93 protein-coding genes and 1 tRNA gene (2 of these 94 cut by a window edge) are annotated in these 115,343 nt (G+C 45.0%); 47 read left to right on the forward strand and 47 right to left on the reverse strand.

All coding sequences use genetic code 11. From position 1 onward, the window contains the following. The 4 genes from WG943_RS05100 to WG943_RS05115 all read right to left on the reverse strand — a co-directional run. Nucleotides 1-36 carry the 5' end (the start) of a hypothetical protein gene (locus tag WG943_RS05100; protein ID WP_340407206.1) on the reverse strand. 444 nt of this gene lie to the left of the window's left edge, so 36 of the gene's 480 nt are visible here — the first part of the coding sequence; its start codon is at nucleotides 34-36; the stop codon falls past the left edge of the window. A gap of 198 nt (nucleotides 37-234) precedes the next feature. After that, nucleotides 235-615 carry a DUF3221 domain-containing protein gene (locus tag WG943_RS05105; protein WP_340407207.1) on the reverse strand — a complete coding sequence of 127 codons (381 nt, stop codon included), beginning with the start codon at nucleotides 613-615 and terminating at the stop codon, nucleotides 235-237. Between the two features lie 3 nt (nucleotides 616-618). Further along, on the reverse strand, nucleotides 619-1,281 hold the full coding sequence (locus tag WG943_RS05110) for a DUF2461 domain-containing protein (RefSeq protein WP_340407209.1): 663 nt from the start codon (nucleotides 1,279-1,281) through the stop codon (nucleotides 619-621). Nucleotides 1,282-1,466: 185 nt separating this feature from the next. After that, complete coding sequence (locus WG943_RS05115; protein ID WP_340407211.1) at nucleotides 1,467-2,162, reverse strand: hypothetical protein; 696 nt, start codon at nucleotides 2,160-2,162, stop codon at nucleotides 1,467-1,469. Nucleotides 2,163-2,614: 452 nt separating this feature from the next. On the opposite strand from WG943_RS05115, the gene WG943_RS05120 reads away from it, so the two are divergent. The 3 genes from WG943_RS05120 to WG943_RS05130 all read left to right on the forward strand — a co-directional run bounded on the left by WG943_RS05120 (nucleotide 2,615) and on the right by WG943_RS05130 (nucleotide 7,135). Continuing rightward, nucleotides 2,615-5,158 carry a PIG-L family deacetylase gene (locus WG943_RS05120; protein ID WP_340407213.1) on the forward strand — a complete coding sequence of 848 codons (2,544 nt, stop codon included), beginning with the start codon at nucleotides 2,615-2,617 and terminating at the stop codon, nucleotides 5,156-5,158. A 118-nt stretch (nucleotides 5,159-5,276) separates the two neighbouring features. Continuing rightward, nucleotides 5,277-5,423, forward strand: a complete 147-nt coding sequence (locus WG943_RS05125) for a hypothetical protein (protein ID WP_340407215.1) — start codon at nucleotides 5,277-5,279, stop codon at nucleotides 5,421-5,423. Then, entirely contained in the window at nucleotides 5,420-7,135 is a 1,716-nt protein-coding gene (locus WG943_RS05130) for a sodium:solute symporter (protein ID WP_340407217.1), read from the forward strand. Before WG943_RS05125 ends, WG943_RS05130 begins: the two co-directional genes overlap by 4 nt. Nucleotides 7,136-7,582: 447 nt before the next feature. Here the strand turns inward: WG943_RS05130 and WG943_RS05135 are convergent, their stop codons facing one another. The 4 genes from WG943_RS05135 to WG943_RS05150 form a co-directional block, all read right to left on the reverse strand. Continuing rightward, nucleotides 7,583-8,497, reverse strand: coding sequence for a class I SAM-dependent methyltransferase (locus WG943_RS05135; RefSeq protein ID WP_340407219.1), 915 nt, complete (start codon nucleotides 8,495-8,497; stop codon nucleotides 7,583-7,585). Between the two features lie 84 nt (nucleotides 8,498-8,581). Next, a complete protein-coding gene (locus WG943_RS05140) occupies nucleotides 8,582-9,451 on the reverse strand; it encodes a DUF2911 domain-containing protein (protein ID WP_340407220.1) in 870 nt (289 codons plus the stop codon). Between the two features lie 101 nt (nucleotides 9,452-9,552). Then, nucleotides 9,553-9,975: a hypothetical protein gene (locus tag WG943_RS05145; RefSeq protein WP_340407221.1), complete on the reverse strand. Its 423-nt coding sequence runs from the start codon at nucleotides 9,973-9,975 to the stop codon at nucleotides 9,553-9,555. Between the two features lie 249 nt (nucleotides 9,976-10,224). Then, complete coding sequence (locus WG943_RS05150; protein WP_340407222.1) at nucleotides 10,225-12,042, reverse strand: ABC transporter ATP-binding protein; 1,818 nt, start codon at nucleotides 12,040-12,042, stop codon at nucleotides 10,225-10,227. 279 nt (nucleotides 12,043-12,321) lie between these two features. Here WG943_RS05150 and WG943_RS05155 point away from each other — a divergent pair, with 279 nt between their 5' ends. Beyond that, nucleotides 12,322-12,750, forward strand: a complete 429-nt coding sequence (locus tag WG943_RS05155; protein WP_340407223.1) for a hypothetical protein — start codon at nucleotides 12,322-12,324, stop codon at nucleotides 12,748-12,750. A gap of 44 nt (nucleotides 12,751-12,794) precedes the next feature. Here the strand turns inward: WG943_RS05155 and WG943_RS05160 are convergent, their stop codons facing one another. From WG943_RS05160 to thpR, 7 genes are all read right to left on the reverse strand, one after another. Next, nucleotides 12,795-14,261, reverse strand: coding sequence for a sodium:solute symporter (locus WG943_RS05160; protein ID WP_340407224.1), 1,467 nt, complete (start codon nucleotides 14,259-14,261; stop codon nucleotides 12,795-12,797). An 83-nt stretch (nucleotides 14,262-14,344) separates the two neighbouring features. Further along, the gene (locus tag WG943_RS05165) at nucleotides 14,345-15,367 is read right to left on the reverse strand and encodes an MBL fold metallo-hydrolase (RefSeq protein ID WP_340407225.1); all 1,023 of its coding nucleotides are present in this window, start codon (nucleotides 15,365-15,367) and stop codon (nucleotides 14,345-14,347) included. Between the two features lie 134 nt (nucleotides 15,368-15,501). Then, nucleotides 15,502-16,164: a hypothetical protein gene (locus WG943_RS05170; protein ID WP_340407227.1), complete on the reverse strand. Its 663-nt coding sequence runs from the start codon at nucleotides 16,162-16,164 to the stop codon at nucleotides 15,502-15,504. A 94-nt stretch (nucleotides 16,165-16,258) separates the two neighbouring features. After that, on the reverse strand, nucleotides 16,259-18,091 hold the full coding sequence (locus WG943_RS05175; RefSeq protein ID WP_340407228.1) for a M61 family metallopeptidase: 1,833 nt from the start codon (nucleotides 18,089-18,091) through the stop codon (nucleotides 16,259-16,261). A 287-nt stretch (nucleotides 18,092-18,378) separates the two neighbouring features. Next, nucleotides 18,379-19,032 carry a class I SAM-dependent methyltransferase gene (locus WG943_RS05180; protein ID WP_340407229.1) on the reverse strand — a complete coding sequence of 218 codons (654 nt, stop codon included), beginning with the start codon at nucleotides 19,030-19,032 and terminating at the stop codon, nucleotides 18,379-18,381. A 33-nt stretch (nucleotides 19,033-19,065) separates the two neighbouring features. Beyond that, nucleotides 19,066-19,557 (reverse strand): CinA family protein, encoded by a 492-nt coding sequence (locus tag WG943_RS05185; RefSeq protein ID WP_340407231.1) that lies wholly within the window; start codon nucleotides 19,555-19,557, stop codon nucleotides 19,066-19,068. A 65-nt stretch (nucleotides 19,558-19,622) separates the two neighbouring features. Then, the gene (gene thpR, locus WG943_RS05190) at nucleotides 19,623-20,168 is read right to left on the reverse strand and encodes an RNA 2',3'-cyclic phosphodiesterase (RefSeq protein WP_340407232.1); all 546 of its coding nucleotides are present in this window, start codon (nucleotides 20,166-20,168) and stop codon (nucleotides 19,623-19,625) included. A gap of 87 nt (nucleotides 20,169-20,255) precedes the next feature. Here thpR and WG943_RS05195 point away from each other — a divergent pair, with 87 nt between their 5' ends. Next, nucleotides 20,256-20,969 (forward strand): phosphatase PAP2 family protein, encoded by a 714-nt coding sequence (locus WG943_RS05195; protein ID WP_340407233.1) that lies wholly within the window; start codon nucleotides 20,256-20,258, stop codon nucleotides 20,967-20,969. A 113-nt stretch (nucleotides 20,970-21,082) separates the two neighbouring features. After that, a tRNA-Leu gene (locus WG943_RS05200) sits at nucleotides 21,083-21,164 on the forward strand. 120 nt (nucleotides 21,165-21,284) lie between these two features. On the opposite strand, the gene WG943_RS05205 is transcribed toward WG943_RS05200, so the two are convergent. Genes WG943_RS05205 through WG943_RS05215 form a run of 3 tightly spaced genes read right to left on the reverse strand, consistent with a single transcriptional unit; the run spans nucleotide 21,285 to nucleotide 24,309 of the window. Continuing rightward, nucleotides 21,285-22,919, reverse strand: coding sequence for an ArnT family glycosyltransferase (locus tag WG943_RS05205; RefSeq protein WP_340407234.1), 1,635 nt, complete (start codon nucleotides 22,917-22,919; stop codon nucleotides 21,285-21,287). A gap of 6 nt (nucleotides 22,920-22,925) precedes the next feature. Continuing rightward, a complete protein-coding gene (locus tag WG943_RS05210) occupies nucleotides 22,926-23,576 on the reverse strand; it encodes a lipid-A-disaccharide synthase N-terminal domain-containing protein (protein ID WP_340407235.1) in 651 nt (216 codons plus the stop codon). Then, on the reverse strand, nucleotides 23,563-24,309 hold the full coding sequence (locus WG943_RS05215) for a glycosyltransferase (protein WP_340407237.1): 747 nt from the start codon (nucleotides 24,307-24,309) through the stop codon (nucleotides 23,563-23,565). The genes WG943_RS05210 and WG943_RS05215 overlap by 14 nt, the downstream gene beginning before the upstream one ends. A gap of 102 nt (nucleotides 24,310-24,411) precedes the next feature. On the opposite strand from WG943_RS05215, the gene WG943_RS05220 reads away from it, so the two are divergent. Beyond that, on the forward strand, nucleotides 24,412-25,104 hold the full coding sequence (locus tag WG943_RS05220) for a phosphatase PAP2 family protein (RefSeq protein ID WP_340407238.1): 693 nt from the start codon (nucleotides 24,412-24,414) through the stop codon (nucleotides 25,102-25,104). A gap of 219 nt (nucleotides 25,105-25,323) precedes the next feature. Here WG943_RS05220 and WG943_RS05225 read toward each other — a convergent pair whose 3' ends face one another. Further along, nucleotides 25,324-26,376, reverse strand: coding sequence for an NAD-dependent epimerase/dehydratase family protein (locus WG943_RS05225; protein WP_340407239.1), 1,053 nt, complete (start codon nucleotides 26,374-26,376; stop codon nucleotides 25,324-25,326). A 217-nt stretch (nucleotides 26,377-26,593) separates the two neighbouring features. Between WG943_RS05225 and WG943_RS05230 the strand changes: the two genes are divergently transcribed. The 5 genes from WG943_RS05230 to WG943_RS05250 all read left to right on the forward strand — a co-directional run bounded on the left by WG943_RS05230 (nucleotide 26,594) and on the right by WG943_RS05250 (nucleotide 33,600). Next, nucleotides 26,594-27,268 carry a response regulator transcription factor gene (locus tag WG943_RS05230; RefSeq protein WP_340407240.1) on the forward strand — a complete coding sequence of 225 codons (675 nt, stop codon included), beginning with the start codon at nucleotides 26,594-26,596 and terminating at the stop codon, nucleotides 27,266-27,268. Continuing rightward, nucleotides 27,265-28,506: a sensor histidine kinase gene (locus tag WG943_RS05235; protein WP_340407241.1), complete on the forward strand. Its 1,242-nt coding sequence runs from the start codon at nucleotides 27,265-27,267 to the stop codon at nucleotides 28,504-28,506. Before WG943_RS05230 ends, WG943_RS05235 begins: the two co-directional genes overlap by 4 nt. A 185-nt stretch (nucleotides 28,507-28,691) precedes the next feature. After that, on the forward strand, nucleotides 28,692-31,568 hold the full coding sequence (locus WG943_RS05240; RefSeq protein WP_340407243.1) for a tetratricopeptide repeat protein: 2,877 nt from the start codon (nucleotides 28,692-28,694) through the stop codon (nucleotides 31,566-31,568). Nucleotides 31,569-31,621: 53 nt separating this feature from the next. Next, nucleotides 31,622-32,209 (forward strand): SixA phosphatase family protein, encoded by a 588-nt coding sequence (locus tag WG943_RS05245; protein WP_340407245.1) that lies wholly within the window; start codon nucleotides 31,622-31,624, stop codon nucleotides 32,207-32,209. A gap of 119 nt (nucleotides 32,210-32,328) precedes the next feature. Next, nucleotides 32,329-33,600 (forward strand): DUF389 domain-containing protein, encoded by a 1,272-nt coding sequence (locus tag WG943_RS05250; RefSeq protein WP_340407246.1) that lies wholly within the window; start codon nucleotides 32,329-32,331, stop codon nucleotides 33,598-33,600. Nucleotides 33,601-33,606: 6 nt separating this feature from the next. Here WG943_RS05250 and WG943_RS05255 read toward each other — a convergent pair whose 3' ends face one another. The 5 genes from WG943_RS05255 to WG943_RS05275 all read right to left on the reverse strand — a co-directional run bounded on the left by WG943_RS05255 (nucleotide 33,607) and on the right by WG943_RS05275 (nucleotide 40,133). After that, nucleotides 33,607-34,038 carry an RDD family protein gene (locus WG943_RS05255; RefSeq protein WP_340407248.1) on the reverse strand — a complete coding sequence of 144 codons (432 nt, stop codon included), beginning with the start codon at nucleotides 34,036-34,038 and terminating at the stop codon, nucleotides 33,607-33,609. A gap of 201 nt (nucleotides 34,039-34,239) precedes the next feature. Continuing rightward, the gene (locus tag WG943_RS05260; protein WP_340407249.1) at nucleotides 34,240-35,244 is read right to left on the reverse strand and encodes a c-type cytochrome; all 1,005 of its coding nucleotides are present in this window, start codon (nucleotides 35,242-35,244) and stop codon (nucleotides 34,240-34,242) included. Nucleotides 35,245-35,420: 176 nt separating this feature from the next. Next, the gene (locus tag WG943_RS05265; RefSeq protein ID WP_340407251.1) at nucleotides 35,421-37,067 is read right to left on the reverse strand and encodes a M16 family metallopeptidase; all 1,647 of its coding nucleotides are present in this window, start codon (nucleotides 37,065-37,067) and stop codon (nucleotides 35,421-35,423) included. A 44-nt stretch (nucleotides 37,068-37,111) separates the two neighbouring features. After that, complete coding sequence (locus tag WG943_RS05270; protein ID WP_340407252.1) at nucleotides 37,112-38,467, reverse strand: M16 family metallopeptidase; 1,356 nt, start codon at nucleotides 38,465-38,467, stop codon at nucleotides 37,112-37,114. A 226-nt stretch (nucleotides 38,468-38,693) separates the two neighbouring features. Then, entirely contained in the window at nucleotides 38,694-40,133 is a 1,440-nt protein-coding gene (locus tag WG943_RS05275; RefSeq protein WP_340407253.1) for a dicarboxylate/amino acid:cation symporter, read from the reverse strand. Between the two features lie 298 nt (nucleotides 40,134-40,431). On the opposite strand from WG943_RS05275, the gene WG943_RS05280 reads away from it, so the two are divergent. The 5 genes from WG943_RS05280 to WG943_RS05300 all read left to right on the forward strand — a co-directional run bounded on the left by WG943_RS05280 (nucleotide 40,432) and on the right by WG943_RS05300 (nucleotide 44,465). Further along, the gene (locus tag WG943_RS05280; RefSeq protein ID WP_340407255.1) at nucleotides 40,432-41,421 is read left to right on the forward strand and encodes an enolase C-terminal domain-like protein; all 990 of its coding nucleotides are present in this window, start codon (nucleotides 40,432-40,434) and stop codon (nucleotides 41,419-41,421) included. 140 nt (nucleotides 41,422-41,561) lie between these two features. Beyond that, nucleotides 41,562-42,029 (forward strand): MarR family winged helix-turn-helix transcriptional regulator, encoded by a 468-nt coding sequence (locus WG943_RS05285; RefSeq protein WP_340407257.1) that lies wholly within the window; start codon nucleotides 41,562-41,564, stop codon nucleotides 42,027-42,029. Between the two features lie 52 nt (nucleotides 42,030-42,081). Next, the gene (locus WG943_RS05290) at nucleotides 42,082-42,732 is read left to right on the forward strand and encodes a YceI family protein (RefSeq protein WP_340407258.1); all 651 of its coding nucleotides are present in this window, start codon (nucleotides 42,082-42,084) and stop codon (nucleotides 42,730-42,732) included. Between the two features lie 202 nt (nucleotides 42,733-42,934). Continuing rightward, nucleotides 42,935-43,597: a YceI family protein gene (locus tag WG943_RS05295; protein ID WP_340407259.1), complete on the forward strand. Its 663-nt coding sequence runs from the start codon at nucleotides 42,935-42,937 to the stop codon at nucleotides 43,595-43,597. Between the two features lie 106 nt (nucleotides 43,598-43,703). Continuing rightward, the gene (locus WG943_RS05300; RefSeq protein WP_340407261.1) at nucleotides 43,704-44,465 is read left to right on the forward strand and encodes a DUF6503 family protein; all 762 of its coding nucleotides are present in this window, start codon (nucleotides 43,704-43,706) and stop codon (nucleotides 44,463-44,465) included. Nucleotides 44,466-44,633: 168 nt separating this feature from the next. Here the strand turns inward: WG943_RS05300 and WG943_RS05305 are convergent, their stop codons facing one another. After that, entirely contained in the window at nucleotides 44,634-45,176 is a 543-nt protein-coding gene (locus WG943_RS05305) for a hypothetical protein (protein ID WP_340407263.1), read from the reverse strand. Between the two features lie 289 nt (nucleotides 45,177-45,465). Beyond that, the gene (locus WG943_RS05310) at nucleotides 45,466-47,649 is read right to left on the reverse strand and encodes a S9 family peptidase (protein ID WP_340407264.1); all 2,184 of its coding nucleotides are present in this window, start codon (nucleotides 47,647-47,649) and stop codon (nucleotides 45,466-45,468) included. 246 nt (nucleotides 47,650-47,895) lie between these two features. Between WG943_RS05310 and WG943_RS05315 the strand changes: the two genes are divergently transcribed. The 6 genes from WG943_RS05315 to WG943_RS05340 all read left to right on the forward strand — a co-directional run bounded on the left by WG943_RS05315 (nucleotide 47,896) and on the right by WG943_RS05340 (nucleotide 55,248). Beyond that, nucleotides 47,896-48,183: an ATP-dependent Clp protease adaptor ClpS gene (locus WG943_RS05315; protein ID WP_219878835.1), complete on the forward strand. Its 288-nt coding sequence runs from the start codon at nucleotides 47,896-47,898 to the stop codon at nucleotides 48,181-48,183. 13 nt (nucleotides 48,184-48,196) lie between these two features. Continuing rightward, nucleotides 48,197-48,805 (forward strand): recombination mediator RecR, encoded by a 609-nt coding sequence (recR, locus tag WG943_RS05320; protein ID WP_340407265.1) that lies wholly within the window; start codon nucleotides 48,197-48,199, stop codon nucleotides 48,803-48,805. Between the two features lie 513 nt (nucleotides 48,806-49,318). Beyond that, on the forward strand, nucleotides 49,319-50,533 hold the full coding sequence (locus tag WG943_RS05325; protein ID WP_340407267.1) for a pyridoxal phosphate-dependent aminotransferase: 1,215 nt from the start codon (nucleotides 49,319-49,321) through the stop codon (nucleotides 50,531-50,533). Beyond that, complete coding sequence (locus WG943_RS05330) at nucleotides 50,533-51,552, forward strand: bifunctional heptose 7-phosphate kinase/heptose 1-phosphate adenyltransferase (protein ID WP_340407269.1); 1,020 nt, start codon at nucleotides 50,533-50,535, stop codon at nucleotides 51,550-51,552. The genes WG943_RS05325 and WG943_RS05330 overlap by 1 nt, the downstream gene beginning before the upstream one ends. Beyond that, on the forward strand, nucleotides 51,533-53,332 hold the full coding sequence (locus WG943_RS05335; protein ID WP_340407270.1) for a TrkH family potassium uptake protein: 1,800 nt from the start codon (nucleotides 51,533-51,535) through the stop codon (nucleotides 53,330-53,332). Before WG943_RS05330 ends, WG943_RS05335 begins: the two co-directional genes overlap by 20 nt. A gap of 116 nt (nucleotides 53,333-53,448) precedes the next feature. Beyond that, the gene (locus WG943_RS05340) at nucleotides 53,449-55,248 is read left to right on the forward strand and encodes a TrkH family potassium uptake protein (protein ID WP_340407272.1); all 1,800 of its coding nucleotides are present in this window, start codon (nucleotides 53,449-53,451) and stop codon (nucleotides 55,246-55,248) included. A 109-nt stretch (nucleotides 55,249-55,357) separates the two neighbouring features. Here WG943_RS05340 and WG943_RS05345 read toward each other — a convergent pair whose 3' ends face one another. The 4 genes from WG943_RS05345 to WG943_RS05360 all read right to left on the reverse strand — a co-directional run bounded on the left by WG943_RS05345 (nucleotide 55,358) and on the right by WG943_RS05360 (nucleotide 59,171). Next, the gene (locus WG943_RS05345) at nucleotides 55,358-56,485 is read right to left on the reverse strand and encodes a porin (RefSeq protein ID WP_340407274.1); all 1,128 of its coding nucleotides are present in this window, start codon (nucleotides 56,483-56,485) and stop codon (nucleotides 55,358-55,360) included. 18 nt (nucleotides 56,486-56,503) lie between these two features. Continuing rightward, on the reverse strand, nucleotides 56,504-57,544 hold the full coding sequence (gene hemE / locus WG943_RS05350; RefSeq protein ID WP_340407276.1) for a uroporphyrinogen decarboxylase: 1,041 nt from the start codon (nucleotides 57,542-57,544) through the stop codon (nucleotides 56,504-56,506). Between the two features lie 111 nt (nucleotides 57,545-57,655). Continuing rightward, on the reverse strand, nucleotides 57,656-58,273 hold the full coding sequence (locus WG943_RS05355) for a MarC family protein (RefSeq protein WP_340407278.1): 618 nt from the start codon (nucleotides 58,271-58,273) through the stop codon (nucleotides 57,656-57,658). Between the two features lie 274 nt (nucleotides 58,274-58,547). Beyond that, nucleotides 58,548-59,171: a MarC family NAAT transporter gene (locus WG943_RS05360; RefSeq protein ID WP_340407280.1), complete on the reverse strand. Its 624-nt coding sequence runs from the start codon at nucleotides 59,169-59,171 to the stop codon at nucleotides 58,548-58,550. 245 nt (nucleotides 59,172-59,416) lie between these two features. On the opposite strand from WG943_RS05360, the gene WG943_RS05365 reads away from it, so the two are divergent. After that, on the forward strand, nucleotides 59,417-60,547 hold the full coding sequence (locus tag WG943_RS05365) for a 5-(carboxyamino)imidazole ribonucleotide synthase (protein WP_340407282.1): 1,131 nt from the start codon (nucleotides 59,417-59,419) through the stop codon (nucleotides 60,545-60,547). A gap of 3 nt (nucleotides 60,548-60,550) precedes the next feature. Further along, a complete protein-coding gene (purE, locus tag WG943_RS05370; RefSeq protein WP_340407283.1) occupies nucleotides 60,551-61,078 on the forward strand; it encodes a 5-(carboxyamino)imidazole ribonucleotide mutase in 528 nt (175 codons plus the stop codon). 65 nt (nucleotides 61,079-61,143) lie between these two features. Here the strand turns inward: purE and WG943_RS05375 are convergent, their stop codons facing one another. Next, nucleotides 61,144-62,355, reverse strand: coding sequence for an outer membrane beta-barrel protein (locus tag WG943_RS05375; protein ID WP_340407285.1), 1,212 nt, complete (start codon nucleotides 62,353-62,355; stop codon nucleotides 61,144-61,146). Between the two features lie 162 nt (nucleotides 62,356-62,517). Beyond that, nucleotides 62,518-64,443 carry a molecular chaperone DnaK gene (gene dnaK / locus WG943_RS05380; protein WP_340407287.1) on the reverse strand — a complete coding sequence of 642 codons (1,926 nt, stop codon included), beginning with the start codon at nucleotides 64,441-64,443 and terminating at the stop codon, nucleotides 62,518-62,520. Nucleotides 64,444-65,013: 570 nt separating this feature from the next. Here dnaK and WG943_RS05385 point away from each other — a divergent pair. From WG943_RS05385 to WG943_RS05450, 14 genes are all read left to right on the forward strand, one after another. Beyond that, nucleotides 65,014-66,621 (forward strand): GNAT family N-acetyltransferase, encoded by a 1,608-nt coding sequence (locus tag WG943_RS05385; RefSeq protein WP_340407288.1) that lies wholly within the window; start codon nucleotides 65,014-65,016, stop codon nucleotides 66,619-66,621. Between the two features lie 293 nt (nucleotides 66,622-66,914). Then, entirely contained in the window at nucleotides 66,915-68,270 is a 1,356-nt protein-coding gene (locus WG943_RS05390; protein WP_340407290.1) for a GNAT family N-acetyltransferase, read from the forward strand. Nucleotides 68,271-68,300: 30 nt separating this feature from the next. After that, entirely contained in the window at nucleotides 68,301-69,908 is a 1,608-nt protein-coding gene (locus WG943_RS05395) for a GNAT family N-acetyltransferase (RefSeq protein WP_340407292.1), read from the forward strand. A gap of 54 nt (nucleotides 69,909-69,962) precedes the next feature. Beyond that, nucleotides 69,963-71,591 carry a GNAT family N-acetyltransferase gene (locus tag WG943_RS05400; RefSeq protein ID WP_340407294.1) on the forward strand — a complete coding sequence of 543 codons (1,629 nt, stop codon included), beginning with the start codon at nucleotides 69,963-69,965 and terminating at the stop codon, nucleotides 71,589-71,591. A 934-nt stretch (nucleotides 71,592-72,525) separates the two neighbouring features. Beyond that, nucleotides 72,526-73,608: a polysaccharide lyase gene (locus WG943_RS05405; protein ID WP_340407295.1), complete on the forward strand. Its 1,083-nt coding sequence runs from the start codon at nucleotides 72,526-72,528 to the stop codon at nucleotides 73,606-73,608. 538 nt (nucleotides 73,609-74,146) lie between these two features. Then, nucleotides 74,147-74,941: a polysaccharide biosynthesis/export family protein gene (locus tag WG943_RS05410; RefSeq protein WP_340407297.1), complete on the forward strand. Its 795-nt coding sequence runs from the start codon at nucleotides 74,147-74,149 to the stop codon at nucleotides 74,939-74,941. 12 nt (nucleotides 74,942-74,953) lie between these two features. Further along, nucleotides 74,954-77,269, forward strand: a complete 2,316-nt coding sequence (locus WG943_RS05415; protein ID WP_340407298.1) for a GumC family protein — start codon at nucleotides 74,954-74,956, stop codon at nucleotides 77,267-77,269. A 229-nt stretch (nucleotides 77,270-77,498) separates the two neighbouring features. Next, entirely contained in the window at nucleotides 77,499-78,881 is a 1,383-nt protein-coding gene (locus tag WG943_RS05420; RefSeq protein ID WP_340407299.1) for a lipopolysaccharide biosynthesis protein, read from the forward strand. Next, nucleotides 78,869-80,101, forward strand: a complete 1,233-nt coding sequence (locus tag WG943_RS05425) for a glycosyltransferase (RefSeq protein ID WP_340407300.1) — start codon at nucleotides 78,869-78,871, stop codon at nucleotides 80,099-80,101. The genes WG943_RS05420 and WG943_RS05425 overlap by 13 nt, the downstream gene beginning before the upstream one ends. Beyond that, nucleotides 80,094-81,329, forward strand: a complete 1,236-nt coding sequence (locus tag WG943_RS05430; protein WP_340407302.1) for a glycosyltransferase — start codon at nucleotides 80,094-80,096, stop codon at nucleotides 81,327-81,329. Before WG943_RS05425 ends, WG943_RS05430 begins: the two co-directional genes overlap by 8 nt. Before the next feature lie 13 nt (nucleotides 81,330-81,342). Then, nucleotides 81,343-82,605, forward strand: a complete 1,263-nt coding sequence (locus WG943_RS05435; protein ID WP_340407304.1) for a hypothetical protein — start codon at nucleotides 81,343-81,345, stop codon at nucleotides 82,603-82,605. Between the two features lie 73 nt (nucleotides 82,606-82,678). Further along, on the forward strand, nucleotides 82,679-83,857 hold the full coding sequence (locus tag WG943_RS05440) for a glycosyltransferase (protein ID WP_340407305.1): 1,179 nt from the start codon (nucleotides 82,679-82,681) through the stop codon (nucleotides 83,855-83,857). Between the two features lie 229 nt (nucleotides 83,858-84,086). Then, nucleotides 84,087-85,208: a glycosyltransferase gene (locus WG943_RS05445; protein WP_340407306.1), complete on the forward strand. Its 1,122-nt coding sequence runs from the start codon at nucleotides 84,087-84,089 to the stop codon at nucleotides 85,206-85,208. 88 nt (nucleotides 85,209-85,296) lie between these two features. After that, nucleotides 85,297-86,244: a polysaccharide deacetylase family protein gene (locus WG943_RS05450; protein ID WP_340407307.1), complete on the forward strand. Its 948-nt coding sequence runs from the start codon at nucleotides 85,297-85,299 to the stop codon at nucleotides 86,242-86,244. Between the two features lie 250 nt (nucleotides 86,245-86,494). Here WG943_RS05450 and WG943_RS05455 read toward each other — a convergent pair whose 3' ends face one another. Continuing rightward, nucleotides 86,495-86,728, reverse strand: coding sequence for a hypothetical protein (locus WG943_RS05455; protein ID WP_340407308.1), 234 nt, complete (start codon nucleotides 86,726-86,728; stop codon nucleotides 86,495-86,497). 87 nt (nucleotides 86,729-86,815) lie between these two features. Between WG943_RS05455 and WG943_RS05460 the strand changes: the two genes are divergently transcribed. The 3 genes from WG943_RS05460 to WG943_RS05470 are packed head-to-tail and all read left to right on the forward strand — an operon-like array spanning nucleotide 86,816 to nucleotide 88,337. Next, nucleotides 86,816-87,424, forward strand: coding sequence for a glycosyltransferase (locus WG943_RS05460; RefSeq protein WP_340407310.1), 609 nt, complete (start codon nucleotides 86,816-86,818; stop codon nucleotides 87,422-87,424). After that, on the forward strand, nucleotides 87,421-87,864 hold the full coding sequence (locus WG943_RS05465) for an oligosaccharide biosynthesis protein Alg14 (protein ID WP_340407311.1): 444 nt from the start codon (nucleotides 87,421-87,423) through the stop codon (nucleotides 87,862-87,864). The genes WG943_RS05460 and WG943_RS05465 overlap by 4 nt, the downstream gene beginning before the upstream one ends. Continuing rightward, nucleotides 87,861-88,337 (forward strand): glycosyltransferase, encoded by a 477-nt coding sequence (locus WG943_RS05470; protein ID WP_340407312.1) that lies wholly within the window; start codon nucleotides 87,861-87,863, stop codon nucleotides 88,335-88,337. The genes WG943_RS05465 and WG943_RS05470 overlap by 4 nt, the downstream gene beginning before the upstream one ends. Before the next feature lie 2 nt (nucleotides 88,338-88,339). Here the strand turns inward: WG943_RS05470 and WG943_RS05475 are convergent, their stop codons facing one another. Both WG943_RS05475 and WG943_RS05480 read right to left on the reverse strand, forming a co-directional pair. Further along, nucleotides 88,340-89,125 carry a polysaccharide lyase gene (locus WG943_RS05475; protein WP_340407313.1) on the reverse strand — a complete coding sequence of 262 codons (786 nt, stop codon included), beginning with the start codon at nucleotides 89,123-89,125 and terminating at the stop codon, nucleotides 88,340-88,342. 315 nt (nucleotides 89,126-89,440) lie between these two features. Beyond that, nucleotides 89,441-92,374: a WD40/YVTN/BNR-like repeat-containing protein gene (locus WG943_RS05480; RefSeq protein WP_340407315.1), complete on the reverse strand. Its 2,934-nt coding sequence runs from the start codon at nucleotides 92,372-92,374 to the stop codon at nucleotides 89,441-89,443. A gap of 186 nt (nucleotides 92,375-92,560) precedes the next feature. On the opposite strand from WG943_RS05480, the gene WG943_RS05485 reads away from it, so the two are divergent. Further along, nucleotides 92,561-93,256 (forward strand): SGNH/GDSL hydrolase family protein, encoded by a 696-nt coding sequence (locus WG943_RS05485; RefSeq protein ID WP_340407317.1) that lies wholly within the window; start codon nucleotides 92,561-92,563, stop codon nucleotides 93,254-93,256. A gap of 60 nt (nucleotides 93,257-93,316) precedes the next feature. Here WG943_RS05485 and WG943_RS05490 read toward each other — a convergent pair whose 3' ends face one another. The 4 genes from WG943_RS05490 to WG943_RS05505 all read right to left on the reverse strand — a co-directional run bounded on the left by WG943_RS05490 (nucleotide 93,317) and on the right by WG943_RS05505 (nucleotide 97,201). Further along, on the reverse strand, nucleotides 93,317-93,517 hold the full coding sequence (locus WG943_RS05490; protein WP_340407319.1) for a helix-turn-helix transcriptional regulator: 201 nt from the start codon (nucleotides 93,515-93,517) through the stop codon (nucleotides 93,317-93,319). Continuing rightward, nucleotides 93,514-93,981, reverse strand: coding sequence for a hypothetical protein (locus tag WG943_RS05495; protein ID WP_340407320.1), 468 nt, complete (start codon nucleotides 93,979-93,981; stop codon nucleotides 93,514-93,516). The genes WG943_RS05490 and WG943_RS05495 overlap by 4 nt, the downstream gene beginning before the upstream one ends. A 215-nt stretch (nucleotides 93,982-94,196) precedes the next feature. Further along, nucleotides 94,197-96,611, reverse strand: a complete 2,415-nt coding sequence (locus tag WG943_RS05500) for a TonB-dependent receptor (RefSeq protein ID WP_340407322.1) — start codon at nucleotides 96,609-96,611, stop codon at nucleotides 94,197-94,199. Nucleotides 96,612-96,616: 5 nt separating this feature from the next. Beyond that, entirely contained in the window at nucleotides 96,617-97,201 is a 585-nt protein-coding gene (locus WG943_RS05505; RefSeq protein WP_340407324.1) for a PepSY-associated TM helix domain-containing protein, read from the reverse strand. Nucleotides 97,202-97,354: 153 nt separating this feature from the next. Between WG943_RS05505 and WG943_RS05510 the strand changes: the two genes are divergently transcribed. After that, a complete protein-coding gene (locus WG943_RS05510) occupies nucleotides 97,355-97,801 on the forward strand; it encodes a hypothetical protein (RefSeq protein ID WP_340407326.1) in 447 nt (148 codons plus the stop codon). A 101-nt stretch (nucleotides 97,802-97,902) separates the two neighbouring features. Here WG943_RS05510 and WG943_RS05515 read toward each other — a convergent pair whose 3' ends face one another. Together WG943_RS05515 and WG943_RS05520 are read right to left on the reverse strand one after the other, a co-directional pair. Then, a complete protein-coding gene (locus WG943_RS05515; RefSeq protein WP_340407328.1) occupies nucleotides 97,903-101,058 on the reverse strand; it encodes a WD40/YVTN/BNR-like repeat-containing protein in 3,156 nt (1,051 codons plus the stop codon). A 421-nt stretch (nucleotides 101,059-101,479) separates the two neighbouring features. After that, nucleotides 101,480-102,286, reverse strand: a complete 807-nt coding sequence (locus tag WG943_RS05520; protein ID WP_340407330.1) for an NYN domain-containing protein — start codon at nucleotides 102,284-102,286, stop codon at nucleotides 101,480-101,482. Between the two features lie 183 nt (nucleotides 102,287-102,469). On the opposite strand from WG943_RS05520, the gene WG943_RS05525 reads away from it, so the two are divergent. Next, nucleotides 102,470-103,453: a DUF1028 domain-containing protein gene (locus WG943_RS05525; protein WP_445323622.1), complete on the forward strand. Its 984-nt coding sequence runs from the start codon at nucleotides 102,470-102,472 to the stop codon at nucleotides 103,451-103,453. Between the two features lie 132 nt (nucleotides 103,454-103,585). Here the strand turns inward: WG943_RS05525 and WG943_RS05530 are convergent, their stop codons facing one another. Further along, entirely contained in the window at nucleotides 103,586-104,944 is a 1,359-nt protein-coding gene (locus WG943_RS05530; RefSeq protein WP_340407334.1) for a dihydrolipoamide acetyltransferase family protein, read from the reverse strand. Between the two features lie 147 nt (nucleotides 104,945-105,091). Then, nucleotides 105,092-106,351, reverse strand: a complete 1,260-nt coding sequence (locus WG943_RS05535; RefSeq protein WP_340407335.1) for a competence/damage-inducible protein A — start codon at nucleotides 106,349-106,351, stop codon at nucleotides 105,092-105,094. A 66-nt stretch (nucleotides 106,352-106,417) separates the two neighbouring features. On the opposite strand from WG943_RS05535, the gene WG943_RS05540 reads away from it, so the two are divergent. Both WG943_RS05540 and WG943_RS05545 read left to right on the forward strand, forming a co-directional pair. Next, nucleotides 106,418-107,152, forward strand: coding sequence for a DUF4197 domain-containing protein (locus tag WG943_RS05540; RefSeq protein WP_340407336.1), 735 nt, complete (start codon nucleotides 106,418-106,420; stop codon nucleotides 107,150-107,152). A gap of 140 nt (nucleotides 107,153-107,292) precedes the next feature. Continuing rightward, nucleotides 107,293-108,573 (forward strand): erythromycin esterase family protein, encoded by a 1,281-nt coding sequence (locus WG943_RS05545; RefSeq protein ID WP_340407338.1) that lies wholly within the window; start codon nucleotides 107,293-107,295, stop codon nucleotides 108,571-108,573. A gap of 140 nt (nucleotides 108,574-108,713) precedes the next feature. Here WG943_RS05545 and WG943_RS05550 read toward each other — a convergent pair whose 3' ends face one another. The 4 genes from WG943_RS05550 to WG943_RS05565 all read right to left on the reverse strand — a co-directional run. Then, a complete protein-coding gene (locus WG943_RS05550; RefSeq protein WP_340407340.1) occupies nucleotides 108,714-110,150 on the reverse strand; it encodes a sugar MFS transporter in 1,437 nt (478 codons plus the stop codon). Between the two features lie 32 nt (nucleotides 110,151-110,182). Beyond that, nucleotides 110,183-112,486 carry a beta-glucosidase BglX gene (gene bglX, locus WG943_RS05555; RefSeq protein WP_340407341.1) on the reverse strand — a complete coding sequence of 768 codons (2,304 nt, stop codon included), beginning with the start codon at nucleotides 112,484-112,486 and terminating at the stop codon, nucleotides 110,183-110,185. Between the two features lie 61 nt (nucleotides 112,487-112,547). After that, a complete protein-coding gene (locus WG943_RS05560; RefSeq protein WP_340407342.1) occupies nucleotides 112,548-114,644 on the reverse strand; it encodes a family 16 glycosylhydrolase in 2,097 nt (698 codons plus the stop codon). A 63-nt stretch (nucleotides 114,645-114,707) separates the two neighbouring features. Then, nucleotides 114,708-115,343, reverse strand: the 3' portion of a protein-coding gene (locus WG943_RS05565) for a PKD domain-containing protein (RefSeq protein WP_340407344.1). The gene runs 735 nt beyond the window's last position; 636 of the gene's 1,371 nt are visible here — the last part of the coding sequence; its start codon lies off the right edge, out of view; its stop codon occupies nucleotides 114,708-114,710.

A 115,343-nucleotide genomic window follows, 5' to 3' on the forward strand; every position in this document is an offset into this window, starting at 1 on the left:
CACCAGTTCGCTGTATTCACAAAAGTATGTACTCATAAATAAGAAATAATGTAAAGTAAAGGGAGAGGTAATCAGTGTAATTTCCTACTTATACGTTAACGCATGGATAATGTACTATCTGGCTAATAAAAAAGGATTACTGCAATACAGGCGGTTGTAAAAAAGTTGCTTTTTGCCTATTTAAAAGTATACTTCAGTAATTAATACGATGTGTGTATTCTCGTAATCAGACTGTTAGTTTAAAGACACACGCACCGCCTTTGCGTAACCCTGAACAGGATCAGTTTCCATTACGTCTCCTTCTAGCCAAGCTTGTACTTCCTGGCCCTCCCGCAACTGCTCTAGTTTCAAATGTTCTCCTGTTTCGCTCTCTATCAGAGTGTTCTTATCTATTATGATGTCAGCGTTTTGGTGCTTGGCCTCAATGCCCTCTATAGCCTTTACTAGAATAATAGCTTTCGATTTGTCTCCTTGCTCACTTGTTTTCTTAATATGGGAGATGTAACCGCGCACATCTGGTAGGGTGGTGGGTATACGCTTAGGCTCGTCGCCTCGGCAACTGGCCATTGTGCAGAGCATCAGCACAACAAGTATTTGTAATACAGGGTTTTTCACGAGCTATTCTGTTTGAGTTCGATTTAAGAAATCGTGTAAAGGCTTTACCAGCTTATAGTAGCTTAGTAACCTGTGCGGGAAATCAGGTGCACATACTTCCTGGTCTGTAAAATAATGCAACACCTGGTAGCCGTTATACTTTATCAGTTCTATTGCCGGATGACTCTTGCTATATCCCTTAGGAGCTGTTTTACGCTGCTCACCTCTAAATTCTCCAAAAGCTTCGTTAAATTCGGTGTGAGCCAGTATAGCCTCTAGTTCTCCAAGGTTATAGTCAATTTCTTCTCTGATTAGCTCTAGTTGGTGCGGTTTAGGCTGCCTTATTCCGCCACCTGCCCTGCTTTTATTCTCCGGCGATAACACCAGCACATAATTTGCGAAAAGAGAATGGCGCCCCCCTGGAGAAATACCTGCACCAAAATGGTCTTTATACGGCGCTTCTCCTTTTTTGGAGAAGTCGTTTTTATTTATTCTGAAGATGCACTCGGCAGCAGTAACGTTGTTCAGGCTTGGGTCTATATGGCGTAATTCGTCTAACAGGTGCGCAACAAGTTGCTTAAACTCCTCTTTCGCCTCCGTATACCGTTGTCTGTTCCTGTCCATCCATACTTTACTGTTATTTTGCTGCAGGTCCCTCAGAAAGTCAAGAATGAGGCGTATGTTCATAACTATTATGTGTTAACTACCGCTGAGGTATTTTGGAGTACATCATGTTAGCAGCACCAATCCATATAACTGCCAACAAGATGGGTGTTAGTTGTTTTGGCATTGTAACATGTATGTCATACTAAATAGAAAGAGCCCTTGTTGCACATCACTGGCAACAAGGGCTCCTTTATAAGGTAGGCAGCTTAGGCTACGCGTAGTATAGTATCGTCTTGCATAGCTTTGCGGATGCTGCTTTCAGAAGCATAATGCGACAAGAAATCTCCTTTGCGACAGATGTTGGTGCGAGGCTCCTGCATCAGCACTACTTTAGATCTTTTACCTACTGTAATTACACCAATACCCCGGCGCTGGCACAGTTTTAAAAAGTAGTTTGCCAGGCTGTTGTTCCTAAAAATCAGGCTGCTTATAGATATACCCAGCCACTGCTCATTGGCCTGGTGTTTCTTTAGCTCATTAACCAGTGTGTTGATGCTGCGCTTGAGGTAAGTAAGTAAAAAGTAGGAGTGAAGTATAAGGCCAGCCGCTGCAGCTACCAGTGTAAGGGCAAAGCCAGTAATGCCCAGTTCGAAACGTAAGCTAAGATAGAAACCCAACAGTAGCATAATTACTGGTGTGGCAAAGCGAAATTTGCTAAGGCCCTCTTTCTTGAAAGACGTAAGCAGCTTAGACAGGCGCTGAGAATTTTTAAAGGTAACAGTTGCCAGAAAAATTGAGTTGTCAGAATGCTTAAACGTAAAAAGCCCTTCTACTTCCACACCTTGTTTATTTTTTTCCGATCGGCCAATTAATATATTCTTGGCCCCCTGCTGTGCAGTGTAATACCCCTGAAGGTACTCAAACGCAAAGTCTTCTATCTTACTTTCCTGAGGGTTTGGCATACCACATTACGCTTAAATGGTCACTCTGAAAAAGGTAGCATTGTTATGGCTACACTACATTATATAAAGTATAATCTGCAGCTTTGCCCGTTAAAGATAAATAGCACAAAGAAAGATAAGGTAACTGGTACAACACATTCCTCATGTTACTACAAATTTAATTACGTATACATATATATCCTATAATATTCATAGATTTATTATAATGAATTTCCATTCCTACAATATTACAGGAGTTATTGCTTCCTTTATCAAGGGTAAAACATACGGAGGGCGCCCAAAAAAAGATTGTATAAGTGGCTACAACCGTTAAATCTTAGTTGTTTGTCAGTAAAAGGGTACTTTCTGTCATCAGATACGATATGGGTAGTTTATTAGATGTTTTAATTTGTTTAGCTTTACATGAGAAGTAATTGCATCAAAATCTTCGTTTTAGAGAAAAACTAGCCACTATGAAAATCAATTTTCCGACCTTATGCTTTGCCCTGTTATGGGGCTGTTTGCTTGTGTGGTCACAGCCACTGTTAGCTCAGGCACCGGCCAAGCCATCAGCTGCCAAAATTCTGCAGGACATCAAAAAACTAAACGTGCTGGGATCGGTGCTATACGTAGCCTCTCACCCCGATGATGAAAATACTCGCCTGATCGCTTACCTGGCAAACGAGAAGCTCTACAATACCGGTTACTTATCGGCTACACGCGGAGACGGAGGCCAGAACTTAATAGGCCCGGAGATAAGCGAAAACCTGGGCATTATACGCACACAGGAGTTGTTACAGGCCCGCAGAACCGACGGCGGTCACCAGTTCTTTACACGTGCCAACGACTTCGGTTATTCCAAAGATTCAAAAGAAACTTTTAACATCTGGGATAAAGAGCAGGTGCTGGCCGATATGGTATGGGTAATCCGCAAGTTCAGACCCGATGTGATGATCACACGTTTTCCGCCGGATGAACGTGCCGGCCACGGACAACACGCTGCCTCTGCTATACTTGCCGAAGAGGCCTTTGAGGCAGCAGGCAATCCAAAGCGCTTTCCAGAACAGTTAAAGTATGTAGAAGTATGGCAACCTAAGCGCCTGCTCTGGAACACCGGTGTGTGGTCGTTTGGCAGCCAGGCCGAGTTTGATAAGTATGTAGACCAGCTAACAAGAGTAGATGTTGGTGGCTTTAACCCACTACTGGGCAAATCTTACGGCGAGGTGGCCGCAGAGAGCCGCAGCATGCACAAGAGCCAGGGCTTTGGTGCCTCCGGCAGCCGTGGCACCTCTCTGGAGTATCTGCAGCACACTAAAGGCGACAAGGCAGGTAAAGAACTTTTTGAAGGCGTAAACACCACGTGGGCGCGCGTAAAAGGCGGCGACAAAGTAGAGAGAATCATACAGAAAGCCATCGATGCTTATAAACCTACAGAACCGGCTGCCGTTGTGCCTACACTTTTAGAGGCAAAACGTGAACTGGCCAAACTACCCGACAGCTACTGGAAAAAAGTAAAGCTGGAAGAAGTGCAGGAGGTGATTACAGCAACTATGGGTTTATACTTAGAGGCTACGGCGGCAGACTTTTCTGCTGCACCTGGCCAAGCAGTACAGGTGCAGGTAGAGGCTATTAACCGCTCTGCGGTGCCTGTAACGTTGCAGCGTGTGCAATATACTTTTGCCTCTAAAGACACTACACTTAATCAGAAGCTGACCAACAACGAGCCGGTAAAGTATGGCAAACAGGTAATTTTACCTGCTACTATGCAAGCCTCACAACCTTACTGGTTGCGCACGGCAGGCACGCTGGGTATGTTTGCCGTTGCAGAACAGCAGCAGGTAGGCAAGCCTGAAAATGATCCGGCAGCACAGGTAACGTTTAACTTAACAGTTTCCGGTGAGCCAATGCAGGTAACGGTGCCGGTAGTGTACAAGCGTACCGATCCGGTGGAGGGCGAAGTATACCGGCCATTCGTTGTTACGCCTCCGGTATTTGTGAACTTGGCCGAGAAAGTATACATGTTTGCCAACGGAGAGCCAAAGCATGTGCAGGTGCGCGTAAAATCCGGTAAGGCAGGTATTGTAGGTAATTTAAAGTTAGATGCGCCAAAGGGTTGGAAAGTAGAACCTGCCTCGGTGCCATTTAAGTTGGATACAAAAGGCGCTGAGCTGAACTATGTATTTGCTATTTATCCGCCGCAGGGGCAGCAGGAGGCAGTTCTAAAAGCTATTGCCACAGTTGATGGTAAGAACTACACTCAAGGGTTGAATGAGATCAGCTATAGCCACATTCCTGCCCAAATTACCTACCCGGAGGCTACTGCTAAAATTGTGAAGCTGGACCTGAAGAAGAAGGGGCAGAAAGTAGCTTATGTGATGGGAGCCGGAGACGATGTACCTCTTAGTTTGCAGCAGATTGGCTATGACGTGACCATGCTGAAAGACGAGAACATGCGCCTGGACTACCTGCAGCAGTTCGATGCCATTATACTTGGTGTGCGTGCCTACAATACGGTGGACCGCCTGAAGCACCACCAGGCAACGCTGCTGGAGTATGTGAAGAACGGCGGCAACCTTATCGTGCAGTATAACACCAATCATAGCCTGGTGATGCCAAATGTGGGGCCTTACCAACTAAAACTGTCCCGTGATAGAGTAACTGTAGAGGAGGCTGAAGTACGTTTCCTGGAGCCAAACCACCCGGTGCTGAACACGCCGAATAAAATAACGCAAAAAGATTTTGAAGGATGGGTGCAGGAGCGTGGTTTATACTTCCCGAACGAGTGGAGCAAAGAGTATACGGCCATACTTTCGTCTAACGACCCTGGAGAGCCTGCCCGAAACGGCGGTCTACTGGTGGCAAAGTATGGCAAGGGCCACTACATCTACACCGGCTACTCCTGGTTCAGAGAGCTGCCAGCTGGTGTGCCAGGCGCTTACCGCCTGTTTGCCAACCTTATTTCGCTAGGGAAAAGCGATGATACGGCTGGCAGTAAAGCACAAAATGCGGTAAATTAATTTAGTAGACAAAGAACTACTGGACAAAAGACAAAGGACAATTTGACGAAGGGTAAAAGAGAAAATTTAATTTATCGAAGTCTTTTGTCATCGAATCTTTTGTCAAAAAATAATCACTATGAAAGACACTCACCCTGTCGATGAAGAAGCACCAATATCAAAACCGCCGTTCTTTAAGAGCTGGTCGGGTATGTATTGGCTGGTGCTCGGTAACCTGGCATTTCTTATTTTACTGTTTTATACTTTAACCAAGATTTACGAATGAAGCCATTAGACTGGATCGTGCTACTGGGCACACTAGGCTTTATCGTAATCTACGGAGTCTGGAAAACACGCGGCAGCAAAGACATTGAAAGCTACCTGAAAGGCGACAACAGCATGAAGTGGTGGACCATTGGTCTGTCCATTATGGCTACGCAGGCTAGTGCTATTACTTTCCTCTCCACACCGGGCCAGGCTTATGAAGACGGCATGCGTTTCGTGCAGTTTTACTTCGGTTTGCCAATTGCCATGGTTATCATCTCGGTTACGATTATACCTATTTTTTACAGGCTAAATGTATTTACGGCTTACGAGTTTCTAGAGAACCGCTTCGACCTGAAAACCCGGTCATTGGCGGCGATGCTATTTTTAGTGCAGCGCGGATTGGCGGCAGGTATTACCATTTATGCACCTGCCATTATACTATCTACCATGCTGGGTTGGAGCCTTACCGTTACTAACCTCATTATTGGCGTAGTCGTGATCTTTTATACTATGTCTGGGGGCACCAAGGCTGTTAGCGTAACACAGAAGCAGCAAATGGCCGTGATGATGGGAGGTATGATCATTGCCGGAATTATGGTGGTTAGCTATTTGCCGGCCAATGTAGGTTTTGGAGATGCGGTGGCGGTGGCCGGTAAAATGGGTAAGATGAACATAGTGGATTTCTCCTGGGATTGGAAAACAAGTTGGGATGACCGCTACAATTTTTGGTCGGGGATGACGGGTGGCTTGTTTCTGGCCTTGTCATACTTTGGCACCGACCAAAGCCAGGTGGCACGCTACCTGGGCGGAAAATCAGTAGGGGAAAGCCGGTTGGGGTTGCTGTTTAATGGTTTATTAAAGATACCTATGCAGTTCCTGATCTTGTTTATAGGGGTGATGGTGTTTGTATTTTACCAGTTTAACCAGCCGCCAGTATTTTTTAATGACGCTGCCAAAAGTAAAGTATACGGCACCGCCTACGAGCCGGAGCTACAACAACTGGAGACAAAGCATACCCAGCTTTTCGAGCAGAAGCAGCAGGCCGTACAGCAACTGGTTACAGCCCTGAAAGCAGAAGACGAAGCAGCTATAGCTACAGCACAAACAAAAGTTAATGCGCTTACCGCTGCCGGAAAAGAAGTACGGGAAGACGTAAAAGCGGTGATCAAGAAAGCAGTACCAGACGCCGAGACAAAGGATACTGATTATGTATTTATCTCCTTCATCATGAAGTACCTGCCTACGGGCTTGGTTGGCCTGCTGCTGGCAGTTATTTTTTCAGCAGCTATGTCGTCTACGGCATCAGAATTAAATGCACTTGCCTCTACTACTGTGGTGGATATCTACAAACGCTCTGTTAAGAAAAACGGCGATGCAACCCATTACCTGAATGCATCTAAAATGCTAACGGTAGGCTGGGGCGTAATCGCCATACTTTTCGCCACCTACGCTTCTTTGCTAGATAACCTGATACAAGCAGTAAACATTATCGGCTCCATTTTCTACGGCACTATACTTGGCATTTTCCTGGTGGCCTTCTACTTTAAGCGCATCAGGGGCAATGCAGTTTTTTATGCAGCCCTACTTGCCGAGGCGGTTGTACTTTACTGCCACTTCTACACCGACATTGCTTTTCTGTGGTTTAACGTGATCGGCTGTGTTTGTGTGATTGTGTTTGGGTTTATACTTCAGGGGTTGATAGGGGAGAAGGATTTTAAGATCAAGGAATAAACAGGGAGCCTTCAGTGTAGATGCTACTGTCATTATTAGTATGGCTATTCTCTTTTTACTGTCATCCTGTAAGGATCTTGGTAGAAGGGAGGTTAAGCAATGGCTATGAAAAGGAAACCCTGCTCAGAAGCAACTTATCTACTTTTTGCAAGTTTTTCGCCTCGCCGGCCGGGCCCTACTTTTTGTCTTGACCCCGCCTGCGGCACCCCTCCTTGAAAAAAGGAGGGGAGTGCAAAAAAGCCAAGACGCTCCTTTCTCGAGGCCACTACCTCCGGAGCAGCTTCAATAGACAGCGCGATGCCCAAGGACGAGGCCTCCCGGCCGTGAGGGCACCACAACTAGAATTGAAACAAGATGCATGTAAGACTGAGGAATTAAGCCAATTAGATAAAAAGGCAGAAAGTATAAATTAGGACAAGTCAGTAGCCAATTAAATGCAGTGTTCCCTCACCTAGGCTTCTGCGCTGCAACAATATAAACTAAACTACCCCCAGCCGACACGTACTCCTCGTTCAGTAACTTCTGCTTCATGGTAATCTTATTATAAAGCAATGTCTGCCAGTAAGCATCAAATTTTTCTTTAGTGCCGCCACCGGCCATGTAGTAGTTCAGGTTGTCCTGGTAATCGTAACCCATGGCTTCGGTTTCTATCCATTGCAGCATTTGCTCTACGCGCAGCATCTTCTCCTGTGTGTCGTAAGGCGGGATAATAGAAAGCGCTTTGTCAGAAATCCATACTTTTAAATCCTTTAATCCAGCTTTTAGGAACAGGTCGGGTACCACATCGCCCAATGAATTAAAGCCTTCGCCTAGGTTCTTCTTGCCCTTTTCTATACGGAGTTTTATTTCCAGCACATCCAGCATGCCATCTACATTAAAATCTGTTTCGCCGTAGCGATCGAACATAAGGTTAGGAACCAGATTATTCGGCTCCAGGGCCAGCACCCAGCCGCCAGGCTTGGTAACACGAATCATTTCTTGTATAACGCGCTGCGGGTTTTTCACGTGGATCAATAGTGTTTGGCAGAGCGTTACATCAGCAATATTGTCTGGGAGGGGAATGTCAGTGGCGTTTCCTACTTTAAACTCATAGTTAATATTATTGCGCCCGAACTCGCTTTGTGCACGCTGTCTGGCATCATCAATATGGCCCAGCTCGTAGTCTACACCAAACACAGTAGCACCGGCCGGCATGTACCGCGAAAACTTAAAGCCCATCATGCCTTTGCCGCAGCCAATATCAACCAGCGTCTGGCAATAGTCGATGTACAGGCGCTTAGCCAGCAGCTCCAGGTAATCCTCGTTCCACCAGTACTCTCGGGCCGGACCCAAGTGCTCTTCCGAGTGCATTTTTTCTTCCAACAGATTCTATACTTTAAGTAAAAAACAAGAGCCCCCGAGGTATACCTCCGGAGGCTCTATTATACGGTAAAAGCAAAGGTAGCTTTATTTCATCTTTTTCCAGTCGGCAATAGCCTTTTCATTCAGGCTTACATAATCTGCGTTGTTAGCAGCTTTAGCTAATTCCATAGACTTTTCAGCAGTTTTGATGGCTTCCTTATAGTTCTTCATTTTAGCCTCAATTTTAGCCTGAGCGTGCAGGTTCCAGAACTTAGGGTCTTTCTCGTTGGCTTTTTTCATCCACTCATGCGCTTGCTTCAGGTCGCGGTTAGTTTCGTAGTAATAATTAGCCGCAGCAGCATATAAACCTGGGTTTGCATTTGCGTTCTTCACTACCTGCTCGTCAATCTGAGCCATTACGCGGGTGTCAACATCTGTCTTAACTGTGAAAGGCACGATGGTCTTGTCCCAAAGTATCTCTACATCCGCTGCATCTGCCTTTAAGTTTGTGAAATTAATAGTGAAAGACTCTGCCTTGCGTGGGTTTTGTTGTGGCTTTACTTTAAAGCGCAGCTGGTCTTCTTCCTGCTTATACTCCGGTCCGCCATCTCCCCAGTGCTTTGTGTTTTTATGGATGATGATAGTCCACTCGTCTTTATTTGGGATAGTATACAGCGCGTACTCGCCGGCAGGTACTTTATTGCCTTCAATGGTTACATCGTCGGAGAACTTGATCTTGGTGGATGCGTTTGCACCTGTTCTCCAGATCTTGCCATACGGTACAAGATCTCCAAAAATAGTACGGCCTTTAACAGCAGGGCGAGAGTAGTCTACTGTAATAGTGCCCAAGCCAACTGCCTGTTCTACTTTTTGTGCCGGACTCGGAGCTGGCATTTTAATGCCTTGTGCCTGTGTGGCGCCTGCACCAAACAACAGGGCCGCTGAAAGCATAAAACCTAATACTGTTTTTTTCATGACGTTATAGTTTAAGAAGTATGATTATGCGATGTAATATTACACAATATCTATGTAGAACACGAACTGTAAATAATCTGCTCTATTGTAATTTCGACAAACTAAAAGCTGCGCCCTATACTTAACCCAAAGCGAGGCACCAGTGCCAGGCCTGGCGTGCGCACATTACTCTCAGCAGATACAAATGGCGTTAAAGCCACTCGAACTACCAGCCCTCCTGTGGGCTGCTGATACCGAAAACCTAGCCTGCCAAAGTACATATTGTGAAGCAGGTCAGGATCGTCAGTAAACCTGCGGGTATAACCAAACCCAAACTCAAAATGTTTTTCCCGCCGCCCTATTAATCCAACTGCCTCTATGGGTACGATGGGATAGGTAGAAGGCTCTTCTGGCAAGAAAAAAAAGTTAGTGCCTACTCCAACCCTAAGCCCTGTTTTAAACTCTGCCCTCTGTAAAAATAAGCGCTCATAGTTGATGGAATAAGTATCGCCGTTGCCTGCCAGCTCAAAGTATGCTGCGTTCATGGCTCTGAAACTCTCTACAACTTTATACTGTGCAGAAAGCTTATTAGATAGAACTAAAACAAATAAAAATTGTAGGAGCTGAGTGCAGCGGCGTAGTTTGGGCATAGTTGTTTAGTGCCAAATATCTTCTCAGAGGCTGGCGGTTCCGGAATTCATACGCAAAGCATAGTATAAAGTATATGGGTAAAACAAAAAGCTCCTACCCGAATGATTCAGGTAGGAGCTTTATACTTACAAGGTTTATATAACTTAGTTTAACTCAAACTGAAGTTTAAGCAGGTTAGCATATATGCCATCTGGGCTAACAGAAAGAGACTCATGTGAACCCTCTTCCACAATCGCTCCACCGTCAATCACCAATATTTTATCTACTTTTCGGATAGTTGCCAACCGGTGTGCAATCACGATAGTAGTGCGGCCCTTCATCAGCTCGTCCATAGCTTGCTGCACCAGGTGCTCCGACTCAGAGTCAAGAGAGCTGGTTGCTTCGTCTAGTATAAGTATGGCAGGGTTCTTAAGTATAGCCCGGGCTATGGCTACGCGCTGGCGTTGGCCACCGGAAAGTTTTATGCCACGCTCACCCACTATTGTATCAAACCCTTCCGGAAAGGACATGATAAAGTCGTAAGCATTCGCTTTTCGGGCAGCCTCTTTTATCTCTGCTTCGGTAGACTCTGGGCGGCCATAGGCGATGTTCTCACGAATGGTACCACCAAACAATAATACCTCTTGTGGTACTACGCCAATATTGGCACGCAACGTAGTCAAATCCAGGTTGCGGATATCTTTTCCGTCTACTGTAATGCCACCACTGGATACATCGTAAAAGCGCATCAAGAGCTGAATAATAGTTGACTTGCCAGAACCGCTTGGGCCAACCAGTGCCACTTTCTCACCGGCTTTTACATTAAGGTTAATGTCACGCAGTACCTGTATATCCTGGCGGGTTGGGTAAGAGAAAGCTACTTGATTATAGGAAATATCACCGTTCAGTCTTCTGATCTCGCTCAGCGGCCTCAGGCTCTTATCGGTTGGCTCTTCTTGCTCCTGCAGGATCTCTAAAATACGTTCTGTAGCACCTAGTGCCGACTGTACTTTGCCATATAAGTCGCCGAGGCCACCAACTGATGCGCCAATAAATACCGTGTACAGCACAAAAGAAACCAAATCGCCTTGTGCAATATCGCCGTTAGCAACCAGGGTAGCGCCATACCAGATTACCAAGATAATGCCTCCAAAAAGACCTACTATAATAAAAGTGATAAAAGCTCCACGGTAGTTAGCGCCTGCTATGGCTGTGCGAACGGCCTTGTTCAATGTTGTTTTGTAACGGTTTACCTCAAACATCTCGTTTGTAAAGGCTTTTACCGTGTTAATGGCCTGCAGCGTTTCCTCCACAATAACGTTAGTTTGGGCTAACTCATCTTGTGTTTTTTTGGATAGTGTTTTAATCTTGCGGCCAAAAACCAGGGCAAGCGCAACCAACACCGGGAAAGTAGCCAGCATAAACAGCGACAGCTTTATGGAAGTCCACATGATGATGACCACACCTACTACCAAAGTCGTAACCTGACGGAAAAGCTCTGCCAGTGTAATAGACATGGCATCCTGCACTTGTGCCACGTCGGTTGTGATGCGGCTGGTGATTTCGCCTACACGTCTTTTCTCGTAAAATGAAATAGGCAGCTGTACAAATTTACTGTACAGGTCGCGGCGGATGTCGGCAACAGCGTTCTCACTTACCTGCGCAAAAAAGTATACCCTGAAAAAGGAAAAGAAGCCCTGCGCCAGTATAATCAGGAACAGGCCCATCGCGATCATATTGATGTCTTCGAGGATTCCGCTGGCATTTCCGGTTGAGGAATCGAAAAGTTTACCTACCAGGTACGGGAAGGCCATAAAGGTAAGGCTGGACATTGCCAGAAACGCCAAACCTACAATAAACTTATACTTATAGGGTAGAACGTAGCTAAAAATCCTAAGGCCACGACGAAAGCTCTCTTTTGTGATCTTTTTTTTCCCTTCCTTGTCCTGCTCTCCGCTTGGCCCGAATCCGCGTTTTGCCATTTATAAAACTCTGTTAATGCTTTCTGGCTGTTTTTATACTTTTACAGCCTTATGGTAATGGGGTTATAACAGCATTTTTGATAGAATAATGCCGCATTCCCGCAAAATCTTACAAAGGTAAGGATTATGGGGGATATTACAGTTATTTGTAGTAGCAACAGGATTTCTATACCTTTATTCTTTAGTATTTGAAATACAAAGTTTGCTACGAAAGCGTGAGGTATAACTAGTAGGCTTTATATGTTTTAGGCTTAGCAGTGCTATTAGATAACTAAAAGGATGTATAAAGAAGTTATAAATGCTTTCGGAAAGATCTACTATAAGATTGAGTACAAAGAAGACCTTAATATTGTGCAGGCAGACTGGTATGGTTTTACGACAGAGCAAGATTTAAAGCGAGCAGTAATAGCCGGATTACAGTTACATGAGCATACCCATTGCCCGTTCAGGTTAAATGATAACACAGAGTTTACCGGGCCTTGGGCGAATGCCGTTGGTTGGCTTGAAAAGGAGTGGCTGCCAAGAGCATACGCATCTGGTATACGTTATCTGGCTCATGTAGCAAGACCAAGCTCGTTTGGTGAAGCAGCAGGCGAAGCATTACAGGTAGGTAAGATTGGCTCTACTATTGAAGTTAAAATATTTCATAACAAAGAGGATGCAATACAATGGCTTACAGTAAAACAGAAAGCAACAAGTTTAAGTTAAGCAAAGAACTGTTCTAGCTTTAAGGCATACATGCTTTCAGCATTTTACTTCTGGCTCAACTCCAGCTCTCCCATCTTCCCCTTCGACAGGGCCATCAAGCCAGTAAATGTCAAGAATCCGTTCAAAATCAGCACCTCAAAGCCGAATACGTAACCCCAGAACCATTCTACAGAATTATAACTGATGATGTAGGTAAGAATAGGGGAAATAACACAGATAACCGGCACAAACCGATCGCGGACAGCGCGTTTAGTGTAAAGGCCAAAGGCGTAGAGACCAAGCAACGGACCGTACGTATAACCCGCCACAGTAAACATAGTAGAGATCACGCTTGGCGAATCAAGCACATCAAAAGCAATAACTACCAGCACCATTACCGCTGACACACCGGCATGGGCCCAGTAACGTTGCTGCACGCGCTCATGCTCACTCTTCTCTTTAAAGTTTAGGAAATCGACGCAGAAGGAGGTGGTAAGGGCGGCAAGTGCAGAGTCGGCGGAGGCGTAGGTAATGGCAATAATGCCAAGTATAAACACAATGCCCAGGAAGGCTGAGAAATGGTTCAGGGCCAGGAATGGGTACACATCATCTGCCTTGGCTGGCAAGGCTATACCTTTTGCCTCTGCGTAAGTATACAGCAACACCCCCAGCGTCAGGAAAAGCACGTTCACAACGATCAAGATCACGTTGAACCAAAACATATTTTTCTGTGCCTCCCCGATGTTTTTGCAACTCAGGTTTTTCTGCATCATGTCTTGGTCCAGGCCTGTCATTACAATGGTGATAAAGGCGCCAGATAAAAACTGTTTCCAGAAGTAATTGTCGGCTTTGGCATCCCAAACGAACACGCTGGAATAACTGCTTTCCTGCACCGTTGTTACTAGCCCCTCAAAGCTGTAGTTTAGTTCATCAGAGATGAGCCAGATGGTGGTGGCAACGGCAAGCATCATGGCCATCGTCTGGAAAGTGTCAGTCCAGATGATGGTTTTCATGCCTCCCCGGAAAGTATAAACCCAGATCAGAAGTATGGTGATGATAACCGAAACGGCAAAAGGCACGCCCAGATCATCAAACACAGCCAACTGCAGCACCCCTGCCACCAGAAAAAGCCGTATAGATGCCAGCAGCGTACGCGAAAGCAGGAAAAAAGCCGCACCGGTTTTGTAAGACCAATAGCCAAAGCGCTGCTCCAGGTAAGTATAAATCGAAACCAGGTTCAGGCGGTAGTAAAGTGGCATCAGCACGGTTGCAATAACCAAGTAACCTAACAGGTAGCCCAGCACCATCTGCAGGTAAGTAAACTGCGTGGCCTTTACCATACCGGGTATCGAAATGAATGTTACACCTGAGAGCGTGGTGCCGATCATCCCGAAAGCCACGATATACCACGGCGATTTACGGTTGGCCAGGAAAAAGGTGTCGGAGTCGGTTTTGCGGCTGGTAAGGAATGAGATAAGTATAAGTATGCAGAAATAGCCTGCAATTAAGCCAAGTATAAGGGTAGAGGACATCTCAAAAGCTGTTCTTTAGCCTGATGGTATACATCAGGTGTGCAAAGATAGCAAAAGTATAGCTCCTGTTTTTCGGATGCTCACTATAGGTTCAGTAGCAGCACATTTTCTCCGATAGCTGGCATTTTAAGCCCCTGTAGCATACCAGCTGCCGCAATTTGGCGCAGCAGTCGCACTGGTTCCCCAGGCGGCTCGTCAGACAAATCGAAGGTGCCGTAGTGCATCGGAATAAAGGTGCCACCGCGCAATGTATTATAGGCACGTACCGCTTCGTGTGGGTTCATGTGGCTTTTCTGCATCAAAAAGGCTGGCTTATAGGCCCCAACCGGCATAATGCACAAATCCATAGGACCAAGTAGTTCCTCAATCTCTTCAAAGTGCGGACCTATGGCAGAATCTCCGGCAAAGTATAAACTGAACTGTGGCGTTTTAAGCACGAAACTGCCCCAGAGCATTTTATTCATGTCGGTAAGGCCGCGGCGGTGCCAGTGCCGGGCTGGCATAAAGTATACTTCTACAACGTCGGGCACCAGGTCATACTTTTGATACCAACCGGCCTCTTGATAGGGCAGATGCCTGCAGGTGTTGCGCAGTATTTTGCCCACGCCAAGTGGTGTTAAGGCTTTTAGCTGCGTGTTGTGCTTAAACAGCGTTTTGATAGACTGCTGATCCAAGTGGTCGCGGTGTGCGTGGGAGAGCAGCATGAAATCAATGTTACGGAGCTGCTCAGGTAAGCAAGGCAGTTCTGTTTTGCGCCTAACCATAGGCAAACTGTAAAATATCGGGTCGGTTATAAAGCTGATGCCGTTAAGCCTGATAAAAAAAGTAGCATGCCCTAACCATACCACCATGTCCTGATCTGAGGAGATAAAGTCGCAGTTATGCTGTACAGGTGCAGTATAGTTGTCGTTTTTTTTCTCGTCGCGTTGCGGGTTAGGGGTTAGCTGCCAGCGTAGCACATCTTTAAACTCGGGAGTATACAGTTCTTCCCCGTTGGCAAATTTGCCGTTAATGATCTTATTGCCCCGATGATCAGGTTTTATGGTTTCGAGACGTTCGTTTTTAAGGTGGCGGATATTGTTATTCTGCTGCAGCTTTTCTCTCATGGTGATATTTTACCCTTAATCGACCAATATAGTTAAACGGAAGTACTTTTTTTGTAAGTATACCTGCTTTTGGGCACAAAAAAAGCGCTTCTTCAGCTATGAAGAAGCGCTTGCTTATATTTTTGCAGGGTATGTTAAAAGCCTACGTTAAAACGGTTGTGATTGCCAATGCCTGGGCTATAAAAAGGAGAGGCAAACGGCGAAGCACCATCGGTGTAACGGATGCCTCCTGTTACTGAGAAATGCTCTGTTATTTTATACGTTGCCCTGAAATCGGCACCCATACGGCCTGGGCTGTAAAATCCATTGGTCAAGTTATTAGATGGCACGTTCGAAAAATCTTTCCAGATGTTGCCACTAAGTATAAGCCTGTCGCTGGCGAGATAATCTACGCCCACACTGCCAATATAGTGGCTGCCCCCGTTGTTGCGGTATACTACGGTGTTACCTTCCGGACCTACCATCGTGTTGTTGTAAGGCATTACATTAACGTAGGTAAGGCTGGTGTTTACCCTAAACCTGTTGCTTACTTGGTAACGCACCGACGGCTCCAAATAGGTAGCACTGCCAAAGCCATTGCTAAAGCTGGCGCCTGCCGATAAACTGTAACTTAGTTTTGGGCCTGTCCAGGCTGGTTTTGCCTTTACCTCTGTTTCAGGGGCTGTAACGGCGGCAGCTGGTGTAGCCGTTACAGCTGGCATAGGTACAGCATCAAGGCTTTGCTTGGTGTCCTGCGCAGCGGCCTGACCTGCCCAAAGAAAGCTAACTGCCAGTATGGTTCTAAGTATATTTTTCACGTGAAATCTCTGAAGTATAAATCTTTATACTAAGTTAAGGCACACTAAGTTCAAAAGCAAAAACGAACATAGCTATACTTTGTTGTGCCGCTGCTTATTTCGCCTTAGCACCTAGCCATGCCGTTCGGAATGCCTGCATCTCTGGTGTTAGCTGTTTGCCTATACTTTCGTAAGGAACCAGCTCCAGCGTCTGGTTTCCTTCCAGCACCAGGTTAACAGTTTGGGTTTGGCCATGGCGGGTAAAAGTAACCGGAATGGTATCACCAGGCTTATGCTTATCCAGCACTTTCTTCAGGTCTTTTTCCGATTTCAGCTTGCGTCCGTTTAAACTCAGTATTACATCGCCACGGTCGAGGCCGGCTTTATATGCTGCTGAGGTTACATAAGTGCCATTATTAATAGTTGCTCCCTCTTTTTCATACTTAAGTGAAACCAGGCCTAATGTAGTCTCCTTTGGTTTGGCTTGCCTTAACTCTAAACCTGCTTTTGCCAAAAGCGGGGCAAAGTCTGGTAACTGGCTGCCGTTGATGCTGTTTTTAAAGAACTGGCTGGCAAATGCTTTGTCTCCGGATACTTCGGCTAAAGTCTGCTCTAAATCAGCTAAAGTATAAGGTTTCTCCGGTTGCCCATACTTACGCCACAGCGCCTGCATGTACTCGTCGAGGGTTGTGTTGTATTGCTGGCGCAGGGTCATGTCCAGAGCCAAACCGGTAACTAATCCATAGGTATAATATGAGATGAACGTGTTGTGGCGGTTTACAGGGTCTACAGAGCGGGCTGCATCCACGAAAGGTGCCTGCTGGCTCATTTCTACTAAACTGTGATACTGCCTTCCTGGTGAAAGCAGCACATAGTTTAAATCACCGGCCAGATCTGAAGCATACTTCTTTGTGTCATAAATGCCGGCGCGCGCCATGGTCAGGTCGCCGTAATAGCTGGTAAAGCCTTCTGCCAGCCACAGCGCCTCACTCATGTTCGCCTCCTGAAAGTTAAATGGCTCCAGGCTCTTAGGGCGAAGGCGCTCCACATTCCAGGCATGGAAAAGCTCATGCGACACTGTATTTAGCAAAGGTCCCATTGCTGTAGCTAATGCGCGGGAGCTGGTAAGGATGGTAGAATTGCGGTGCTCCATACCATCGCCAACGGCTTGTGGCATATAGCAGCCTATAAATGTGTAGCGGCCAAAATCAAAGTCGGGCAGCTCACCGAAAACAGCCTGCTGCTCCGCCACTATCTTTTTTGTTTTATCAACATACTCCTGAAACTGAGCAGGTGTACCCTTGTGGTGCAACGCTACCTGTATGGTTTTCTGCTCTCCCTTGTCGTTTACCTTCCACTCTGCAAAGTCAAAATTGCTAAGCTCAGTTGGGCTATCCATCAAGTACTGAAAGTTAGGGGCAAAGTAAGTGTTACCTTGTTCCTGCTTTAGCTGTGTGGCTACTTCCCAGTTGCTGTTTTGAGGTACGTTAAATGTTACATAAGCTGGTGCCTGTTCAAAACCGCGGGCATACATCAGTGTAGCTGGAGCGTTTAAGTGGGCGTGTGTTTCATCAATACCGGCATAGGTGCCATCAGCGTGATCGGCAAATAAAGTATAGCTAATGGTAACGTTACCCTGCGGTTTAACCACGTTCCATTGGCTGGTATTGGCTTTGTAGATCTGTAGCGGCTTGCCCTGTGCATCAGTAGCACGCACATTGTACACGTTTTTGGCAAACTCATGTATAGCGTAGCGGCCCGGCGAGCTGCGTGGCATTAGTATCTGTAAAGTGTCGGCTTTAACACCCGAAAAAGTTACCTGCACCTCCGCCTCGTGGTGCATCGCATTAGGAAACGATAGTTTATAATCTACTTTTTGCTGGGCTAGCGTTGGAACGGCTGTAACGCCTAGGACTAACCCAAGTATGGCAAGTTTTATACTTTTCATCAATTGAAGTTTATACTTTGGAATTTAAATATAGGGATTGTTAAGGATGGGAGCAAGGTAGGGGTGAAGTGATCTAGTTTTAGCCGTTACAATAGTTTGCCTTTTTCTGCCTGTTTTACTAAGTACTCTGATCCTCAGTCTTGCTTGCCTACAGTTTCACCTTTGGCTTTGGTGCACTTCCCTTCTTTATTTGAGTGTGCCGCAGGCGAGATGTTCTATTGTGTCAAGACAAGAAGTATGGCCCAACCGCCGAGGGGAAAATTCAGCCAAAGGAAACGTTGTTTCTTCTATTTCCTCATAAACACCTTTGCCTGCACAAAACCATTATAAAAACTCTGTGAAGAAGTCTCCTTAAAACCCAGTTCCTGAAAATGCCTGCCGTAGTCGGGCAGCTTGCTAGACTCTACGCTGCTAACAGCATCAAAAAAAGTATACATGCTCCAGGTCAGAAATTTTTGCCAGTAAGGCGTTGGCTGTTTTATCGGCCAGAAGTCGGCAAAAAGCCAGTTGCCTGCAGGAGTAAGAGCAGCCGTGAGTTTTTGCATGAGTTGCTGTAACCGTTGCGGCAGAAAAAGATCTAGCAGAAAAGGGGTAATAACAGTGTCAAATTGCTCGTGAGGTTGTAAAGTGGCTTCGGTGCCCAAACGGAAAGTAACCTGGCAGGAGTGTGGCTGTGTTATACCTTTATACCTTTGCTTTGCCCGTTCCAGCATGCCAGGAGCCGCATCTACGTATAAAATATCCAACTGCTTGCCTGTAAGTATAAGTTGCTCCAGCAGCCAGCCGCTGCCACCTCCAATCACTAACACTTTACTGCGCTCCGGAATAAAAGGCAACAGGAACAGCTGCGCTTTCTGCAGCGCATCGCCATAAATAAGTTTAGCTAGTTTGTCATAAAAAGGCGCTACCCTGTCGAAGCCGCTGTCTGGGTGTTTAGGCAAATCAGTAGTGGTTTACGGCTTCAAAGGTAAGGCTTATCTATTATAATGCTCATCCAGTATGCCCTGCAGCTTCTCGAATATGTAGTCTACCAATTGTTTTCTGATGCTTTCTGCGTTGCCTTTAAACACCTCTCTAAACTCTTCTGCTTTCCCGTCATAAAGTATGGAAACAAACATAGTACCTACAGGCTTTTCTGGGTTTTCGGAGCCGCCTTCGCCGGCTAATCCGGTTGTGGCAACATTAATGTCTGCGTTTACCAGCTTCTTCAGGCCCATTACCATTTCATTGGTTACCTGCTGCGACTCAGCTGTGTAAAGCTCCAGCGTTTCTTTTTTAACACCCAACAGTTTCTGCTTTACCTCTGGCTGGTATACCACCAGACTTCCCTTAAGCACATCGCTGCTTCCTTTGGCTCTAACAAACTCCGAGGCTAGCATGCCGGCGGTGCAGCTTTCTGCAAAAGCTACAGTTAGTCCATTATCCTTTAGGCCCATCATTAGTGTGTTTAGCTCGGTCTGGTTCATAGTGTCAGATTTATACTTCTGTGGTTATAGTGTGCCTATCATACTTAAATCTGCAACAGCGGGTTTTAAGCAAGCGGATATACCTTCAGGATTGTATAGATGGGATGGGGCGTGGCCAGCTCCGACTGCCAAAGGGCTATACCATTTACCTGCAGCTCTAGTTCCTGCTCCGGGGTAATAACAGGTAAATCTTTTGGCTTGGGTTTATCTTTACGGAAACGGGCCATGGTAACGTGTGGTATCGGTTTTTCTTTAGAAGGCTTTTCTCCGGATAGCTGTTGTGTAAGTTCCCTGCTTAGTTGCTTGAATGTGTCGTGCGGCTCAAATCTTGCCCACACCAGGCGGGGTTTTTTAGCATCCGGACCTGGCTCTGTTTGCCTATACCGGAGCATGAAAGGCGGGTAATGGCTTGCTGTCTCCTTTATTTTTTCTTTTATACTTTCAAGCTCTGCTGTTGCTGCATTGCCAATAAAATACAGTGTGAGGTGCAGGTTTTGCTTGGGTACAAACCTGATATCCGGGTGCTCAAAAGCAGCGAGCTGACTGTACAATTTATCTTTAAGTGATTCGGGCAAAACAGCCGCTACAAACAACCTGATACTATCTTTCATAGTTAAATACTTACAACCTGTTAAGGATGTACGTACAAGAGGCATTCATGTAGAACGCCTGTACTGGAGTAACCTGAAATAACATTTATGGTTAAACGATTTTATAAAAGACTAGCAGCGGCATTGGCTCTTTTTACAATAGAACTCCTAATTGTATGGGCCCTGTTCTTGATCTGCATCATCGTATTTCTGTATCTAAGCAGTGCTATTTTATCAGGCGGTGAGTTGGCTGTAGACGAGGCTGCCTTTGCCTTTGCCAAAGATATTTCGAGCCCAGCCTTCAGTGGCTTTATCGAGTTTATCACTTTCTTTGCCTCCAGGCATTTTTTAACACCGGCTGCCTTGCTATTGATTGGGTATTTCCTGTTTATCCGGAAGCACCGCTGGTACTCGCTTAAGGTGCCGGTAGTGGCTTTAGGAAGCATAACTTTAAACTTGGTGCTGAAATACTTTTTTGATCGGCCACGGCCTATGATGCCTTTAGTGGAAGCGTCTGGGCTTAGTTTCCCAAGTGGGCACTCTATGGTAGCCGCTTCATTTTATGGTTTGCTTATTTACCTGGTATGGCACAATGTAAAGAATATCGCTTATCGTAATACGCTCATCGCGCTGCTGGTGGTCTTTGTGCTTTTTATAGGTTTTAGCAGAGTTTACCTGCGTGTGCACTACGCTACGGATGTAATGGCCGGTTTCGCAGCCGGTCTTCTGTGGGTTGTGATTGGTATTGGCACCCTGCGCCGTATAGAGCGTATTTCTAAAAAAGAGATAGACCCGGTAGTGGAAGAAGAAGCTCCTGCCTGACCTCAATATTTTTTATTTAATATATTGCAGGATAAATTTCTCGCTGTATCTTTGTGATCCCAATGAACAAGGGTTAAAGGGTTTTGGGAATTTTATTTAATGTAGTGACCAGCGCGCACGTGGCGGAATTGGTAGACGTGCAGGTCTCAGAAGCCTGTGCCTTCGGGCGTGGGAGTTCGACTCTCCCCGTGCGCACACTATCTTAAACAAAACGCCAGCTTCACACGAGGCTGGCGTTTTGCTTTTTAGCTTTAAGCTGTGTTTGTATGGCAAAGTAAAAACTAGGCTATACTTACTGGCAGATGGTCTCCGTAATCAATAGTACACCGTCCATCTCCCACTCTTCTGGCTGTTACGATAATGCTTTAGAAACCATTCCTGTTTTTTCGGCAACTCATCCTTCACCACCAGCACCGTTGGCTGCAGCAGTAACGTCTGCAGTTGAGTTACTGCTGCAGGTTCATTAATATCTAGTAAGCCTCTCTGCCATTTTTCATCTGTCTCAAATTGTATTTCCCGGTGCAGGTGGCGGCTTTTCTCTTTAATGGAGATGATACTTTTGTTCAGCTCAAAAGCCAGGGAAGGCAGCAGGTTGTCATACACAAGTATAGTTCTGTTCTGTAGCTGCTTATTCTGGATGATCTGAGCAATTGGGCGGCTACCTTTCATTAACTGCGGGTTACTGCCCATCAGGTGCGTGGAGTAAGGTAGCAGCAAAAGTATAAAAGCCAGTGCGCTTGCCAGTAACTTAGTAAGAGCCGCTGCAGGTCTTTTCCAAAGTAAAAACAGCACAGCCAGCATCAGTACCGGAAAAATATATACCCAGTAAGGCAGCTTAATGCCGATTGGCAACAGAGGCACTAGCAGCAGCACAATGGCCAGCACTAAAAAGTATAAGATACTGCCTTTGGTAGCTTTTGCCATACTTTCCGGCGCCAACTGGTAAAGCAGCCAGGCCGTTAGCAGCGCCTGCCCTGCAAATAAGGGCAATATATAAAGTATAAGCTTTGAGCCTGAAAAGGAGAAAAACACAAGCGGCACCAGTATCCAAAGTATAAACAGGCGTTTAAGCGGGGTAGGCAACTCTTTCAGCTTTTTTAGCTTGATCAGAAGGATGGCAGCCCAGGGTAAACTTAAGGCAGGTGCCAGCACAAGGTAAAACCACCAGGGTTTGGAACGGCCAAAGGTCTCAGGGTTGGCATAGCGCTGCACGGTGTGCTTAAACAGGAAGTAGTCTACAAAATCAGGGTTCTGTAGCATAAGGTAAACGTACCACGATGCGCCCACTACCAAAAACAGCAGAAGAGCCGGCAGGTGATGCCAGCCAGATGAACGGTTTATACTTTCTGTTTTAGGACGACTATAGCCAAAAGCTATCAGTACCGGAAAAATTAACCCGACAGGGCCCTTTGTAAGAAAAGCCAGCGCCAGTAGCAGGTAAAAAAAGTATAGCCATGCGGCTTTTGTGTCTTTTCTATACTTTATCCAGCTCCAGATGGCTGCCAGCTCAAAAGTAGTCAGGAAGGAGTCGGTGGTTAAGTTACGGGCAGCAAGCAGCACAGCTGGTATGGTTAAGTAGATTATCGCTGCAGTCAGGGCTTGTTTACTGTTGCCGAAGATTTCTTTGCCGATAACGTATACCAGCAGCGCCTGAAGTATAAGCGATAGTTGCAAAAAGAACCTTGCCCCAAAGGCTGAAGGACCAAACAACTCCATGCCAAAAGCAGAAATGATGTAAGTTAGCGGCGGCTTATGGTAATGCTGTATCCCGAGCAGCCGCGGGTGCAGGTAATCGCCGGTCAGCCACATTTCACGGCTTATTTCGGCGTAGCGGGCTTCGCTGGTTTCTACTACACCCCAGCCACCCAGGTTGTAAAGCAGTGCCATAAGCAGCAGAAGCAGGAGCCAGAACAGCAGGCGGTTACTGTCTCGTGCATAAGTTTCGAGCATGTTAGGTTACGTTGTAGTAGGTTCTGGTGCAGGCTGCTCGCGCAAACCTAGGTATAAGTTACGGCTATAGGCTACTAATCCAAATATCTGGCCCAGGAATAGGATAGGGTCCAGGCGCAGCACCGCATACGACATGATCATCATGCTGCCTATTAAACTAATCACCCAAAAGCCAACTGGTATAACTGACTCCTGTAGCCGCTCTGAATAATACCATTGGTACACAAATCGCAACGTGAAGATCATCTGTCCCAAACCTCCCCAGGCTATCAGCACACCCGATATTTTACTGTGCTGCATAATGTAGCTAAAGCTGTACTTGTCACTCCAGAGCAGCCAGCCAATGGCAAAAAACGGAAAAATTACGGCTCCCCATCGTACCGGCGGTGCAAGACTCTCCAACATATTTTTGAGCTTAAGGTTGCGCAGGTAAATAAAGTACGAGATAAGCTGCCCGCCCACAATTACGATGTCGTTGCGCAATGTGCCATAAGTCATTAGTAAAATGGATGCTATCACGCTGGTGGTCCAGAAGGAGGTAGGGGATAGCACCCTGCCTGCTTTCTCAGACTTTATCCATTGCGACAGGATACGTGCCGAAAACAGTAGCTGGGCCAGTAACCCTATGCCGTAGATCAGCATTTCAGAATTGTCCATTGGCCACAGGCTGGTTCATGAATTCCTCGGCAACAGTATAGTTGATGTAGCGTTTGCGCATCCACCTAAAGGCAAAAGTATCGTTTAGCGGACCCCACAAGCGGTTAAACAGGTGGTACTTAGAATAACCGGCATAACGCTCAAAATGCTGCACCGGCAACTGCTTTACCTTACCGCCCTGCAGTTGTATAAGTGCAGGAAAGAAGCGGTGCATGCCATCAAAAAACGGAACACGCCTGGCATAGTCCGAGTCCATAATCTTAAGCGGACAACCTGTATCTACTATACCGTCGTTTATCATGTAGCGCCTGAAGCCGTTGGCAATTTTAGAAGAGATCTTCTTTACGAAAGTATCTTTTCGTTTGGCCCGAATGCCTATTACCATCTCGTGGTGTGGCAGGTGCTCAAAGAAGAGCATAAAGTCCAGCGGCGAGGTTTGCAGGTCAGAGTCGATGTAGCCGATGTGGGTGGTTTGGATAGTGTCGATCCCAGCTTTGATGGCAGTGCTGAGGCCATAGTTGCGGTTTAGCGCCAGGTAGCTGTACCCTGTTTTCTGCTGACAAATTTCTTTTATCTGTGCTAGGCTGTTATCCGTAGAGCCGTCGTTTACAAATAAGACCTGTGTGGGTACCGGCGTCTGCTCCAGAAATGCATCCATGGCTTCTGTAAAGCGTTTCAGGCAACCCTCTTCGTTAAATACAGGCACGATAACGGTAAGCGAAATAGTATTCATACAGTATTTGTTAGCTACATCATAATAGTGCTTACCCTGCCCTAAAGTGGCTAAAGGTAAGAACAGGATATTTAGGTGCTTCGTAGGTAAATTGTACCTGCTATGAAGCGAAAATTTCAAAAACTCATCAGCCTGCTGGGCCTGCTCTCTTTAGAGGTGGCCCTGCTTTGGGCTGTGTTCTTTAGTTGCCTGCTGCTGTTCCTGTTTATGGCGAATACAGTATTCATACAACAGAATACTGCCCTGGATACAGCTCTGTTCAACTTTGCCAAAACACACACCAACGATCAGAATACGCGCATCATGCGGCTAATCTCTTTTTTTGCCTCTGCAGAATACCTCCTGGTGGTGCCTCCGCTTGTTGTGCTGCTCTTCTCCTTCTTCAAAGACCTGCGCTGGTATGGCCTCAAGATCCTGATCATCTCCTTCTCGAGCTCTATACTTAACCAGGTCCTGAAGCGAATTTTCGAGCGGCCCCGCCCCGAGATCGCCATGCTGCACCAGTCCGGCCTTAGCTTTCCGAGTGGCCATGCCATGATCGGGGGCGCTTTCTACGGCCTCATGATCTATATTGTATGGCGAACGGTACCCAGCAAAGTATGGCGAGCCGTACTTATAGGGCTGCTTTCAGGGCTGTTGCTGCTTATTGGCTATAGCCGCATTTACCTCAGGGTGCATTATGCTACCGATGTACTAGCCGGTTACGGCTTGGGTATATTCTGGCTTATACTTTCTATAAAGCTGATGCGCGGCCTCGAGAAAAAATATGCCTCCAGGTTTGAGCGGCAGGCTTAAAACAAACTTTAATTTCCGTACAATGCAGGTATCAAGTATCATAACTTCACTTTTGACAGCTAGACAAATGACCATTTGACAAAGGAGAAATTATTATTTTATGATTCTCCCCCCGGAAGTCTTTTGTCATTAAGCCTTTTGTCACAAAGGCAAAATGCGTGAGTCGTTACACACGAAATGTCTTGACTATTATTCTTTTGTAGTAGCCGTCTGCTACTTTTATACTACAGCTGCCTGCTGTGCAGTATACGCTTTATACCAGGCTACAAACTTAGCCATGCCTTCTGCTAAGGGCGTTTTTGGACTATAGTCTGCGGTTTGTATCAGGTCTTCTACATCGGCAAAGGTGCGTTCCACATCTCCGGGTTGCATAGGCTTGAGGTCCAGTTTAGCTTGTTTGCCTAACAGCTTTTCGAGGTTAGCCACCAGGTTCAGCAGCGGTTCGGGGTTATTGTTGCCTATGTTGTAGATTTTATACGGCGCGCTGCTGCCTGCAGTGGCGCCAGCTGACGGGTAAATAGTTAGCAGCCTCAGTATACTTTGCGTCACATCGTCTACATAAGTAAAATCGCGCAGCATGTTGCCGTTGTTGAAGAGCTGAATTGGTTTGCCGGACGTAATGGCCTCTGCAAAACTGTAGTACGCCATGTCTGGTCTGCCCCACGGCCCATACACCGTAAAAAAGCGCATACCTGTTACGGGCAGGTTATAAAGGTGGGCATAGCTGTGCGCCATTACCTCGTTTGCCTTTTTTGTGGCAGCGTAAAACGATACCGGAAAATCTGTTCTGTCTGTGGTTTTGAATGGAATGCAGTCGCTAAAACCGTACACCGAACTGGAAGAGGCATACAGCAGATGCTTTATATTATACTTTCGGCAGCATTCCAATACATTGGCAAAACCAACCAGGTTGCTGCTTACGTACGCCTGCGGATAGGCTATACTATGGCGTACCCCTGCCTGCGCTGCCAGGTTAATTACCACATCGAATTGATGCTCTGCAAACAGTTGCTCCATGCCAGCTTCATCAGCCAGGTCTAATTTAACAAAGCTATGGCTGGGATAAGTCATGTGCTGAATTGGGGCGTTGTAGGCAATATTTTGCACCTCGAACCCCTGCTGCTTAAGCCGTTCCAGCTTCAGGTTTGGGTCGTAGTAGTTATTTAGCACATCCAGCCCTACAACTGTATGCCTGGAGCCTTGCAGACCAAGCATCAGGTGATGGCCTATAAAGCCAGCGCTCCCTGTAACCAGTATTTTCAGTGCTTCCATGCCTGTCTTAACTTCAGATGCCTTAGATATAATCTTTGCCCGATTAAAGTACACCCCAAATCTGTAGAAAATCTGTATGTTTTTGCGATTAGCTATATTCTTGAGTAAATACAGATTTATATTTATTTAATAGTGTTTTAGTATCTGATTAAAAGTATAAATTCAGGTAAGTTTTATGTGGAGGTTACTGTAGCAGAACAGCAAATTATTTTAAACTATGAAGTTGCTTTTAGTTGAAGATGAGCCTGTATTATTGGAGGAGATTGCTCGTGGCTTAGGCGATCATTTCCTTTGCGAAACAGCCAACACGTATGCCAAAGCTGAGGACAAAATCAACCTCTACCAGTACGATGCCATAGTGTTGGATATTACACTGCCCGGCGGTAATGGCCTGCAATTGCTCCGGCAACTTAAAAAAAGATTCCCGGAGACCTGCGTGCTGATTATCTCTGCCAAAAACTCGTTAGATGATAAGCTTACCGGCTTTGGACTTGGTGCAGACGATTACATCACAAAGCCTTTTCACATGGAAGAGCTGAATGCAAGAATCAATGCCTTGCTGCGCCGCCGCGACTTAAATGGCAATGCTGTTATTAACTTTGATATCCTGCAGATAGACACGCAGGAAAAAACGGTAGAGGCAGAGGGAAAACTGCTGCACCTAACCAAAAAGGAGTATGAGCTGCTTTTATACTTTGTGGTTAACAAAAACAGGCTACTAAGCCAGCAATCCATAGCCGAACATTTGTGGGGAGACCATTACGATATGCTGGACAACTATAATTTTGTGTACCTGCACATAAAGAACCTCAGGAAAAAAATAGTCAGCAGCACAGGGCAGGATTATATAAAAACTGTTTACGGCATGGGTTACAAATTTGCTCTGTCATGAAGCTGCTACACAAAACTACCGGTTTATACTTGGCAGCCACCACCGTTATACTTTTGTTCACCGGGTTTGTACTGGTTGCTGTTATACACAAACTTGAAAACGATGAAATTGATGAAGAACTGCGGCTGCAGTACGATTCTGTAGCTGAGCAACTGGCGCAGGGGCAGGTAAAAAGTATGGCGCTGGCCAGTATAGAGCGACTTGAGCTAGGTATACCGGCCTCAGAAATATATGGAGACTCCTTGATCTTTGACAAGATACAGAACAAGTATGAAGACTATAAATACCTGAAAGTAACACAGCAGATAGGCGGTATAAACTACAGAGTAATCGTAATGGATGCTCATATTGGCTGGAAAGAGTATAATCAGACCATCTTGCTCATTTTCTTGGTTATGGGAGTGATGCTTGGAGTCTCCGGAGCACTCATTAACTTTTTTGCTGCCAAAACCATCTGGAAGCCTTTCTTTAGTAACCTGAATACCCTCAAAAAATACGCTGTTAGTTCAGACAAACCCTTGCAGTTGCAGACCTCCGGAGTACAAGAGTTTGAAGAACTGAGATTGGTGCTGGAGGAAATGGCCATAAGAAGTGCCAACGAGTTTCGAACACTGCGTGAGTTCACAGAAAACGCTTCGCATGAAATACAGACGCCGCTTGCCATCATAAAATCAAAGCTGGACAGGCTAAGCCAATACCCGATGGAAGAGGATATGTCGGAGCATATTGTGATGGCTAAGTCAGGGGTAGAGCGCCTGTCCCGGTTAAATAAAAGTCTGCTTCTTCTTGCTAAGCTGGAGAACAAGGCCTTTACAGATCAGGAGCAGTTGAATTTTTGTGAGCTACTTCAGCAGCAACTAGAGCAAATGGAGGAACTATTCGCTCTCCGTCACATCGATGTGTCGGCAAACTGCACCCAGGTATCTGTGCTTGCAAACCGCTACCTTTGCGAATTGTTGATCTCTAACCTGCTCTCTAATGCACTGCGTTATACACAACAGGATGGAAAGATAACTGCCGTTCTTACGAAAAGCGAATTCAGGATCAGTAACACCGGTAACCCTATTGCTCTGGAGCAGGGGGAGATGTTTAGGCGCTTTAAAAAAGGAAACCAGAACAGTAAAGCTACTGGCCTTGGGCTGGCTATTGTAAATGAGATCTGCCTTTCACATGCCTGGCAGATAAGTTATACCTATGAGCAAGAGCAACACTACTTTGCTGTTCGATTTTCAAGCTAAGTATAAACGATTATGTAGTTTCATGCTTTGCTCTATTAAGTAGAGCTTATACATGCTTAGAGGAGAAAGCTTTAGCATATTCATACTTTCATCAATCATAATAAGTGTTTACATTTAGGTTATGCTGATGCCGACGCTTTTTTGCTTAGCGTTGGGCAAAGGCAAACTAAATATGCGAAACACCCATGCGACCGATCTTCAAAAATATTTTATACTTGCTGCCTGGCATACTTATAGCCTGGCCCACACTGGCACAAAACCCTGATGATGTAGCAGCCATTCGGCAAAAGCTGGTTCAGGAACGGCAGCTAGCTGTAAAAATGCCCGAATCAAATCCCGCAGCCAAAGCGGAGAAGCTACTGGAGTTAGGCCAATGGAATGATGCCCAAACAGTATTGGCGCGGGCAAAGCCGTCTGCTGCCGTTAAAGTAGCACAGGCAAAACTGGCGATACTTAATAATGAATTTAATACAGCCGAAAAGCTGGTAGAGGAGGCGCTAAAGTATAACCCAAAGTATAAACCAGCGCTGCTACAGAAAGCAAAGCTGCAGGTACAGGCCTGGGAGTTGCCAGAAGCTATCGCCACAGCGCAGCAGGTGCTGCAGACAGAAGCTAAGAACGAAGCTGCTGCCCTAAATATTGGCCGTGTGCTGATGCTGCAGAAAAAGTATGAGGAGGCTTTGGCATGGGCACAGAAAGTACAAACCTGGAACCCAAAGAACGCAGAAGCTTACCTGCTGGAGTCGGATGTGCATTTCTGGAACCAGAAACCTGAATTGGCCGAAAAACCACTTATTACCAGCCTTACCCTGAATCCTTTTAACCCCGATGCACGCTTTAACTACGGTTATGCCATTTGGCGCCGCGTTGATGCCACCCAGCTAAACGATATGGCTGCACAGTGGGAACTGGCTCTGGAACTGAACCCACTGCACTATGTAACGCACTGGCACTGGGGTAACGGTCATACTAATTTAACTTACGCTGATTATGCCCAACCTGAGGATGAAAAAGTACGGGAAGCTCTGAAACCGGCAGATAAGTTGCTCTCAGAAAACAAGATACAGCAAGCCTTAACAGAAATAGAAAAGGTGCAGCAAAAGTATAAAAACTCGGTGCTGCCGCTTATGCTAAAAGGTTCTGCCTACTACATGGCCTTTGACATGGACCGTACCAGCCGTCTTGATTCTGCCCAGACTATCTTTAAGCGCATCCTGCAAAAAAAGAACCATTACGGACCTGCGCACAATGCACTGGCCGCTGTGATCAAGCAAAAGCAAATACCTTATTTACATAACTACGATTCGTTGCAGCAGGTTATCCAGACCACCGTAATCAAAGACCCTGTAAATTTTGCGAAAGTGTTTCCGGATGTAACTTATTACCCCGGAGATGAAGTGCAGAAGATGGTATGGTCGCAGCTGTATGAGAGCATCGTATACTTCCCGTTCCTGTCCAAGCAGCGCGAAAAATTCGTTATTCCGCCTTTGCACGTGGACCTAACCATAGCCATGGGTTCGCCATACTTCCGGCAGGCAACCACATTTGATAACCGCCAGTGGATGGACATTCGGGGTGTGGGCAGCGGTGCAGCAGCGATAGAATATGTAGTGAGAGGGTCGTACTTAGAACGTAACGTGGTGCTGCACGAGTATGTACACCAGTTTCATGGGCGTGTGTTTACAGATGCCGAAAACCGTGCCGTGCGCCGCCTATACAACAACGCCATGAAAGAAGGCCGCACCCTGGACTACTATTCTGCCAACAACGAGCACGAGTACCTGGCCCAAACTTACCCTGCATATTTTGAACCGGTAAAAGTGCACCCGCTCAACCATAAATCCATTAACACCACCGCCGACTTAAAAGCGAAAGACCCTGAACTTTATACTTTCCTGGATAAACTGGTGCAGCGGCAGCGGGCATACCTTGCCGGAAACAAGCAGGCCATGGCCAGCAACTGGGCCGAAGTATACCTGAACCTGGCAGAGAAAGCGCAAAGCAAAAAAGACTACGCTCAGGCTACAACACTGCTTGATACAGCCTTAGTTTGGGACGCCAAATACCAACCTGCTCTAATAGCCTATGCTGGAGTGAAGCAGGTGCAGAAGGAGTATACTACAGCACACGAGTGGCTGCAGAAAGCCAAGGCAGTAGATGCGAACTATGCGCCAATTTACCTGGCAGAGGCAGAGCTGTTAGAGGCACAGCGAAGAGATAGGGAAATAAAGCAGCAAGAGGCAGTGCAGGCTCAGATTAACCTGTACCAGAAGGCCCTCGACCTGGAAGATGACTTGTTAATGCGTGCGCTGGCAAACCAGCGTTTCCGGGAATTTTACCTGAGCTATGGCATGGTGCCAGAGGCAATCGCTGTGGCAGAAAGTTACCTAAAAGATGCCCCAACAGTATCTACCTACCTTCGAGATCGCCGCGATGAGGCATTGGCTTTTACAAATTGGCTAAAAGGAACCTCAGTGAAAGGTGAGGGGCCGGAGCAGGCACTTGCAAAGCTGGTTGCCTCAAAACCACAGCATTATGAACTACGCAGACAGTACGCAGATGTGCTGGCCGCTCAAGGAAAATATGATGCAGCATATGCAACCTTAGAAGAGGCCCAGCGCATACTAAGCGCCGCCGGCACTCCTCGTGCCGATTACATGCTGCGTATGGCAAGCTATAAGCTTCAGCAGCAGGACAAGGCAGGCGCAATGGCTGCGGCGCAACCGTTACTGGATGGCAAAGCCAGCCTTAGGGGAGAAGCTTATCAACTGGCAGGCCTTTATGCTGACCTGGGTTTAACAGATAAAGCGGAGGAACTGCTTAAAAAACAACCTGAAGCCGTAACACAGCAGGAACTGGTGCAACAGCAATTCGCAAATGCCAGAATTCTGGAGGCGAAGGGTAAAACAAAAAAGGCCATAAAAGCTTATAAAAAGGCACTGGCTCAACAGCCCTATCAATTAGAACTTCGTAACCGGTTGGTAAACTTGCTTAGGCAGAACGGTAAAACAAAAGAAGCTGCTGCGGTACAAAACTTTGCTCAAAAAGCCCTAACATTGTAAATAGCGATATTATAGACAGCTAAACTTTCACTAACCTAACTACCAACATATTTATGAAACTACGATTACTCATGCATGTATGGGTGCTGCTGCTAGCACTGAGCACAATAGCTTGCCGTAATATGCCCTCCTCAAACGAAGGCGCTATTGCAGTTGCCAATCCTTTGCCTAACGAGGTAAACGCGCAGCCAACCACTGTGTACCTCGTGCGCCACGCCGAAAAAGACGTATCCAATCCATCAGATCAGGATCCAGGGCTGACAATGGCTGGCGAAGAGCGAGCGCAAGCGTTACGCTCAGAACTTGAAGGCGAGAAAGTTGATGTACTTTATGCCACAAAGTATAAGCGCACACAAAACACCTTAAAACCAATGGCAGAAGCCAGAAACTTGGACATAGTTATTTATGAGGCACACGACTTTAGCGGCATGGGGAATAAGATTAAGGAGCAACATGCTGGAAAGACAGTAGTAATAGCCGGACACTCAAATACTATTTTGCCTCTGGTCGAGGCTTTAGGAGCTAAACGCCCTATACCAGATATCTCTGACACCCAGTATGACTACTTGTTTAAATTAACAGTGCAGCCGGATGGCGCTGCCGTTGTGGAAACATCAAAGTTCGGAGCTACCTCAAAGTAACTTTTCTTTTGCTTTAGAAGCGCCCTGTCAATAGCTGGCAGGGCGCTTCTGTTTTATGCTTTGTATAACTACTTGGGCACAAACCACCGTAGGTAAGTGTACACACAAGAAAAGTTTGTATGCGAGCATTAACCGTTAAAGTACCTAGTGGCAAAGGAGAGGAGGTAAAGCAGAAAGCCGAGAAGCTGAATGGTAAAAACATAAGTATAGGCAAGTTAGAAGCTGGGGAGCTGGTGCGGCTGCACCTGAATAACAATGTTGTGGATGAGTTCATTCGCGACATCAATCACATCGAAGAGGCGGAAATTACGCTTATACCCAGGGGCGTAATCACGCTTTACCCCCCACAAAACGAAGCCCCTGACCAAGTAAGTGATGTAACTTTTCGCAGCCCTTTTGAGGTGCTGATGGGAGGCCTGCAAAGTGTAGGGTCTAAATTAGGGCTGGTAAGTTATGCCGTTTCTGCTGGTGTTCTTGTCTGGATTGGATTATATACTAATACAGTTTATTTGTTGGTAGCAGCTATGTTAGTGTCTCCGTTTGCGGGGCCTGCCATGAACGCGGCACTAGCAGCCGCATCCGGTAAATCAAGTTTACTACTCAGGAGCCTTGGGCGCTACGGGTTGGCCATTAGTATAAGTATAGTGGTTACCTATTTGCTTTCTCTGCTGTTCGGGCAAAAGCACGCTACCCCTTTAATGGTTGAGATCGGCCATATATCGCAAATGACAATATTACTACCACTTGTGGCTGGTTTTGCCGGAGCTATCAACCTGGTGCAGTCGGAACGGGATAGCTTGGTGCCTGGGGCAGCAGTAGGAGTGTTGGTTGCAGCCTCGCTGGCGCCGCCTACTGGCCTTATCGGCATGGCATTGCACTTTAATAATTGGCAAATGGTGCAGAGTGGCGCTTTTTTGCTTATTCTGCAACTGGCTGGTATACAGCTATCTGCTGCGCTTGTTTTTCGGTACTTGGGTAAGGTAACTATAAAAGGGGCACGCTTCGCAGACGGGAAAGAGCATGTATATAAACTATCCATGCTCGTGTCGGTACTTGCTCTGGCTGGACTTATGTACTGGCAATTTTATGATCAGCCAAATCTGCAAAAGGCAAGTTTAGCCACCCAAATTACAGAAACTATACGTACCAGCTTACAGGAGTATAAAAATATCGAGACAATTGAAGTAAACGCCCGATTTACAAGAGGCACCCTACCTAACCTTAACCCGGTAATCTGTGAACTATACCTTTATAACCGCAGTGACTCTATCTCTGATGAGCAGGTAAAAAAGATGCTGCAGGAGGTATTGTTTGAGCGTATAAAAGAGAAAGGCTGGAACGCAGATCCTATGTTTGACATCAAGATGCTGGACTACAAAGGGAGTGACTAATTAGCCTTAGCGGGCTATTACTAAAGAATTGGTTAGCTTGTCGTGGAGTGTTTGCTTTGTAACTTCATGTGTTCCCAAAAGGTAACGTGTTATAATTATCAGAACGGAAAATGGCTTTAAGAAGTAACGTATGGTTGCGCTTTTAAAAGATATCCTTTCTCCGGCAGATGTGGTGACCCGCAAACCAAGAAGGTATTTGCCGAGTGTAGCCTGACAGGCACAAACTTCCATGCCCGCAAAGTATAACCATCCTAACGATAAGTCTAAAATGCGTTCTGGTTTTAACAAGTAAGCCTGCTCATCGCTGCTGTAAGTTACGTAATCTATTATTCCGACTAAGGTAAGTAAAAGCAGAAAATCAATAGTAAAGGCTATAACACGTTTACTAAAGTCAGCAAGCTCAATCTTTTTGTCTGTCTGCGTATAAATTGCCTGCATAAAAGTATTAGTAGAGTTCTTCTCACTTTCTTATACTTTCAACCCCAGAGTTGGTTGCATCGGATAAAAATTTAAATACGCTTACCATGCAATTATAAAAAATGGCTGCGTTTTGTGGTAGCTTTTTTAAGGTGGGTTCCCAAACACCAAACGCCACCTATTAGCAAGTGGCGTTTGGTGTTTGAAATAGATACAGGCTTATTAAGATTTTTTTGGAGCAGGGGTAAAGCGCTCTATTCTATTTTTTTGTGGCTCTAACGTTCTTAAATATTTATAAATAGCACGTAGGTCTTCCTCTTTCATGCCGGCATACATGGCCCATGGCATAATGGTGTTCATCTCGTCAGGCGATACTTTTCGCGCTGTCATAGCTGGGTTTTCAAAAGTTTTGAATCGCTGTACAAACATATCTTCTGACCAGGTGCCTATGCCGGTTTGCTTATCTGGGGTGATATTAGCAGAGCGAAGTACAGCACCGTTCGGAAACTTAAACTCAAAACCTCCAGCCATGTACTTGCCCTCGATGGGTTTGCCCTTTTCTGCTGGGGTGTGGCAGTCGCCGCAAGAGGCAATTGTTAACAAGTACTTGCCTCTAAGTACTTCATCTCCTAAAGCTGTTTCTTCCACCGAGTTGGCATCCTCTTTAAGTGGCATGGTACGCATAATCAGGTTCATCGGGAAATCAGGATCAGCCTTTGGTACTTCGTTTTTAATTGGTTTTAAGGTGCGTATGTAGGAGATAATTGCATAGGCATCTTGCTTCGACATTTTATTATAGGCATTGTAAGGCATTACCGGGAACAATGGATCTCCGTTTTTACTGACGCCTTTGGTCATGGCACGGTAAATTTCGCCGTCGGTCCAGTTTCCTAAGCCAGTTTCTTTATCAGGGGTAATATTGCGGGCGTAAAATGTGCCGGGGAAGCCCATACTATGATTAAACACCTCACCACCCTTGCCTTCTGTGCCTGGCACCAACGGGGCTGCAAACTTGCTAAAGTCTCTGGCAGAGTGGCAGTCTATGCAAACAGCTACGTGATTAGCCAAATATTCACCGCGCTCTACTAGGGCCGGAGTTTTCTTAATTGATATAGTGGGGGCGGCATCTACGTTCGGAAAGGCATATTGCATGTAAAGTATGCCAGCGGCTGCGATTGCAACAATTGCTACAACCAAATAACCAAAGATCTTCAGGGCTTTTTTCATAGTTTTAGGTTTAATATTAATGGATAATATTAATTTAAGATATGATTAAAGTCAATTTAAGTGCAGCCTGTAATTGCGTATTTTGTGTGAGATATACTTGGGAGTGAGTGTATAATCAAAAAAAATCCGCAGGTGGAAAGCCTGCGGATTTTGGAAGTATGAGTAAGTACAAAATTTTACTTAAAAGTACTCTTGCTGTCTACAATTTTTACATCCTTCACATTCAGTTTATAGGTTGCAATTTCATCATCCTCAGCCAAAACTTCTTTTGGTAAGCCTTCTTTTACAAGGTTAGAATAGCTCATCGGTGAGGGCGTGTTGTTTAGTAGCGCCTGCTTAAGTGGCTCCGCTTCGCTGTCGTCGGTTACAATAGTTACAAACATATCCTCCGTCTGCCAGTATTTCTTCACCGCATCGTTTACATCCTGCACCGTCAGGTTAGCTAATAGCTTATCCAGTTCCTCGATATAATTCTGGCGGCCGTAAAAGCGGGAGTCCATTAAAAAGCCCAATTGCTTTTCTTGTGTCTGGATGTATAGTTTAATGTAGGAGCGCAGGAATTTACGGGTTAGCTCAAAATCCTGCTGCGTCATACCGTTCTGGATCAGGTTGTCTATTTCACGCATAGCTAGGCGCAGGGCAAAGTGAGCGTGGCCTACGTTTATGTCCTTCAGCTCAGTGTACTGCTGCTTCAGGCCTTCGGCTATCTGTACAGGGCGTATCCAAAGGGCAAAGTAGTTAGCGGTACGCGGCACACCCGGGTTTGGCAACTGGAAAGAACCGCCGTTGTCGTACCACTCTATATAAGAATAATCGCCGTAGTTCATAGAGCGGGTAGTTCGGATCTTGTCGTAAAGTTTACCGTAGCTTTTGCGGTGCTCGCCTAAGTATGAGTTAGCCACCATCAGGGCTGCAAACTCATCGGCAGAGCGGGTAACCGGCATAGGCGTGCCCGTAAAAACTGCCGAGCCAAGTGCATTGTCTTTTCGGATAATCTCTACCTGCACGCCATTTGGCTTGTTTGGCTGACCTGCTACTGGGATGTTTGGCTTTACATCGGATAGTTGTGCCATATCGGCCTTCAGTTTGTTCAGGAAATCATCAGAGTAGTTGCCGGCAATTCCGACCATCAGGTTGTTTCTGGTGAACATATTGCGCCAATGGTTTTTCACATCCTCCAGGGTTATACTTTGTACGCTGGCAGTTTTGCCCTCTACCATATGCTGGTAATTGGTGCCTCTGAACAAGAGATCTTCCAGCGCCTTTTTGCTGTACTCTTCGTCAGATGATGCGCGTATCACCTCATCCACAAAATTCTGCTGGTTCGATTTTACACGTTTAAAATCATCTTCTGCAAAGGCTGGCGTCAGCATCAGGCCCCGCACGATCGGGTAAAAATCGTTCAGGAAATCCTGGTGCACGGCAAAGGTAAAGGTGGTTACTTCCTTATCTACGTTGGCACCATAGCCTGCTGCCCACGGAAATATCCTGTCTTTTATCTGCGACACCGTCATATCCTGTGTGCCCGATTCGGAAATCATCTGAGCTGTGGTATAAGTCAGGCCTTCTTTCCCTTTTGGGTCCGACATGGAGCCGTTCTTGAACATCAGCTTAATGATGACCTTGTTTGACTCCGGCTGTTTCAGTTCCACCACCTTATCCGGGCCAAAGGCCATGTTGGCATCATAGGCAGTTGGCCTTGCGCTGGCTGTTGCTGTATTTGTGGTGGTGTCTGTAGTGGCTTGTTCGGATACCTGTGGTTGTTTGGCGCAAGCACTTGCCAGCAAGACGACAGGTATTATAAATGCAGCTAATCTTTTCATACTTTTATACTTGATGTTTCGATAAACTTCTATTTAACTGTAGCTTACTTTGCCGGCGACTTTTCACCAGGGGCAATGGTGCCTACTGTCAGCGTCTGGTTCACAAAGTACTTCTTTGCCGCGTTCATAAGGTCTTGGGCGGTGATAGTATCGAACACACCATAGATGTTGTTCAGCGACTCGGGATCGCCGGTAAGCCAGATAAAACGGGACAAAGAGTTGGCAATTGCATCGGGGCTGTCCATGCTCATGGCAAAACCATACTTGATGCGGGATTTGGTATCGGCCAGTTTTTGGGCATCTACCGGTTTTGTTTTAGCCTCGTTCAGCGCCTTCATCAGTTCATCTTTTACATACTGCATGTCATCGGCCTTTATCACAGAGGCTGACACAGAGATAAGATTCGGATCGCGGGAGAACTGCGGACCGCCACCAATAAAACGGGCTTTTTGCTCATCCACCACCAGTTTGCGGTACAGGTCGGAGTTCTCGGAAAAAAGTATGGTGGTAAGTATACTTAAGGCAGGCAAATCTTTGTCTTTATCAGAAAAGGCAGGGCCTTTAAAGTTGAGGCTCAAGTATGGCGGAAAGCCTTGCTGCTGCACGTGTGCGTAGCGGGTTTGGGTTTGCTTTGGCTCAGTTGGGATGTTAGGCTTATAGTTACCGCGCTTCCAGTCGCCGAAATACTGTTGTGCCAGGTTGTTTACACGCTCCGGCGTTACATCACCCACCACCACTATGGTAGAATACTCAGGGCGATAAAAGCGATCGAAGAAAGTAAGCGAATAGTCATATTGATTTGGCATGTCAACCACATCCTCGAAAAAGCCCATGGTGGTGTGGGAGTAAGTATGCTTGTTAAAGGCGGTGCTTACCAGCTTTTCGTACAGCTGCTGGTAGGGGTTGGCAGAGTTCTTTGTATACTCACCTTTTACCGCACCGGCCTCTGTTTTAAAGTCGTGCACGCTATACTTTAGGTTCTGGAAGCGGTCAGCCTCTATTTCAAACATCTTGTCCAGCATCTCGGCGTTGCCCGTCATATGGTACACAGTTCTGTCGATGGAGGTGTTGGCGTTGGCGGCGGCACCCATTTCTTTCATAATGTCGCCGTAGGCTTCTTTGCTATACTTGTCTGTACCCCGGAACATCATATGCTCAAAGAAGTGGGCAAAGCCGGTTTTTCCTTTCTCTACCTCTTCACGCGATCCGGCACGCACCACAATGTAAAAGGCTGCCAATCCAGGGCTGTTGTAAGGCACCGTAACCACATTCAGGCCATTGTCCAGCTTTTTCTGGTGGATAGGGTAGGGCAAGATTTTTTCTTTCTGGCTGCTTTGTGCCATCGCCGCCGAAACGACAAACATCAAAAGCAGCAGGAGGGCTACTATTCTGTTTTTCATACTAGCTTTATTTAGTTTGATTTAGTTACAGATTATGATTCTACGGTATTCCTTTAGTTAAATATATAAATTTTACCTGTTTTACCCTGTGTTGTTGCAGTGCGAAGTATAAAATCGCCCAGGCTCATACTTTTATCGACTAAGAACTGATGGCGTGTACGTTTGGTAAAACAAAAAGGCCACAGCTTTTGCAGCTGTGGCCTTTTCTGGTGAGTAAAGTATAAAGCTAAACCAGTTCCGGTTCCTTGTCGTGCCTCTCTACTGTATCAACAGCTATTTCTGAGTTCGTCGTCTCTACTAAACCAACTTCTGGCTCCGGATTAAATTCACCTTCCCAACGGGCAACAACGGCAGTGGCCAAGCAGTTACCAGTAACGTTTACAGAAGTACGAGCCATGTCCATTAGCTCATCAATACCAAGTATGGCAAACACTGGCCACACCGGCAGGTCGAAAGAGGCAACGGTGCCTAAAAGTATAACCAAAGAGGCGCGTGGCACACCGGCCACACCTTTACTGGTCAGCATCAGTGTAAATACCATCACCAGTTGCTGCTCCCAGCTTAGCGGGATACCGGCAGCCTGGGCCACGAAAACAGAAGCAAGGGCTAAGTATAAAGTAGTGCCATCCAGGTTAAAGCTGTAGCCGGTTGGCATTACAAAGGCAACAATTTTACGAGGCACACCCAGTTTCTCCATTTCTTCCATGGCGCGTGGCAGGGCAGCCTCAGAACTGGTGGTGGCAAAGGCAATAGAAACCGGACCAGAAATAGCCTGCAGGAAACGCTTGATCGGAACTCTGGCAATAAGCGCCACCGGCAGCAGCACCAGTAGGCAGAACGCAATAAGCGCTACATATAGCGTAGCCAGCAACTGAAACAGGTTAACCAATATGCCTAATCCCATATGACCTACTGTGTACGCAATGGCAGCACCCACACCCACCGGAGCAAAGTACATGATGATGTTCGTAAACTTGAACATGGTTTCCGAAAGGCTCTCGCAGAAATCGAGCATCGGTTTGCGCTTCTTCTCGCTCACCATGGCTAGTCCAATGGCAAACAGTACGCTAAATACCACAATTTGCAGCACCTGCCCTTCGGCAACAGACTTGGCAATGTTCTCAGGGAACACGTGAAGTATGATATCGGAAGTTGTTTGCTTGGCTGCCGGAGCAATTTCATCGTTTACCTCGGCCAGGTTCATGCTGATGCCCTCGCCGGCCTTACTGATGTTGATAGCTGCCAAACCAATGAAAAGGGCCAGCGTAGTCACGATCTCAAAGTATACAATGGCCTTCCAGCCCATGCTGCCCACCTGCTTCAGGTTGGAGTGGCCGGCTATGCCCACCACCAGCGTGGCAAAGATAAGCGGCGCGATAATCGTTTTGATCAGTTTAAGAAAGACCTTGCTGAGCACGTTCAGGTTGGTGGCAAAGCTCGGGAAGTCGTAACCAATCTCAGCGCCTACCACCATACTGATCAGGATCCAGGTAGTAAGGGAGCGCTTCTGCAGGCCGTACATCAGCAAGACGCCTATGCCGGCCCAACGCACAGCCGTCAGCACATCCGCCGACAATGAGATAAAGCTGTACTGTTGAAGTACAGTGAGTATGGCCGCTATGGTAATGGTAACCAGCGTAGCCAGCGGGAGAAATGATTTTTTCATAAAATGAATATAAGGGCAGTTAGTTTTGAGGCCGCTGCCGGGTAAATTCTAATCTCTGTAAAACCTTGCCCCAAAGACTCCAAAACAAAGAAAAATGCTATGGGCACAGCTACAAAAATTTAGCAAATATAGATGCAAAATGCACATTGGCAAATAGCAGGAAGCCTTAATCAAAAATAAATTTTTGTAGAATTAATGGCGCAGGAAAAGGCAGTGCAAAATTGTACCTGTTTATATGCTTTTTCTGGTGTTAAACACGTATGCAAGTATAAATTTACTCACCTCACTTAAATACCATATGCTTACTTGGCAGATAGAGGCGTTGCACCTGAAGCTGAAGTATAAAACCAAGGCAGCAGTGTGCTCCGGGCAGGCCAGAATTAACTTTCTGGTGCAGGTTTCGGATGGTGCGCTCAGCGGTTTTGGGGAGGCTGCACCTCAGCTTAGGTTTGGAGAAACTCCGGAATTGCTGCTGCAACAGTACCAGGTGCTGCTGTTGGCAGGCCTTGCCCAAGTTAAAAGTATGGAAAACCTACTGGAGCTGCTCACAGAACACCAGCCTATTAACTCGCTCCGCTTTGCCGTAGAGGCCGCCTACCTGCATTACTACTGCCAGATAAATACTATCCCGATTAACCAATTGCTGGGGCAACGGCCTCCACATAACCAGCCCACCAGTTTCTCGTTGCCAGCCATGGAGCCGGAATTAGCATTAGCATACATGCAGCAACAGCGTGTAAACAGGTTTTGCTGCTTAAAGCTAAGAGTAACACCTGAAATAGATGCGCAATTAGTTAATAACCTGCTGCGCATTTCTGATAGGCCCCTGATGCTGGAAGGTTGCGAAAGCTGGAACGACCCAGATGCCTTATTATACTTTGTGAATGCCCTGGATAAAGACAGAGTAGTATCCATTGAACAACCTATGCCTGCCTCTATGGGACATGCTTATGCCCACATAAAAAGCAAAATGCCCATACCTGTAATTGCCGATGAGTCTATCACGGATGAGGCCGATTTTGATCTGCTGCGCGAGGAGTTCCACGGTGTAAACATCAAATTAATGAAAGCAGGCGGTTATTTAAATGCTGTGCGGCTACTGCGGCTGGCCCGCAAGTATGGCATGATGACCATGATCGGCTCTATGGTAGAAACTTCGCTGGGCATCTGGTGCGCCATGCAGCTAAGCAGCGGTTTTGATTTTGCCAGCCTCGACGGCTTTCTGATGCTGACAGAGGAACCCTTTAAGCTGGTAAAGGAGCATAATGGCATCTTATACCTGAAATAGCAGCGCTAGCCTTGCATGGTGTAAAAGAAAGAATACTATCTTTATGGTTTGGTAATTTTTAATTTCTTGAAACTTTTTTAAATTAATTCTGTTGATGTGTTTGTACATTAAATGTATGTACATATATTTGCATCAGCATTATGAGAGACTTTGAATCTATGAAGATTGAAGACGAAATAAAGCAGAAGACCTTTAAAAGTGCACATCAGAAGGCATTTATCAACGTGGTGTATACTTCCGGGTGGCTACAGCAGCAGCAAGCGTCGCTTTTTAAGCCGTATGGCATTACGCTTCCGCAGTTTAACATCCTGCGCATTTTGCGAGGTCAGCACCCGGAGCCTGCAACTGTTAGTTTGCTGATAGACCGCATGCTGGATAAAACATCCAATGCATCCAGAATTGTAGATAAGCTGGAGGCAAAGGGGCTAGTAACACGCAAGCAGTGCCCATCAGACCGCAGAACAGTAGATGTGCTGATAACAGATAAAGGACTTGCTTTATTAAGTGAGATGGAAGGTATGGCCGGTGGCGAAGTAACCGGCATCAAAAACCTGACCGATGAGGAAGCTTTACAGTTGAGCAACCTGCTGGACAAGATCAGGGACTAAACCAGAGATCAGAATTTAAAAATTACCAAATACAGAAATAGATAAGTTTAATATGAAAAAGTTAGTAATCCTTGCTTCTTTAGCGTCTGCAGTAATGTTTACAGCTACTGCCGGCAATACCCCAAAAGCCACTGCAACTACAGAAGTGGCAAACCCTGCTAAAGGCCGTGTTTATAATGCGGTAGTAGAGAAGAGCGAGATCAAGTGGAATGGTAAAAAAGTAACTGGTGAGCATTATGGCGCCATCAGCCTGAAAAGCGGTAACCTTACCGTAGACAAAAATAAGGTAACTGGTGGTAAGTTCGTAATCGACATGAACTCGATCACGGTTGAGGATATCAAGGATGCTGAGTACAACGGCAAACTGGTTGGCCACCTGAAAAACGATGACTTCTTTGGTGTAGACAAATTCCCGACAGCTACTTTCGAGATTAAGTCGTTGGCTCCAATTGCGAAAGCTGCTGCCGGAAAGCCGAACTACAAAGTAAACGGTTTACTTACGATTAAAGGTATTACTAAGCCAGTACAGTTCCCGGCTACAATTACAGTTAAGGATGGCGTGGCAACTGCTAAAGCCGATGTAACTGTAAACCGTGCGCAGTACGATGTGAAGTATGGCTCTGAGACATTCTTCGGTAGCTTAGGTGATAAAGCAATCATGGATGATTTCACAGTATCATTTAACGTAACTGCAAAGCAGTAATTAAGTATCTAGTTTTAGATTTCCGCCCCACTCTGGCAACAGGGTTGGGGCGGTTTTCTTTTACAGGCATCCTATGTTAAAACAGAACGTATGATTCTGTTTTTGAAATATTTATTAGTAAAACAATAACGATAAAGTTTTGTTGTTTAAATTAATGTAGGTACATTGAATTTAATAATGAATACTCATAAACCATAACATCATGAAAAAAACAGCTTTTTATGCCAGCTTTATGGCAGTAATGTTTTTAGCTGCCTGTGGCAACGAGAACACCCAAACAGCAGAAACTACAGAAGTAACTACAGAGGCTGCGGCTACCGGCGAAGGCGAAGTATACCAAGTGGCGCAGGACCAGAGTTCTGTTAAATGGTATGGCGAAAAAGTGTTAGGCAAGCACGATGGAGAGATTAACTTGGAAAGCGGTCAGTTAAGCGTAGCAGGTGACCAACTGACCGGTGGCAGATTTGTGATGGATATGAAGAGCATCTCCAACACCGACCTAACGGATGAGGAGCAGAACGGTAAGCTGGTTGGCCACCTGAAGTCTGATGATTTCTTCGGTGTTGAAAAATATCCGACAGCTACTTTCGAGATAACAAGTGCTTCTCCGATTGCCAGTGCAGCAACTGGCCAGCCAAACTACGATGTAAAAGGTAACCTGACCATAAAAGATAAAACAGAAGAAATAAGCTTTCCGGCAACTGTTACAGTTAATGGCAACACTGTAAATGCAAAAGCCGATGTAACTGTAGATCGTTCAAAGTTTGATGTGCGTTATGGCTCTGAAACGTTCTTCGGCGACCTTGGCGACAAAGCGATTTCTGATGAGTTTAGATTAGCTTTAGATGTAACAGCTACAAAATAGCAGCATCTGGGTAACAGAAAAGCCGCTTTGGGTTTGATCCCGGAGCGGCTTTTGTTCTTTATTGCCACAGGCTTTTCTATCTTTGGCCTTTATACCTCCTGTAATTATGAAAAATATACAAGCCATACTTTGTGCCGGATTTATACTTTGCGCTTTAGCTTTTACTTCCTGCAACCGCACAGAAACCACCGATCCGCAGCAGATTGTTAACCAAGCTATTGTGGCACATGGTAGCCAGCAACTGGATCAGGCGGTCGTAACTTTTAAGTTTAGGGATGTACGTTACCGCGTGCTCCGCGATCAGGGCGCATTTGTGTACAGCCGCACCTTTACCAACGACACCACCGGCCAGCGCATACATGATGTAATGAGCAACAGTGGCTTTAAACGCACTGTAGATGATGTAGAGGTAGAATTGCCTGAGGAGCGCCAGAAGGCTTATACTGCATCTATTAACGGAGTGGTATATTTTGCGCTGCTGCCTTACTTCTTAAACGATGCCGCTGTGCAGAAAGAGTATTTAGGTGAGGCAAAAATACAGGGAGAACCCTACCACAAAGTAAAAGTAACCTTTGCACCGGATGGCGGCGGTGAAGACCATGAAGATATCTATGTGTATTGGTTTCACCAGTTGCGCCACACGATGGACTACCTGGCTTACAGTTACGAAGAAGAAGATGGCAGGGGCAGCCGCTTCAGGAAAGCCATAAACCCACGCAAAATAGGAGGGGTGCTGTTCCAAAATTACTACAACTATACTTCCAAAGAGCAGTTTCCGCTGGAGAACTACGATAAAGCTTTTGAGGCTGGCACACTAGAGAAGGTGTCGAATATTAATTTAGAGGAGATACAGGTGTCGGAGTTGTAGTGGTTTATAAGCAGCTTATACCTTTCACGTCATTTCGAACGGTAGTGAAAAATCTTAATCAGGCTTTGTTGAATTAAAAGATGTGCAGGATTTCTTCCGTTAACGATTAACCCACCCCTAACCCCACCAAACAGGGGAATTAAGTAATGTTTATTTTCAAACTATAACCTATTCAACTTCAAATTCCTTAGGCAATTCTACCGGCAGGGGCTTATTGCGGTCGTGGATTTGCTGCAGGTAATCGTCAATCGAGTCTTTATACTCCAGGTGATAGTCTTCGTGCAGATTTTTGCGGATGAGCTGAATGGTTTTGAGCAGCAAACGGGCCGTAGAAGTATAAAATACCTTATAATAGCTATCGAACTGGCCGGTATAGTTTCGGAAGATGATATCTAGAGTATACAAATGTAGCTCTACTTCGCCTTTTTTGTCTTTGGTGATGCGCTTGAAACGGGCAATCTCTTTTGCTGCTTTACGTAACGCCTTTGCCAGGGCTTTGGGCAAGCTGCGGCCTGTGGCGTGCATCAGTAACTCATGTATCACATCCTGGCTTTGCTCCTGCAGTTCTTCCAGCGTCAATTCGCCCAGTTCGTAAGAAAATATGTCGTAAAGCTCGGCATCACGGCGCACAGCCTTCAATAAGAGTGCTTCCTTTTCCTTATCGCTGAGTTGTTTAACAGCTTTTTTGAAAGATGCAGATGGTGCAGGCATAGGTATTTGGGTATTGTTTAAACGCGCTATAGCCTACGTTACCAAAGGCTAAAAGTATAAGAAGCTGCACTTTAGTGGTGCAGCTTCTTGCAAAAGTATACATAAACTCAAGTTACGTAAGATTTTTTCTGCGGATGTTTAACCCACCCCTAACCCCTCCGAGGAGGGGATTTTACTCGTGCATGTAATTCCCCTCCTCGGAGGGGTTAGGGGTGGGTTATCTATAATAGTCTGGAGCTCATAAACGCTGCATTTCACAACTTCTATTAATTTAACAACTTCTATTAATTTAAAGACTAGCTTCTGTAGTTTTCAAATTCTCGTCGAAGTACTGTGTTACCTTACGCATCAGGTGCACGCGATCTTTGCCTCTAACATTATGCGGGTGGCCCGGATAAACAAAGTAATCCAGCAAAATGCCTTTGTCTACAGCGGTTTTAAGGTACTGCAGGCTGTGCTGCCATACTACCACATCGTCTACAGTGCCGTGGATCATCAGCAGTTTCCCTTTCAGGTTTTGCACATGGTTTAGCAGATTGGCTTTTTCATAGCCCTCTGGGTTTTGCTCCGGAGAATCCATGTAGCGCTCTGTGTACATTACTTCGTAGTACTTCCAATCGATAACCGGACCACCGGCTACACCAACTTTAAACACATCCGGAGTGCGGGTCATCAATGAAGTAGTCATAAAACCACCGTAGCTCCAGCCATGCACGCCCATGCGGTTGGCATCCACGTAAGGCAATGATTTTAGGTATTCTACACCTTTCAGTTGGTCTGCTACTTCCGGTGTGCCCATCTGGCGGAACATTGCCTGCTCGAAAGCCAGACCTCTGTTCCCTGACCCACGGGAATCAAGGGTGAACACAACATAACCTTTCTGCGCCATCAGGTGCATCCAAAGGTTTGCTCCGCCTAGCCAGTTATTTGTAACCAGCTGCACATGCGGCCCACCGTACACATACACTACTACTGGGTACTTTTTGCTTTTGTCCATGTTCGGAGGCGTGATCATGCGGCCATAAAGGTCGGTGCCATCTTCTGCCTTCACCGTTACCATGGTTGTTTCGCCTAAGTTATAGTCTGTAAGCGGGTTTTTAGCAGTTAGAAGGATTTGCGCTACTTTACCGTTGCTGGCAAGTATAGTAATCCTGCGTGGTGTATCCTGGCTGCTGAAGTTATCGATGATATACTTTCCGGTTGGGCTAAGGCTGGCGTTATGCGTGCCTTTTTCCTGGGAGATGCGCTTGCTCTTGCCGTTGTTCAGGTTAACGCTGTAAATGTGGCGCTCCAGCGGACTTTCGGCAGTAGAAGTAAAGTATAACTCGTCACCTTTCTGGTTAAAGCCAAGTATATCGGTAACCATCCAGTTACCTTTGGTTAGTGTGCGGATTTCCTTGCCGTTGGTGTCGTACAAGTATAAATGGTCGAAGCCAGTGCGTTCGCTAACACGTACAAACTGGTTAGCTTTGCCTGGTACAAAGTATAAGCCGTGCTCCGGCTCCACATACTTGTCGTGTTTCTCTTCCAGCAGTGTTTTCACAAAATTTCCCGTTGCAGCCTCATACTGGTTCAGCTTCATGTGGTTCTGGTCACGGTCAACTACAGCAACGTATAGTTGCTTGCCGTCCGGGCTCCATGTAATGTTGGTCAGGTATTGCTCGGCCGGCTCACCGGTTTTCAGGTAGGTAGTGGCTTTGGTGTCGAGGTTATAAATGCCTACTGTTACGTGGTGGCTCTTGCCGCCTGCCATTGGGTATTTAATGGCATTTTGCTTTGCTGGCAACGGGGCAACATCTACCAGCGGGTAGTCTGTCACCATGCTTTGGTCCATGCGGTAAAAAGCCAGCTGCTTACCGTTAGGTGCCCAGAACGTGCCTTTTGTAATGCCAAACTCGGAGCGGTGTGCTGCCTGGCCGTTTACAATGCCTTCGTTGGCCTCTCTGGTAACAGCTACATCCGGCGCACCCGGAGCAGATACAAACAAGTTGTTGCCTTTGGTATAAGCCACACGCTGCAGGGTAGGGTCCAGTTCAGCGTTCTCAGCCTCTGAAGTATAGGTTGCTACAGCTGTTGCTTTGCCGGTATTCAGGTTGTAATGGTAAACGGTGTTCTGGGTGTTTAATACCATGGTGTTAGCATCGACCCACTGCATTGCCGGAAAGCCGTTCAGCTTTTTAGCTCCTGCTGCCTCTAAAGCGCTGCTCAGTTTGCTTAGCGTAAGTGCCTCGCTTTGCTTGCCTGTACCGGCGTTGCCACGAATCAGTGCCTGCTCGCCATTGCTTTGCTTGATAAAAGTATAATCCTCTGTTCCGGCCGCCCAATTAAGCTGGCGCAGGTTCTCAGGCTGAAGCACCGGGTTAATGATGGCGTCTTCCATGGTCAGCATTTTATTCTGGGCCTGCAACTGCATAGAGGCAGCCACGAACGCAAGTATAAAAGCCAGACCTTTAAAATGGTTAGATAATGTCATTTAGCTTATGTATGATTTGTTCTGTTTAATCGATATGCAAGAAAGCACGAATAAGCTTACAGAGCAAAAACTGAGCCTTTTATGGTAGACCAAAATATCCTGATTTAACTTGCGGTTAAAGGAATCATAGCCCCGCCGGAATTGTTTAAACTTATGCCTTTTACTGAGTATAACATTAGCCGGCAGAAACGGTTTATACTTAGGGTATTGCTTCGTTTAGTGCTTTGTATTTCGTAATTTTGTGCTATGAATTGGGAGACAGATATTTTACATAAAGAAGATTTTGACGTTGCCTTGCTGGAGGAAACAACCGACCTGCGCAACCTGGTAGTTTACAACGATGACGTGAACACATTTGACCATGTGATCGAAACACTCATTAAAGTATGCGGCCATACGGCTGAGCAGGCAGAGCAATGCACCATGCTGATCCATTATAAAGGCAAATGCACGGTAAAAGTAGGCTCTTTTGAAGAGTTGAAAGGCATGTGTACTTCGCTGCACCAGAAAGACCTGTCGGCGGACATAGAATAGTTTAGGAGGTTAGATGAATTTTCCGTCGAAGTTGATTGAGAATGCCGTGGAGGAGCTGGCAAAGCTGCCCGGTATTGGAAGAAAAACGGCGCTGCGCCTGGCACTGCACTTGTTAAAAGAGGAGTCTGAAGAAAGCTTTTCGCTGGCTGAAGCCCTGGTGAAGATGCGCACAGAAGTAAAGCACTGCAAAACGTGCCATAACATCTCTGATACCGAGATCTGCAGCATTTGCTCTAACCCTTTACGCGACAGAAACCTGCTTTGTGTGGTGAGTGATATCCGTGATGTGATCGCTATCGAGAATACCTCGCAGTATAAAGGTCTGTACCATGTTTTGGGTGGTGTTATTTCGCCGATAGAAGGCATTGGCCCGTCAGACCTGCACATCGATTCGCTGCTGGAGCGTTTGCCAAATTCAGAGGTAAAGGAGTTGCTGCTTGCCATTAGCCCAACCATGGAAGGCGATACCACCGCTTTCTACCTTACCCGAAAACTCCGCGACCATAACATACGCATTACCACTATTGCACGCGGTGTGCCGGTAGGAGGTGAGCTGGAGTACACTGATGAAATTACCCTTGGCCGAAGTATAGTGGAAAGGACTGTTTACGGTAAAGTATAAAGTATAAAAATAGTGTTGATAAAGCCCCTGCTGTAAAGCGGGGGCTTTTTTGTTTTCAGCGCCGTATCCAACCACCCCTAGCCCCTCCTTATCCAAGGCGGGGAATTTTTACTTACTGCTTCATCTTTCATCACAATAGCAACTGTTCTTCTCCTTTGTCATCCTGAAAGGATCTTGGTAGAAGGGAGGTTAAGCACCAGCTACACAGTTTAAACCTCTGCAAGAGTAGTAGCATAGTTCCCCGCCTTGGATAAGGAGGGGCAGGGGTGGTTGGACACGGGGCTGCAGATTTGGGGACAAGGATGTCCCCTGCAGATGGGTTCCGGACAAGGAAGTCCAAAACAGCTAAGATTATGAAAATTATACTTTTGTCAAGTATTAGCTCCTTCCCCTGTTTTGGGGGTAGGGGCCCTCTTTAAAAGGGGAGGGCAGGGGGAGGTAACAAACCTTCAGCTGTTTTTCTGGAAAGTGTGTGGCATTATGAGTAAATTGCCGGCTTAATTACAATTACTTATGCACGAACTCGAAGAGGCGAAAGCCATACTTTCAGATAGAATCTCTGCTTTGTCAGAATCACAGACAATTGCCATGGCTAAAAAAGCCCGTGAACTGGCTGCACAGGGATATGATGTGATCAACTTAAGTTTTGGCGAACCTGACTTTCAGACGCCGCAATATATTAAAGATGCTGCCAAACAGGCCATCGACGAAGGCTTTACCTTTTACACACCTGTTGCCGGTTACCCGGAGCTGCGTCAGGAAATAGCTAAAAAATTTAAGCGCGACAATAACCTGGATTTTGCTCCGGAGAATATTGTGGTATCGACAGGTGCCAAGCAAAGTATAGCCAATGCGGTACTGTGCCTTACAAACCCTGGCGATGAGGTGATCATTTTCTCGCCTTACTGGGTATCTTATGAAGAGATCGTAAAGCTGGCAGAAGGTACGCCGGTGCCATTGATGGGCCGCCTGGAAAACGACTACAAAGTAACGGGCGAGCAATTGGAGCAAGCTATTACATCTAATACCAAACTTATCATGTACTCGTCGCCATGCAACCCGACCGGCGCTGTATTTAGCGAGGAAGAACTGCTGGAAATTGCGAAGGTGATCGAAAAGTATCCGAATATTTATGTAATAGCCGACGAGATCTACGAGTACATCAACTTCGAAGGCAGGCATGCAAGTATGGCCAGCATTGAGTCGGTGCGTGATCGCGTAATTACCATCAATGGCTTCTCGAAAGGCTATGCCATGACGGGATGGCGCGTGGGTTACCTGGCTGCCAATAAAGAAATTGCCGCTGCCTGCGATAAAATGCAGAGCCAGATAACTTCCGGTACCTGTTCTATTGCCCAGAAAGCCGCTACTGCTGCCCTTAAAGGTGGCAATGCATCGTCGCTGGAGATGACGGAGGCTTATCGTCGTCGCCGTAGCCTGGTGCTGGACCTGATGCAGGACATCCCGGGATTCCAAACCTATGTGCCAGCAGGTGCTTTCTACATATTCCCGGAAATCAGTTCATACTTTGGTAAGAGCTATAATGGTAAAGTAATTAACTCTGCACTGGACCTGAGTATGTTTATACTTACAGATGCACATGTGGCAGTGGTAAGCGGCGAGGCTTTTGGCGCTCCGCAATGTATCCGTTTCTCTTACGCCACTTCCGACGATAAACTGGTAGAAGCACTTCGCCGCATTAAAAACAGCCTGGCTAAACTTCAGTAATGGATCAGATCAATAGTATAGAAGAACTGTTCGCTGCTTTTGATAAGCTAACAGTTTTAATTGTGGGGGATGTGATGATCGACTCTTACCTGTGGGGTAAGTCTACGCGCATTTCGCCGGAGGCACCGGTGCCAATTGTAAACGTGGTGAAGCGTGAAAAGCGATTGGGTGGTGCTGCCAACGTAGCCCTTAACATACAGGCTTTGGGTGCCACACCATTGCTTTGCTCTGTTATCGGCGACGACCAGGATGGAGCAGATTACCTGCGTTTGATGGAAGACAAAGGCCTTTCTACGGAAGGTATCGTGCAGAGCCCGGAGCGTGTAACCACCATCAAACACCGCATTATTGCCGGAGCACAACAACTGTTGCGCGTAGACTCCGAAATAGAACTTAACCTGGTTGAGCACGAAGAACGCCACCTGGAGGAGCGTTTTGTGCAGCTGCTGGAGAAAGCCGATGTGATTATTTTCGAGGATTACGACAAAGGTGTTTTTTCAAAAGAGAACATTCAGCGCTTTATAGAGCTGGCCAACGAACAACGTATACCCAGCGTGGTAGACCCTAAAAAGAAGAACTTCCTGAGCTACATAGGCTGCACGCTGTTCAAGCCAAACCTAAAAGAATTGCGCGAAGGCCTTAAAGTAGACTTTGCTGACGAAAACCTGCATGCCTTTGAAGAGGCGGTAGCTACTTTGCAAAAAGGCCTGCAAACAGAACAAGTACTGGTGACCTTATCAGAGAGAGGAGTATTTATTGCAGACGGCGGCGAGAAAACATACATCGAGGCACACCGCAGGTCCATTTCTGACGTATCAGGAGCTGGTGATACAGTAATAAGTATAGCAGCACTTTGCATGGCGCTTGGTACATCTCCACAGTTTTTGGCCGGCTTGAGTAACCTGGGTGGTGGCCTGGTGTGTGAGCAGGTAGGTGTAGTGCCTGTAAATAAACAGCGTCTGTTCGAAGAAGCCAAACACTTCGGACTTTTCGAAAAACATGAATACCGAAACGCTTAATCGTGTACTTTACGGAAGTAAGCTAACAGCCTACGCCATTATGCGCCGCAGCACCTATGTGCTGTCGGTGCTGGCAGTAGTGCTTTTGATTATTGCGCATGGTGTAGTAGAGAGCCCGTTGCGGCTGCAGATGCTATTTTATGCAATCGACGTCATTTTTGCAGTCTTTGTCATCATCTACTTTCTCCGTATACTTTACACCTTCGAGCGTGTCAAGTTTCTGAAACGTACATGGTTCGAGGGCATACTTATGGGCGTTATTCTGGTAAACCAAGTGGGTACGTACTTACTTGGTTTTCCGGTTGTTTATAACATATTCGAAGGTATAGGTATACCGCTTTCAGTTGAGTTTTACCGGGTGCTGGTGTCGCTATACATGCTGGTGCTGCTTATAATTGAACTGCTCGAAACAAAAGTGCACCTTAAAACCCTGCAGCTAAAACCTTCCATCACCTTCATTTTAAGTTTTTTGTTGCTTATCTCGATAGGCACAGCTCTTTTCATGCTGCCCAAAATGACCAATGCCCCGGAGGGTATGCGTTTCATTGATGCCCTGTTTATGGCAACAAGTGCATCGTGTATTACTGGTCTTGTAGTGGTAGACCCAGGTACGTACTTTACTTTTTCGGGGCAAGTTGTGCTGCTGATATTGGTACAGCTAGGCGGGTTAGGAGTGATGACTTTCGCTACTTTTTTTGCCTCTCTCATGCGCCAAGGTATTAGTATAAAGCACCACATAGCACTGCATGAGGTAATGGATAGCGAATCGCTTTTCTCAACTAAAGGGCTGCTGCGAAAACTAATCATACTTACTCTTTCTATTGAGCTGATCGCAGTCTTTTTGGTTTTTATGTCGTGGGGGGCAGAGGCTAAATTTGAGAGCTTGAGTCATAAAATATTTTACTCTGTATTTCATGCTATCACGGGCTTTACCAATGCAGGCTTTTCCCTTTACCCCGAAGGGTTGTATACAGAGCCGATCCGATACTCGTATGCGCTGCACTTAATCATGGTAGCACTTATCCTGCTTGGCGGTATCGGTTTCCCTACTTTACTGGATGTTTTCTCTCCGAGATCTATGCGCCGGCGCTTAAATGCACCCTGGAAGAACTGGAAGTTATTGTCCAGGGTAACTATTTATACTTCAGCGGCACTTGTAGCCTTCGGAACCATTATATTTTTTCTGTTGGAGTACTACAACTCTTTGTCGCACCTGAGCTTTGCTGAGGCATTGGTTGCTTCAATTTTTCAATCTGTTACTACGCGCTCTTCAGGGTTTAATACAGTGGATATGTCTAGTCTGGCTTCCCCTACATTGCTGCTACTCATGTTCCTGATGTTTATCGGTGCTTCGCCGGGATCTATGGGGGGAGGTATTAAAACGACTACTTTTACAGTGATCATCATTTCAGTAATAGCCACCATCCGGAATAAGCGCAACATCGAGATTGCCAATCGTACAATACCTGCTGCGGTTTCGTATAAAGCTTTCGCTGTTTTTACATTCGCAGCGCTCATCAACCTTATCTTTATATTCCTGCTTTCTATAACCGATTCCCAATTCGATTTTATCAGGTTGGCATTTGAGCAAGTGTCTGCATTTGGTACAGTTGGTCTTAGTACAGGTATTACGGCTGGTTTATCGGATATGGGTAAACTGTTGATCTTATCCTCGATGTACATTGGCAGGGTAGGTACACTTACAGTAGCCGTAGCCCTTAGCTCACGTGCCTATACTACGGCATACAAATATCCGGCTACGCACCTGGCAATAGGTTAAAAGTTCTTGATAATAAATGGGTAAAAAGAACAAACTTTCAAAATTCGAAAGTTACCTTTGCAGGTCTGTTATAGCACTACAATGCCCTGATGCAGGCAAATCAGATTGTTAAAGAAATGAATACAGAAACACTAAACAGGGTGCTATATGGCAGTAAGCTTAGAGCTTACGCTATCATGCGCCGCACCACCTATGTGCTGTCGGTGTTAGCGGTGGGCCTTCTGATATACGCGCATGGAGTAGTAGAAAGCCCGGTAAGGCTGCAAAATTTGTACTATGCCATAGATGCTATACTTGCCATATTCGTCATTATCTACTTCCTGCGCATACTTTATGCTTTTGAGCGAGGTAAGTTTCTGAAGCGGACCTGGTTCGAAGGAATTTTAATGGCCGTTGTGTTTATAAACCAAATAGGTACCTATTTTCTAGATACACCTGTGGTTTACAATGTATTTGAAGGCATAGGCATACCGCTTTCAGTAGAACTTTATAGGGTTATAGTGTCGCTGTACATGCTGTTACTGCTGGTGGTCGAACTGTTAGAAACCAAGGTTCACTTAAAGGCTGTGCAGCTAAAGCCTTCTATCACGTTTCTGCTCAGTTTTATTTTTCTTGTATTAGTTGGCACCGGGCTTTTAATGCTGCCCAAGATGACCAATGCCCCGGAGGGTATGCGTTTCATTGATGCCCTATTTATGGCAACAAGTGCATCGTGTGTAACAGGGCTTGCAGTTGTAGACCCAGGTACGTACTTCACTTTCTCAGGTCAGGTGGTGCTGTTGTTGCTGATACAGATGGGAGGATTGGGTATACTTACCTTTGCTACATTCTTTGCCTCGCTGATGCGACAGGGGGTGGGGGTAAAGCAACACGTAGCTATGCATGAACTGCTCGAAAGCGAGTCTTTATACTCTACTAAAGGGCTGCTGCAGAAGCTTATTTTCCTGACTTTTTCTATAGAAGCAATTGGCGCTGTTATCGTTTTTGCGACGTGGGGGCCGGCTGCGGAATTTCAAAATTTAGGAAGCAAGATATTCTATTCAGTTTTCCATGCAGTGTCTGCGTTCTGCAACGCTGGGTTTTCGTTGTACCCGGAAGGATTATATACGGAGCCGGTGCGGTTTGCCTACGTAATGCACATGACTATTGCCATGCTCATAATATTTGGTGGCATCGGTTTCCCGACTATATTGGATGTATTATCGCCAAAAGCCATGCGCGAACGCTTAAACTCGCCCTGGAAAAACTGGAAAATGCTTTCTCGCATTACAATTTATACTTCAGCGGCTCTTATACTGCTGGGTACAGTTGGGTTTTTCCTGCTGGAGTACTACAACACACTCTCAGGGCTGAATTTTGCAGAGGCGGTGGTCACGTCATTTTTTCAGTCGGTAACAACGAGAACTGCTGGCTTTAACTCTGTAGATATTTCTGCGCTGAATGTACCAACCTTAATGATGTTCATCTTCCTGATGTTTATCGGTGCTTCACCGGGATCTACAGGAGGAGGTGTCAAGACGACTACCTTTGTAGTTATACTTGTTTCAGTAATAGCTACTATCCGGAATAAGCGCAATATTGAGATCGGCCATCGTACTATTCCGCACTATGTATCATACAAGGCTTTTACCATTTTTACCTTTGCGGCTATACTTAACATCTTCTTTATTTTTGTGCTAACTATAACAGATGCACAGTTTGACATTATGCGACTGGCTTTTGAACAAGTATCTGCGTTTGCGACAGTTGGCTTAAGTACAGGTATAACAGCCGGTTTCTCGGATGCAGGTAAAATGGTGCTGATCCTATCTATGTATATTGGCAGAGTTGGAACGCTTACTTTAGCACTTGCCTTAAGCACAAGAGCAACCTCCACCAACTACAGATATCCGGCTACACACCTGGCAGTTGGTTAATATTTGCCAATTAGCACATAAACACCAAAGCCATACTAAATAACAGTATGGCTTTGGTGTTTATGTGCAGTACATTAAATGGTCGAGCTGGATCGAGCCGAACATTTAGTTATTTCGTGAGGCTAAATGCTAAGGAGGCGATCAAAGCTAAATTGTCCTTTACTGGTCTGCCTTCCCTTTCGAAAACTCTATTCTGGCTTTTGAGCCATCGGGCCTCTACTCTGCAAAGTATGTTTTGATAAGGGGCGTAGTCTAAATTAACAGATGTACCGCTGGTTTTAAAGTTGGCAGATCCAGGCAGAGATATGATTACACCATTCGGGTCAGAATAATATTCAGCTCTTACTGCCGCCGCCCAATAGTCGTTTAGGGCGTAGCGGGCAATTACTACAGGGCTAAACCAGGTCTCGTATGAGCTGCTGCCCTTATACTTTTGTTGTGCGCCAATGTCAAAACCGGTGATGAGTGTAAGTTTTTTATTGATGTAAAACTGCCCGTAAAAATTATTGAAATAGCGCATACGACGGGTACTGTCTGGGGCGTCGGTGCCAACAAAGGTACTCCAGTTTAAAGTATAGCTATCGCTTTGTGTATAATTAACTTGGGTGCCAAAAGAGGGTAACGAATTGCCGGGCACACGCTTTATTCTCTGCCAGCCATTGCAGATCAGTGCAGCAAGTGTCCAGTTATCGTTGGGTGTATACGTTAGCTTAGCCCCTGAAAGAAAGTATGGCGAATTTTCAGCCACCAGGGAGCGTGTCAGGGTTGGATTATGGATTGAGATGGCGCTTTCGAAACCAATATGCGATCCAAATATGCCTGCGTCCAGCCAAAGGGTTTTAGGCTGGTTAAGGGCAATGCCGGCATTTGCCTCAAACACATGCTGCATCACCTCCTCTTCCTGGGCATAGTTATCTGTTGCATAAGTGCCAACCTGCAATGCAATATTGCCACGGTAGCTCTCATGTATAACAGATGCTTTAATAAGGCCTAGGTTTAGATTAAATTCATTGTGCCTGTTATGGTTATATAGAAAAGGCTGTCGGAAGTTTTCGGTAGGCCCGTTAAAATCATAGGCATAAAAAATATCCGCAAATCCTGAAATAGAAATCTCAGGACCTGCGGATACTGCTGTACTGTCTGATTGGCCAAGAGCCGGGTAACTTAAAAGCAGCGTTAAGGCAAGCCAAATTCCTGTTGCTTTTAGTGATTTGTCCGTGGCACCTCTATATCCCAATCATCTAAGATTTAATAATTAACCTTTCAGAACGCTGCTGTACTCCTTTACCGTCTGTATAAAGCATTTTACTTTCTCAGGGTCGGTGTCTGGGTAAACACCGTGGCCAAGGTTGGCAATGTGGCGGTATGGGCCAAATTCCTTTAGCATGTTTTTGGTTTCGCGCTCAATGGTTTCAAAAGAACTGTACAGCAAGCATGGGTCCATGTTACCTTGCAGGGTTTTGTTAGGTCCAATCTCTTGGCGCGACTTGGCTATTTCCATGTTCCAGTCCAAGCCGATGGTTTCGCAGTTCAGTTTGCTGAAGTCTTCCAGGGCAAAGAAAGCGCCTTTGGCAAAAACAGTAACAGGAACTTCGTTGATCGCGTCGCAGATCTCAGAAATATAAGGCAAGGCAAACTCACGGTAATGCGCCGGCGAAAGTATACCTGCCCATGAATCGAATATCTGGATCAGGTTGGCGCCTGCCTCTACCTGTGCTTTTAAGTAAGCAATGGTGGTATCGGTGATCATGCGCAGCAGCTGGTGTGCTAAACGTGGGTTAGTATACAACATACCACGTGCATGAGAGAACGTTTTAGAACCACTTCCCTCTACCATGTAGGCAAGTATGGTCCAGGGGGCACCTGCAAAACCAATAAGCGGAACACGTCCGTTCAAGGCTCTTTTTGTTACTTTAATTGCCTCCAGCACATAGTTTAAATGCTCGTGCGGGTCTGCAACACGCAGGGTTTTCAGATCTTCTTCGGTGCGGATGGTTTTCGGGAACAGCGGGCCGCGCTTCTCTATCATCTCGTACGTACATCCCATGGCCTCTGGTACTACCAGTATATCTGAAAAGATAATGGCAGCATCCACATCCAGGATGTCTACGGGCTGTATGGTAACTTCGGCAGCAAACTCCGGGGTTTCTACCAGTTCCTTAAAGCCACTCAGGCTATTGCGTACTGCTCTGTATTCCGGTAAAATACGCCCTGCCTGGCGCATAAGCCAAACCGGGGTGCGCTCTACTACCTCACCCTTGGCCGCTCTGATAAGAAGATCGTTTTTTAATTGCATGGTGCAAAGATAAGTTAAAATTGCCGATTGTCAGAAGGTGATTGTTATCATCAATCTATAAGATACATACCGGTTTTTAACGTTGTTTTGCCTAAAGCCGATACAAGACTTTTAGTTAAGTAGAGAAAGTATGCCTGTGGATGTAAGGTTTACCCCGATGGACAGCACAATAAAACCCATGATGCGCGATAAAGCAGAAAGGCCCGACTTGCCCATATACGCAACAAGCTGGTGCGAAAAAACAAGTATAATAAACGAGACAGCAGCAACAAGTAATATCGAAAGTATAGTTAGTCCTAAGTTAGTATAGGAAAGACTGCCGGAGTACAAGCCTATACTTACTGCGATTGATCCAGGACCTGAGAGCATGGGCATGGCCAGTGGCGTAAACGAAATATCTTCTTTCTGCAGACCTTCCCGCAACACTCCCTTCGATACTTTTTTGCCACGGTGCGCTTTGCTGGTCAGGAGTTCAAAACCGGCTTTCATGATCATAAGTCCGCCTGCGATGCGGATATCTGATAACCTGATGCCAAAAAAGTTTAGTACATACTGACCGGCAAGGAAAAACACTGCCAGAATACCTACCATGTACAAACATGCCTTTAGTGCCTGCTGGTTACGGCTGACAGGGGTGTCGTCGTGGGTTAGGGTAAGAAAAACTGGCATGGCGCCAAAGGGGTTTACCACGGTAAAAAGTGCCGTAAATGTGGCGAGTAAGATTTCCATAGTTTTAGGTTGTACTCGCCTGCAAAAGTATAGTCCTGTTGTTATGTGTGGGTTAAGTTGCTGTTGTGGATTGGTTAATTGTTTAAGGTTAAACTGTCATCTCGACCCTTGGGAGAAATCTTTATAGAATTCCTTCTGCACTAATTCTATATAGATTTCTCACAACTACGTTGGTCCCTTTCGACTCCCGTCTCAGGCATGTTCGAAATGACAGCTTTTGCTTAAGTTGACGGCATTAGGCCTTGACCTATCCTTGAGAAAAAATATTAGCTTACTACCGCTCTGTAGAGAACAGCGCGAACAAGGCGGATACAATAAAGTTAACCCCGATGGAAAGTACGATAAAGCCCATAATGCGCGAAAGGGCAGCCAAACCTGATTTACCCATATAGCGGGTAAGCTGGTGCGAGAAACGCAGGATAATGTAGCTAACAATGGCCAGCAGAATAATCCCGATCAGGATCATCATCATATCCAGGTAAGAAAGCGATGTGGTAAACAGACCTATACTTATGGCAATAGCGCCGGGGCCGGAAAGCATGGGCATGGCCAATGGTGTAAACGAAATATCTTCTTTTTGCTGCCCTTCTTCCACCACATCCGGAGAGATTTTCTTTTTGCTGGCACCCGGTGTAAGCAGATCAAAGCCTGCCTTCATGATCATTAGTCCTCCGGCAATGCGCAGGTCGTGGATGCGGATGCCGAAAAAGTTTAGTACATACTGACCTGCCAGGAAAAACACTGCCAGAATACCTACCATGTACAAACATGCCTTTAGTGCCTGCTGGTTACGGCTGGCCGGAGTATCGTCCTGGGTAAGGGTAAGAAACACCGGCATGGCCCCGAAAGGGTTTACTACAGAGAATAAGGCAGAAAATGTGGCAAGTATGATTTCCATAAAATGAGTGAGCTCAAAAAAGTATAGCCTTAAATATAGCTTTTAATAGATGTAAGTACAAAGTATAAAATGTATTCGTGGAAATGTATAGGCTAGGACGATGGTGAGATAGAAGTAAATGGCTGTATAAATGCCTGATAATTAAAAATAACTGATAAAATGTCTTTTATCTTTCGTCTTTTGTCTTTTGTCTCCATTCAGAATCCTTATTTTTGAGGATAGATCACCCAAAACCAATCATACCTATGAAAGGAGAAGTAAAGCTGGGCATACTTGGCGGCGGCCAACTTGGACGTATGCTGATGCAAGCCGGACTGGATTTTAACATTTATACCTTAGTGTTAGACCCGGATGAGAATGCACCCTGCAAGCACATCTGCAACGAGTTTTTTACTGGCAGCTTCCGCGATTTTGACACAGTTTACAACTTCGGTAAAAAGTGCGACATACTTACCATCGAGATTGAGCACGTTAACGCTGATGCACTGGAGAAGCTGGAGCAGGAGGGCGTTAAAGTATACCCTGATGCCCAGACCGTTCGCACGATACAGGACAAAGGCCTGCAGAAAGATTTTTACAAAAAGCATAACATCCCGACTTCTGATTTCCTGATCTTAAAGGATAAGGCGGAGCTGGAAGAAAACCTGCACTTTTTGCCTGCTTTCCAGAAGCTGCGCCGCGAAGGCTACGATGGCCGTGGAGTAACCAGACTAACAGGAGCAGAGGATACAGCAAAGGCTTTTGAAGAACCGTCGGTGCTGGAGAAGCTAGTGGATTTTGAGAAAGAGATATCAGTTATTGTAGCGCGTAACGAAAGCGGTGAGGTAACAGCCTTTCCGGTAGTAGAGCTGAGCTTCCATCCGGAGCACAACCTGGTTGATTCGCTTTTTGCGCCTGCCAACGTGCCGTACAAGTTGCAGCGCCTGGCCATAGAGATTGCTACCCGTGTGATAGAGAGCTTTAACATGGTGGGTATACTTGCCGTGGAAATGTTCCTGACCAAAGACGGGCAAATACTTGTAAACGAGGTCGCGCCGCGTCCGCACAACTCTGGACATCATACAATCAAGGCAAACTATACTTCGCAATACGAGCAGCACCTGCGTGCCATACTTAACCTGCCATTGGGCTCTACCGAAATACAGAGTGCAGCCGTTATGCTAAACCTGCTGGGTGAACCCGGCTACGACGGTGAGGCAACGTATGAGGGCCTGCAGGAAGCGTTGGCAGTGCCAGGAGTATACATCCACTTATACGGTAAAAAGTATACCCGCCCTGCCCGCAAAATGGGACACATTACCGTACTGGGTAAAGATTTAGAAGAGGCGCAGAAACGTGCCGATCAGGTTAAAGACGTAATTAAAGTAAAAGCATAAACCATGGCCGAGCAAACGACATCAACACAGCCCGTAGTTGGCATCATTATGGGCAGCCAGTCCGATCTTAAAGTGATGGACGCAGCTGCTGAAATACTGGAAACACTTGGGGTACCTTATGAGCTTACAATCGTATCAGCGCACCGCACGCCGCACCGCATGTTCGAGTATGCAGAGAACGCCAAAAAACGCGGCCTGAAAGTAATTATTGCCGGAGCCGGCGGAGCAGCGCATTTACCAGGTATGGTTGCCTCTATCACAACTTTACCCGTGATTGGCGTGCCGGTAAAATCGAGCAACTCTATTGATGGCTGGGATTCGGTGTTATCTATACTTCAGATGCCGGGTGGCGTGCCTGTGGCTACTGTAGCTTTAGATGGTGCTTTGAATGCGGGTATACTTGCTGCTCAGATTATTGGTACATCAAACGCTGCTGTAGCAGATAAACTGGATAAGTATAAAACAGGACTGAAGGATAAAGTAATGCGCTCTGTAGAGGAGCTGAAAAGAGGGGATAGGGACTTGGATTAACTATAAGCCTGATCAAACAATAAGAGCCACTAGCAAAGTAAAAGGCTGGTGGCTCTTATTGTTATTTAGAATCCATAACCTAGCAGAATGCTGAAACTTTGAACAGTTGCGTTTAAGTGTAAACCGTCTGACAAAGTATTGTTCTTCTCGTACCGTGCCTCCAGGGTCACGCTATGGTTCTTGAGTGTAGTGCTTATGCCGCCGCCAGCAGTTATGCCATTTATCAGTTTCTGGTAATTTCCCTCACTCAAGGAAACATTATAATCACTGTTTCTCAGGCTGGTGGCTATGTACCTGTTCTCATTTTTAATACAGTAGCCCATCATAAAGCCTGCATTAACAAAAGGCCTAAAACTGCCTTTAGGATAGGTGTATCGGAGTTGAAGAGGGAGCATCAGGTATGCCAGATCATAGTATTGATCATATTTATAAGGAAACTCACCAGTTTTAGAATAAGAACCTGTAAATTTATAAGGTATATACTGGAGCTCAGTTTGCAGGGAAAGCTTCTCACTTATAGTAGGTACGACAATGTTAACTGATATTCCTGCTCCCATTAAATTGTCGTCCCCAAAATTAAATGCCTTCTTGTTTTCATGATCCAGCTTTGCATGGCCTACTATCAGAGCAGGCCCGATCGTAATTTTTGCTTTTTGTTGCTGAAAGCTGCTCTCCTCCGAAGAAGAAACACATTGATTATACTTTGTAACGGCCTTGATCAAAGAGCTCTGGCTTAGGGTAACATACTTCAGATCAGAAGCTGAGAAATTTTCACAGTCGTTAAAGGCAAGATTCAGGCTTCCAATATATTTTTTATTGCTGAAAATATAGGTCTTGCCTGTCTGGGCATCTACTTTCTTGTAGTCGTGCTGCGTAAGCTTAACAAGTAAAGTATCTTTTTGCAGGTAGTAGTGATCTACAACCGACTGGTCGCGGTAATGGTAAAGGCTGGCTCTGCCTCTTGCAAGTACCGTTACAAATAGCTGGCTCATCTCTGTATCAACAGAGTCATTTAGCGGAATAAGTTTAGATTCATAGTTTTTCCTTTCTTTCTGAAATCCATATCCAGAAATATCTGCAGGGATGAACAATTTTGGTTCATCAGTTAAAGACTTTTTAAAATTTACTGCCTGCGCATGTTTCATGCTTCCACGGTAATCAAGGTATCCATTAAGTGTATCACCGTGCTGGATAATATATCCTTTTCTAAAGTCTTGCTGGCTATAGGCTGTAGTTAGGGTTAGTAAAAAGGTGAAGATCAGGTATAGTTGCCTCATTCTTTTGTTTTGTAGCTGTTTGTACAAAGGTGGTCAAACTAAATGCAAGTAAGGATTTAAATAAGAATATTCAAAGTATAAGATATTACCTATATTATTGCATAAAAAATCCCCTGCCGAAACCTCGGCAGGGGATTTTTACTTTATACTTTAAGCTACGGACTACTTGTTGCCGTCTACTTCTTCGTAATCAACATCGGTTACGCCGCTGTCATCAGCTTGCTGCTGGTCGCTTGGCTGGCCATTGCCACCTGCTGCACCTGCATCAGCTCCCTGACCCTGCGTTGCGTTGTACATCTCCTGGGAGGCTGCACTCCATGCATTGTTCAGGTTTTCGATAGCTTTGTCGATTCCAGCCACGTCTTTAGAGCCGTGCGCTGTTTTCAACTCACCAAGTGCGTTCTCGATGTTAGACTTGTTGCCTGCAGATAGCTTGTCGCCATACTCTTTCAGCTGCTTTTCGGTCTGGAAGATCATAGAGTCAGCTGTGTTCAGCTTCTCGATCTCTTCCTTCGCCTTCTTATCAGCTTCTGCGTTGGCCTCTGCTTCCTGGCGCATTTTCTCAATTTCCTGCTCGCTCAAGCCAGAAGAAGCCTCGATACGGATCTTCTGCTCTTTGCCAGTAGCCTTATCACGTGCTGTTACGTGCAGGATACCGTTGGCGTCGATGTCGAATGTTACCTCGATCTGAGGAACACCGCGTGGCGCTGGCGGAATGTCTGACAAGTGGAAGCGACCGATAGTACGGTTATCCTTCGCCATTGGGCGCTCACCTTGTAGTACGTGGATCTCTACAGACGGCTGGTTATCAGAAGCCGTAGAGAACGTCTCAGACTTTTTAGTAGGGATAGTTGTGTTAGACTCGATCAACTTCGTCATCACACCACCCATAGTCTCGATACCAAGTGAAAGTGGCGTTACGTCCAATAGAAGTACGTCTTTTACTTCACCTGTTAATACACCACCCTGAATAGCTGCACCAACTGCAACTACTTCATCCGGGTTTACACCTTTAGAAGGTTTCTTGCCGAAGAACTTCTCAACTTCTTCCTGCACTTTAGGGATACGCGTAGAACCACCTACCAGGATCACCTCGTCGATGTCTGACGTAGAAAGACCTGCATCCTGAAGCGCTTTCTTGCAAGGCTCCATAGAACGACGGATAAGGTCGTCCGTCAGCTGCTCGAACTTAGCACGAGTCAGTTTACGAACAAGGTGCTTTGGAACACCGTCAACCGGCATAATGTATGGTAGGTTGATCTCCGTTTCGTTAGATGATGAAAGCTCGATCTTAGCTTTCTCTGCAGCTTCTTTTAAACGCTGTAGCGCCATTGGGTCTTTACGCAGGTCTAAACCTTCGTCATTCTTAAACTCTTCTGCCAGCCAGTTAATGATCTTAGCATCAAAGTCGTCACCACCCAGGTGCGTGTCACCGTTTGTAGAAAGTACCTCGAATACACCGTCACCAAGCTCAAGTATAGAGATATCGAACGTACCACCGCCAAGGTCGAATACCGCGATCTTCTGATCTTTGTGTTTTTTATCCAAGCCATAAGCAAGCGCTGCTGCTGTCGGCTCGTTAATAATACGTTTTACCTCTAAACCTGCAATCTGGCCGGCCTCTTTTGTAGCCTGACGCTGTGCGTCGTTAAAGTAAGCCGGTACGGTAATTACCGCCTCTGTTACAGTTGTGCCCAGGTAATCTTCTGCCGTAGCCTTCATTTTCTGAAGCACCATCGCTGAAATTTCCTGTGGGGTATACTCTCTGTCGCCGATCTGTACACGAACAGTGTTATTGCTGCCCTGCTGTACTTTGTAAGAAACCTGCTTTGCCTCTTCGCTCACCTCGCCGTAGCTGTGGCCCATAAAGCGCTTGATAGAAGCAATTGTGTTCTGCGGGTTTGTGATCGCCTGACGTTTAGCCGGGTCACCTACTTTACGCTCGCCGTTTCCGTTATCCAAGAAAGCAACGATGGACGGAGTAGTTCTGCGGCCTTCGCTGTTTGGTATAACCACCGGTTCGTTACCTTCCATTACGGCAACGCAAGAGTTGGTTGTACCCAAGTCAATACCAATTATTTTTCCCATTATATAGTTTTATTATATAGTTTCTATTTAATTTTTTCCTGTTGCCAGTAGTATATCAACCCTTGTGCCAAGGCAAATTCGGGCTGTTTTTTATGTCATTCTGTCACAATGCCAGTTCATACTTTCTTTTTTGTCTGCTATTTGAATCCAACTCATGCAGGCAGTCCGCCATTTTTGCAAGGCAGTACCTTAAGGTTTACTTATAGTAAATCATGTAAGTTATTTCAGGAATGTACTGGAGTGTTCTTGTCAAGCGAGGTGCACAGGCTATACTTTACCAAGTGCTTATACTTCTAAAGCTTACGGCATTCAAGCTTACAAATCCGAAGAGGTAACAGATAGTAGGGAATACAGCATCTTTAGCTTCCAAAGTATAATTATAATGTAAGTTGCAAGCAATGTTTTATAAAGGAGTGTTGCAGATAAATATTGAAGGATATACTATGAATTATTTTTGTATTAATCTATAATAGATGTTGACTTTATTTATAATAATACGTATATCAAAACTTCAAAAGGTTGACCAAAAGACATGATTAACCTTTTATAAATCAGGTTTATATACTTTGTATGGGAGCTAGTGTTCAGGAAATTGATATCAATCAAGTTGAGGCAGCTGCGTTAGGTTTTGTGGAGGTGCTTATAGGAGACGCGGTATATAGCCAATTAGAGAATCTCAGCTTTCAATCTGCTTGGGATAAATTGTATGCAGGGTGTTCTTGGGGTACAGTATTTCAGAGCCGTGCTTTTGTGGATTCTTGGTACCGAATATACAAGCAACGGCAGGAGCCAATACTTATAGTATCTGAACATAAAGGCCGCCTTACTGGCTTAGTAGCACTTACTAAAGAACATGGTAGTAAGTTAGTAACAGGGGCCGGAGTAAATGAAGCAGGATATCATGTGTGGTTATCGGAAAATGACTTAGGCGATTTATTCATAAGGGAGGCGCTGCATGAGCTTACATCAAGATTCCCACAATATAAGCTGCTATTTAAGCATATCCCACCTCAGGCACCCTTAGCATGGGTGGAGCATGATCAGAAGCTGAGAAAGCGTTGTGTGCTAAGAACGTTCAGCCGTCCTTTAATGGATTTTAAGACTCCGGATTTAATCATTCAATTTAACAAGAAAAGCTATAGGAGTAAGATTACAAAGCTTAGGAAGCTCGGTGACATGCGTTTCGAAAGAATCATAGACAAGGAGCATTTTGTATCTGTACTAGACGAGCTTAATAGGCAGTTTGATTTTCGCAAGGCTGCCATGCTTAATATCACGCCTTTTCGTAGTGAACCTCTAAAAAAAAATTTGCAGTTAGCCTTATTTGACCAAGGCTTGCTTTATGTAACTGTACTGTTTGTTAATGAGAAACTTGTTGCTGCAAATATTGATACAATTGGAAAAGACAATTGGGTATTTGGGGTAGGAATAAATTCTCACAACCCTACATTCGGGAAATACTCCCCCGGTATTGTGAGCTTTTTAATGCTCGGGCAGCGCCTTTTCGAAGAAGGGGTAGAAGTATACGACCTAACGACAGGAGGGCACAGTTACAAAGAAGGATTGGTAAATGCTCATGACCAGGTGTACGAGTTAAGTATCGGAGGACCTAATTATAGAGTAAAGGCGGTAGTTAAAGAGAAATTATTAATTGCTGTCAAGCAACGCCTTCGTCAGCTAGGAGTAGAGCCTTACAAGTTGCGGGCACAGTGGATGCAGTTGCGGGAGCAGCTAAGGTTGCTTAATGGGGTAGGAAGTGTTCAATTGCTCTACACCGCGCTGTTTAAGACTAAGGTAAAGTGCTATACATTACCGCATCAACTCTCTGATCAGCTGGAAAACATTACGATAAACTGCTTAGACGATTTGCTGTGCTTTAAACAAAAGGGTGGGGCTTTGACACGTTGGGATTTCTCTAAAGAAGCGGAGCGACGCCTACAAGCAGGGGAGCAGGTTTTCTCATTAAGTGAAAACGAGGTGCTGCTGTGCTGTGCTTGGTTATCAGCTACCTCAGGTGCAGCAGTTATTTCCGGGGTATACTATCATCGTTCTGGCTTGGCTGTAATAGTCCCTTTTCTTACTGCAGTAGCTCGTTCTGTAGGGCCGCATGCAGTAGTGGCAGCAGAAGATACAAGATTACAGCGCATACTGGAGGGAGCAGGTTTCAAGGTAGTTTGATCAATTTTGAAGTAACACATTTTATATGGTAAGGTATGCAGCAAGTTTACATCCATAAAGTGGAAACAGAAGAAATAAGTCTGACAGAAGTTTTAGTGGGAGAAGCAGTTTACCACCTGTTACAGGATGAGGACTTTATCGTGGATTGGGATGTATTATATAATAATTGCCCCTGGAGTACTGTTTTTCAAAGCCCGACCTTTGTTAAAACCTGGTTTTTACTTCATGAGGAGCTGCAGGAACCAATTCTGGTTAAAGCAGAGCGAAACGGATGCCTTGTAGGCCTATTATCTTTGACAAAAGAGTATAACAGTTCTAATATTAGAGGTGCAGGTGCCTGGGATGCCGAGTATCATGTATGGCTTGCTTTGGAAAATTATAAAAATGAATTTATCAAAGAAGCTCTTCGCCAAGTGCAACTCAAATTTCCTGCTCATATTATTTCTTTTCATTATATACCCGCTGGGGTGCCTGTTGCTTGGGTAAAAGATGATACATGGTGGCAGCAGAGGTGTGTGCTGGAGCAGGTTGATCGCCCTTTAATGGAAATTGACGAAAGTTATTTTACCAATGAGCTAAAGAAAAAAAACAGACGTGAAAAAATTAACCGTCTTAAACGAATTGGAGAATTGAGTTTTGTGCGCATCACAGACGACGCGCAATTCTCAGAAGTGTTAGATGAACTGACAACACAATTTGATTTGAGAAAAGGAGCAATGTTTAATAAATGCCCCTTTAAAGACTCTCCCTTATCTAAAGAACTGCTGAAGGTTTACTTTAAAAAAGGCTTGTTGCATGCTACTGTTCTAAAACTTAATAGCCTCGTGATTGCCTCGAATGTAAGCTTTATGAGTGGCAGTTGGCTGCATCTACAGGGATTAAACTCTCATTCTGCTTCTCATGCAAAGTTCTCACCAGGTATACTTGCCTTTTTGATGTTAGGAAAGATGCTTGCTGAGGAGGGGTATGACGTGTTTGATTTGACACCAGGTGGCGATACTTATAAAGATGGACTTGCCAATAAATATGACCAGGCCTATAACCTTACAGTAGGAGGGTATGGCTTTCGTGCAAAGCACGAGTTAAAAAGTTTTTTCCTAAAGCCGTTAAAGGCATGCCTGCGCCAACGGGGCTATAATCCTTTGGAGATCAGGTTTGGTTGGTACAAGTTTAGGGAGCGGCTTCGAATAGCTTATACAGCTGGACCGGCAGGATATCTGTCGGGTTTATCAAAGCTATTGCTGAAGTCAGAGGGAACATTTGCACTTGCTAAAATAAGCGCATCTGCTGTTGTTGTTAAAGTTAACTGCCTTGATGATCTTTTATGGTTTGATCAGCAAGGTGGTTTATTAACACGCTGGGACTTTCTATCAGATTGCGAGGAGCGTCTAGAGGCTGGGCAGCAGCCTTTAACCCTCAGGACAGGCAGCCTGCTTCTTTGCTGCGCCTGGCTTGTGCCAGCCAGCCTTCAAATTAACGGCCTATACTGCCACAAGCAAGCTTTTAGTAGTTTAGCCAATTTCTTGGCTGGCGTAACTCAACATACAGGTACGGACGCTGTTTTATTGCTGCGGGATCGGGAATTGTTAGCTGTCTTGAAAAAGATGGGCGTACGGCCAGATAAACTTGACCTAGCCTATCAGAGTTAAGGTTTGTGCGTAATTTTTTAAGGGGTAAATATGGCTCAATCCTGTATTAGTCGAGAAAGTGAGGTAGCAACTAAAAGCCTGGAGATATTAGTAGGCGCACAGGTATACAAAGCCTTAGAAAGTGTGCAATTTCAGGATGAGTGGGACAGACTTTACGAAAGGTGTAGGTGGAGTACTGTTTTTCAGGGACGTGTCTTCACCTCGACATGGTATAAAATTCATTCCGAGCGGCAGGAGCCGGTGTTGGTTCGGGCAGTACAGGGGGGGCGCCTAACTGGATTGCTACTACTTTCAAGTATAAAAGGGAGTGCTTTGATTGTTGGAGCCGGTAACGCAGATGCAGAGTACCAAACCTGGCTTTCAGATGATGACTCGGATGAATTTATGCCTAAAGCTATAAGCCTTGTAATAGATTCTTTCCCGCATCATAGAATAACTATAATGTACATACCTAGTAATGTCCCTTTAAATTGGGTTGCAACTATAGCGAGGTGGCGCTCCCGCTGTATTGTGGACACAGTTAGAAGGCCAATTATAGATTTAAGTAAGTCTAATGTGAAAGCTTTATTTGCTAAGAAGGAATTCAGAAAAAAGGTAAATAAGCTGAAAGGCAGGGGAGAGGTTTCTTTTGAACACATCACAGATTACCAGAGGTTTTCAGATATTTTGGATATTCTGGTAGTGCAGCATGATTTCAGAAAAGGGGCAAAGTATAATGCTCTTGAATTCAAGAGCGATTTATTAAAGAAGCATTTCTTTCTAGCCCTCTTCAAACAAGGTGTGTTACATGCAACTGTTTTAAAGCTAGACGAAGAAATTGTCGCTTCAGTTGTCGGAACAAGAGGCAAGAAGTGGTTTCTTCTGGTGGGAATAAACACGCATGCTCCTGCATATGCAGATTACTCTACCGGGTACATACTATTTATAATGCTGGCTGAATTTTTAGTTAATACTGGTTTTGTGTTTTTTGACCTGACACCCGGTGGTGAGTCGTATAAAGAAAGACTTGCAAACATGCACACGTATGCATACAAGTTAGTCATAACGACTCCTTTGAAAACAAGTGTGCTTAACAAGGTTATCAACCCATTGCAAAATTTAGCAAAAGCGAGCTTCGAGAGAAATGGCTATAAGCTTCGCGAAATAAAGATGAGGTTTTATCGGCTGAGAGAGCAGTTCCGCGCCATATCAGCTGCAGGGACTGCTACTGCTGCTCAGGGTCTTGCTTTGCGGCTGGGGCTATTTGGCAAAGGCCACTACTATCTTCTTCCAACTTCAGGTTCCTTGGGCGCTGCAGCTTGGTTGCGGCGGGGAAGCCTCTCCGACCTGCTGGACTTTGGGCAAAAGGGCGGGCTGCTGACGCGGTGGGACTTTCTGGCTCAAGCGGAGCGTCGGCTTCAGGCGGGGCAGGAGCCGCTCACCCTGAGCCGAGAGGGGCTGCTGCTGTGCTGCGTCTGGCTGCTGCCGGGCGGCGAGCTGGAGTGGCTCTACTGCCACAGGGGCTGGGAGGGTGAGCTTGCGGGCTTTCTGGCCGCGGTGGCCAAGCATGCCGGAGAGGGTGCGCGGGTGCTAGTGCGGGAGCCGAGCCTTAGGCGAGTACTCGAGAAGGCAGGGGTGTGTGGTATTGATGTTTTATAAATTTTTGCTAATACTTCATAGTTTACCTGACGCCTTCAAAATGTAGTTATCAACATGGAACACCTCCTTACGAAACTCAAAAGCTCAGAAACAACCATTGCAGAACCATTTGCAGTTGAGTTGCTGATGGGAGATGCAGTATATTCAGCGCTCGATAAACCCGTATTTCAAACTGCCTGGGACCAGCTCTACGAATCCTGTTCATGGGGCACAGTTTTTCAGAGTAGATTATTTGTTACCTCCTGGTATCATATTTACCGCAAACAACAAGAGCCGGTGCTAGTATATGCAAGGCATGAAAACAGTCTTTTGGGTTTAATGGCACTTACCTATGATACTGAAAGTAAAGTGTTAACTGGGGCGGGAAAGGACGAGGCTTGCTATCATGTGTGGCTTGCTGATAGTGAATTCGGAGACGTTTTTGCCGTTAGCGCTCTGAATGAACTTATCAGTAAATTTAAGGAGAGCATAATAGATTTTAATGAAATGCCCTCTGGCACTCCGCTTAGTTGGCTCGAGTATGATGCTGGATTACGCGAGCGGGGTGTTCTACAAATCCTTCAACGGCCCTTGATGGATTTTAAGGCACCAAACGCTGCCAGACTAATTTCTTCGAATGGGATTGATAGCAAACTAAAGCGATTAAAGCGGTTAGGCGATGTGAGCTTTGAGCGCATTACTTGCCATGACTGCTTTGTTTCTGTTCTCGATGAGATAAACGACCAATTTGACTTCAGGAAGGGGGCCATGTTAAATCAAAGCCCTTTCAAAAATGAGCCTCTTAAAAAGGAACTGCAGCTGGCGCTTTTCAGGCAGGGGTTACTCTATGTTGCTATAATGCGCGTAGGTGGCCAGTTAGTGGCATCTGTTACAGGCGTGATTAGCCGGGATAATTGTATTAACGGTTTTACAAATACATATGCTCCTTCTTATGCAAAATACTCCCCTGGCATTGTGAGCTTTATTTTGCTAGGAAAGCAGCTGTATAATGAAGGCATTGCGCTTTATGATTTAACTACTGGAGGGCATGGCTATAAGGATAGGCTTGCAAATGCTTACGATGAGGTATACATATTGCAGATAAGGGGTAAGCATGCACGTATTGTGGATGAGACTAAAGCCTTAATAAGGTCTAGTGTGAAGGGGCTGCTACAGCGAATTGGGGTGAAACCTAGGGTTGTTAGAAATGATATAAGGTTTATCTTGTCAAAACAGAAAGAGCAGTTCCGCGCCATATCAGCTGCAGGGACTGCTACTGCTGCTCAGGGTCTTGCTTTGCGGCTGGGGCTATTTGGCAAAGGCCACTACTATCTTCTTCCAACTTCAGGTTCCTTGGGCGCTGCAGCTTGGTTGCGGCGGGGAAGCCTCTCCGACCTGCTGGACTTTGGGCAAAAGGGCGGGCTGCTGACGCGGTGGGACTTTCTGGCTCAAGCGGAGCGTCGGCTTCAGGCGGGGCAGGAGCCGCTCACCCTGAGCCGAGAGGGGCTGCTGCTGTGCTGCGTCTGGCTGCTGCCGGGCGGCGAGCTGGAGTGGCTCTACTGCCACAGGGGCTGGGAGGGTGAGCTTGCGGGCTTTCTGGCCGCGGTGGCCAAGCATGCCGGAGAGGGTGCGCGGGTGCTAGTGCGGGAGCCGAGCCTTAGGCGAGTACTCGAGAAGGCAGGCTTTGCTATTATTAACGCATGATCTGCTTAAGTAGTGATAGCTGAATTTTACTTCAACTCTTACTTTTAGGTATAATGACATAAGGGAGCTTTTTGTATTTAATACAAAAAGCTCCCTTATGTCATTATTAGCTTTTGCCAATTTCCAAAATTGACTGTCGTAGATCTAAAGCCTCCTGCGCGTATTCTTTCCTGTCTCACTATGTGTTTTGTGCAAATTGCTTGTAAAGGCAATTCGCTGTCTTCTTATTGCTTAATTCCTTTTGTTAAATTCTATATAACCAACAGTAAATTATAATAAGTTGTATGTTTTTCTGTTATTATAAATGTGTTTGTATTGTACTTTAAGCTTTCTGTCTTCTTTCGAAATTTGTACTAAAGATGTATTTTGCAAGTGCGTTTTATTGGATTTATGAGTTTAAGCGATATAACACTTTTGTTTTGATTCTGCTAACTGCAAATCTGCTTAGTATAAGCTAATCTTTTGATCATAAATAAATTAAACTCCAAATGAAAAAAGGATTCACTTTTTGCTTTAAAAATTTCACCGTTTACCATGTAATTGTAAACAATTAAGTAAGATGTACAAATATATAAAGATGTTAATCTGTTGGTATTCATTTGTTTATGTGGAATTAAATGCTTGAAAAAATAGCAATTACGTTGACTTTATAAATAAGTTATATAAATTTTTCATGAATTTAGCTATTGGTTATTGCAGCTAAAAAAAATTGTATAGTTTTGCCTCAGATAAAAGTATAACAAGGTTTATAATTGTATTATTCTTCTTGATGTATTTGTCGTGATTTGTTTGAGAGATAAGGCTGAGGTTTGCTTTTAAATGAATACAACTATCTAGTGAGGTTAAGAGGAACACTTAAATTAAAAGAATTTTAGTATGGCAAAAATCTACATAAAATTTAAATAATACATTTTTCAACTTAAAGCCAAATTTTATGAAGACTAGAGCACAGTATTGGTTAGCACCGATCCTACTTGGTGCGTTAACGGTTTCTTGTGAGAAGAAAGAAATGGAGGAGATGGCACCGGCAGGCGCTATAGATATAGAGACAACCAGTAATGCTACAGCCGCCAACATTCTTTTCGAAGAGCTTTTTGAAGGATCTAATCCTCTATCATCTAATATAATGAGTAGAGACCTTGCTGGTAGCCACTCATTGCAGTTCACAAACTCATTAGCTTTTGCTGGAAGCAAGTCTGCTCGTTTTGAGCTCAGAGATTCTGACCCATCAGTTGCCAGCGGTACAAGAGCAGAAATTGCGTTTAATACAGCAACCGGCAAAGACAGATGGTATTCATATGCAGTATATTTCCCTTCAGCAGACTGGGCTAGAGATGAGCACGCTGAAATTATAACACAGTGGCACTCTTTTCCAGATGCAGGTGAAAATTGGACGAGCCCGGCTACAAAATTTTTAATACACCAGGATAAATTTAGATTTGACGTTGGTTACAATACAGCTAAAATAAGTAACGGTGTTCAGGCAGAGAAGAAATATGATTTAGGTACAGTTGCTAAGAACACTTGGCATCAGTTTGTATTCCACATAGTTCACTCTCATGGTAGCGATGGACTTGTGGAAGTATGGCACAACGGTAAGAAAGTAATTGAGCACAAAGGTGGAAACAGCTACAACGACGAGAGGTTGCCTTACATGAAGTTTGGTGTGTATAAGTGGGGTTGGAATGGCAGCAGCACAACCGATACCAAAAAGAGAGTACTTTATTTCGACAACGTTCGCATAGGTAAAGAAGGCTCAACGTATGCAAACATGGCACCTGGTGTTGCACCTGCTCCGGCACCTGCACCTGCTCCGGCACCGGCTCCTGCACCAGAGCCGGCTCCGGCACCTGCACCTGCACCTGCTCCGGCACCAGAGCCTGCTCCGGCACCTGCACCTGCACCTGCTCCGGCACCTGCACCTGCTCCGGCACCAGAGCCATCTTCAGAGCCCTCGTACTGGAATAAAAAAGTATCTAGCTGGTGGGGCAACTTCTTTTCACGTAGCTGGAGATAATTAGAATTGAAACAGATAACTTAGTGTATATTTCTGCTTTTATTAGCAAATAACATTAACGAATATTCTAAAAGCCCCCAAAACTTCGGTTTTGGGGGCTTTTCTTTTAAAGCATCTCTTTTTTATGATACATAAAAGTATTAGGTGAAAATGTACAATAAGAAACTATAACAGCCATAACAATGAGATAGAGGTCAGCTGATTTTTATTCAAATTGTATTTTATGTATATACTTTAAGTTTAATGTAACAAATATAGTTTTGTGAGTTTTAACTCATTATTTATTTGCAGCAATTGCTAAATGATGTTAATAAATAAAGTAAGTGTTAAAACTTATGTAGGTTCAGTCATTAACACATTTTGACTAGGAGCAATCTATTAATCATTTCATTTGATTAAAAAATTTATGTTATAACTGTTAATAACTTAAAGTAATAGCGATCGTAAAATAGTAACTAAATATGTTATATTATAAATGTTTTTATATTTTATGATATACGACATAAGTAATGGTTTAAAAATTTTAAAGTGTATGCTTATGGCAAATTTATTTATTATGAGGCTGTTAATTAATGCTACTGTAGCTTCAGTCTTATTACTAACGTCATGTGTTCATACACGCGAAGCAGTGTACTTCAACGGTGTGCAAAATGCTGAGTTTATTGGCAGTACAGAGAATTTAGAGCCTGTTATTCAAGCAAATGACCTACTAAGTATAACCGTTAGCAGTCTAAACCCAGATGCTTCACAGCTATTTAATGTGTCTAATGTCTCGGCCACGCAAATGTCTACCATATCCGGAACTATGGTTCAGGCTTCTGGCTATCTAATAGACCAAGATGGTTTTATTCAGTTTCCATTTCTAGGCAACATAAAAGCAGCTGGGTATACCAAAAAAGAACTGCAAAATCGAATAATTTCAGAGCTGGTAAAACAAAAGCTGCTTCTTGAACCAATTGTTAACATTCGCTATCTTAATTATAAGGTGTCGGTACTAGGTGAGGTAGCCAGACCATCAGTATTAACTATTCCCAATGAAAAAATAACACTACTAGAGGCATTAGGGCTTGCAGGCGACTTAACCATTTACGCTAAGCGAGATAATGTGCTTCTTATTAGGGAAGAAAACGGTAAAAAGCAACTAATGCGCCTTGATCTTACCTCAGACGAAATATTTACCTCTCCTGTATATTACCTACGACCAAACGACATTATTTATGTGGAGCCTAATAAGTCTAAAGTGGCAAGTACAAGCCGTTTGAACCAATGGCTCCCGTTAGTGTTTAGCGCCCTTTCTTTTGGAATTATAGCTGTAGATCGTTTAGCCAGATAAACCTTTATTAACATGATGATGAGCGATAAGAATGTTGTGAGAAAGGAGGAAGACTTAGTTACTGTGTTGATGTTTAAGTTCTTCCCGTTTTGGCCTCTGTTTCTGGCGCTGATAGTGCTGGCTTTGCTAGCGGCGTATGCGTATGTACGTTACACCGAGCCATCTTATGAGGTAAGCGCTACCTTAATTATTAAAGATGAAAACAAAGGGGTAGATGACGCCCAGATGACTGAAGCAATAAATGCCTTCACTTCTAAAAAGATCGTGGAGAATGAGATTGAAGTAATTCAATCAAAGTCTTTGATGAAGAAGGTGGTAAATGAGCTATATCTCTATGCGCCTGTATATGAGGAGAAAAACATAAAAGATGTCTCTGCTTACTTATCATCACCTGTGGTAGTTAAGCATCAGAATCCGGAGAGTTTGCTCAGAAGCCTGAAAAGACAATCAAAAATATACTTTATTTACAACAATAATAAAGTCACAGTTTGGGGCAAGGAGCATCCATTAAATAAGTGGATAAATACTCCTCATGGTAAGATCCAGTTTGTGCCAAACAAGCATTATCTCCAAGCCGCTGAGGGCCCTCTGTATCTTTCTTTAGTGCCTCCGCAACTAATGGCTGAGAGCTTACTTTCAGCGCTGGAAGTTAATTCGGCTAACAAACTCTCTACGGTTATAAGTTTAAGTATACAGGACCAGGTGCCGGAAAGAGGGGAGGACATCTTAAATCAACTGATATATGCTTACCATCAGGTAGCAGTTAATGAAAAGAACAGTTTAGCTGATAATACACTAAAGTTTATTGAGGATCGCATCAGCTTTGTAGAAGGCGAGCTCAACGAGCTAGAAGGCAAAGTGCAGCAGTATAAATCTTCAAAAGGAATTGTGGATCTGAGTGAGCAGGGCAGAGTGTTTTTGCAAAGCGTGAGCGAAAACGACAAAAGGATGGAAGACATTAGGATGCAGCTTGCGGTTCTGGATAAAGTGGAGAACTATGTACTTTCTAAAAACAACAGTGCAGGTATAGTGCCGGCAACATTAGGTGTTAATGACCCTGTGCTGACAGAGCTGTTGCAAAAGCTTTACGACTCAGAAATAGAGTATCAGCGACTCCGAAAAACTACCGCTCAAAATAACCCTATACTTCTTACATTGAACGAGAAAATTGAGCGTGTGCGTCCAAGTATACTTGAGAACATAATGAGCCAGCGGCAAAATCTGCAGGCTAGCCTCACGAACCTGGCTTCATCAAGAGGAAAGTATAGCTCCACGTTGCAAGCAATACCAAAGCAGGAACGAGAACTACTCGAGATTAGCCGCCAGCAGGCCATTAAAAACAGCGTTTACAGTTTTCTGCTTCAGAAAAGGGAAGAGGCTGCTTTATCTTACGCTCCTGCAAGTGGCGACAGTAAGGTAGTTGATATGGCAGAGGCTTCGTTGGTGCCTGTAAGCCCAAAGAAAAAATTGATTTACGCGATTGCAGTAGTTGTAGCGCTGGCATGTGGTGTAGGTCTGGTTCTGGGTAAAGAAATGCTGAACCAGAAGGTGCTCTTCCGAACTGATATTGAGAATTACACAAACATTCCGATTGTAGGTGAAATATCCAGCGTGAAGCACAAGATACCTTCTGCTTTCAAGGAGCCGGAAGAGGTGTTTTTGATAGAGCAGTTCAGACAGTTAAGAACAACCATGGGCTTGTATGGACGCGGGTTCAGTAAAAAGAAAATAATGGTAGCCTCGAGCATTCCCGGTGAAGGCAAGAGTTTTATAAGCAGTAATTTAGCTTACAGCTTGGCGTCGTCGGGCAAAAAGGTAGTGCTGCTCGATCTGGACCTTCGAAAGCCAAAAACCACTAGCAGTTTTAAGCTGGAAGATGAAGTTGGTATAACTGAGTATTTAGTTGGAGAGGCAAATGAGATTGACATTGTGAGAGAAACCCCTTTCAATAACTTAAGTGTAGTGCCTGCCGGGCGGAATGTTGGAGATCATACGGAGTTACTCTTGAATGGTCGGTTAGAGGATTTATTTAGTTATATGGAGACCGCATTTGATTATATAATTGTAGATTCCTCGCCTACAGATTTGGTTTCAGATGCTTTTTTGCTTGCCGAGTTCTGTGATATTACGTTGCTCGTAATAAGGCACGACTATACTCCAAAGAACGTTGTAAAACACTTAAGTAATAACGTAAAGCTTAATTCTTTAAAGAGTTTGGCTATAGTGTTCAACGGTGTTAAGGCAAGAGGTTTTGGCAAGGAAAATTATGGATTTGGATACGGATACGGAAATGAGCGAGTGTATAAGCAACATGCCTACAGGCAATGAAACATAAGGACGTTCCTGCATCCTATAAAAACGTAGAAGTAGCTTTTTAAAGTTTGATTTAGGTGTTTTTTGCTTCTCAAGCTGTCTTTCTATACCTGCTCCATGAAATATATAATTTAATAATAAGTACGAAAGCTACTGCTACGTGCACAGTTAACGTTTTGCCTTGGTTTAATTAAATAAGCTGATCGCAGAACTGAAAAGTTACATACTTTAACTTGCCCTTAAGATGGACAATAGGCTGCTAACTATACCTTATTCTTATATAAAAAGCTTTTTTAGCCAGGGTGAAGTTCGTAGTGTTAAGGCCAAGCATAATATTTTAGCCTCTTTTGTTATCCGTGCATGTAGTATAGGTATCAGTATCTTGCTTGTGCCGCTAACCATCGACTATGTTAATCCTACAAAGTATGGCATTTGGCTTACATTAAGCTCTATAATAGGATGGTTCAGTTTTTTTGACATAGGACTTACGCAAGGGTTGCGCAATAAATTTGCTGAAGCAAAAGCTAAAGGAGACGACGAGACCGCACAAGTATACGTAAGCACTACGTTCGCGATTTTGAGCGTCATATTCACAAGTGTTTGGCTACTTTTCTTAATCGCTAACAAGTTTGTGAATTGGCCAGAGCTCTTGAACATGCCGCAAAGTATGGGCTCAGAAATATCTACGTTGAGTGTAGTTATCTTTACTTATTTCTGCTTGCATTTTGTGTTGGGAATCATCAGTACTATAATTACTGCAGACCAGCAACCGGCAAAATCATCTTTTATAGAAGTTCTAGGGCAATTTTTATCTCTGCTAGTTATTTTTATTTTGGTCCGGTTATCGGAGGGATCTCTGGTGCACCTTGCCTTAGCTTTATGTGCTGCGCCGTTGGCTGTGTTGGTTGGGGCTAATCTTTACTTTTTTAGGGGTACTTATAAAAAATATCGCCCCGCCATCTCAAAAATCAAATGGTCTTACGGTAGAGGGCTTTTTAGCCTAGGGCTCGTGTTCTTTGTCATCCAGGTTGCAGGCATTGTTCAATACCAATCAGCCAATTTTATCATTGCTCGAAACTTCAGCTCATTGGATGTTACCTCCTATAATATTGTATACAGGTACTTTGGGATCCTTAACATGGTGTTCGCTATTTTCCTGAACCCGTTCTGGTCTGCCTCGACAGAGGCCTTTTTAAAAAATGATATAAAGTGGATAAAGACCGGCATACAAAAGTATAACCTGCTGAATGTGCTGTTGGTGTGCGTGGGAGTGGTTATGCTGCTTTACTCTGAAAAGATTTATACGCTGTGGCTAGGTAAAGGAACGGTAAATATCGCCTTTACTTTGTCGATATGGGGCTTCCTATACTTTAATGTGTCCATGTTTGGGGGCAAGTATGTCAGTTTCCTGAATGGGATTAATGCTCTGCGTATACAGTTCTTGGCCAGCCTAATCAGCCCTGTAATTTACATCGTTATAGTGATGCTCTTGATAAAGCACTTTCATATGGGAGTGCATGCAGTATTTGTCGCTTCTATACTGGCAAATATTAACGGATTTTTACTGGCGCCGCTACAATATCATCAGATTGTTAACCGAAACAAAAAAGGGATATGGATCAAGTGAACGCACCGGCTGTGGCTCAGAATCGGATTAACGCCCTGCTCTATACTTTAAAAGTAAAGGTGACTAATAGGTTTTGGGGGTATGTGAAAGATTATTTTTATGAACAAAGGATATATGATGCAGCGCTTGTGCAGAATTTGAACTATAAGGTTGCCTCTGCGCAAAAAAAAGCTGTGATCTGCTATGTAACATCAAGTTATTTTTTCGATCTGGAAAACAGCAGTATGGGCAGAACACAGCCATATGAGGTGCTCTCAATAGTTAAAGTACTATCTGACCTAGGCTACTGTATCGATATTATTGGATGTAACGACCTTAAGTCACTAGAACATTTAAAGTCGAAAAGGTACGATCTTATTTTTGGCTTCGGCGAAGCATTTTACCAACTTACCTGCTTGTACCCTTCTGCAATTTCTATTTTATACATGACCGAGCACCACCCGGATTTCTCTTTTAGGGAGGAGCGAAAGCGACTTGACTATTTTAAAGAAAGACATTACAAAGAACCACAGTCGCTTAGGAGCGGGATTTTTTACAAGGTACATCACCTGCAAAAAAAATATTCCCATGTAATTACAATGAGCGAAGTAGAACCCTTGCAGAACCAGTATAAAAAACCCTATACAATTTTTCCATCAGGTATTGTTAACCTGCAGTTTGATGGAAAAGGAAAGGATTATAACATAACCCGGAAAAATTTTCTATGGTTAGGCTCCACAAACGCCATTCATAAGGGGTTAGATCTGCTCCTCGATGTTTTTAGGGAGAAAGACGATATGGTGCTGCACATTGGAGGGCTCTCGCAGAAAGATAGGAAGCTTCTCGCCTTGCCTAAAAGAGAAAATTTAGTGGATCATGGATTCATCGACATCAAATCTAGTGCGTTTGCAGGCCTTGCCCGTACCTGCTCATACCTAGTTTTGCCCTCTTGTGCAGAAGGATTTGCAACTTCTGTTACTACAGGAATGCTGCATGGTCTTATACCAGTGGTGATGAAAAATACAGGCTTTAACCGCATTGCAAAGTATGCAGTTTTACTGGACGATTTTAAATTAGATTACCTAAGACCTAAGCTAATAGAGCTATCTGAGAAAGACGAGGAGTGGCTAAATGACATGAGTGAAAGCGTAACTGCGTTTGCTCAGACAAATTTCAGCATCTGCGCTTTTGAGCAAAATTTTAAAGATATACTCACCGATATAGTGGTAAAGCATGATTAGAGTAATTCATTTGCAGACGCACTTGCCCTCCTCTGGTAACGCTGCCTACAGGCTGCATGAGGCCTTGTGCCAGGCTGGTGTACACTCTTCTATGTTGTCTATGACGTCTGATATTGCAAATAGCGAGCAGATTACATACTTAAGCAGAAAATCTCAGGTTACTGCATTTTTCAACAACAAACTACAGGTGCACCTCCTCCGAAATATGCTGGACAACTATGGCATGTTCTCTTTCCCTTTGCTCGGTAATAATGTTTCGGTGTTTCCCCAGGTAAAGGAGGCAGATATCATTTACCTGCACTGGGTGGTTGGTGGCTTTCTGAATCTAGCTAACATCAAACAACTAGCATCACTCGGAAAGCCTGTAATTGTATTTATGCACGATATGTGGGCAATTACCGGCGGGTGCCACCACAGCTTTATGTGTGAGAACTTTATGACCGGGTGCAATGACTGCCAAATGTTTCCTAAAGGTGGCTTGTTTGAGTTGTCCGCTATAGGATTTAATAAAAAGCGCAAGCTGTACAACAACTATGGTAACCTACATTTTATTGCCCCAAGCACCTGGTTATACAACCTTGCCAGGAAATCTCTGCTTACCAAGGATAAGCCAATCTATCATATTCCTAATGTTATAAATGTCTCCAAATTCAGGCAATATGATAAAAGTACAGCCAGAGCAGTTCTTAACTTAATCCCAGAAGAAACGATCATAGCATTTGGCGCAGCCTCACCGCGCAGCCCTTACAAAGGGTGGGAATACTTGAGGGAAGCACTAAACATACTGGCCAATGATCCTGACCTAAGTCGACGCGTGTCTGTTGTGATCTTTGGTAGCGAGCATGATGCACAACTGGCAGAGGCTATTCCGTTTGATACCAAGTTTGTCGGTCGTTTGCGCGATGATTATTCTACAGCGCTTTTGTACAATGCAGCAGATGTGTTTGTAGCGCCCTCACTAGCTGATAACTTACCTACAACAGTAATGGAGAGCTTGAGTTGCGGCACCCCTGTAGTAGGCTTTGCAGTGGGTGGCATACCAGACATGATTAGTCACAAGCAAAACGGATATTTGGCAGCTTATAAAGATGCGGAAGATCTAGCCATAGGTATCAGGTTCTGTCTGGAGCAGCAGGTAAAGGGTAGTTTGCTGCCCTGCTTTGATACAGCCACAATTGTCTCGCAACACCTGGCTCTTTACGACGAAATTCTTTCTTTAAGAACATAAGCCATTTATACTTATGAATACAGTTGCCTTGCTAAACCAAGTAGAAAATGATTACAGCCACGTTAGAACATTAAATGTGTTTTGGGCGGGGTTCATTATTTATACACTTGGCTTTACAGTCTCTATATCTGGCGAAGCAAATTATAAGTTATGTAACGCTGCTCAGATAATAGGGATTGTATTGTTGGTACCGGCTGCCATCAGGATAATAGACTTTAATTTTGAAAGCAAGTATTTGAAGGTGATATATGTTCTATACTGCACATGGCTAATGGTTGTAGTGATGCGAGGGTTTAGTTTTGAGTATGGGTTTGTAAAAAAGACTTTGCTTAACCCTTATAATGGAGTGTTTCTGTATTTGGCCCCGCTCATACTTGGCTTCCCCAAGCATCCGCACTTCATCAGATCCATTTTTCATGTGGTGCTCATATTTGGACTGTTTTACATCATGCACCTAGGATATTTCTTCAACGAGCTGTCTGATGCGGATAGTAGAAGCGGCAAGACAATGCTGGAGTACTTTGTGAAGACCTTAGCTATACCATCCGGATTTTTGCTCTTAACCTACAGCTATCAAACAAACAGCAGAAAAATGGTGGCTTTAGTTGTAATTTTCTTAGCGGTTATCATGGCTACTATTAGAGCACGTAGGGGGCTTATTTTTATGTCGGGGAGTATTTTGGTTTTCTACTTCCTCACGTTTGTATATGTTAACAGAAAGCGGGTGTCTTACTTGTTTCTTGCTTTGGGGCTTGTTGTGCTTGGTGTTGCATACGGATATCATAAGTATGAAAGCGGCAGTATTGAAGCACTCAACTATGCCCGGGAAAGAATGAACGAACAAACTAGGAGCGAGGTAGAGCTATATTTCTACGCCGATATGGAAACTCAGGACTGGATTGTAGGCAGGGGAATTTCTGGCTTAGTAGCCGCGCCAGTAAACATTATGGAAGACCATGTAGATGACATGCCCGGCTATCGCGACGGTATTGAAATTGATTATCTCAACATCATTCTTAAAGGAGGAATTATCAGCTTAGGGTTACTGCTGTTAATTGCGGTTCCGGCGATAGTTTTAGGTCTTTTTTTTTCAAAAAACGTGTTGTCAAAAGCCGCTGGGCTTTGGATTTTACTATGGTTGGTTTCCCTTTATCCCACAACTGTTACAACATTTACATTAAACTACCTGTTGGTTTGGGTCGCGATTGGGATTTGCTATTCCAAGGAAATCAGAAGTATACCAGAAAACGAGCTTGTGGCAATTTTAAAATCATAGGATGAGTCCTCACTAATTTACAAAACAAACTATGCATATAGTGTATGTAGGATATTCGGGCTTCCCGATAGGGTTGGCGCAGGTAGAGCGGCAAAAGCTTATTTCAAAAGGATTGATAATGAAGGGCTGCCATGTAACTGTGCTGAACCGGTATGGCATACATAATCGGGAAAAATCTGCAGGAGTACTCTGGCAAGGTAATTTTGAGGGCATTGACTTCATGTACGCTTCTGGGCATCCTTATAGAGAAAGTGCTTTTTTAAGACGAAACCTCTTAAAAGTTAAGGGTTTTGTAAATGAAATACGCTTTATAATAGGCAAGAGCAGAAAGCAGGAGTTAGACGCAGTACTCATTAGTACTAATGAGTTTTATAATGTTTTGGTTTACAGTATTATTGCTGCTGTGTGTGGTGTGACCTCTGTGTTGGATAACGTAGAATTCTGGACTGCGCACAGAAAGAAGAAGAGCCTGCTAAAAAGAATTGACAACTATTTGTATGATTATTTTGCCTTCAGATGTGTAGATAGGGTATTGTGTATTAGTAATTTTCTGATGGATTTAGTAAAAAGTAAGGCAGCCAGCAAGCCTGTGCTTAAAGTGCCTGCGATTGTAGATTTTACAAAATTTGCATATCAGGCAGAAAAAGAAGCCTACTTTCTATTTTGTGGAAGCGCGGCCTATACAGAAACCATCCATTTTGTTATCAATGCTTACACCCTCCTTAGACAAACACGTTTTAAGTTATACTTGGTTACAAGCGGTTCTGATACAGAAGAGGCCAGTGTGCGGGATGCAATTAACAATAATCAGTATAAAGATAGTATACATTTTTTTTCAAGGTTGCCTTATCAGCGGCTAATTCAGCTTTATACTTCTAGCAGCGCCCTGCTTATTCCATTGAGAAACAATGGGCAGGACAAAGCCCGTTTCCCACATAAAATAGGAGAGTATTGTGCCGCTAAGGGAGCAATCATATCTACCAAGTATGGCGAAATTAACTACTACTTCTCTGATCAGGTAAATGCCTTGTTGTCAGATGCATTTGATGAAAAGCAGTTTTCTGATAAAATGCGAATAGTAGTTGAAAACCCAAAGCTAGCTCAGATGCTTGGTTTGAAGTCGTATAAGACTGGCCAGATGTATTTCGATCATGAGGTGCTTGGTGAAAAAATATTCAATTTTATAAAAGCCCATGATTCAGCTATGGAATTTAGGTCTTTTGAGGATAGTAATGTATTATCTAAACAATAAATTGGCAACCTACTACAGTTGATTTCGTTAAATTTATATAATAATTTTTATTATTTTTTTAAAATATTTAAGTATGGGATATAAAGTTATTTACTTACTGTATGCTTTAATTTAAGGTAAGTTGTAGTAAAAAAGGTGAGAAGTTGCTTTTATTATGGTAGCAGATGGATAAGATATTGTTGACATGTAGGGTCGCTGCTGTTTCTTACATCTAATTTATAAAATTACTATGTTGGCTTACCAGGAGAAAATTGTTTTTATTATACATAGAGTAGGGTTGGGGGGAGCCGAGCTTTTTCTTAAGACAATCGTGAATAACTTTGCTGGTAGAGGGATAAAACCTGTGCTGGTGCTGCTCAGCGAAGATAATCCCATACTTAACGAGTTTAGTCCTGAAATAAAGGTCATAGTAGCTCCGCGCAGGTACCGATACGATTTATCTGTCTCCCGGAAAATAAGAGATATAGTTATAAAAGAGGAGGCTAGAAAGGTTTTTTGCATAGGAGCTTTTACATTTTTTCTTGCCAAGTTACGGCTTATGCTCCATGCAAATGTTACCTTTTACCTTTCACTTCATACTACTGTACCTTTTTCTGTTAAAAACCACTTGCTAGACACGCTTTACTTAAAGTTTCTAGGTAAAAACGATGTTGTGATTTTTATCTGCAAAAACCAAAAGGAGTACTACAAGAAGAAGTATCTGTTTAATATGAAGCGGTCTCATGTGATCTATAACGGAATTGATACTGTATACTTCTGTCCTGACGATCTTGCGTGTGCTGATAAACGTAATATTATTAGATGTTTATACAACATTCCGCCTGAGGACAAGGTGATTTTAAATGTTGCGAACATACGACCCGAAAAAGGGCAGGTTTATGCCATCGAAGCCTTAAGTATACTGCACAATCAGTTTAGTTTAAAAGCCCATTTGATGATTGTTGGCGATGCTATGCAGGAGGATCATGAAAAACTTGTTGCCTATATAGAGCAGTTCAACCTAATAGGCTATGTACACTTTGCAGGCATGCAAAAAGATGTAAGACCTTATTTAGCCGCCGCAGATGCCTTCACGCTTACTTCTTATAGCGAAACATTTTCGTTAGCTGCGCTTGAGGCCATGAGTTTTGGATTGCCTTGTGTGTTGACCAATACTGGAGGCGCCGCAGAAATGATTGTGGAGCCTAAAAACGGGTTGCTAAGCAAAGCCAGAGATGCTTATTCTATTGCAAACTGTTGGGAAAAAATACTTGTTAGCAAACTTGACACTTCATACATTATGCAGTTTGCACACCAAAATTTCTCATCAGAGCAAATGGTTGATAACTACTTTCAGGTTTTAAGCGGCTAACCCGCCTACGTGTTTAAGAAATACACTAAAACTAGTATAAAGTTCTGCATAGGCATTCAAAGTTTACATTAATACTGTAGGAATGAATATGGATCTAATAATTAGAAACATTTTAGGGTGGTGTTTAGCATCGTTGCTTATCTGGCTTGGATACGTAAAGAGAGCTAAATTGCGTGCTCTGGCCGGAGAGTTTATACTGTCTATTTACTTCCACAACCCTACTGTCAAAGAGTTTGAGTCTTGCATCCGGTGGCTCATTAAAAGTAAGTTCAGGTTTCTGAGCTTAGGTGATGTAGAGGAGCTAATAAAAACAAACAAAATGGTGCCGGCAGGTTGTGCGCTAATTACAATAGACGATGGCTGGGCGTTAAACAGACAGGTCGTTGTTGAAATAGCACACAAGTATAGAATACCAGTAGGCATATTTATTTCCACAGGGCCGGTAGAAGAAGGCACTTTCTGGTGGTCTTATGTAGATGAAGCAAATCGACTTGGCTTGGCATCATTCAGGAAAAATGATCTGAAGAAGCTGAAGAACGAAGAGCGCTTAGAAACAATTAAGAAATTAAAAAAGGAAATACAATTGCCGCGTGAGGCACTAACTGTAGAGCAAGTTAAGGAGATTGCAAAATCACCTTTCATTACAATTGGCTCTCATACTCTTACACATCCCATACTTGTTACATGTAATTATCAGCAGGTACATGATGAATTGTACTTGTCTAAAGAAAAGCTGCAGAAATGGCTTAGCAAAGAGGTAAAGTATTTTGCCTACCCAAACGGCACCTACGCAGAGCGCGAGATAAACATGATTCAGAAAGCAAATTATAGCCTGGCGTTTACAACAGTACCTGATTACCTAAGAACGTCCACATTAAAACGCAGATTTGAGTTGCCCAGATTTGAGGTATGTCCTAACAGGACCTTTGCAGAGACTATTTGCAGGATTACAGGAGTATGGCAGCCATGTTTAGTACGCTTATCGGCTGCTTTTCGCTTACGAAAAAGGGCATCATTTTGGGAAGATAAAAAGTAGCCCTAGGGGCTTGTGTGTGTATACTACAATAAGCCACAAGTATAGTTAAAGGCATGGTTGGTAGAAGTATAAATTGAGTTGTATGTTGCCAAACGAAATTTCTTCAAAAGTCCTCAACGTAGGTCCTGATTACATCCAAAACAAGGGTGGTATACCTGCGGTAATCAAAATGTATAGTCAGCTGTACGATCCTTTTATCTTTATTCCAACGTATTTTGCCAGAAAGGGCTTGGCGGTGCACCTGCTGAGTTTAAAACAGATTCTCTCCATTACACTTTTTCTCCACCGCAACAGCCAAATCCAGATTGTGCACATTCATGGGGCAGCTAAAGGAAGCTTTTACAGGAAGTACATCATTTTCTTGCTTAGCAAATACATCTTTCGCAAAAAAGTTATCTACCATGTGCATAGCGGAGCCTTTCCTACATTTTACAAGAACTCGCATCACGTAGTCAAAATCTGCATCAGGCACTTTGTAGAGCATTCAGAGGCCGTCATTTGCCTATCTGAATTGTGGAGGAGCTTTTTTGCCGAAACTTTTAAGCCAAAAGAGTTGCTGGTGCTGCGCAATATGGTGGAGAAAGTAACCGATGAAACCCAATACAAGCTACAAACAACTTATAAAAATGGCAAGGTCATCTTTCTATTTTTGGGCATGGTAAGAGAATCTAAGGGAGTATATGATTTAGTGAAAGCAGCGAGCCAGATTCCTGTAAAACACAGATATACTTATGAAATATGGATTGCCGGAGAGGGAGAGGTAGATAAGCTTAATGTTTTAATTGAAGAACTGGCTTTAACAGATACTGTAAAATACATAGGCTGGCTTGACGGGGAGAAGAAAACGGAGGCCATGAGAAAGGCAAGTATTCTTGTGCTTCCTTCTTACTACGAGGGATCACCTGTATGTATACTTGAGGCGCTGGCCTATGGCATGCCTGTAGTTTCTACAGATGTGGGAGGGATACCAGAACTTGTTCAAAACAACTACAATGGTTTTTTAAGTAAACCCGGCGAAATAGAGGCATTAAGGGATAATATCTTTTACTTTTTAAACAACCGAGATCAAATAAATGTATTTGGAATTAATTCACTAAAAATTAGTACTGTTTACTATAAAGATTCAGTTTTATCTAGTATCAATGACGTATATTATAATCTACTGAAAATAAGCTTATGAGGGTATTAGCTATTGCATCTGCTGGTGGGCATTGGGTACAGTTACTAAGGCTAATACCTGCTTTCGATAAACATGAAGTAATCTTCATATCTACTAATAGTAAATTCTCTGAAACAGTAAAAGGGTATAAATTTTACGATGTTCCTGATGCGTCAAGATGGGATAAATTAAAGCTTTTGTATCTACTGTTCTGTATAGCTCGGATAATGATAAGGTTAAGGCCTCAAGTGGTTTTAACAACCGGTGCCGCACCAGGACTTGCGGGTTTATTCGTTGGTAAAATGTGCGGGGCTAAAGCAATTTGGATAGACAGCATTGCCAACATTAATAAAATATCTTTAAGTGGAAGGATCGCACTTTTATTTGCTGATAAAGTTTATACCCAATGGCCTAACCTTGCTTCTTCTAAAGTAATTTATCGAGGGAATGTGATATCATGATTTTCGTAACTATCGGCGCACAGGAACCTTTCGAGCGGCTAGTTCAGGCCATAGACCAAATTGCGCCAACGCTGGGTGGTATTCCAATAGTGGCTCAAATATCCAAGTCCTCTTTTCAGCCCAAACACATGCAAGTTCACGAGTTTCTAAGCCCTTCCATGTATACCAAGTACTTCAACAAAGCCACCCTAATAGTTAGTCACGCTGGTATGGGTACTATTATCTCTGCCCTAGTGCAGCAAAAACCGATTCTGGTTTTCCCGAGGCTTGCAAAGTATGGTGAAACTCGGAATGATCATCAGGTGTCGACGGCGAAGGTGTTTGAAAAATTAGAGTATATTACAGCCGCATACTCTGAAGAAGAATTAGAATTGAAGCTGAAGTTGCTGCTCCAAGCAAGTATGCATAACGGGAGCAAAATTGGAAAGTATGCCTCACCAGATTTGATAAAATCACTTAAAGGTGAACTTTGAAATTATGGATTCATACCTGTAACATGACTTCCGGGCTTCACATCAATATAATCAGCATCTTGGCTACCAATTCTAATTTCATCGAAATACACTATCCGTTGCGGCACCGGCGACTCCCAAATCCATTTGTATAATCCTAATTTTAGGAAAACACCCGATTTGTCATTATAGGCATTTGGTCCGGCATAAGTATAAACCAGAGTGTCGTTTTTCCAGATATTTATCAGGCCATCTTCCTGCCAAGAGAAACGAATTTGAAATACCCAGTCAGTCCAAGTGTTATTAGAATAAAGCCCTAAGTCAATATCCTTGAATCCGTCAATTGTTTCGTTTGTGTTAACAGGTGCTTTTGCCCAATTGATGGCGAGTATCCAGCGTCCGTTTTTGGTTATAAGCGCCACAGGCGGAGATCTCCAGTCTTCTCCCAAATCTTTATCCGGAAAAACATGCCATTGTGCAACAATTTCCGGCTCAGGTTCTGTAACGTACGTTTTTGGGAGATATATGCTCATGCCATACCAGCGCTCTATTTTTAGTTCATCCTCCTGCGGCAAAAATAGTTCAGCTCGGTTACCCCCAGATTTAAGCGGATCCTTTTTGTTTATCTCGAATCGAACGGCATACTTCCCTTGGCGGGCAACATCATTAGAAAGTGCAATTGACTTATAAGAAGTTTTATCCTGGCCCATCCACTTATCAATAGGCTTAGCCTCTTCGAATGTACTCTCAAAAAAAACACCTTGTCGCGATAGGTTTAGGGCCTTATTGGGTGCCTCCGAATCACACATGAGAAACGGGCACAAAATTATACATGTAATCACATTTTTAAGCATGTACTCAACTGTTAAAGTGTATAACTTTTGCCAGACTTACTAAAGTTAGGGTGGCTGCAAGTCTAAGCAGCATCAGGTGGGCAATTAGATTTAAGTAATTTTATATTATAAATTTATTGTACGATTCTGATTTGTAGGTGTTTAATAAGCAGCAATTAAAGTATGAACTACATCAGAAAAAAATTATTAAGTAGAAAGTATGAATTTAAAATAACAAAAAGAGGCAGCTAAAGTAGCTGCCTCTTCTCATAATGATGATAAAGTATAAACTTAACCTCTTGGTCTTCTCTCCGGGGCTTTCAAAGTAATATCCTGCGTCTTTTTAACACCGTTACTTTCCACCTCTATGGTATACTTGCCCGGCTGTAAGTAAATTACCTTGTTATCGGCAGGAGCTACTTTTAAAGGTTCGTCGCCTTCTTTCTTACCGGCCTTCAGAGCAGTTTCGTAGGCTTTAGCATTTGCCTCGTCTACAGACAAGTTATAGCTTACATAGTTCAGGCCTTTCTCGCTTTGGTCTTTCAGCTCCTTCAGTACCTGCCCTTTATCAGTTTTAATACGGATAGTAGTTGTGCCTGCTGCCGAAGTATAGAAAGGTACTACCAACTCTGGTTCCATTACTTCGCCCCAGGCGCCCCATTTACTGCCCCAGCGATCGCTGTAGTTTACCGGCTTAAAGGCAAAGATGTGGAGGTTTTCCTGCATCAAGGCTGGTGTTAACTGCTGCAGGTGGTCTACTGGCGCTATGTACATAGAGCGACCATGTGTAGCAACAACTAAATCGTTCTCGCGCGGGTGTACTACTAGGTCGTGTACAGGGGCTGCCGGCATGCCGTTGCTCATGGCCATAAAAGTTTTACCTCTGTCCAGGGAAAAGTATAAACCATGGTCAGTACCAACGTACAACAGATTCGGGTTCTTCGGGTCTTCTTTTACCACGTTGACGGCCTCGGCTGGCAGGTTGCCGCCAATGCGATCCCACTTTTTGCCGTTGTCTTCGCTTACATATAAGTACGGCGTAAAGTCGTCGTAGCGATAGCCGTTCAGGGAAGTATAAACTCTGTCCTGCTTATGCGCTGAAGCCACTACAGTAGACACCCAAAGGTTTTGTGGCAGCTTGGCTGAGATGCGCGTCCAGGTATAACCACCATCTTTTGAGTGCTGAATCACACCGTCATCAGAGCCGGTATAAAGCAAACCAAAACGCAGCGGAGATTCATCTATACTTGTAAGCGTGCCATAACCCACATCGCCTTTGCGGCCTCCGTTGGTCAGGTCACCAGACAGCGTTTCCATATCCTCGCCTTTCTTCATAGAACGGTGGAATTTGTTGGAGCCAAAGTATAAAATGTCCTGGTTGTGGCGGCTCAGGTGGATAGGAGATTCCCAGTTAAAACGAAGCGGTGTTTCGCCTAGCTTGTGCGTTGGTTTGATAAACGTTCGCTCACCGGTTGCTTTGTTCAGGCGGTTGTAGTTACCATATTGCGAGCCGTAGTACACGAAGTTATTGTCGCGCCAGTCTACCTGCACCATCATGCCGTCGCCGCCGCCAATGCGCTCGTACGGGTACTTGCCACGGCTTGTCCAATCCAGGCTATACTTATAGTTGCTTGGGCCAACCCAAGTGCCGTTGTCTTGCAAACCACCGTACACGTTGTAAGGCTTTGCCATATCCACAGCTACAGAGTAGAACTGAGCAACGGCTGGGTTATTGGCGTAGAACCAGGTTTTGCCATCGTCATACGTTATGTTAATACCGCCATCATTGCCATTAATCAGGTAGCCCGGTTTGTCAGGACTCACCCACAGCGCCTGGTGGTCAGAGTGTACGTTTTCGCCTTCTATATTGCGAAATGTTTTACCACCGTCGTCCGAAGTAAGAAGCGGCACACCAAGTATGTAAATTTTGTCAGGGTTATGCGGAGCTACGCGAATTACACCAAAGTAATAGCCGTAGCTGGAGTACATATCGTCGATGAAGTTGTCGTGGGTTTTCTTCCAGGTTTTGCCGCCATCATCGGTGCGGTATACTTCTGCGCCTTTTACTTCAGAAGCATAGCGCTCTGCTGTTGGGTCAGTTAGGTAATCATAAAGGGCAGCTGGTTTTAGTTCGCCGCTTTGTACTTTGGCTTTTATACTTTTAGCAGTGATCTCTCTCGGAAAACGGTTCTGGTCCAGGAACGCATTCAGGCTTTTATCGTCCAGCTTCAGGAACTCCTCTGCTGTCATGCCTTTAAACAAGTCGTTGTCCAGCATTTCTGGCTTGTCTTCCTTCTTCTGTACAGGGCGGCGATCGTAGTTGTCTACAAGCGCATAGATGATGTTCGGGTTGCCCGGGAACAGGCTAAGGCCAATACGCCCTACGTTTTCGTTATCCGGAAAACCGCTGCTGGCCGTGCTGATGTCGGACCAGGTATTGCCACCATCTGTAGATTTATGGATGCCGGAGGTTTTGCCGCCTTCCACGAAATTCCAGGCGCGGCGCTCACGGTGCCACAAAGCAGCATACACGTTGTTCGGGTTTTTAGGGTCTACCTGCAGGTCTATGGCGCCGGTGTTGTCGTCTACGTACAGCGTCTTTTTCCAAGTTTTGCCGCCGTCGGTAGTTTTATAGATGCCACGCTCTTTGTTTGGAGAGTATAAATGGCCAACAGCTGCTACCCAAACGGTGTTAGGATCGGTTGGGTGCACGAGTATCTTACCAATATGGTGCGTGTCATCGAGGCCCATGTGCTGCCAGGTCTTGCCACCGTCAGTGCTTTTGTACACACCCACGCCTGAATAAGAAGAACGGCTGGAGTTGCTTTCGCCGGTGCCTATCCAGATGGTTTCGTTGTTGTTCCAGTCTATGGCAATATCACCAATCGTCATCACAGCCTGCTCATCGAAAAGCGGCTCAAACGACTGGCCATTATTGTTGGTTTTCCATAGTCCGCCAGAGGCATAGGCCGCATAGAATACAGTTGGGTCTTTGGGTGATATCTCCAGGTCAGAAATTCGGCCGCTCATAACAGTGGGGCCAATATTGCGGAGCTTCAGGTTGCCGGCAAGCGAGGTTTGCTGCAGTTGCTGCCTGGTCTGGTGGGCCTGCAATCTTTCTTTGGCCGGTGTAGCATTAGGTTGCTTCGAAGACGATTTCTGCGCCTGAACAGCACAGCCCGAAAGGGCGATCAGCATTGCAACCGAAAGTAAACGTTTTTGCATGGTAAGGTTTAGATCAGTTTGTGTGTCTAAATCTAAGGATTTGTGACGGATTTTAGAAGGGGAGGAAGAATATCGTACACGAGAATAGCAGCTTGAAGTATAAATTGGATTGTGTTTGGCTTGATTACTGCTTCCTTAAGTTCAATAGCCGATTGGCTACAGCAACATCATTTTAAATAAAAACCTATGAAGCAAACATTTTATATCTTACTTCTACTTACACCGCTTTTCTTATTTGGATGCAAAGACGATACACCTGCGCCAGCCATAGATACAAACAATGCCTATACTTACCTTGCACTCGGAGATTCTTATACTATTGGTGAAAGCGTTGCTGAAGCCGATAGGTGGGGAGTTTTGTTAGCTGGCCTACTGCGTGAAAATGGGTTAGATGTAGGCAATCCTTATACTATTGCCCGTACCGGCTGGACGACATCTGAGTTGAGCAGCGCCATTAAAAAAGAAGGGCTAACGCAAGAGTTTGATCTGGTGTCGTTGATGATTGGTGTGAACAACCAATATAGGAAGCAAAGCATAAACACTTACCGCTCCGAATTCAGAGAGCTTTTGCAAAAATCTATAAGTCTGACCAAAGGAGATCCTGCCAATGTGATTGTGCTATCTATACCTAACTGGGGCACAACGCCGTATGGCAGTAATTTTAATAGAGAGCAGATAGCAGAAGAAATTGCTGCTTTTAATGCGGTTGCGGCAGATGAAGCGCAAAAAGCAGGTGTGACCTTTATAAATATCACGCCTTTATCTGAAAAAGCAGCAGAAGATAGAAGCCTGGTTGCAAATGATGGCCTACACTACTCCGGAAAGATGCACCTGGAGTGGGCAAAGCTAGCTTTACAAGAGGCACAAAAAGCACTGAAATAGAAAAATCAGCGGAGGTTTGTTAACGGGTGCTCCCAAGCCTCCGCTGATTTAATTTTCAATCTAGTCCTCCTCACTCAACTCAAAAATATCCTCAACAGGCTTTCCGAATAGTCGTGCAATTTTGAGAGCGAGTACTGTAGAAGGTACATATTTATTAGCTTCCATGGCATTTATGGTTTGCCGGCTTACTCCGATCTTCTTGGCTAGGTCTTCCTGGGTAAGGCTATGAATGGCACGTTCTACTTTTATAGTGTTCTTCATGCTATAGCTCTTGCTGATTTGTAAAGTATAAAGTTAAAGCGCACCAAGAAGATAAACAGCAGTGTAAACATGTTAAAGATCATGATCTGGTAGAACCCAAGCCCATAAATAAACAAGATGGAGAACAGCAGGAATCCATAGTTAATATAAGTAGCCCAAAGCAACGACTCCAGCCTGATCTGCGCAATATACTCGTCTTCGTCTTTCTCTTTAGAAAATGCAGCCAGCAAACCACCTGCTATGGCAGTTATGCCTACAATCTCATCAAAAACATTATTCTCCACTAGTGTCATCACTTTAGAAGATTCAAAAAGACCTCCATCATAAATGGCAAATACAGTAGCGTCCCATTCAAAAGGAGTAAAGTCGAAAAGTGTAGTTAGCAGGCCAAGTATAACGGCCGGCACGAAAAGGATCCACCCGATCATCTTGAAACGGTGCGGAAAAAGGAAACGGTTGCTCATAGTCTTTTGTAGATTAAATTTCAATGCTAATGTAAGGAGTTTTTTACATTTGTCAAGTATTCTAGATAAAAAGTAAAGTAATTTTTACATTAGTGGTATAGATTTAGCTGTAGAACACGTGCTGGCACGAGTAAAGGAAAATAAAAGTTCAGTCACAGCAGCTACAGAATTCTGCTGTGACTGAGGCCAATGATAGGAGAAGCCTTGTAAGGTGATCAGAAACGGCCCCTAAGGGTTAGTATAAAGTTACGTCCTGGCGCACTAATACCCGATGCAAATACACGGTAGTACCTGTCGGTGATGTTCTCCAGCGCAGCCTGTAGCTGCAAGTCTGGGGTAAGTTGGTAAGCTGCCCGAACGTTCAAAGTATACCAACTTGGCATGCCTTGCGGCGTGGCATACTTTATATTATCCTCGCCATTTGGGTTGTAATCCTCCAGCTTTTTGGCACCGTTATATAACGCAAAGAACTCGGCACGAAGTCGCTTCGCCTGCAGATTTATACTTGTGCGGCCAAACAGCGGCGGCACGTGGTCCAGCGGAATGTCTCCCTCGCTTTGTTCAATTCTGCCATACGTGTAGTTTAAAGAAGAACTTAGGCTGAGTGCGTTGGTGATGTCTGCTTTTAAGCTAGCGCTGTAGCCATAGAGATAGGCTTTACCGGCATTCACATTGGCTGTTACCTGGCTCAGCTGTCCATTATAAAGTATAGAATCTTGCCCGTTAAAAAGCACCGGCTGTGTGGTGATAGCGTCGCGGTACCAGGTGTAGTAGCCTACCAGTTCCAAGTGCAGGCGCTGCTGTATACTTTTAGAGACGCTGGCCTCGAGGTTGTAAGTATGCTCTGGTTTTAAATTAGGGTTAGGTACAATCACATTACCGGGTGTGGAATCAAACACTTTGCTTAAGTCGTCTACGTTAGGTGCCCGGAAGCCTGTAGAGCCTAGTGCCGTAAAGCGCCAGCCATTGCCTGGCAGTATAACCACGCCGGCATTGCCCGATAGCGCATAATTTCGCTGCTGCAACTCATCCGCTAAAAAAGGAAAGAAGGTCTTGTCTTCAAACTCAGCGTCTAGTCCAACATAACTATAGCGCAGGCCCTGGTTCACGATCAGCCATGGCTTTATATCCCAGGTGTGAGTTAAATAGGCGGCGGCGCTGTGCATACTGGAACCTGCATCGGGGTAGCGGGTCGGTTGAAGCTGTACGTTGCCTGTTACAATGTTTTCTTCGGTAGCTACAGAGTTTACATCGTTGTGTGTAGCTTCTATGCCGTACTGCAGGCGGTGCAGGTTTATACTTTTGCTGAGGTCTGCATTTAAGCTGTAAACCTGTACCTGCTCTGTTTGGTGCGACAGATTAGATTTGTTGAAGCGGCGGTTATGGCGACTCTCTTCCAGCCTTTGATAGGCTGTTATCAATTTAGCCTCATCATAAAAAGAGGTTTTTCTGGAAAGCCCCAAAGTATAAGCTGCCAGCAAGCGCTCCTGCGGGCCATAGTACCATTCCGCATACTTTAATTTATCGCCGGAAAACTCCGTAAGCCTATCGTAGCGGGGTACATCGGTGCTGGTGCTTAATTGCATGTTTAAAGTATGGCTGATGTTTTCGGATGGTTTAAAAAGCACCTTCTGTAGCACATCAAATTGGGTATAGCCTGTTGGCCGCTGGATGTTTGGATTTGGATTTGCCAGCATAGTATCCCGACCAGCTATACGATCAGCATAAAAGTTGCGTATGCCCAAGTCTCCGTAACTACTTTTGCGATTTTTGCCCTGCCTTAAATTTCCAAAATCAGAAACTGTTATACTTGTCAGGCTGCCCCACTTTTGGCGTCCGTAGTTTAGCTGGGCATGTACTGTTTTCTCGTTAGGGGCTGTGGCATATCGGGTAAAGGCGCTGCCGCTTATTAACTTTTCTTTGCCAATGGCTAGCTGAGGCTGCAACGTATGGAAATGCAGTACACCGCCCAAAGCATCAGAGCCATACACTACAGAGCTTGGGCCAAAAACTACCTCGGCACGATCCAGCATACTATTGTCTAATGTAATGATATTTTGCAGGTGGCCACCACGATAGATGGCGTTGTTCATCCGTACCCCGTCTACCACCAGCAGTACCTTATTGGCTTCAAAACCTCGAATAATAGGACTGCCGCCTCCCATTTGGCTTTTTTGTACCAGTACTTTTCCGGTTTGCTGCACCACATCGGCGGTAGTTGGTTGGCTTAGGAATTCAAGTTCTCTGCGGCTCAGCACTTCTACCTGCTGCGGCACCAGTTGCTGTTGCTGTGTAAATCTGCCTGCCGACACCACCACCTCGTTCAGGTTATGGCTCTGCTGCGTTAGGGCCACATGGTAGTTTAGGGTCTGTAGTTGCTTTGGCGTGAGTGTCTGTGGTTGGTATCCAACGTATAAAAATTGTAGATGCTCAGCCTGCTGTAGGCCGATATCCAAAGTAGCCATACCAGTGGCATCTGTCGTGGTAGTAGCATTATTACCGTTCTTGGCAGAAATTACCACACCGACCAAGGGCTGCAGGGTAGTTTTATCAACCACTTTTATACTTTGCGCTAAGCCAATCTGGCATGTGATCAGGAGCAGGAAAAGCAGCCCCAGTAACTTCTTCATCTAACTTAATCTTTTTTTAATTTGCGAATTCGCTTCGGGTATAACCAAAGCGTGGCCCCGGTAATGGTTAGTATAAGTAATCCCAATCCGAGCAGGTTCATACTTACCAGCTTAAACAGATCGCTTATAATAGAGCCGTCGTGGATCTGCTCAATCCAGTCAGAGTGGCGTTGTGCAACAGATAGTACTTTGCCGGTGCTGCCATCTACCTGCACTTCCCAATAGCCTTCGCTGAAGAGCACTTTAACCATGCCTTTGTCTAGGCGTGCTTCAATTCTATCAATGGGGTTGTTTTTTATACTTTGAGCCGAGTCTAGTCCGGCATACGCGGCAGTTGCCAGATCAGCCATGGAAACCCATTGGGTAAGGTCTGAAGTCTGGCCCTTTATGAGTGGCGGCTGTAGTAGGTCTACGTCTTTCTTCCAGCCCAAAAGGATACCGGTTATACTACTGATCAGCACAAACAATCCAATAACCAAGCCCACATAGCGGTGGTACACGCGGTACTCGCGCAGGGTGCCGCTAAGTTTGGTTATTTTTTGCTTGATGTATGGCTGCATGTTCTGCTCTTTTGCCTTTTTCTGAATCACAAGTTCTTATAATAGGGTGATATATCCAACTTATAGACTTGGGTATACCCTTAAAGTTTAACCAGCTGTTGTAAATGCAAAGCTGTGCAACCATTTACGCCGCTCAAGACTCTTAGTAAAAAGAGACCTTGTAAACACTATTCAGTATAAATTATGTTAAACTACATTTACCCTTTTCTTTTGCTGTTGCTGATGTGGCAATGCCAGAACGACAGTACTAAGCCCCAAACTGAGGATGTAAAATTTGGTGAAACGTTTTCTCTTGTAAGGGGAGAGCAGGTGGAAATAACCGGAGAAGGTGAAACCCTGACATTGAAACTACAGAACGTTATTGACTCCCGCTGCCCTTCCGATGCCAATTGTGTGTGGTTAGGCAATGCCACCGCCACCTTTACTGCATCCAATGCTCAGGAATCAGACAAGGAACTGCAAATGTGTATTGGCGATTGCCGCCCAGCGCCAGTTCGCTCTAAACATACACTTACTGTAACTGTTGGCGGAACAGGGTACAATATTATACTTAAAGAAGTGCTACCTTATCCAAGTTCAGAAGAAAGAGGCGATAAAAAAGAGGTGAGGATGGTGGTAGAGGTACTATAACTATACATGTTTTACTTGATAATAGTATATTGAAAGAGTCCAAAATATAAAAGCCCCCGCTACATCTGCAGCGGGGACTTTTATATTTTGGACTTACTAGGCTACTCCTTCACCGAAGAAGTTGGGTTAGCGTCAGCTTTTTTCTCGTCTTTTTTCTTCACGCTGATAAAATCCACGCCTTGCTGCTGAATCATCTTATTTAATGCCGGAACGTCCTGCTCCTTTACTTTCCTCAGTTCGTTCAGCTGCGCATCGATCTGGGCTGTCACCTCTTTCTTAAAGGCATAAGCCTGATCAGTTGGGCGGAAATCGCCGGTGCTTACCTGCCCCACTAGGTTCGCCAGTTTGTTGTTCAGGCGGATAGGGAAGTTAAGCGGATCCTGGCCACTGCGGTTCTTGGTCTGGTACAGTGTCTCCTCGATCTTTGTGATCTTCTTCTCAATCGCATTGGCTGATTCTACAATGGTTTTATAGTCGCTGCCCTGGCTTTTCAGGTTACCGGTTAAAGTCTTCAGCTGTCCACGCATAGTACGGATGTCTTTGATCGCATCGTGTGTTTCAGTCAACTTGTCGCGTACTTCTGTTAGAAACTCGTGCTGTGCCTGCAGATCTGCCTGCGATGCTTTGGTGCGCGGGTCCTGAAGTATGGCAAAATCCGTTTCCTGGCTTTCTTTGTTCACTGTTAGCTTTGCCTTATACTTTCCAGGTATAGCTTTCGGGCCTTGCGTGCCACCACCCCAGATAATCATACCGTCAAAACGGCTGGCCTCCGGATAGCGCATATCCCACACAAAGCGGTTCATGCCTTTCTTCACTTCTAGCTTCTCGTTACGCTCTTTGGCATTGCTGGCATAACTGCGAATCAGTTTGCCGTTCTCGTCCATGATCTCCATCTTCACAACTGTGGCAGAATCCGGAGCCGTTGGCAGGTAGTAGTGCACCATTACACCACCCGGGTGGTTCTGTCCGGCAGTTTTAGAGTTGCCTCTGCTACCTCCGTCCATTTTGTAAGCGTCCAGCGGCTTGTACAGGTGGAACTTGCTGTTGGCTATACTTCCGTTCATCGTATGAAGCGGCGTAATATCATCAATCAACCAGAATCCACGGCCTTGTGTAGAAGCGATCAGGTTGTCGTTCTTGATGGTCATGTCGGTGATTGGTACGATTGGCAGGTTGAGCTGGAATGGCTGCCAGCTGTCACCGTCGTTAAACGAAATGTACATGCCATACTCTGTACCGGCATACAACAAGCCCGGTCGTTTCTGGTCGGCGCGAACCACGCGTGTAAAGTGGTTTTCCGGAATGCCGCTGGTAATTTTAGTCCAGGTTTTGCCGTAATCAGTAGTTTTGTACAGGTATGGCCTGAAATCTCCTGACTTATACATGGTAGCTGCCACGTAAGCACCGCCTTTAATGGTCGGGTGCGCATCAATGCTGTTGATCATGATCCACTCTGGCATTTTCTTCGGCGTTACATTTGTCCAGTTCTTGCCATTATCGCGTGTTACATGTATCAAGCCGTCATCAGAACCTGTCCAGATAACACCTGGCTCCAGAGCAGACTCGTTTATGGCGAAGATGGTGCCGTAATACTCCACGCTGGTGTTATCTTTTGTGATCGGGCCACCAGACGGACCAAGCTTGGTAGAGTCGTTGCGCGTAAGGTCAGGAGATATAGTTTCCCAGCTCTGGCCTTCGTTATAAGTAACATGCACGTGGTTAGACGTGGTGTAAAGTTTCTTCGGATCGTTTGGCGAGAATAGGATCGGGAAATTCCACTGGAATCTATACTTCATGCCTTCTGCACCGTGGCCCATCGGGTTGTCAGGCCACACGTTAATCACACGTTCCTGGTTATTGCTGTGGTTTACTCTGGATAAAAATCCACCATAGTTACCGCCATACACAATTTCAGGGTTCGTTGGATCCACTGCCAGGTGTGCACTTTCCGATCCTGCTGTAGATTCCCAATCATTTTCTGTGATAGCATACCCATCAGAGCGGTGCGAAATACGAACGGTAGAGTTGTCCTGCTGCGCGCCGTAAATGCGGTAAGGGAAGTGGTTATCTGTAGTTACACGGTAGAACTGTGCAGTGTTCTGGTTATGGTATGTGCTCCAGTTCATGCCTCCGTCTGTCGTTACCTGCGCGCCACCGTCATCAGCAATGATCATGCGCGATGGATCTTCTGGTGCAATCCAAAGGTCGTGGTGATCACCATGTGGAGCATTGTTGCTTTCAAAAGTACGGCCACCATCTTTAGAACGATGGTACGACACGTTCAGTACGTATACCACATCCTCATCTTTCGGGTCGGCATAAACGCGGGTATAGTACCAGGCACGCTGACGCAGGTTACGATCATCGTTCACCTTTTTCCATGTAAGACCGCTGTCGTCGGAGCGGAACAGGCCGCCTTCATCAGCCTCTACCATGGCATACACTCTTTCAGAATTTACCGGCGAAACAGCTACTCCAATAATACCCAATGTGCCTTTTGGCAAGCCCTGGTTTTTAGAGATCTCTTTCCAGGTATCACCACCGTCGGTACTTTTCCAGATACCAGAACCAGGTCCGCCAGAAGACAAACTGTAAGGCGTACGGCGCACATTCCAGGTGGTAGCATACAGGTTGCGGCTGTTGTTTGGGTCGATGATCAGGTCTACAGCGCCTGCATCTTTATTGGCAAACAACACGCGCTTCCATGTTTTGCCGCCGTCTATACTTTTATACACCCCACGCTCCTCATGCGACTTGTACAAATCACCCATCACGGCCACGTATACTATGTCCGGGTTTTGCGGATGTATGCGGATACGGCCAATGTGCTTGGAGTCTTTAAGCCCGATGTGTTGCCATGTTTTACCGGCATCTACCGACTTCCATACGCCATGACCCGACGATACGTTGCCGCGGACAGTCTTTTCGCCTTCGCCAACATAGATCACATTTGGGTCGGCTTCGCTAACCGCAACGGCACCAATAGAGCCACCAAAAAAACCGTCAGATAAACTTTCCCAGGTAGAGCCACCATCAGTAGTGCGCCAAACGCCGCCACCTGTTGCCCCAAAGTAATAAATGTTAGGTTTACCCGGCACGCCTGTGGCGGTACCAGAACGGCCACCACGATAAGGGCCAATGCTGCGCCAGGTCATGCCATCATACAGCTTAGGATCTACGGCTGCAGGAGCATCTTTTTGTTTTGTGCTGCGTGTTTTCTGCTTCTGCGCCATAATCTCTGGCGAGGCCACAGTCATAGCTAACAGTAAACAGGCAACAGAGCTGGTTCTGCGCAAAGTTTTATTCATGAGGATGTTGTAAGGTTAGTAAGTTTAGAGTTTGAGCTATTGAGTTAGGAAAAATCACGAATAAAAGCAAGCAGGATCAGGATTTACAGGATTTTAAGATGGACAGGATTGCCTGAAGAAGTTAAATTTTGATAATTGTTATAAAGGATGAAACGCAAAGACCTCACGGTATCTTTATGACCCGCGAGCGTCTGGATTTTGCTACAGTAGCTACAGCTTATCCTCTAGACGCTCGCAGGACCTTCGGACGCTGCGAGGTCTTTATCATCAGCATGCATATTAAAAGAAAAGAGGCGCAAAATTTTGCGCCTCTACAAAGTCGAATACTAATCTTGATCCTTCCGGTACTTAATCTAATTAGTTGCTATACTCAAGTGCGTTGGGATGTTGGCTCAAGCTTTTTCAGTCGTGGTTTTGCACGGCGTTTGTCCTTGCGTTTAATGTATACTGCCGAAGGGCCTTTGTCGTCTTCTTTCCGGATGGTGAATACATCTTTGTACGCCTTAATTAACTGCAGTAATTGGTTATAACCGAAAGTACGAGGGTCAAAACTAGGGTCTAGCTGGCGCAGGTTAGTGCCCATTGCACCTAAATGTGCCCATCCGTCTTCGTCTGAGGCCATTACAAAAGCTTCTTTTAGTAACGGCAAAGGGTTAGGTTTGTGGTGAGAGGCTCCATTCCCTGGATCTTTTTCTGCTTCTTCAATCTTGCGTTCATCAATATCATCCGTTAGATTTTCGGTAAATATGAACACGTTGCAGGCATTAACAAAGGGCTTTGGTGTTTTGCGCTGACCAATGCCCATCACAAAAATGCCGGCCTCTCGAATGCGTGTGGCCAACCTGGTATAGTCGCTGTCGGAGGATACGATGCAGAAACCGTCTACCAGTTCGCTGTGCAGCAAATCCATGGCATCTATAATCAGGGCGCTGTCGGTAGCGTTTTTGCCAACAGTATAGCGAAACTGCTGGATGGGCTGTATGGCATGGTTGTTTAGGCAGTCTTTCCAGCCGTTCATTTGCGGGGTGGTCCAGTCTCCGTAAATTCTACGTATGGTAGGAGGGCCATACTTTCCCACCTCGGCTAAAAGTTTAACAATAAGGCTGGGTTGGGCGTTATCCCCGTCTATCAGCACGGCCATGCGCGACGGTTTACGTTCTCGTGTGGTGTATTTCATGTATAAAAGGTTGCTTGATGCTGCTATTTCGCAGCGCACCCATAAATGGTGCAATACAGTTTATACTTTTATTCTTGACAGAGGTTATACTGCCAGTCATTTATACTTTATCACAAAATGCCTATCTTACCGTAACAGAGCTACAAACAGAATTATATGATCAGGATAAAAAAGTTTTTGCTTATGCTGGGTTCAGCTTTCGCGGTAGCCACAGGCTCCGCCCACAGTCAGGCGCAGGTGTTTAAAGCCGAAGAGCCGCTGGCACATACATATTCTATTGTTGCCCGAGATCCAAAAACAGGAGAGATGGCTGTTGGCGTGCAGAGCCATTGGTTTTCGGTGGGCACAGCCGTGCCCTGGGTAGAGGCTGGTGTAGGTGTAGTAGCCACCCAATCTTTTGTAAATAAATCGTATGGCCCGCTAGGGTTACAACTTTTAAAGGAGGGTAAAACTGCTGAAGAGGCGCTGGCTATACTTTTAGCCAAAGACGAGGCGCGTGAGGTACGCCAGGTTTCTATACTTGATTCGAAAGGAAACGTGGCAACGCATACTGGTAAACAATGCATTCGCTATGCCGGACATATAACAGGTAAGAACTTTTCGGTGCAGGCCAACATGATGCTAACTGATAAAGTATGGCCTGCCATGGCGAAGGCTTTTGAGAAAAGCGAAGGACAGCCGCTGGCAGAGCGCGTACTGATTGCCATGCAAGCGGCAGAGCAGGAGGGAGGCGACATTCGTGGCAAGCAATCGGCAGCGCTTGTTGTGGTAAAAGGTCAGAAATCAGACCAGCCCTGGGATGACAAAATAATTGACCTACGTGTAGATGACCATGAAAAACCGCTGGATGAGCTGGCGCGACTGCTAAAAGTACACCGTGCTTATGAGCACATGAATAATGGCGATCTGGCCATCGAGAAAGGTCAAATGCAAAAAGCTATGGAAGAGTATGGCAAAGCCGAAGCCATGTATCCAAATAACCTGGAGATGAAGTATTGGCATGCCATTGGCCTGGCCAGCAGCGGACAAGTTGATGAAGCTGCTAAACTTCTGCGTGAAGTTTATCGAAAAGATGATAATTGGCGGGAGTTAACGGCAAGGTTACCGGAGGTTGGCTTACTGAATGTAAGCAAGAAGGATCTGGAAAAATTGCTGAAGGCAAAATAAAGCAAGCCGCTGAAAGCATCTGCCGCCAAAAAAACAAAACCTCCGAGAGCTTTTCCCGGAGGTTTTGTTTTTAAAATCGGTGTAATCTAAGGTTCTAAATTTACTTCAGAGCCAAAGAAGTAACTTTAGCTATTAAATAGTCTGGTTTACGTCGAAGTTCTCCAGGTAATCAGCTACACGGCGCACGAACATGCCACCCAGCGAGCCATCCACAACGCGATGGTCGTAAGAGTGCGACAGGTACATAAAGTGGCGGATACCAATCAGGTCGCCTTCTGGTGTTTCGATTACAGCTGGCTTCTTTTTAATGGCGCCAACTGCCATAATCGCTACCTGTGGCTGCATGATAATCGGCGTACCCATTACGTTGCCAAAAGATCCAACGTTAGAAACGGTGTAAGTACCACCTGCAAGATCGTCTGGCGTCAGCTTGTTCATACGGCCACGGTTCGCCAAGTCGTTCACCTTCTTTGTCAGCCCGTTCAGATTCAGTTGGTCAGCGTTCTTAATGTTTGGTACGATCAGATTACCGCTTGGCAAAGCTACAGCCATACCAATGTTAATGTCTTTGTGGCGGATAATCGTACCACCATCTACAGACACGTTGATCATCGGGAAGTCTTTGATCGCCTTTGCAATGGCATCTATAAAGATAGGAGTGAAGGTCAGATTTTCGCCTTCACGCTTCTTGTACTCATTCTTCCACTTGTTTCTCCAGTTCACAATATTGGTTACATCAGCCTCTACAAAAGAAGTAACGTGCGGAGAAATGCGCTTACTATCGACCATGCGGTCGGCGATCATCTTGCGCATGCGGTCCATCTCGATAAGCTCTACGTTGCCACCGTAAGATGCAGCTGGTTTTACCTGAGGCGCAGCAGCCTGTGGCTGAGCAGCCGGAGCTGGTGCAGCGGCAGGAGCCTGTACTTGTGGTTGTGCCTGTGGCTGAGCCTGCGGAGCAGCAGCTGGTTGAGGCGCCGCACCACGGTTAGACAGGTAGTTCATGATGTCTTTCTTCGACACACGTCCTTCGCTGCCGGTACCTGGTACATACTCCAGTTCCTCCATCGAAATACCTTCTTCGCGGGCAATGTTAAGCACTAGCGGAGAGTAAAAACGGCCTGTAGCAGGTTTGTCCAGTTTAGCTGATGAAGTAGCAGCAGGAGCAGCGCTTTCCTGTGGCGCAGCGGCCTGAGGTGCAGCGGCAGGAGCCTGAGAAGCTGCAGGAGCAGCAGCACCTGTGTCTTCACCGTTTGTAGAGATAATAGCAATTGGAGCACCAACTGCTACCACATCGCCTTCCTGTACCAGAATCTCTTTCAAAACGCCGCCCTGTATTGCAGGAACTTCCGTGTCTACTTTATCTGTAGCTACTTCCAGTACCGACTCATCCTGCTCAATGGTATCACCCACGTTTTTAAGCCATTTAAGAACGGTACCTTCCATGATACTCTCGCCCATTTTGGGCATAACCATTTCTACAAGTGCCATATTATCGTTGTTCGTTGATCGTTTTTAGTGTTTTATAAAAAAAAGATGAAGGACAAAAGACAAAGGAAATAAACAGTTGATGAGCTTTTATCCTTTGCCAAATACTCTTTTGCCTTAAAAAACCCAGACAAAGTTAAGGATTTTAGCCTATTCCTCAACGGTTAAGGCCAAACTTTGGCGCACCATATTTAACACAGCCAAAGTAGTGTACTCAATGTTCAGTAGCCTGTCTTTATTAAATTGCAGCAGCTTTGCCTCAGATTTATACTTATCGGAGTAAGCTATCCAGATTGTGCCTACAGGTTTGTCAGGTGTACCTCCGTCAGGGCCAGCTATACCGCTGGTAGCTACGCCAATGTCAGTACCGAATTTTAGTTTTACATTTTCTGCCATTTCCTTTACAGTAGCCTCGCTTACGGCGCCATGCTGTTGCAGGGTTTCAGGTTTTACACCTAGCTCCCGAATTTTAACGTCGTTGTGGTACGCAATTACACTGCCTTGGTAATAGGAAGAGCTTCCGCTTATACTTGTTATTTTATGAGCTAGGTAACCGCCTGTGCAGCTTTCTGCGGTTGCTATAGTAAGACCGCGCTCTTTTAGTAGTTGGCCAATAGCTGCTTCTAAACTTATCTCGCCAAAGGCAAAAATATAGTTTGGGATAAGTTGCTGTAGCTTATCAACCTGTTCCTGCATCTCATGCTCCAGTTTAGAGGCATCCTCTCCAAAACCTGTAAGGCGCAGGCGTACAGAACCCAGGTGCGGCAGATAAGCCAGCTTTAAATGTGAAGGCAGGCTGGTTTCCCAGTTTTCCAGCTTTGCCGCAAGTATAGATTCTGCTATGCCGACAGTCTGTACTACTTTATGTATGATTTCAGGTGTTTTGAAGTATGTCTTTAGTTGGGGTAGCACTGTGTCAGTCATCATGCGCTTCATCTCATAAGGCACACCTGGCATAGAAACGTATACTTTGCCCTCGTGCTCAAACCACATACCCGGCGCAGTACCCAATACATTGCGCACAGGTGTGCAAGCGGCTGGTAAATAAGCCTGCTCGCGGTTTAGTTCTGTTAGTTCACGCCCTCGGTTCTTAAATATCTCCGCGATATCTGCCAGCGATGGCTCGTGTAACTCCAGTATGGTGTTAAAGTATGAGGTAAGCACATCCTTTGTCAGATCGTCTTTGGTAGGGCCGAGTCCGCCTGTCAACAATATAATATCGGCTCTTTTTTTAGCGTTATCCAATGCTTCTACTATATGGTCAGCATTGTCTGATACAGAGGTGATCTGCTTTACTTTTATGCCTGCTTTAGTTAACTCTGCACCCATCCAGGCAGAGTTTGTGTCTACAATCTGGCCATAGAGAATTTCGTCTCCGATGGTGATTATTTCAGCAATAACGGCTTTCATATATATTTTGGTCTGATTTATGCGTAGGTCTGTTAAACTGTTTCAAGTTAAAGATGTTCTAGCGATATGAAAAAACTACTTTACACTTCTTTTATAGCTGTAGCTCTTGGTGCCTCTGCCTGCACGGCAACCGACATACAACGCACTGTAGATGGCGTTTTAGCAGGCACCGCCACAGGAGGTCCTGTAACACAATCCGAAGTTGCGTCTGGTTTAAAGCAGGCACTGGAGGTTGGTATCAAGAATGGCGCAAACCAAGCCTCGCAAACAGACGGCTACTACAAAAATTCACTTATTCGTATTCCTTTTCCGAAGGATGTGCAGCGAGTAGATAATACATTGCGTCAGGTAGGTTTGGGCAATGAGGTAGATAAATTTATACTTACCCTTAACCGTGGTGCCGAGGATGCGGCAAAAAGCGCTGTACCCATTTTCGTAAGTGCCATCAAGCAAATGACCATACAAGACGCGTGGGGAATTTTAAAAGGAGATAAAAATGCAGCCACACAGTACTTAAAACGAACTACTTCTCAGCAACTATACAATACATTTAACCCTATTATGGTGCAGTCGTTGGAAAAGACTAATGCCACGAAGTACTATGCAGACTTGGTAAACCAGTACAACAAAATTCCGCTGGTGCAAAAAGTTAATCCCGACTTAGATGATTATGCTACTCATAAAGCAATTGATGGATTATTTATACTTGTAGCACAGGAAGAGGCAAATATTAGAGAGAATCCTATTGCGCGAACAACTGAATTGTTACGCCGTGTGTTCTCCAAAGAAAATCAGTCTTAGGCTATACCGGCTTTTACAAGGTTTTGCACCCGTTTTACTTATTAGTAAGGCGGGTGTTTTTTTTTGTGGAACATAAAACGTTGAATAAAAGTACAATACAGCAAAAATTACCCAAGCCTTACAGCAATAGCTTTTGAACTATGGCAAACAAACCATTTAAATATAACCCGATCACAAAAGAGAGAGACCTGGACGTTTTAATTGATGAGATCGGAGATGCACGTGTAGTAATGTTAGGAGAGGGCTCTCACGGTACTTCGGAGTATTACACCTGGCGTACTGCCATTACCAAAAGATTAATACAGGAGAAAGGGTTTAATTTTGTGGCTGTAGAAGGCGACTGGCCAGAATGCTATGCTGTAAATCGATTTATTAAAGGGTATAGCAACTCCGGTAGCAAAATTGCTGATGTATTGCAGGTGTTCCGCCGCTGGCCTACCTGGATGTGGGCCAACTGGGAGGTGGCTGCCCTAATTGAGTGGATACGTGATTTTAACCACCTGCGCCATGCGAACTCGAAAGCAGGTTTTTATGGGCTGGATGTATATAGTCTGTGGGAGTCGCTGGAGCAGGTAATAAAATTTCTGGAAAATAATAATGGACGTGCTGCCGAAGCTGCTAAGATGGCCATTAATTGCTTTGAGCCTTTTAACCGCGACCCTCAGACCTATGCCAGGGCTACTGCCTTTGTACCAACAGACTGCGAGAGTGAAGTGGTGGAGATGCTGCAAAGAATACAGCATCATCGCAGTTTTACAGATGATCCCGAAAACGATTTTAATACCCGCCAGAATGCACTTGTGGCTGTAAATGCAGAGAAATACTACAGGGCCATGATTCGAGGTGGTGGCAGTTCCTGGAACGTGCGTGATAGCCACATGATGGAAACTTTGGACAGGCTTCTAGACCTGCACGGACCAACATCTAAGGCTATTGTATGGGAGCATAACACCCATATCGGGGATGCCAGTTTTACCGACATGGCTGACGATGGGATGTATAATATCGGGGAGCTGGCGCGGAAGAAGTATGGGCAGAGCCAAGTGAAGCTGGTTGGCTTTGGTACCTATCAGGGCAGTGTGATCGCCAGTAGGTCTTGGGGCGCACCGATGCAGAAGATGGAAGTACCGCCAGCTGTTGAAGGAAGTTGGGAGCACATGCTGCACCAGATCAGCACAGAAGACAAGATTATAATTTCCCGGGACCTGGTAAACGTACCAGAGCTACAAGGCCGAATTGGTAATCGCGCAATAGGTGTGGTATATGACCCAAAGTATGAAATGTTCGGAAATTATGTGCCTACTGTTATTCCGGGCCGCTACGATGCCTTTGTTTACTTTGATGAAACAGAGGCAGTGCACCCGCTGCACATGAAAGCTACCTCAGGCAAAGAGCCAGACCTGTATCCGTGGAATTATTAGAGAAACATAAACCCTGATAGATCAGAAGCCTGCAGCGACAAAGTCCTGCAGGCTTCTGATCTATCAAACGAGAATACTATACGTAATTTATATTTAACAAAAGCTCCTCCATTATCTTCTAAGACGATTTATTTCAATGTCTATACTTCAACGCTTGGGTCTACCTTCTCTACTTTAGAACCCACAAAACCATAGTATACAATGTATAAATAGCAAATAAGCGGCACAATGAATGATAGCTGAAGACTGCCCGTTACGTCGGCTACATATCCCTGCAACGGTGGAATGATCGCACCACCTACTATAGCCATGACTAAAAGCGAAGAACCTTGGCTGGTATGAACTCCTAGCCCTTTGATGGCGAGCGTGAAGATTGTCGGGAACATGATGGAATTGAACAAGCCTACTGCAATTACGGACCACATGGCTACTGCACCCGTTGTAAGCATCGTGATTAAAAGCAAAGTGATTACGGCTGCAGCAAAGAAACCCAAAGTTCTGTTTGGTAAGAACCTGCCAAGTAACAGCACCAGGAAGTTTACCGCAATAAGCCCCAGCACGATCAGTGCTTCCTGCTGACCATAGATGGTGAATATGAGTGTAACCACAATAGCCGTAATAGCTGCGATGATCATATACTTACGGCTTTTGTTCTTAAACTCTGCAAGTGCCACTGCACCGAAAAATCTTCCGATCATGGCGCCACCCCAGAAAAAGGCAAGGTAATGTCCGCCTTCCGCTTCAGAAAGACCAGCGATCTCAGGTAAGCTGAAGAAATTGATCAACATGCTGCCAATAGCCACTTCACCGCCTACGTACATAAAGATACAGATCACACCAAGCACCAGGTGGCGGTATTTAAGCGCTCCGGCATCTGCTACAATACGCCCTTCACCTTTAATGTGAGGTAGGTTGGCCAGCTTTATCAATACAGCAATAGCCACAAGTGTAGCAGCCAGGCCAAGGTAAGGAAGCTTAACAGAAGCTGCAGTGTCTGAGCCCATGGTCTGTGCAGCCTCAAAGATCAGGTAGCCGCCAATCAAAGGAGCCACTGTAGTTCCGAAAGAGTTTAAAGCTTGGGTCAGGTTCAGACGACTTGCCGCTCCTTCTGGTCTTCCGAGCACTGTTACGTAAGGATTAGCCGCAATCTGAAGGATGGTAATACCTGAAGCCAGCACAAAAAGAGCCATCAAAAAGAAGCCGTAACTATGGAAATCTGCTGCCGGATAAAACAGCGCACAACCAACAGCAGCAACTAATAACCCTACTATGATGCCATTCTTATAGCCTATTTTCATAATAGGGTCCCCTTTAACCATAGAGAAGACAAAGTATAGCAGCGATATAATAAAATAAGCTCCGAAAAAGGCTGTTTGGATAAGCATTGCCTGCCAGTGCTGCAGTACGAATACCTGTTGGAGTTTCGGTATAAGGATGTCATTCATGCAGGTAATAAAGCCCCACATAAAGAACAGCAGCGTTACAACGATCAAAGGTCCGGTAAAGCCTTTGCTATTGTCCAGGTCAGTTCCCGATGTTGCAACAGTTGGCTTGGAAGAAGGTGAGGTTACAGCCATAGTATAAAATTTAACAGGGGTTAAGGTTTAGGTTAGTTTTTTATGCTTGATTCATATTTTACGGAGCCATCCTTCAGCAGCGTAAAAGATGCTTCCTGCACATCTCTTGAGTTAGGGCCTACAAATACCTTAAAATCACCAGGCTCTGTGCCATAAGTTAAGTCAGCACGCCAAAAGGCCAGGTCTTCCGGAGATATGGTGAATTTTACTGTTTTTCTCTCGCCAGGCATAAAAGTCAGCTTCTGGAATTTCTTCAGCTCTTTAACTGGTCTTGTAATGCTGCCAACCAGGTCGCGGGTGTAAAGCTGTACAACTTCTTCGCCGGCATATTTACCTGTATTGGTTACATCTATACTTACCTGTAGCTGCCCTGCTGGTGCAAGCTTATCAGTGCTGAGCTTTAGGTTGTCATACTTGTAAGTGGTATAGCTTAGTCCGTAACCAAATGGGTAGAGCGCAGTGTTAGGCACATCGCGGTACCTGGATTTATAAACACGCTCCGAGCCCGGCTCTGAATGGTTGCCATCATAAGCACGGCCTGTGTTTTTGTGGTTATAGTATAAAGGCAACTGCCCAACAGCCCTTGGGAAGGACACCGGAAGTTTACCTGACGGGTTATATTCACCAAACAACACGCTTGCCACAGCGTTACCAGCTTCAGAACCTAAAGACCAGGTGGCAAGTATGGTCGGGATGTTCTCATCGAGCCATGTAAGCTCCAACGCGCGGCCGCTGCTTACCAAAGCGATGATTGGCTTGCCTGTAGCATGGATTGCTTTTACTAACTCCAGTTGCACGCCTGGCAAACTAACATCAGCTCTCGATGCGCCTTCACCGTTCATTACAGCGCTTTCGCCAATGGCCATAACCACTACGTCAGCTTTGTTAGCGGCAGCTACAGCGGCATCAAATTTAGCTTTAGAGTCGCTGTATAGTTCACAGCCTTCGGCGTAAGTTACTTCTGCTCCTTTAGCATACTTCTTAATGCCTTCTAGGAAAGACACCGGGTGCTGCGCTTCTCCGAAGAAAGACCAGGTACCATTCATGTCTTCTTTATTATTACCCAACGGACCGATAACAGCTATCTTTTGTTTTGCTGATGCGCTTAATGGAAGCAGGTTGTTTTCGTTTTTCAGTAGCACAATAGAGCGTTGGGCCATATCAAAGGCTGCCTGCAAATTCTCTTTAGAGCGTATCTGCTTCTTCTCTGTTTTAGTGTTGCTGTATAAGTATGGGTTATCGAACAGGCCAAGCTTGAATTTTAGCCATAGCACCCTGCGTACGGCATCGTCCAGGTACTTCTGTTCCACTTTACCAGATTTTACCAGTTGAGGGAGCTCCTTAAGGTAAATTTCAGCCATCATGTCCAGGTCGGTTCCGGCTTTTAAAGCAAGTTCTCCGGCATGGGCATTGTTCTGTGCATAGCCATGCGATGTCATTTCCCAAATGTTCTGCCAGTCTGATATCACCAAGCCCTTAAAACCCCACTCATCACGCAGTATCTGGCGCATTACTTTGGTATGGGCTGTGGCTGGCACACCGTTCAACTCGTTAAACGCAGTCATGATTGTGGCAGAACCTGCGTCCAAAGCGGCTTTAAACGGTGGCAGGTACGTGTTTCGAAGCTCATACTCCGACATGTCTACGGTATTGTAGTCGCGGCCGGCTTCTGCTGCGCCATAAGCTACAAAGTGCTTTACACAGGCGGCTATTGTTTGCGGATCTGACAGACTGTTGCCCTGAAAGCCTTTAACGCGGGCGGCCGTGATCAACGACACCAGGTATGGGTCTTCGCCGGCACCTTCTGCTGTTCTGCCCCAACGCGCGTCACGTGCTACATCTGCCATGGGTGCAAACGTCAGGTTAATGCCAGATGCGGCAGATTCTTTAGCGGCTACGCGTGCACTTTTCTCTATGGCAGCTAAGTCCCAGCTAGCAGATTCGCCTAACGGTATCGGAAACACAGTCTTAAAGCCATGGATCACGTCAGCGCCTATCAATAATGGAATTCCCAGACGCGATTCTTCTACGGCTAGCTTCTGCAGTTTTCCGGTGTAGGCAGCGCCATGTATGTTGAAAATACCGGTGATCTCGCCTTTACGGATAGCTTCGTTAAACTTATCAGACTCGGAAGTACGAACAGTAGGGCCGGTGTTAAAAAGGTCGCCGACTACAAAGTTCAGCTGCCCGGCTTTTTCTTCCAGTGTCATTTTAGAGAGCAGGTCTTCTACGCGCTGTTCCGTTTTATCCTTTTTATCTTCTGGTTTAAAAGATGAGAAGAGCATGGCGGAGCCAAGTATGACCACCAGCAGGATAGGGATAAAAGTCTTTCTCATATTATTTCTTTTTAGTGAACCCTTTGCTTAAAGTATGGCGAAAGGATTTAGCTAGTGAAAATTAAATAATTAGTATCCGTTTAATGATGATGCTTTCCTGTGTGTACAGGTGGCAGAAGTATAAACCCGGAGCTACATCTGTTTTTATTTGCAGCAAATTAGCTGTGCCTTGTATAATGTTGGCAGCTACCTCTTTGCCAAAGGCATTGTAAAAGTGGATCTCTTCAATCTTTAAAGTATGGTCGAACTGGATGTTAAATTCTCCTGTACAAGGATTAGGGAAAACCCGCACTTGTTGATTGTTATATTCTTGTTTTATACTTAGCAGGGCATCATTACTAGCAACCAGGTTAGAGAAAGTGGATGTACCACTGCTATTCACTGACTGTACTTTATACACGTACCCATTTTCCGGTATAACTGCATCCGTATATTCCCGTGTATTGGCTGCCACAGAGGCTACTTCGGTAAATGGTCCGTTTTGTGATTGGGAGCGGAATATCTTAGTACTCTCTTCATTGGAAGCATTATCCTGCCAGTTTAGCGTAACCGAATTTGTTGCTTTCGTTAGTTTCAGGTGTGAAGGGCGATTGGGAGCAGCGGGAGTGTTTTGCAGCACTTTGAATTGATCAATCCAGAAAACATCATTTCCTGCAGAGCCTAAGATGCCATAATTAACAAGTATCCTGATCTTCTTTACTTTGGTTCCGTCTATTTGGCCTGAGCCTGTGCCAAACAGGTTTCTATAATCGAAATGATAAGTATACAATTCATTGTCGTCGATGAGCGGTGTAAGGGTAAAAACAGTATTTGTCCCAGTAGTCTTCCCGGCTTCATCTATCAAATCGATGCGGAGCAGCACGTTTTCACTTTCGTTGCGGGTTTTTAGGGTGGTTGCTAAAACAGGATAGCCGCTCATATTGAGCGGCTCTGTTAAGGTATAAATTATTTGTGGAAGAGAACCCGGATTCGTTACCTGGTAGCTGACTTTTAAGGCATTGTTCTCATGACTGAAATCAAAAGTGCCGCCACTGCTGTTTAGCTTAGCAGTCGGCAAAGTGTTGAAGTCTTCTATTAAAAACGCTTCTCCTACGGGTGTCTGGGTGGTGTTAACATTCAGTTCCTGCTGGTATATTTGCCCGTTCAGGTTCATCTGTACTTTAACCTTCCCGGCAGTTGTACCCCAGTTAACTTTTATCTCTGATGTACCTGCTCCTGATGTAATCGTGGCTCCGCTTGGTACGGTCCAGGTATAAGTTGCGCCTGTTACGTTGCTGGCTTTAAAGGTTAAATTCTGTGAACCAGGGTTTACCGATGCAGGGCCAGTCAGTTTTAAATCGGAGAATGTTTGGTAAACGCGTACATAGTCAACTTCATAGCGTGCAGTGGTTAGGGCTGGGTCTATGCCATTTTTCAGACCGTTAGTTTCATACCTGGTGTCGCTGCCCCAGTTACCACCCATGGCCAGGTTGATAATGATAAATTGCGGATCATTAAAAGGCCATGTAGCTGCATCCTTGTTTACAGGTGCGTAAGTATAAAACAGCGTGTTGTCCACGTAAAACTTTATAGACTCGGGTGTCCATTCGGCCGCATACATATGAAAGTTGTCTCCGTAATCGCTCACCATAATTGAGTTACTATTCACAGAGTTTCCACTGCTGGATGGCGTATGAAGGGTGCTATGTACCTTTCCAGGATCACGGCCTATATGTTCCATCACATCTATTTCCCCGCAGGCAGGCCAGCCTTTGGTAGTTATACTTTCGCCCAGCATCCAAAGGGCAGGCCATGTGCCAGCGCCTTTTGGTAGTTTAGCTCTGAACTCTACCCGGCCATATGTAAAATTATACTTGCCCTGTGTTTTAATGCGGGCAGATGTCCAGGCACCGTTGTTTTTATTGGCTTCGATTACAAGGTTGCCTCCGCTGCGGCGTACGTTGCTGCTGTTGTTTGTATAAGACTGCACTTCGTTGTTACCCCAGCCGCCTTGCCCGTTTCCAAGGTCGTAGCTCCAGTACGTCGGGTCAGGGGCGCCTTCGCCTGCAAATTCATCGTGCCACACCAGCTCGTTAAAGCTTGTGCTTTGGGCAAGCAAAGGCAATGACGAGCATAGCAGCAGCGTAAGTGCTGTTATGGCTTTGTATAAAATATTCATTGAAATAGGATTAAGGCAGCAGTACTTCAGTGTGTGAGTTGAAGTACTGCTGCTAGAAATTAATTAGGGAATAAGCTTGAAATCATCAATATAGAAGATGCCAGAGTTAAAGTGACCTTCGCCGCCAATCTGTATCACAATCCGGTCTAAGTCTTTACGGCTGGCAGCGCTGCTAAAATCAAAGGTTAACTCTACCCACTTGTCAAGCTGTGTTACCTGCTGTTTTACTTCTACCTGCGTTACCCATGGCTCGCCACTTTCAGCGTTCTGAAGTTTTACAGATACCTGCTTCAGAAGATTTTTAACAGCCCAGTCATACCCTGCTTCCGTAGTATAATCGTTGTAGCCAGGCATGAAAACTTTTAACTTGATTTTGTTCTTTGTTGTCAGATCAATTTTGTGATCCAGTGTATAGAAAAGGTTTGCAAAAGCAAAGGGTTCGCCTGCCTGCTTAATATACTGTCCTACTTTAGCAGATGTATTGCCCGTAAGTGGAGCAGGGTTGTCGTAAGTCTCGTTAAACGTAAGATTGTCTGTTTGCCAAACCACATTACCCGGCGTGTCAAAGTCATCTTTCAGATCAATTGCTTCTTTGTAGGGCTTAACTTTTACAGGTGCCTTATATCCTTCGGGCACAAGCACATAGTTACGTACGCCATCACCGCCGCAGCACACCTTTCTGATATGTAACCGGTTCTC

Source organism: Pontibacter sp. H249 (assembly GCF_037892465.1).
In the GTDB taxonomy this organism is placed as follows: domain Bacteria; phylum Bacteroidota; class Bacteroidia; order Cytophagales; family Hymenobacteraceae; genus Pontibacter.

Bases quoted from the DNA above. Each gene is read 5' to 3' on its own strand.
- WG943_RS05110 (WP_340407209.1), bottom strand. From the start codon at position 1,281: ATGAACATACGCCTCATTCTTGACTTTCTGAGGGACCTGCAGCAAAAT.
- WG943_RS05115 (WP_340407211.1), bottom strand. From the start codon at position 2,162: ATGCCAAACCCTCAGGAAAGTAAGATAGAAGACTTTGCGTTTGAGTAC.
- WG943_RS05120 (WP_340407213.1), top strand. From the start codon at position 2,615: ATGAAAATCAATTTTCCGACCTTATGCTTTGCCCTGTTATGGGGCTGT.
- WG943_RS05125 (WP_340407215.1), top strand. From the start codon at position 5,277: ATGAAAGACACTCACCCTGTCGATGAAGAAGCACCAATATCAAAACCG.
- WG943_RS05130 (WP_340407217.1), top strand. From the start codon at position 5,420: ATGAAGCCATTAGACTGGATCGTGCTACTGGGCACACTAGGCTTTATC.
- WG943_RS05140 (WP_340407220.1), bottom strand. From the start codon at position 9,451: ATGAAAAAAACAGTATTAGGTTTTATGCTTTCAGCGGCCCTGTTGTTT.
- WG943_RS05145 (WP_340407221.1), bottom strand. From the start codon at position 9,975: ATGAACGCAGCATACTTTGAGCTGGCAGGCAACGGCGATACTTATTCC.
- WG943_RS05150 (WP_340407222.1), bottom strand. From the start codon at position 12,042: ATGGCAAAACGCGGATTCGGGCCAAGCGGAGAGCAGGACAAGGAAGGG.
- WG943_RS05155 (WP_340407223.1), top strand. From the start codon at position 12,322: ATGTATAAAGAAGTTATAAATGCTTTCGGAAAGATCTACTATAAGATT.
- WG943_RS05160 (WP_340407224.1), bottom strand. From the start codon at position 14,261: ATGTCCTCTACCCTTATACTTGGCTTAATTGCAGGCTATTTCTGCATA.
- WG943_RS05165 (WP_340407225.1), bottom strand. From the start codon at position 15,367: ATGAGAGAAAAGCTGCAGCAGAATAACAATATCCGCCACCTTAAAAAC.
- WG943_RS05175 (WP_340407228.1), bottom strand. From the start codon at position 18,091: ATGAAAAGTATAAAACTTGCCATACTTGGGTTAGTCCTAGGCGTTACA.
- WG943_RS05185 (WP_340407231.1), bottom strand. From the start codon at position 19,557: ATGAACCAGACCGAGCTAAACACACTAATGATGGGCCTAAAGGATAAT.
- thpR (WP_340407232.1), bottom strand. From the start codon at position 20,168: ATGAAAGATAGTATCAGGTTGTTTGTAGCGGCTGTTTTGCCCGAATCA.
- WG943_RS05195 (WP_340407233.1), top strand. From the start codon at position 20,256: ATGGTTAAACGATTTTATAAAAGACTAGCAGCGGCATTGGCTCTTTTT.
- WG943_RS05205 (WP_340407234.1), bottom strand. From the start codon at position 22,919: ATGCTCGAAACTTATGCACGAGACAGTAACCGCCTGCTGTTCTGGCTC.
- WG943_RS05210 (WP_340407235.1), bottom strand. From the start codon at position 23,576: ATGGACAATTCTGAAATGCTGATCTACGGCATAGGGTTACTGGCCCAG.
- WG943_RS05215 (WP_340407237.1), bottom strand. From the start codon at position 24,309: ATGAATACTATTTCGCTTACCGTTATCGTGCCTGTATTTAACGAAGAG.
- WG943_RS05220 (WP_340407238.1), top strand. From the start codon at position 24,412: ATGAAGCGAAAATTTCAAAAACTCATCAGCCTGCTGGGCCTGCTCTCT.
- WG943_RS05225 (WP_340407239.1), bottom strand. From the start codon at position 26,376: ATGGAAGCACTGAAAATACTGGTTACAGGGAGCGCTGGCTTTATAGGC.
- WG943_RS05230 (WP_340407240.1), top strand. From the start codon at position 26,594: ATGAAGTTGCTTTTAGTTGAAGATGAGCCTGTATTATTGGAGGAGATT.
- WG943_RS05235 (WP_340407241.1), top strand. From the start codon at position 27,265: ATGAAGCTGCTACACAAAACTACCGGTTTATACTTGGCAGCCACCACC.
- WG943_RS05240 (WP_340407243.1), top strand. From the start codon at position 28,692: ATGCGACCGATCTTCAAAAATATTTTATACTTGCTGCCTGGCATACTT.
- WG943_RS05245 (WP_340407245.1), top strand. From the start codon at position 31,622: ATGAAACTACGATTACTCATGCATGTATGGGTGCTGCTGCTAGCACTG.
- WG943_RS05250 (WP_340407246.1), top strand. From the start codon at position 32,329: ATGCGAGCATTAACCGTTAAAGTACCTAGTGGCAAAGGAGAGGAGGTA.
- WG943_RS05255 (WP_340407248.1), bottom strand. From the start codon at position 34,038: ATGCAGGCAATTTATACGCAGACAGACAAAAAGATTGAGCTTGCTGAC.
- WG943_RS05260 (WP_340407249.1), bottom strand. From the start codon at position 35,244: ATGAAAAAAGCCCTGAAGATCTTTGGTTATTTGGTTGTAGCAATTGTT.
- WG943_RS05265 (WP_340407251.1), bottom strand. From the start codon at position 37,067: ATGAAAAGATTAGCTGCATTTATAATACCTGTCGTCTTGCTGGCAAGT.
- WG943_RS05270 (WP_340407252.1), bottom strand. From the start codon at position 38,467: ATGAAAAACAGAATAGTAGCCCTCCTGCTGCTTTTGATGTTTGTCGTT.
- WG943_RS05275 (WP_340407253.1), bottom strand. From the start codon at position 40,133: ATGAAAAAATCATTTCTCCCGCTGGCTACGCTGGTTACCATTACCATA.
- WG943_RS05280 (WP_340407255.1), top strand. From the start codon at position 40,432: ATGCTTACTTGGCAGATAGAGGCGTTGCACCTGAAGCTGAAGTATAAA.
- WG943_RS05285 (WP_340407257.1), top strand. From the start codon at position 41,562: ATGAGAGACTTTGAATCTATGAAGATTGAAGACGAAATAAAGCAGAAG.
- WG943_RS05290 (WP_340407258.1), top strand. From the start codon at position 42,082: ATGAAAAAGTTAGTAATCCTTGCTTCTTTAGCGTCTGCAGTAATGTTT.
- WG943_RS05295 (WP_340407259.1), top strand. From the start codon at position 42,935: ATGAAAAAAACAGCTTTTTATGCCAGCTTTATGGCAGTAATGTTTTTA.
- WG943_RS05300 (WP_340407261.1), top strand. From the start codon at position 43,704: ATGAAAAATATACAAGCCATACTTTGTGCCGGATTTATACTTTGCGCT.
- WG943_RS05305 (WP_340407263.1), bottom strand. From the start codon at position 45,176: ATGCCTGCACCATCTGCATCTTTCAAAAAAGCTGTTAAACAACTCAGC.
- WG943_RS05310 (WP_340407264.1), bottom strand. From the start codon at position 47,649: ATGACATTATCTAACCATTTTAAAGGTCTGGCTTTTATACTTGCGTTC.
- WG943_RS05315 (WP_219878835.1), top strand. From the start codon at position 47,896: ATGAATTGGGAGACAGATATTTTACATAAAGAAGATTTTGACGTTGCC.
- recR (WP_340407265.1), top strand. From the start codon at position 48,197: ATGAATTTTCCGTCGAAGTTGATTGAGAATGCCGTGGAGGAGCTGGCA.
- WG943_RS05325 (WP_340407267.1), top strand. From the start codon at position 49,319: ATGCACGAACTCGAAGAGGCGAAAGCCATACTTTCAGATAGAATCTCT.
- WG943_RS05330 (WP_340407269.1), top strand. From the start codon at position 50,533: ATGGATCAGATCAATAGTATAGAAGAACTGTTCGCTGCTTTTGATAAG.
- WG943_RS05335 (WP_340407270.1), top strand. From the start codon at position 51,533: ATGAATACCGAAACGCTTAATCGTGTACTTTACGGAAGTAAGCTAACA.
- WG943_RS05340 (WP_340407272.1), top strand. From the start codon at position 53,449: ATGAATACAGAAACACTAAACAGGGTGCTATATGGCAGTAAGCTTAGA.
- hemE (WP_340407276.1), bottom strand. From the start codon at position 57,544: ATGCAATTAAAAAACGATCTTCTTATCAGAGCGGCCAAGGGTGAGGTA.
- WG943_RS05355 (WP_340407278.1), bottom strand. From the start codon at position 58,273: ATGGAAATCTTACTCGCCACATTTACGGCACTTTTTACCGTGGTAAAC.
- WG943_RS05360 (WP_340407280.1), bottom strand. From the start codon at position 59,171: ATGGAAATCATACTTGCCACATTTTCTGCCTTATTCTCTGTAGTAAAC.
- WG943_RS05365 (WP_340407282.1), top strand. From the start codon at position 59,417: ATGAAAGGAGAAGTAAAGCTGGGCATACTTGGCGGCGGCCAACTTGGA.
- purE (WP_340407283.1), top strand. From the start codon at position 60,551: ATGGCCGAGCAAACGACATCAACACAGCCCGTAGTTGGCATCATTATG.
- WG943_RS05375 (WP_340407285.1), bottom strand. From the start codon at position 62,355: ATGAGGCAACTATACCTGATCTTCACCTTTTTACTAACCCTAACTACA.
- dnaK (WP_340407287.1), bottom strand. From the start codon at position 64,443: ATGGGAAAAATAATTGGTATTGACTTGGGTACAACCAACTCTTGCGTT.
- WG943_RS05385 (WP_340407288.1), top strand. From the start codon at position 65,014: ATGGGAGCTAGTGTTCAGGAAATTGATATCAATCAAGTTGAGGCAGCT.
- WG943_RS05395 (WP_340407292.1), top strand. From the start codon at position 68,301: ATGGCTCAATCCTGTATTAGTCGAGAAAGTGAGGTAGCAACTAAAAGC.
- WG943_RS05400 (WP_340407294.1), top strand. From the start codon at position 69,963: ATGGAACACCTCCTTACGAAACTCAAAAGCTCAGAAACAACCATTGCA.
- WG943_RS05405 (WP_340407295.1), top strand. From the start codon at position 72,526: ATGAAGACTAGAGCACAGTATTGGTTAGCACCGATCCTACTTGGTGCG.
- WG943_RS05410 (WP_340407297.1), top strand. From the start codon at position 74,147: ATGGCAAATTTATTTATTATGAGGCTGTTAATTAATGCTACTGTAGCT.
- WG943_RS05415 (WP_340407298.1), top strand. From the start codon at position 74,954: ATGATGATGAGCGATAAGAATGTTGTGAGAAAGGAGGAAGACTTAGTT.
- WG943_RS05420 (WP_340407299.1), top strand. From the start codon at position 77,499: ATGGACAATAGGCTGCTAACTATACCTTATTCTTATATAAAAAGCTTT.
- WG943_RS05425 (WP_340407300.1), top strand. From the start codon at position 78,869: ATGGATCAAGTGAACGCACCGGCTGTGGCTCAGAATCGGATTAACGCC.
- WG943_RS05430 (WP_340407302.1), top strand. From the start codon at position 80,094: ATGATTAGAGTAATTCATTTGCAGACGCACTTGCCCTCCTCTGGTAAC.
- WG943_RS05435 (WP_340407304.1), top strand. From the start codon at position 81,343: ATGAATACAGTTGCCTTGCTAAACCAAGTAGAAAATGATTACAGCCAC.
- WG943_RS05445 (WP_340407306.1), top strand. From the start codon at position 84,087: ATGTTGGCTTACCAGGAGAAAATTGTTTTTATTATACATAGAGTAGGG.
- WG943_RS05450 (WP_340407307.1), top strand. From the start codon at position 85,297: ATGGATCTAATAATTAGAAACATTTTAGGGTGGTGTTTAGCATCGTTG.
- WG943_RS05455 (WP_340407308.1), bottom strand. From the start codon at position 86,728: ATGCTCTACAAAGTGCCTGATGCAGATTTTGACTACGTGATGCGAGTT.
- WG943_RS05460 (WP_340407310.1), top strand. From the start codon at position 86,816: ATGGTGGAGAAAGTAACCGATGAAACCCAATACAAGCTACAAACAACT.
- WG943_RS05465 (WP_340407311.1), top strand. From the start codon at position 87,421: ATGAGGGTATTAGCTATTGCATCTGCTGGTGGGCATTGGGTACAGTTA.
- WG943_RS05470 (WP_340407312.1), top strand. From the start codon at position 87,861: ATGATTTTCGTAACTATCGGCGCACAGGAACCTTTCGAGCGGCTAGTT.
- WG943_RS05475 (WP_340407313.1), bottom strand. From the start codon at position 89,125: ATGTGTGATTCGGAGGCACCCAATAAGGCCCTAAACCTATCGCGACAA.
- WG943_RS05480 (WP_340407315.1), bottom strand. From the start codon at position 92,374: ATGCAAAAACGTTTACTTTCGGTTGCAATGCTGATCGCCCTTTCGGGC.
- WG943_RS05485 (WP_340407317.1), top strand. From the start codon at position 92,561: ATGAAGCAAACATTTTATATCTTACTTCTACTTACACCGCTTTTCTTA.
- WG943_RS05490 (WP_340407319.1), bottom strand. From the start codon at position 93,517: ATGAAGAACACTATAAAAGTAGAACGTGCCATTCATAGCCTTACCCAG.
- WG943_RS05495 (WP_340407320.1), bottom strand. From the start codon at position 93,981: ATGAGCAACCGTTTCCTTTTTCCGCACCGTTTCAAGATGATCGGGTGG.
- WG943_RS05500 (WP_340407322.1), bottom strand. From the start codon at position 96,611: ATGAAGAAGTTACTGGGGCTGCTTTTCCTGCTCCTGATCACATGCCAG.
- WG943_RS05510 (WP_340407326.1), top strand. From the start codon at position 97,355: ATGTTAAACTACATTTACCCTTTTCTTTTGCTGTTGCTGATGTGGCAA.
- WG943_RS05515 (WP_340407328.1), bottom strand. From the start codon at position 101,058: ATGACTGTGGCCTCGCCAGAGATTATGGCGCAGAAGCAGAAAACACGC.
- WG943_RS05520 (WP_340407330.1), bottom strand. From the start codon at position 102,286: ATGAAATACACCACACGAGAACGTAAACCGTCGCGCATGGCCGTGCTG.
- WG943_RS05525 (WP_445323622.1), top strand. From the start codon at position 102,470: ATGCTGGGTTCAGCTTTCGCGGTAGCCACAGGCTCCGCCCACAGTCAG.
- WG943_RS05530 (WP_340407334.1), bottom strand. From the start codon at position 104,944: ATGGCACTTGTAGAAATGGTTATGCCCAAAATGGGCGAGAGTATCATG.
- WG943_RS05535 (WP_340407335.1), bottom strand. From the start codon at position 106,351: ATGAAAGCCGTTATTGCTGAAATAATCACCATCGGAGACGAAATTCTC.
- WG943_RS05540 (WP_340407336.1), top strand. From the start codon at position 106,418: ATGAAAAAACTACTTTACACTTCTTTTATAGCTGTAGCTCTTGGTGCC.
- WG943_RS05545 (WP_340407338.1), top strand. From the start codon at position 107,293: ATGGCAAACAAACCATTTAAATATAACCCGATCACAAAAGAGAGAGAC.
- WG943_RS05550 (WP_340407340.1), bottom strand. From the start codon at position 110,150: ATGGCTGTAACCTCACCTTCTTCCAAGCCAACTGTTGCAACATCGGGA.
- bglX (WP_340407341.1), bottom strand. From the start codon at position 112,486: ATGAGAAAGACTTTTATCCCTATCCTGCTGGTGGTCATACTTGGCTCC.
- WG943_RS05560 (WP_340407342.1), bottom strand. From the start codon at position 114,644: ATGAATATTTTATACAAAGCCATAACAGCACTTACGCTGCTGCTATGC.